Origin of the sequence: Haloglycomyces albus DSM 45210 (genome assembly GCF_000527155.1) — a bacterium.
GTDB classification, from domain to species: Bacteria; Actinomycetota; Actinomycetes; order Mycobacteriales; family Micromonosporaceae; genus Haloglycomyces; species Haloglycomyces albus.
The window spans coordinates 629,432-744,774 of record NZ_AZUQ01000001.1; the positions used below are offsets into that span (position 1 = coordinate 629,432).

Sequence of the window (115,343 nt, forward strand, 5' to 3'; positions counted from 1 at the left end):
TTGCATGGGGATCGTTGCTGTTGCGGATAAAGAACATACCGGTGACGGCGTCGAACGAATCGTCGGCGAACGGCAGGGCCGTGGCGTCGGCGGCCACCAACGGTACGTCACGGTTGCCGTGTTCGCGCATCATACCGATGGAGATGTCGACCCCGATGACGTCGGCCCCGGAGGCGGCCAGCTCGGCGGTCGAGACCCCGGTGCCCGCACCGAGGTCCAGGCAGCGCTCGCCCGGCCGCAGGCTCAGCGCCTCGCGAGTCAATCGCCTCCAGCGCTTGTCCTGGCCCGCGAAGGTAATCGTATTGGTGCGATCGTATTTGGGAGCCACTCGATCGAACATGGCCGCGACCCGTGGTGCCGCCTTGTTCGAAACGGTCGGCGAGGGTTCTGGATTTTGTCGTGGTTCGGTCACGTAACCAGGGTTGCATACGGACATACAAAACATCCGCCGGAGCCCACGTGTGTGGAATCCGGCGGATCAAGGGGCTGGGGGCCGCGTGCCCTCCGGGGGAGTGCGGTTCAGGGGGACTCGGGTGGTAGACACGCGACCCGCCAGTAGGTCTTTTATTATTTGTTATGTCTCCAGGATGCCGGAAGGGATCTCCCAATTCCATGCTTGATTCCGAACCGTTATGCTACGTAATCAAAGCGATAGGAATTTAGTGCAGACAGTCACATTTTCGAAGCAATTTTGTACCGGCACGAGCTGAATGTTCCGAATTACCGTTTCAAAGAAGCGACAGGCCGAGTACCGAATGGCTACCGCTGAGTGTGTAATTATTCTATCAAGCGCATGTTGACGCATAACCGGTGCACCCCGCCGAGGCGGATACAGCTATGGCCGGGGCACCCAGGCGCCCCGGCCGTCCACATTAAATGAAAATCCGGATCAATCGTGCTTGTGAAGACGCCCTTTTGTCACCGTCGCCGTGCATTGTCCGGCGGATTTCTCCACAAAACTGCGGTACGGGTTATCGCCCGGTTTGATCGCGAAATGCGCGAGGTCGGCGCGTTTGCCTTCCGCCAATTCACCGATATCGTCGCGGCCTAGAGCACGCGCGCCTCCTTGAGTAGCCGCACGAACCAGCCATTCGCTGAGGCCTTCACCGGAATCGCCTTGGGACAGGGCCGCCTGCCGCAAAGGCAACAGCTCCCCCGCCACGTCCAGATCGGGTGACGAGGCTCGGGAGTCTGTACCGATGGCGATGGAGTTGCCCTCCGCGCGGTAGGCCGCTACCGGCGGCACGCCCGCTTCCAAACGCTGGTTGGACCGGATGCAGAGCGCCACCGACGTATTCGCCTCGCGGAGTAGACGACGGTCCTCGGCGTCGAGATGGACGCCGTGGGCAACGTGGCAATCGTCGCCCAGCCAGTTGAGCTTGTCCGCTTCCACGGCCGGGGAATGATCGGCGCCGCGCGATTCTGACAGATCCATCGTGAGACCGGCGCGCCGCATCATGAAAGAGAACGGGCCCGCCCCGCGCCGCACGTAAAGGTCCTCGTGCCCTGACTCCGCCAGGTGCGGGTGGAGACGCAGTTCCAGGGTTCGCGCCAGTTCGGCGAGTGACGAAGCGACCGAGCTCGAGAGGGTGTAGAGGGCGTGTGGGCTCACGCCGATGGCGATATCGTCATTGTGTTTGGTCGCCCGGGTTTCGGTCAGGACGTCGCGCCACTCGCTACGGTTCGTCTCCCACGTCGTGTCGTCCTGAAACAGCGCTTCCCAGTACAGAATGCCGGTCAGGGGTGAATCGAGCAGGGCCGGGAACGCCGCAGCAGGGGTGACGATGTCGGCCACGGCCGTCGTCCCATGGCGCAGCGATTCCTGTACACCCGCCCGGGCCGACTCGGCCCAGTCGTTCTCGTCCATTTCTGGATTGCGCACCGCGAACTGCTGAATCCATTCAAAGAACTCTTTGTCGGACTCGTACATGTCGGTGTAGCTGCTGTAACAAAGGTGGGTGTGGGCATTCACCAACCCGGGGGTAAGCATTCCGTCGAATCGGGTCACTTCACCGTCGGGAGCATCGTCGGCGGGCCCGACATAGGCAATATATCCGTCGTCGTCCACCGCGACGGCACCATCGGCGATCGGGTCACGTCCGATGGGAAGAACCATGGGAGCGGCATAAATGTGCATGACTTCGAGGGTAGAGCGTGAGAGGGAAACCCACCAACTCCGGTCCAAGGGGTAAACAGAAACTTGATCGGATCCCGCATCCTACTGCGCATATTGAGGCGGAACTTGATCGTTCCTCATTCGTTGGTCCTTGATATGAATGATTCTCCCGGCATGGACATGCGGCGATTGTCGCCTGTCGCCCAAGAAGCCCTGCGCCTGCGCGTGATGCACGCTGTCGTTAACGGCATGGACCCTGATGAGGCCGCCCGAGTGTTCTGCGTATCGACCAATTCCATCGCCAACTGGCAAGACCGATACGAACAGGGAGGAGGGGACGCGCTCCGGTCGCGACGGCCGGGCCCCGGGCCGCCGGCCTGGCGAGGGCACCAGAATGTCCGCCTGGGAAGAAAAGGCCATCCTCGACAGTCTCCTGATACACACACGCCTGAGGATGTCGGCATGGACGGCAGGCTCTGGACCGCCCGTTCAGTCGCCGGCCTGGCCAGAGAACTGTTCGGAGCCATCTACACCGATCGAGGCATGCGCAAACTCCTGACACGGTGGGGGTTCAGCTTCCAGCGCCCGGACAAGCGCGCCGTGGAGGCCGATTGTGAATCCCAGCGCGTGTGGGTCGAACAGTCCTGGCCTCTGCTGCGGCAGAGACCGACAGACGAAGGAGCGCCGATTGTCTTCGCCGACCAGGTCGGGATCCACTCCGACCTTTATGGCCGCACCTGGGGACGCCGGGCCCATACCCCGGTTCTGCCCCAGACGGGAAACAGATTCGGCATCAACGCCATGAGCGCCATCTCCATGCAAGGAACGATGATGTTCACCGCCTGGCAAGGCTCTTTCACGACCGACGTGTTCCTGACGTTCCTCAACCGCCTGATCACCACAGTGGAGCCGACCATCCACCTCGTGCTCGACGACACTCCGTACACCGGTCTAATGCCGTCCGGAACTGGGTAGCCACCCGTTCGGAGGCGATTGAACTGCACTTTCTGCCTCCATATTCTCCTCAGTTGAACCCCGACGAGATGGTCAACGCCGACCTCAGACGGGATCTGGCCGACCAGTCCATAACCAATGTACGACGGATGAAAGCCGCTGTACGGTCGTTCTTCTGGAGCGTTCAAAAGCAAAGCGACCGAATCAAATCATACTTCCACGGCAAGCACGTCAGATACACACTAAGAACCACCTAGCTCCGACTCAATATCACTAACTATGATCTACCTCCATACAAATGCCAGGTTGCAGAGGCATTCACGCAACTAGTCTTCCATTGAGCCGTCTCCAAAACGATCTCGACAGTACTTTACCCAGTCGTCCTCCGAATCGGCATACGACCACGGACGCGAACCCGGTACATCCCAATCAATCCGATCATCCGGCCATTCGGAAAACGCCGGTTCGCCACACCACCCGAGCTCATCACGACGAAACAGCTCCCCATACTCTTCACCAGCGGACGTCAAGAAAATACTCAGTCTCGTCAGGATGTTCTTTCCCCAGGTAACGTAGTCCATAACCGATTCAAACCGTGGCAGACGTTCGACAACGTCCCCGTCGATCCGCATCACCAGCAACCCCTGATCTGACAGTATCTCCAAGGTTTCCAAACCGATCAGCGCTGACTCGCCACGATGGAAGCGCGCAACGTCCCTCACCTCGCGACGCTTTGCCAAAAACCCCCCGAAATCGGTCAGTTCAAAAGGATAGCCTTCCACCAACTCCGGCAAATACTCGACCGGAGAGTCCACCTCAGCCGCGAACCAAGGTAGTGTGAGGTATCTGTGTACAGAAACGGCGGCCAATGCTTCAACCTCCATCAGACTAATGGGGTTCTGCGCCATACGCCGCAACAGCAGTTTTGCAGCGATCTCACGATAGATAGCGGACTTTTCGCGATATGCCTTTTCAGTCGACGCAAACTGTATCCAGTAATCGTTGGTTGCCCAGTAGGAATTCGGTAGCTTACGCACCCACTCTTCCAGTGCTGCAATCTGTGCGGCCATATTGTCATACTTGTCTTCGCAGTAGTGGATAACCGCATAGCCCTCTTTAAGGAGAGCTATAATCGCATTGAACGCATCTCGAACCGCGTCGTAAACCCATTCGCCCTCCAAGTCCTTCGGGTCAGGATCGGATGGCACTTTTCCGTCATACAATATTCCAGGAAATTCCGGGCGCGACTCATCGTGGAATACAATCCCTTCACGACCAAACCGATAAACGGAATAGACCATTATTCCAAGAGAATAAAGTTCATGCTCTCCCGGTCCGACATCTTCAGCTTCCAACACGGAATCAACGAGGATAGCTCTCTTTAGGCTTTCAAAGTATTCCATGGCTTCCTACTTACCAGGCTTCGGAATATGCACTATGTTTTCTTTACTTCCATCTTTAGGATTAAAGTTCAATGTAGAACCTCCCGACTCAATATCAAAACGAAAAAACACAATATCTCCTTCTGGACCATCCGCTCTTTTCTTATTGGAGTTAATGTTGATCACCTGACATCCCACCGAATATCTATTCCAGAGGTCCTCAATTTCTCCTTCAGTTTCAGCCTGCCGAATTATCTGACGCTTCTGATTTTTTCCGGACTCCTCGGGATCTTCTTCAGATCTTCCTTGACCTCATCCTTGCTAAGCGACTCGGGAGAGTCCGGTGATTCAGGCGCACTATCCGAACAGGTATGAGTAAGGAAGTCCCTATCGGCGACCGCCACATGGTAGGTGTGGTGGTCTTCAACCGTGACGTTGTATACGACCTTCTGTTCGTGCCGAACATCCAGGCTGCCAACCTGAACCCACGTGCCAGAGGAGGTCCGCAGGAGATGGCCGACCTCAAGGTCAACCGCATCGACCCAATCACCGACCAGGTCACCATCACTTCCGGCGTTCAACGCCAAGTCAGAATCAAAACTCGAATCAGTCAGTCCCGCATCGACAGGTGGACCCCCACCTCCGGAACCGGCACCGCTGTCGGTCTGGTGGTCGAGCGAAGTATCACGGTCCTCAAACGAACGCTCACCGTTGGAAACGTCGTCTGCTACCTCATCAGCGTCGGCGACCCAAATCGGGTGTCCGTCGGTAGCGGTAATCGTGTCGTCGACTTCGCCGTCTTCGTCGGTATCAACACCAACATCGACTAGAACCTTGGCGCCAACGCCTACAATCGTCGTGGTTACCTCACGGCTGCCGGTCTCGCCCGACTCTTCATCCGTCGCGAGAACGTGATCACCGGGTTCGATGCTCTCGATCGATTTCGTAGAACCGTCGGCCATCACGACACCCGAACCTGGAACCACGATACTCGCATGAATACTATCTGATTTGAGCTAAGAAAGTAGTTCGCCTTAAGCCGACGCGACGTGGTTGTACAGAGACTTTGGGGCGGTTGAAACGCCCATTGGAGAAATCCATGATGGAGGACCCTGGTGTTGCAGTTCGGAATATTTGCGTACAACTCTACCAGTGCACAATCGTGAGGGGACTACTGTCCATCGACATGCGGCGAATCCATGAGCTGTGCTATATCGCAGTTTCTGCGGCGGATATACCGTCGACTGGAAATTAGAAGTCAAGACGCACGCATGATCACCGGATAACGATATGGCTTGGGGCGGTGCCGGACGAATCCGGTACCGCCCCAATATGGTTTATTCGAGTGCAGGTCCGTTCGCACCCGGATACCTTTACTCAAGCGGCCGTCAACGATGCCGTGGAACATGTGTCACGGCACGCCAAATTATCGAAGTTCGAGCACCGCCGGCTAATCAGCCTGGTTTTTCTTATCGGCGAAGAACGGCAGTATCGTCTTTTCCATCAGCTCAACGCGTTCCGGGTAATGCTGGAACGTCGACTTCACCGCGTTCAACACCTGACGTTCAATGGTCGCCCAGTCCCAGTTGAATGCCGACACCAGCAGATGGAATTCACGCGACAACGTCGTATTCGACATGAGCCGGTTGTCCGTGTTGACCGTGGTCCGGAAACCGAGTCGATCGAGCTGATCGATGCCGTGGGTTTTGATGCTCTTCGCGGCACCGGTCTGAATGTTGGACGACGGGCACAGCTCCAACGCGATCCGCTGATCGCGGACATAGTGCGCCAGATCCCCGGGAACCGGGTCGCCGTCAATGTACGGAATATCTTCGAGCAGGCGGATACCGTGCCCGATCCGGTTGCAGCCGCACAACTGCACCGCTTCCCAAATGGACCGCATCCCGTCTGCCTCGCCGGCGTGGATGGTGAAGGGAAAGGACTCTCGCTTAAGGTACTGAAAGGCCTCGAGGTGTTTGCTGGGTGGATTGCCGGCCTCTCCGCCGGCGATGTCGAACCCCACTACGCCACGATCACGGTATTCAACGCACAGTTCGGCGATATCCATGGAACGATCCTTATGCCGCATGGCGTCAAGAATCGTACCGATGACGATGGTATGCCCGTCTTTGGCGGCTTGGCGTTTACCCTCGGCAAAACCGTCTAGAACCGCTTCGACGACCTGCTCGAGCGACAGGCCGCGGTCCTGATGCTGTTCGGGCGCGAAACGAACTTCGGCGTAGACGACACCGTCGGAAGCGAGGTCCTGCGCCGCTTCACTGGCCACCCGACGCAGGGCGTCAGCCGTCTGCATGACGGCTGTGGTTTGAGCGAAGGTCTCCAGATAGTGGTTGAGGGAACCCGAGTTGGCGGAGTCGGCGAACCAGCGTGCCAAGTCCTTTGGTTCCTGCTTCGGAAGCTTATGACCGATTTTTCCGGCCAGGTCTACAATCGTCTGCGGACGCAATCCGCCGTCCAGGTGGTCGTGTAGCAGCACTTTCGGTGCGAGCTGAATGTCAGCCAAGGTAATATTCTCAGTCACCCGTCAAATTGTAGGTGACCGACAGCGGCCTCTCTTGACGCGGAGCGTCATGGGGCCGCGCGAGTTACTGCCGAACCTCGGTGCGGAATCGGCCAACCAGCGCCCTACGAAAAACGCCTCCACGCAACCCCGTCTCGAAGAGGGACAAACGTCAAAACTGCACCTGATCCCACGCTGCCGGCGTCTCGCCCGCAAAGGTCACCACCCACTCCAATACCCAACGTCGGTGCCAGATGAGGGAATCGTCCAGCCCACCCGGTGGCTGATACCCCGATTGATAGGCCTGATCGCACAGCCAGTCAAGACAGAAGTACAGATCCAACATTTCGGTGGCCTCCGCTGCGGTTCGCGGAGCGTTCAATTGCCGACCGCGCCAATCCGCAAAACTTTCCGGCAGACGCAAATCCGGTAGGAGCGCGGGAAAATTCTCTTCACACGGACGCCGTGGATCGAGATGATCGACGAGACCCAGTACCCATGCCAACGCGTAAAGACTCTCACACTGTTCTGAAAACCGCATTCGGTCACCACGCCCACCCGCTATGAATCCCCATTCACTCGGCACCAGATGGTCGAGAATGTGAGCATCGAGCAACCATCGCATCGCCAAATCTTCCGGCATATTGAAAACCCGCGCCTGAATCACATTAATAATTGCCAAGCGTGATTCGATTTCAAATGTGGATCGCAATTGAGGACTCTGACCTTGCGGAAACAACAACTGGAAGTGGCTCGGCACGGTAAGGCCAAAGGAACGAAGTTGGTGCATGGTTGCCTGCCGCATGGTCAGCGGACTCACGGCTAGTGACGTCATAGGTCCCCCTGGCGCTCATCTCATAGCTTTGGGTAGTGCTGTCGTGGCGATCGGTGCGGTGTGGGCCACAGAACTTTTCTTACTCGACTGTAGCGGGCAGCACAAATTGACGTCAATGGGGTCTACGTACCTAGATGAATGGGACTATCATTCTGCGTAGCTCTCATTCATATTGCATCCATATTGATTGGACATTCAAATAGGACAATCATGAAATACTGCACCAGAAGTCTGTTGCACAACGCATGTGAACAGGACTTACGTATCATTTCTCAGCGCTGTGTCATTCCTGGGATACACTTACCTCTTCCCGTTTCATGAGGCGATCAAGGCGACACAGCAAGGATTCATAGGAAAAACGGGTCTGCACTTCCTCACGTGCCCGTTCCACCTGACTACGGTACTTTTCCACTGAATCGGCGAATTCCCGCACCGTTTCCTCTACCTCAGCGGGCTCACAATATATCGCCGCCTCGCCGAAAAGTGGACGAAATCGGGAATCGCACACCACCGGAACGCCCGCTGCCATGGCTTCCATTGGGGCGTAACCGAATGCTTCACGCGCGTCAGGATCGATGAAGTACACCATGAAATCCAGAGAATGTAGAAACCGCCGAACATCCATGCCTCCGAACGGAATGTCCTCCCAATGCGCCGGTAGAGAACCCAGTCGCCGACGCGGAATATCGCTGCCGCCCAAGACTTTGACGGTGATGTCGTCCGCCGTGGGATAGGCCGACCTCAGCTGTTCGGCGTCTCGAGGCCATTTCAAGGCATGGTCCCGAGCATGGCGGCCGATCACGATGGGGCGGGAAACCTCTCGATGGGGACGCATCGGCCATGCGGCCACGTCAATGGATTCATACCAATAGTCATCGGACAGGTCCACCTCGCGCATATCGTCCGCATGGTAGGTCTCCAAAGCTTCGCGGACGGCTGGACCCACGGCGAACCAGGTATGCGGCCCAAGCCAATTGGAGACGTTTCGCTGCACCGAAGCCACGTCCCATGCCTGGTCGATACCGTGACCGTTTTCGTAGTACTTAAACGGCGTCTGATTGACGACAACCACCGTTTTATCGGACTTGAGACGCGGCATGTCCTCCCGCAGAGCCAAAGCGACGGTCGGCAAACGAATGATCGTCAGGCGCGCGTGGATGTCATCGTAGGATCCGAACAGTCGCACCGATTCACCATCGATCATCTCTGCGATCTTGGGGTTCAAGGGCCGGGATATATCCCAACCTCGCACCGGATGATGCAACAGCCCCACATTGAGACCCGCATTGCGCATCGCCCGCACTTCTTCCTTGATGGCGGAGGAATTACCCCCGGGCAGGGCCAGATGAGAGACGACCAGGACGTCGACTGTCGCCCGCACGGCTCGATCGCGCTCCCTCGCATCCCAGCGTCGCCATTCGCTGCGAAGGTTCAAAGCCGCCAATCGCGTACGCCGACCGGAACCTTTCATGATCTTTTTGATCCGCTTCTGCCCTCGCTTCGACCAGCCAAAATAGAGCTTTGCCTCCGCATCCTCCAATGCCCGGCGACTACCCCGGGACAGCCAGGTACCGGCCCAGGAGCGATCACTCCGCGAGGGAATCCGATCATAAAAGCTGCGTCCGGTCACGATGTCCTCCTCTGCAGAGCCGGGTTCACCCGAGCCACGCGGTCGAGATACGCCTGCGCGGAGAATCGCTTGCGTACGAAATCCACCGCACGCTGCGACATCGCTCGGTAATAATCCTCATCCAGGCGTAGACGATCAATGACGGCCTCCACTTCCGCGGCGTCACAAACGATGGCGCCGTCGCCGAATACCTCATCGAACTCCGGAGGAACCAGACACGGTAGGCCCACCGCCATTCCTTCGACGACCGTGCGCCCGAAGGCCTCTCTGCTCATTTCCGAGCGAAAGAAGACCAAGGCGTCCAGCGAGCGCAGAAACTCCGATACCTCTCTCGTGCCGAAGTCGAAAACCGTCCAGTTCGAGGGGAGCTTTCCGCCCAGCAGCTGCTTGGGGACGGTGGCACCACCGAGCACGTGGACTTCGATGTCGTCGCGTTCGGGGTATATCTGCTTCAGTCGCGTTGGGTCTTCCGGCCATTTTCCCGCGGCGTCACGCGAGTGACGGCCGATCCGGAATACGTCGCCGGTCCGCCGGGGCGGTTCGGCCACGTCGTCGACGTCGACGACGGCGTACCAGTAGTCGTTGCTGATGGGGAGGTTGATGATTTCGTCGGAATGGTCGGTTTCCAAGGAGTCGCGCACTTGGGGGCCCTGGAGGAACCATTGGTGTGCGCCCGCCCAGGCGCAGAGGTTGTTGTACACCGTGGAGATGTCCCAGGTGAGGACCCTACCGCGGTCGGCGTAGTACTCATAGGGGGGTTGGTTGACCACCAACACCGTGCGTTCGGGGGTGAGGTGTGGTCGGTCCTCCAGCGGTGTGGTCATGAGTTTGGGGTAGCGAATGATCTGGAGGTGGCAAGTGGCGGAGTCGCCGGTGTGCAGTTCGGTGGCCAGGCCGTCGTCGAGGAGCGTCTGGATCTTGGGGTTGAATGTGCGTTTCATTGTCCAGTCCCACACGGGATGGTGGATGATTCCGACTTTGTATCCGGCTTCGGCCAGGGTTCGCATTTCCATGGCGTTTGACGAGGAGGTGCCGCCGGGCATGTTGAAGTTCGATACGAATACCACGTCGTAGTGTGTGGTTTCGCCGCCGCGTAGGGGAAGCTGCGCTAGGCCGTGGTCGGCCAGTTCGGCCGCCTGTAGTCGGCGGGACATGGGTGACCAACGGCTGCGCGATATGCCCAGCAGTTTCTTGCTCGCTGTGGTGGAGAACCCGCCTTGGAGCCGTTCGGCCAACCAGGTGAGGTCGCTGCCGTCGCGCCCAAAGCGGCGCCGGACCGGTGCGGGTGAGCGGTCGACCGCTCCTTTCGCCGCCGATCGCGTGAGGGAGGTGAGTTTCCGTGGTACCGCTTTCGCTCGTCCGATGTTGCGACGCACCGGTCGTGGCAGTCGCTGAACGGTGGTGCGCAGGCGACCACGTTTCCGTGCGCCCGCATAGGTGGCCTGGTACGTCCCGGGTACCTCGGCGGTGAGTCCATGGTCTACTTCAACCGCTCGTGCGGTGTGGGAGTTTGGAGTCAAAACCGTGCCCTTACGTAGACGTTCGGGGTCGATCCAGGGGATTCGATGGTCGAGTGCGGCCCGCAGAACCATATGGGACAAGCGGCGGCTGCTGCGGTTGGCCTTCCAATCCGGGTAGTGGGCCAGTGCGATGTTTCTGCCCGCGTCGGCGGATTGAATCGCTTGGTGTAGAAAGCGTTCGTAATACGGCCCGTGCTCTCCCCAGTCGGCGAGGTAGACCTCGTCGAATTCGGTGGGATTGTAGTGTTTGTCGCGCAATTGTCGTGGGGCGTAGAAGGCGCGAGGGACCATGTTTCGGCTCACGTGGGCGTTTTTGGCGTGCAGGTGTTCCTGCCAGTGGCTGAAGGCGGATTCGTAGGCGAACCGATACGGCTGTATCCACTGAGCACGGATTTCACCCGATGAGAGACTTCCGGGGTTTTCCCGTAGAATGCCGTGTATTTCGTCGAGTCGATATGTGCGGTCGGTCCCGAAGTATTTCTGTATCCGCATGCGATATTCGCTGTCGGCTCCCTTGCGGGTGAGGTCGAAGTACCCGATTTTGTCGAGGACTTTCTTGCGCCGGAACATCGCTGAGGTGGACCGGTATTCGACCGGAGCGATGCCGGGATTGAGTGCCGGTTCCAGGGTCGTGTCCAAGCGGATTGCCTTGGACAGCGTCATGACGAGTCTGGGGTCGTCGCGCAGGGGTCGTACTTGTCGTTCCAGCCATTGGGGATGCATCCAGTCGTCCGAATCGAGTCCGGTGACGTAGGTGCCTCGGGCGACGTCGAGCGCACGGTTTCGCGCCGCGTAGGTACCCATGTTCATCGGCTGGCGGAACAAGTGGATGCGGTCGTCGAAGGCCTCTACTTCCTCAAGAGACCGTTGATACTCCGCACCGGAGGCGTCATCGACGATCAGTAGTTCCCACCGCTGCCAGGACTGCGCCAGGACCGACCGCACCGCTGTTGTCAGGGCTTGTCCAGGGCGGAAGGTGGTCATGATGATCGAGATGAGTGGTCCACCGCGAACCGGGGCCGTGTCCGGGCCGCGCAGACTGTCGATTTCGGCGGGTGATTCGGCGGTAAGGCCGGTCCAGTCGGTGCAGAGCTCCAGTCGCCGGAGGACGTCGCCGTGGGTGTGAACGGCTTGGCGTAGCTCGGAGAGTCTGCGGAGGGGATCGTCCGGAGTTCGGATCGAAGTAAGAGCGTCGGGGTCGGTGGTAGCCAAGAGGGTGGCGTAAACGTCGCGAAGTTCGTCGTCCCACGTGTGAGGATAGTGGTCCAGAAGCTCGCGGGCGAGTGCTCGGTCGTTGCCGTGCAGCGGCTGCATTGCCAAAGTACGGGCAAGTTCGGTACGGGCGGTGGGATGATCGTGTTGCGCGAGATCGGCCAAGAGGTGACGCCCGACGCGGCTGAGAGAGGCTCGAGCATTCCTACCGAGCTCGACGATCTGGGTCGGCTCAGTGATTGTCGCCAGAATGTCAGCAATACCGTCGGACAGTGGTTCGGGGGTGGTATCCCATTCGTTCAAATTCGAGATCCCCACCGTCGCTTTTGCTGATTCAATGACCATTGACGCACCATAAAGAGAAGGATATTACGATTCGGGGTGACAGTACCACCGATTCGGCGAATCACCGGCCTTCGATCATGGGGTCGCATCATGTATCACAGCTGGACAAGGCCCTTGCCGATTACTTGAATTCCGCCTAAATCCTAAAGGTACGTCAGCCGTCCAAACGGTATCCGGAAAGTGAATCGATGCGATGATAAGAATTCCCCGACGGACATCGGTCCACCGGGGAATCGTATGTATAAGAAGACGACGCCGATTTAGTATGGATCGGACGGTTCGATTGGCCGACGACGTGCCTCACGTGACACCGTGCGTTCATCCTGGTCGCGGTCGTGCGTGTCGACCGCGGAAACACCACGTCGATTCGTCACCCACATTGGATTCAAAGTGTGTGCCTGCGGGTGGCCGCGAGGTACCGCAGCGGTTCCACCGATAACCCCGACGTCTGCACTTGAGGCTCTCACCTGCGATTATCGGTTTCGCTCGGCCGACCTCAGGCCATTCCTTCGGCGTTACCTTTATCCCGTATATTCTTCGACTGTGCCTTATCGGTGTCCCGATAGTTCTTGGCCGCCTTCTCCACTTTTTTCGCCACGCCTTCCAGCGCTTGTTTGTCTTCCTCGACCTGATTGCGGATCAACTCGACCCCATTGAAGTAGATACCGGCGAATACCAGGCCTGGCATGCCCCACGCCCACCAGTCCGGATTCGACTCCTGCATATAATCCAGCAGATTATCGATCTCATCGCCGGATTTGCGAATCTTCTCCGCACCCGATTCCAAGTCGTCCGGTTCCGCCGCCACGTCGTTTGACATGTAATCCCTCCCGTCACAAGCTCGCCCGAGTTCCCAGACCCGGATCAACTTCACCTACTCGCTGTCATTGAAAGCAAACCTCTTGTGCGCCAAGAGACTTGCCTGCCCCGTCCCTCAGTGGTCGCACCGCTGTGCGACCAGGTTTGAGAGCGTAATTCATAATAATCATGGTACGCAATAGCGGAATATTCAGGGAGACAACATGTCCGAAGTCGACAAGCCAGATTGGCAAGACAACGCACCAACGAAACCGAAGTCGGTTCTCGGCGGTGACGTCGACGGAGTGTCCAGCTTCATCGACGGCCAAAAGGGAGCGCAGAAGTTCCAGGACAAAGTAGCGGGCACTCTGGGCAGCACCATGGGTGCGGACCTCGGCAGTTCCATCAACCGAACCACTGCCACTACCCCCAAGAGCCTCACCGATTGGGGCAACATCCAGACCATGTGCCAATCGCTCATGGCCATCGGCAAGAAGATTATGGGTGAGGCCGAGGATTTGGCCAGTGACGCTTCTAATGAGCCGGTTATCAGCCCAACGGAACTTGTCGGTCAATTCGTCGACGTCATCTTGGCGCTCCTGCCACCGCTGGAGGATCTCCTCCAGTTGGTCACCGGTAACGAGCAGGCGATGCAAGGATCGGCGGACATGTGGATGGCCGTGGTGGACGGTGCCGGACAAACCGGTGACTACATTAAAGAAGTCGGCGAGGCCGCTCTGGACGGTTGGGAGGGTGAAGCCTCCGATAAGGCACGTACCCGAATCGAAGAAGTCGGCAACGCCGTCAGTGTGACCGGAATGTGGGGGTACGCCGTCGGCATTGGACTGGCCGCCTATGCCCTCCTGGCAAAGTATCTGTTCGCCAAGCTGAAGGAATTCATCTCCGGGCAGATCTGGCATTTCATTTCAAAGGACGTACCCACATTGGTCGGTAGCGCCGGGATCGCCACACCTGCGGTCGCCGCCAGCCGAGCGGCGCAGATTGCCATCAAGGTCATCGATGCCATCACGTTGATTCAAGCGGCCATCACCATCTTTGAACTCGGATCGGAACTGTTCGACATGATCAAGGACATTGGCGGTCTCATCGGAGAGGCCACCGGGTTCCTCTCGTCGGAGGCGTAACGCCTCCCTTATTAGACAGGTATCACATGGATCCATCAAACATCAGTACCAAGATCGAAGAAATGCAGTCGGCCGCTGCCCGCATCGAAGGTGAATCGGTATCGGAGGACCACGCCGTCACCGTTCGAGTCGGAGTCAGCGGCACTATTAACGACCTCGAACTCAACCACCGCGCCTTCGAAATGAAAGGCGACGAGCTTGGCGAGCGCATTGTTGCCACGTACAAAGCCGCCCGAGTCGAAGCGAAACAACAGTTGTCGGAGGTCCAGGCCCAAGTGATGGGCGGCCCCGCACCCGATTACGGCGCCAGCGCCGAGGAGGTCGGCCTGGATGACATCCGTCGCCGTCTGAGAAAGGACACCGAATTATGCCGGAACGAAGTTCCTTCCCCGCTGATTTCGACAGCGCCATGCAGCACATGGAGGAGATCCGTCAAAACGCCGAGCAGACATTGACGACATACCTCGAGGTGCAGGAAGAGCTCGGCGCCGAGGTGACCGAGGTGCAGTCCGACGACGGCACCATCACCGTCACCCTCGACGCCAACGGCGATCTCGCCACGTTGTCGATCGCCGACGAGATCATGCGGCTGAAGGGGAATCTGACTCCCAAGATCATTGCGGTCGTGGAGGAGGCTTTCGCAACGCACGCTTTGCGACAGGCCGACATCGCCCAGCGTATGTTCGACAACCTCGACCTGTCCACGGCCACCGCGAGCGGACTGTCCTCTGAAGCCGTAACGCGAGCGCGGGACAACCTGAATTCGCAGTAATACGATTTCGTTGCGGGCCGGACCGCGAGATTGGGACCGTGCGCATGAGGTGAGGCCACCATGACAGGAGCGTATGGTGGCCTTTACTCGGCCACATCATACCGGCATACTGTCATGCGACCCCTGAGTTAATGGAGTACCTCATCGTGAACACCGCACAGGACGACTACACCGCACTTTTCATCATGGGCCCCATCATTGCGCTCGTCGCACTCGGTTTGGGCTTTATGGTGGTTCGCGGAGCCATGCACGGCCATCGCCTCAAACAAGGTAAGAAGGGACTTGAAACCGAGGGGCGGTATCTGCCCGGCGAGGCACAACGACGGGGGTGGCAGTACGCTCCCCGCGACGACAGGGCACTGACGCTGACCACCTTCGGGTCGGTGGAGCGGGCGACTCCAGCGGGTTCTCCGCAGCCGGGCTCCACCCCGCAACGGTCCAACGACAGTTCGCAGGATTTCGGACTCGGATTCGTTTTCGCCAATAACCCCACTACGGCCGCTGAGCATGTCATGAACTTCTCGGGGAATTTCGGTCAGTACACGATCTTCCAGCATCGGTATAACGACGCGACGCGAACCATGGACGAGCGTTACGTCTATGAGGAGAAACCGGCTGAGGCCAATTATCGTTCGGTATTCGCCGTACGGCTGCCCACGGTCACGCCGTTTTTGTACCTCACGCGACGTTCGCGAACCAGCGTCGACTTTCTGTCGTACGACATTAAAGTGGAAAACCACCGTTTCAACAAGAACTACTTCGTCTTCGGACACAGCCGACGATTTGCCAGCGATATCGTTCATCCCCGCTTTGTGGAGTGGATCGTGGGCAGCGAATTCGACCTGGGGACTCGGTTCGTTCTGCACAACGGGTGGTGTCTGGTTACCTTCGACCGCATTCTTCGCGCTCACGAACTCGACGCGGGAATCGGGGCTTTGGAGGGATTCCGTTCCCACATCCCCGACTTCGCTTGGGAGATGGAATACCAGGGTTGATCGATCCGCCGCCGAACGAAGCGCTTATGTACGCTTCTGGCGGCTGTGTCCGTTTCCTACCGCAGGGGACGGCTCTCAGCTGCTGGTAGCCTTGGCAGACGTGTCCACAGCTAACCTCATTAACCTCGAAGCAGTCAGCAAGGCCTATCCCGATTTGACGATCCTCGACTCCGTTTCACTCGGCGTCAATGCTGGTCAGCGCATCGGCGTGGTCGGTCGCAACGGTGACGGAAAATCCACCTTGCTCAACATTCTCAACGGCGGTACCGAGGTCGATTCGGGCCGTGTCGTCCGCACTCGTGGCACGAATGTCGTCACTTTGGGGCAGAGTGATGAATTGAACGATGGGCACACGGTCAAGCAGGCGTTGTTCGGCGACAGTGACGAGCACGAGTGGGCTTCCGACGCCGGTGTCCGCGAGGTTCTGACCGGACTCTTCAGCGGTATCGACGCCCCCATGCTCACCGAGGGGCTGCACAGCATGGTGAAGACTCTCTCGGGTGGGGAACGTCGTCGCGTGGACCTGGCTCGCGTCTTGACGTCGGGTGCGGACGTTCTACTGCTGGACGAGCCCACCAACCACCTGGATTTGGAGGCGATCGACTGGCTCGGTCAGTACTTGACCAAGCTCAAGGCCGCGATCGTCACCGTCACCCACGACCGTTGGTTTTTGGACCAGGCCGTCACCCGAGTCTGGGACATCCAACGCGGCCAGATCTATGACTACGAGGGCGGTTACTCCGAGTACGTCCTCTCTCGCGCCGAACGTCAACGGCAGGAAGCGGTCGCTGAGGAAAAGCGCCAGAATTTGATGCGCAAGGAACTGGCCTGGCTGCGTCGCGGCCCTAAGGCACGTACCTCGAAGTCGAAGTTCCGTGTCGACGCCGCCAATGAACTCATCGCCAATGAACCGCCGCCTCGCGACGACGCGGAATTGATGTCCTTCGCCACCGCTCGCCTGGGAAAGACGGCGTTTGAGATCCAGGACGCCACCATCACGGTCGGCGACTTGACGCTGTTTGAGCACCTTACCTGGATTCTGCCGCCCGGGAAACGGATCGGCCTCGTGGGCGTCAATGGGGCCGGAAAGACCACCCTGTTGCGCACACTCGCCGAGGCGACGGAGGAAAAGCAGCCTGAGCAGGGGCGCATTCGTGTGGGCCGAACGGTCAAGCTTGCCTGGTTGAGCCAACATCTGGAGGATTTGAACCCCGGTTGGCGGGTTCTGGAGGCCATCGAACAGGTGGCTAAACGCATTCAGCTGGGGAAGAAGGAAATGTCGGCCTCCCAGCTGGCGGAGCGACTCGGGTTCGTCGGCGGACGGCAATGGACCCATGTTCGCGACCTTTCGGGGGGCCAGAAACGTCGCCTGCAGTTGGCGCGATTGCTCATGGCCGAACCGAACGTCCTCTTTCTCGACGAACCGACCAACGATCTCGACATCGATACCTTGACTCAGCTGGAAGACCTACTGGACGACTGGCCGGGCACGTTGATCGTGGTCAGCCACGACCGGTATTTCACCGAGCGGGTCAGCGACGAAATCTGGGCCGTACCCGGGGATCGGGACTTGAGAATGCTCCCGCGCGGGATCGAGGAATACCTGGACATGCGTCGTAACCAAGAGAGTGCAACGCCGCAGAAGTCCGCTGGAAACGGCGCGAAGGCCCCGTCTCAAGCGACCATCGATCGGGCCACGCAGAAGGAGATGTCGAAGTTGGAGCGGAAGCTCGACAAGATCGAATCCAAGATCGCTTCCCTGCACGAGGACATGGCCACGTACGCCACCGACGGCGATAAGTTGGGCGAGCTACAGTCTCAGCTTGCGGACTTGGAATCGGAACGTAATTCCCTCGAAGAACGGTGGCTTGAACTCGCGGAGTGACGAGCAATGGTCTCCGGCCGGTATCACCTGAGGGTGGTATCGGCATTTTTTGACGGTTCCGTGATGTTCCTTGCACGCCAACAATTGTGGCGCGACAATTAACTGTCAAATAGTTGACAACCAATGTCCATAACACCTCAGGTGCCCAAAACCGCGCGGTAACTTCGATGACCTACTCTCGGTAATATCCAAACCACTACTAAACTCACTATTTACATCTATAAAATTCTGCATTAGGCTCTTTCCTTGAGTGGCTTCGGCCACGATCGCACTATTGCGTAGGTCAACCCTCCGCAATAACGCAACTGGACAAACGAATGAGAGGGCCATCCCTAATGTCACAGAGAAGACTCCTGCGAAGAGCGGGTGCCGGCCTCTTTGCCGCCACCATTGCGGCCGCAGGCGTAGCCGCCGGCGCAACCAGCGTACAGGCGGAGGACGCCGAGCCGGACCTACGCGGAACCGCACACTCGGCCGCAATCGACAACGAGTACTTCGTCGTCTACGAAGACCGCTTCTCGACCATGAACTTTGAGGCGGAAGCCAAGTCACAAGGCGTCGAGGACATCAAGACCTACAGCGTACTCAACGGCTTCTTCGGGGAAATGTCGGAGAAGCAGGCCGAAGCCTTCGCTTCTCAGCCTGGGGTTGACTATGTGGAGCAAAACCGCGAGATCTCCATCAACGCCTCCGGTAGCCAAAGCAATCCCACGTGGGGACTGGACCGCGTAGACCAGCGCGACCTTCCCATGGACGATACCTACAACTGGGATAACGATGGAAACGGCGTGCACGCCTACATCATCGACACCGGTATCAACACCAGTCACCAAGAGTTCTCCGGACGCACCGCGCCAGGTTACGACGCTGTCGGTGGCGGAACCGACGACTGCAACGGACACGGCACGCACGTGGCCGGTACCGTCGCGGGATCCGAATACGGTGTCGCCAAGGAAGCGACCGTCGTACCCGTCCGCGTCCTGGACTGCAACGGTAGTGGCTCCTTCGACGGTGTCGTGGACGGCATCGAGTGGGTTGCCAACAACGCCAACAAGCCGGCCGTGGCCAACATGAGCCTTGGCGCCGACAACTCCAGCGCGCTGAACGACTCGGTCGACAACGCCGTCGCCAGCGGCGTGACCTTCGCCGTGGCCGCCGGTAACGGCGACAACGACGCCTGCAACAACACGCCCGCCGGTGCCAACGACGTCCTGACCGTCGCCGCCAGCGACAGCAGTGACGGTAAGGCCAGCTTCTCCGCATGGGGTTCCTGCATTGAGGTCTTCGCTCCCGGAGTCAACATCACCTCCGCGTGGCACACCTCTGACAGTGCGACCAACACCATTAGCGGTACCTCCATGGCCAGCCCGCACGTGGCCGGCGCTGTGGCCATTTACCTGTCCGAGAACCCCAGCGCTTCGACCACCGAGGTCGAAAACTGGGTCGTCGACAACGCGAGCACCAATAAGATCAGCAACCCCGAGGGTTCCCCGAACCGTCTGCTGCACACGCTGCTCGACGGTGACGGTGGAGGCGACGAGCCCCCGCCGGACCCGGGCGAATGCTCCGGTGTCAACACCACCTCCACTCCCATCCCGGACAACTCGACCGTTACCAGCACCATTGAGCTGGACTGTGACGGTGGAACCGTCTCCACCGGTTCGGTCAGCGTTGACATCTCCCACACCTACCGTGGTGACCTGGAGATCAACCTGATCGCTCCGAACGGCGACACCACCAACCTCAAGATGAACGGTTGGGACAGCGGTGACGACGTAGTGGAAACCTACCCGGTCTCCTTCAACGACATTCCGGGCGACGGAACCTGGACCCTGGAGATCATCGACCACTACTCCTGGGACACTGGAACGCTGAACGAATGGAGCCTTAGCTTCGGCTAAAGCAGTTCGAATCGTTCGAGTCTAATGGAGATAGATTGAGGGGCGCGGCTTTGCAGCCGCGCCCCTCAATTCGTTCGCTAGGTTCATTCCGACACGGAATGAGGTCTACATGAAAACCGCTACTCCGACCGTCACGAGCGCGAGACCGCCGATGGCGTAGAAATGACCGGAATTGACCGGATCGCGTTTCTTCCACCACGGAATAATGACCATAACGGCCAGAAGCACGGCGAGAACGGCCTTGATTCCGATTTTCATATGATCGGCATCCGATCCCGCCAGTCCGGTAAGGAAAATTCCGGTCACCAGCTGCACGGCCACTCCGAGCAACATGGCGAAATTGATCGTGAATTTCTTGGCGAACACCGCCGCGAGCCAACCGCCCACCAGGGCGGCAAACCCAAGCAAGTGGATATAGCGAAGAATAAGCTGCAATACGTCCATATCCGTGAGTATTTCAGAGACCGCCACGTCCAAAGGGACTGCAAAGCTAACTTAAGCCTGCCGTCACAGCTCCTCAACAGGACAAACAAAAACGGCGGAAACGAAACCGGTTCGTCTCCGCCGCCTCTTATCAGATTCAAATCAACTCAACCTGAGCCGAACTACTTTAACCAAGCTCCTCACCAGGAAACCACAATCCGAGCGACCCGGATGTCCAATGCAAATCCCGCGCTCTGCCACCTTCCAATCGACAACCTTCCAGCGAAGCGCAGAAGCGGTAGAGCTGGCTCCACCGCCAAATGAGCGCTGCCGTCACGCCGTCCCCAGGGACGAGCCAACCGGCGAGCCGCCAACAACGCGCCGTAGGCGCGTGTGCAGCGGCGGTAGAGCCGGCTATGTCTCCTTAAGAGCTCAACCACGGCACTTTCCCCAGGGGCGAGCCAACTGGCGAGCTTCGAACGAAGTGGAGAAGCGGTAGAGCTGGAGAGGAGCTCAGCCACTGCACAGTGCGTTGAATAGTGGGGTTCTCAGGTTCCACGCGTGCTCACGCACGCGGGGTTCTGAGAACGCCGCTAGGCAACGTGCTGTGCAGTGGCTGAGCGGTCACGCACCACCCTGTCCGGACATGCCGCCTCGCGGCCCCGAGCCGGGGCTCTTCGGAGGTGGCATGGTTCCACCGGAACTGGGGTTCTTCGGTGCCGTAGAATGGCTGAGCGCCTCGACGACGTCGTCCACCACTTCATCGGTGTCGGGCTTTTCGTCGCCTCGGAACGTGATGTGGGTGTTCTCGACATCGTACGGGTCGCCGTCGACGTCCACGACCACGATTTGACCGGCACCAAGCTCTCCGAACAGGATCTTTTCGGACAGAACGTCCTCGATCTCGCGCTGGATCGTGCGACGCAACGGCCGAGCACCGAGCACCGGGTCGTAGCCCTTGTGACCGAGGTACTTCTTGGCGTTGTCGGTCAGTTCGAGCGCCATGTCCCGGTTGCGCAGCTGCTCTTCGATGCGCAGGGTCATGAGGTCCACGATCTCGACGATTTCGTCCTCCGCGAGCTTCGGGAACACGATGGTGTCGTCGATACGGTTGAGGAACTCGGGCCGGAAGTGGTTCTTCAGCTCGTCCGAAACCGTGTTCTTCATGCGTTCGTAGTCGTTCTCGTCTTCGTCGCCTGCCTGGAAACCGAGCGAGACGGCCTTGCCGACGTCGCGGGAACCCAGGTTGGTCGTCAGAATCAGAACGGTGTTCTTGAAGTCCACGATGCGACCCTGACCGTCGGTGAGTCGACCGTCCTCCAGAATCTGGAGCAAGGTGTTGAACACGTCCGGGTGGGCCTTTTCGATCTCGTCGAACAGAACCACTGAGAACGGCTTGCGCCGTACCTTCTCGGTCAGCTGGCCGCCTTCGTCGTAGCCGACGTACCCGGGAGGGGCACCGACCAGACGCGAGACGGTGTAGCGGTCGTGGAATTCGCTCATGTCCAATTGAATGAGCGATTCTTCGGAGCCGAAGAGGAACTCGGCCAGCGCCTTGGCCAGTTCGGTCTTACCGACACCGGACGGACCGGCGAAGATGAACGAACCGGACGGACGCTTCGGGTCCTTCAGGCCGGCACGCGTACGACGGATGGCCTGACTGACGGCCTTGACCGCATCGGTCTGTCCGACGATGCGCTTGTGCAGCTCGTCTTCCATGCGCAGCAGACGGGTGGTCTCTTCTTCGGTCAGCTTGTAGACCGGGATACCCGTCCAGTTGGCCAGGACTTCCGAAATCATTTCCTCGTCGACTTCGCTGACCTGGTCCAGGTCACCGGCCTTCCATTCGCGTTCACGCTCGGACCGCTTGTCCTGCAGCTGCTTCTCCGAGTCACGTAGACGCGCGGCAGCTTCGAAGTCCTGCCCGTCGATGGCCGCTTCCTTCTCCCGGCGGGTTTCGGCGATCTCCTCGTCGATCTCGCGGAGGTCCGGCGGAGCGGTCATGCGGCGGATACGCATCCGCGCCCCCGCCTCGTCGATCAGGTCGATGGCCTTGTCCGGCAGGTAACGGTCGGAGATGTAGCGATCGGCCAGCGTGGCCGCCTGTACCAGGGCGCCGTCGGTAATCGACACGCGGTGGTGGGCCTCGTAGCGGTCGCGTAGTCCTTTGAGAATGTCGATGGTGTGCGACAGGCTCGGTTCGGCTACCTGGATGGGCTGGAAGCGACGTTCCAGGGCGGCGTCCTTTTCGAGGTACTTGCGGTACTCGTCGAGCGTGGTCGCCCCGATGGTCTGTAGCTCTCCCCGAGCCAACATCGGCTTCAGGATGCTGGCGGCGTCTATGGCGCCTTCGGCCGCTCCCGCGCCGACGAGAGTGTGGATCTCGTCGATGAACAGGATGATGTCACCGCGCGTCTTGATTTCCTTGAGAACCTTCTTGAGGCGCTCCTCAAAGTCACCGCGGTAACGCGACCCGGCCACCAACGCACCGAGGTCCAGCGTGTACAGCTGCTTGTCGTTGAGTGTTTCGGGGACTTCGCCCTTGTTGATCGCCTGCGCCAGACCTTCGACGGCGGCGGTTTTACCGACACCGGGTTCACCGATCAGCACCGGGTTGTTCTTCGAACGGCGGGACAGGACCTGCATGACCCGTTCGATCTCTTTCTGCCGCCCGATGACGGGATCGAGCTTGCCTTCCTTGGCCGCCTGAGTCAGATTGCGACCGAACTGGTCCAATACGAGCGAGCCGCTCTGCTGCCCCTCGGTGGCGGTGGCTCCTCCCGCGGTTGCTCCGGCGGTTTCCTTGCCGCCCTGGTAGCCGCTCAGCAGCTGCAGCACCTGCTGGCGCACCCGGTTGAGGTCGGCACCCAACTTGATCAACACCTGGGCGGCGACGCCCTCACCTTCCCGAATCAAACCAAGAAGGATGTGCTCAGTGCCAATGTAGTTGTGCCCCAGCTGGAGCGCCTCGCGTAGCGAGTATTCCAAAACTTTACGAGCGCGTGGAGTAAAGGGAATGTGGCCGGAAGGGGCCTGCTGCCCTTGACCAATGATCTCTTCCACCTGCTGACGGACGCCTTCTAGCGAGATACCAAGGCTCTCGAGGGCCTTGGCGGCGACGCCCTCACCTTCATGGATCAACCCCAGAAGAATGTGCTCAGTGCCAATGTAGTTGTGGTTGAGCATCCTGGCTTCTTCTTGGGCCAGGACGACGACCCGTCGTGCCCGATCGGTAAAACGTTCAAACATATATTCGTTGCTCCTCGCGCTATTAACCCTATGGCTATACCTTATCTCTCTCCAGCGATTCTGGCTGGTGCCACGTACTGATAACACGGCCTGAGAGGCTGAAATTCCAGCGTCTCCTGCTGTGTCGTTCGCAGCAAGCGAACAGAGGCTGAAGCACTGAAATGCTGGTAAGAAGCTGGGACCATGGGTGGATGTCAACGGCGGGGGAAGCGGGGGCTGCTTCGGTTCAACCGCTGGTGGTCGTGAACGCCGACCTTCCGGCTCTGGAAGGTGCGTTGTCCTGGGGTGATGCACTACTGGTGGACGGTTCGACGTTCGCCCGGTCGGCGTGGAGGTGCGGTCCTCACACCGACCGGGTGAATCTGGCGCGAACCTGGATGATCTGCCGAACTACATTGTGGTGGTCGGTCGGGGTTTAGGTTGAGGCCTTATCGGCGTGGAAGGCGGCGACGACATCGCCTGGGATACGACCGCGAGGTGCGATTTGATATCCCTTTTGCTCCGCCCATTCCCGAATGGCCTTGTTCTGTTCCCGGTCGACGGTAGGGGCCTGGCGACGTGATCGCCGACGCGAGCCACGCCCCGGGTCCACCGAATAACGCCCTAGGCGGGTGCCTGCGGCCTGATACTTGGCCAGGGCATTACGCAGTTCACTGGCATTAGCAGCGGAAAGATCGATTTCGTAGGCGTCCCCATCGATGCCGAAACGAACGGTTTCATCGCCTTCGCTGTTATCCAGGTCGTCAATGAGGATGACTTTATGCTGTTTAACCATGCTCTTTCCCTTCCAAGAACTGGGCGAATTTCGAGTTCTGCCCGTTCCCCGTCAGCGGGATGAACCGCCGTCTTTGCCGAGCACGAACCTGAATTCGTGTCTAGTTACGGGTATCGTTCTGGACAGGTTTCCTCGGCGTCCGGTATCGCGACGATCGGTCGAAACCGAAAGCGCGATTCATTTATCGAATAGTTCGATAAAATCGCCGCAGCCCTTGTGTGTTTACACGAGGTCATTTTTATTGTTTGCTTTGGATGATATATGTCGCCTTTACGGCTCTAATACGTGGGGTCCATTGGCTATTCTGATACTCAAGGGAAAACCCTCATCATTACTATTTGGACGGTATCGATCACCGAAATACGAAAGGCCACCCTTCGCTATTGGAAGAGTGGCCCTGAGGGTCATTAACGTTCTCGCCCTATATGTTCACCGCATCGATTTCGCACGGTAATCGCTATTCAAGTACCATTTACGACCGTGAGGACGGCACGGCCTCCCTCTACAAACGGCACCGATCCAGGTCGATGACGACGCTCGACGCTTGTGTCGTATAGATCCCGTGTTGTGCGGATTGACGCTTCCATGCCGACGGTGCCCATCGCAGCGCGAGGCCCGGGGCCGTCGGCGGTTCGCTGTCATACCGTCGTAGCCGGGCGAAACGAGCACGTGACGGGGACGGGGTGCGGCCTCGCTCCCACGAACGAGGCGGCGTTTTACTCCGGCTTGACCAGCGGGAATAGGATCGTTTCCCGAATACCGTTCCCGGTCAGGGCCATGAGTAGGCGATCGATCCCCATACCCATACCCCCCGAAGGCGGCATTCCGTATTCCATCGCCCGCAGGAAGTCTTCATCGACGTTCATGGCTTCGTCATCGCCTTGGGCGGCCAGTCGCGCCTGTTCCTCGAAGCGTTCGCGCTGAATGACCGGATCCACCAATTCCGAGTATCCGGTCGCCAATTCAAATCCTCGTACATAGAGGTCCCATTTTTCGGTCAATCCCGGTTCCGTACGGTGTCCTGCGGTCAGCGGCGAGGTGTCTTCAGGGAAATCGAACACGAATGTCGGCTCGTGCAGCTTGTCGGCAACCAGGTGTTCAAATATCTCTTCGGACAGCTTGCCGTGATTCCAGACTGGATCAACCGACAGTTCAACCTTCTCGGCAATCTCACGAAGTCGCTCGTAGGAAGTGTTGACCGTAATTTCCTCACCTAGGGCCTCGGAAATGGCTCCGTAGAGAGTGATCTTCTTCCATTCTCCGCCGAAGTCGTATTCCGTACCATCGGACAAAGTGACCTGGGTGGAACCGAATACCGATTTCGCCGATCCCAGGATGAGGGAGCGGGTCAATTCCGCTACCGAGTGATAGTCTCCATATGCCTGATATGCCTCCAGCATGGCGAATTCGGGCGAATGCGAGGAGTCCGCGCCTTCATTGCGGAAATTGCGGTTGATTTCAAAGACCCGTTCAATGCCACCCACTACGCAACGCTTCAAATACAGCTCTGGAGCGATACGCATGTACAGATCCATATCGTAGGCATTCATATGGGTGACGAAGGGGCGCGCGGTGGCCCCACCTGGCTGTACCTGCAGCATCGGGGTCTCGACTTCAATGAAGTCGTTGTCGTGGAGCTGGTCGCGCAAGGACCGCATGACCTCGGCACGTTGCCGGGCGTTCTGGCGCGCGTCGGGACGCACGATCAAGTCGAGGTAGCGCTGGCGAACCCGAGTCTCCTCGGCCAGGGGCTTGTGTTCCACCGGCAGCGGCCGCAGGCTCTTGGCGGTGATCTCGTAGGAGTCGGCCATGATGGACAGCTCCCCACGCTTCGACGTCACCACTTCGCCGGTGACACCGATATGGTCGCCGATGTCGACGATGTGCTTCCATTCGGCCAGCGCGTCCGCACCCACCTTGCCTTGCGACAGCATGACTTGGAATTCGGTTCCATCGCCTTCACGGAGACGGGCGAAGCACAGTTTCCCTGCCGTGCGCAGGAAAATCACGCGACCTGTCGTAGCGGCGACATCCCCGGAATGTTCCCCGGCTTCCAGCCGACCGTACTGTTCCCGCAGCTGCGCCAGGGTGTGAGTACGGGGGTAGCCGAGCGTGTAGGGTTTCTTCCCCGCCTCGAGCAGTTCGCTGCGCTTACCGCGCCGAATCTGCATCTGCTCGGGAAGGTCTTGGTCGAAATCTGGAGTTTCATTTTGCTCGGTCACCTTATTAGGATAAGGTGCCGAGCTGGATTGTTGCTAATCCATACGCCGGTGTCGTATCACACCACAACAAATCGGTCGATACCACCGTCCATCGATACCGTTGACCGGGTAGTCATCGGTCGGAGTGGAAGGCGAAACTCGAGTACCCCACCACCCGATCGGGCGTGCCGAAGGTATCGGCCGACGACCCGAGACGCAGCCGTCGCGCCGTCAAGCCGCGTTGTGCGGCCCATTCGAGTAGACCGCGAAGGGCGAAGATGCCACAGGCACGTTCCATGGAGATACGTCTCGGTTGGAGCGCGACGATCGCCTCGGCCGTCTGCCCGTCGAGCTCGGCGGCGGTGTCGCGGTCGTGGTAGTGCGACAGGTCGGTGGAGCACAGAACGACCGTTCCCTCCTCGGCTCGCTCGGCTACCAGACGGTCGATCAGGGTCGCGGTATCGCCGGGGTCGCTCATTCCGACCGCCACGGGAGTGATCGTGAACCCCTCCGGCAGGATCGACTGGAGAAAGGGCAACTGCACCTCCAGCGAATGCTCCTTGAGGTGCGGTTGAGCCATCGTTGGCGCGGCATCGGTGGCGCGCAGCCTCACGTCCCCCAGTGGGGTCGACCAGGCCGGTGCGGGGCTGGCGGCATACCCGTGGAGAGGATAGCGATGGCTCGGGCCGAGGAGGATCACGTTGGAGAACTCCGAAACGTGACGGGCCATGCGGGCGTACACCTCCGCCGCCACTCCTCCAGAAAAACGCAGGCCGGCATGGGGAACGATATAGGCCTCCGCCAATGACGTCCTCTCCTCACTTACCGAGACCGACCGCAACAAGGCGTCGACCTCGTCTCGCAGCCCGTTCGGATCGGATTTGTAGAACATTCCGGATACGGCAGGGGGACGGACCGCACTTGTATTGGTCATATTTCTGACACTTTCGAGTTAGGCTCCACTGTTATCGCTGAGACGATCGTCCCAGGTATATCGGTTGACGCTTGGGCCCCCATCGACCTGGAAGACTATGTCCCTCAGGGGGATCAAACCGTCCCGGCAGAGCACGGCCACAGTCGCGGCAGCAACCCGCCTCATCCAAACGGTACTGCAAAATGCGGTATCGGTCGCGGACGACGACCGCGGTGCCGCAGCCGGGGCAATAGGTCGTCTGGCCCTCCACATCGCGCACGTTGCCGGTATAGACGAACCGCAGCCCCTCTTCACGGGCGATCTCCCGTGAACGACGCAGGGTCTCCGGTGGGGTGGGCGGCACGTCGCGCATCTTGAAGTCGGGGTGAAAAGCGCTGAAGTGAAGAGGCACGTCCGGCCCGAGCTCGCGGTAAATCCACCGGCTTTCGCGACGAATCTCCTCGGGGTCGTCATTGTGCCCGGGGATCAGCAGCGTCGTAATTTCCGTCCACACATCGGTTTCGTGAATCAAATACGTCAAAGTGTTCAGAACGGTGTTCAACGACGACAGGGTGATCTTGCGATAGAAGCGCTCATTGAACGCCTTGAGATCAATGTTGGCGGCATCGACGTGTGCGTACAACTCCCGTCGTGCCGCGGGCTCTATGTAGCCGGCCGACACCACGATGGTACGCAGTCCGGCGTTCCGGCACGCCTGAGCGGTGTCGGCGGCGTACTCAACGAAGATCGTGGGGTCGTTGTAAGTGAAGGCGATCGACGCGCAGTCCGCTTCCACGGCGGCGGAGGCGAGTTCGGTCGGGTGAGCCGAGGAGGTCAACGTATCGATTTCGCGGGATTTGGAAATATCCCAGTTTTGACAGAATCGACAGCCCAGATTGCAGCCCGCCGTCCCAAAGGACAGCACGGGGGTACCGGGAATGAAGTGGTTCAGGGGTTTCTTTTCGACCGGGTCGACGCAAAACCCACTGGAACGCCCGTACGTGGTCAGCACGATCTGGTCGTTCTGCCGGGCACGCACGAAACATAGCCCACGCTGCCCCTCCCGCAAGCGACACGCACGTGGACAGACCTGGCATTCAATGCGTCCATCGTCCAGGGTCCGCCAGTACTCGGTGCCAATGGTGAATTCATCGGCACCGGGTACCGGGGAACGCGATGCTATGACCGGTGCCATACCTCAAGAGTAGGGCATGCGGAAATTTGGGGCCAACGCGCGGCCGGGCTTAATTCAACCGGTGCCCGTCGGTGGCTGAGAACAGGTGTTCGCGACCGGCTTCGGGAACGATGTGGATCGTCTGCCCCAGACGAGGCACGCGATGCGGATCGCACCGCACGGTGAATCGTTCGCTTTCCAGCGCCGCTCCGGCCGACCCCTCCGAGGAGGTGGGTTTGCCGTAGACGAAGGCCTCACTACCGAGCTCCTCGACCAGCTCGACCTCCATCTCGAAACCGTCACCCGGCTGTTCGGACAGGTGGCAGTGTTCGGGACGAATCCCGACGGTCACGGACTTATCGCTGTCCTGTTCCACGCGCCGACGCATCTCCGGGGTCATGGGCAGAGAGGTACCGCCGAAACGCGCCCCGTCCTCGTCGAACGGAACGGTCACCAGGTTCATGGCGGGCGAGCCGATAAAGCCGGCCACGAACAGGTTCTCCGGCTTCTCATACAGCACTCGGGGTGTCTCGCACTGTTGTAGAAGGCCGTCCTTCAACACCGCGATCCGGTGGCCCATGGTCATCGCCTCAACCTGGTCGTGCGTGACGTAGACGGTGGTAATCCCCAGACGCTGCTGCAGGGAGGCGATTTGCGACCGAGTCTGGACCCGGAGTTTGGCGTCGAGGTTCGACAGCGGCTCGTCCATGAGGAAGACCTGCGGTTCACGCACGATCGCGCGTCCCATCGCCACACGCTGGCGCTGTCCGCCCGACAAGGCCTTAGGTTTACGGTCAAGATATTCGGTGAGATCAAGCAGCTTAGCCGCTTCGGTGACCCGCTCGCGGATGACGTTCTTGGGCGTTCGCTTCAGTTTGAGCGCGAAACCCATGTTGTCGAAGACGCTCATATGGGGATAGAGCGCGTAGTTTTGAAACACCATGGCGATATCTCGCTCTTTGGGCTCCATGTGCGTGACGTCCGTATCGTCGATCCAGATCGACCCGGAGGTGACTTCTTCCAGACCGGCAAGCATGCGTAGCGAGGTTGATTTTCCGCAACCGGAGGGTCCCACCAGGACCAGGAACTCTCCCGCTTCGATCTCCAAATCGAGCTGGTCGACGGCCGGCACATCGCTGCCGGGATACAGGCGACTGGCGCCCTTATAGCTGACTGTAGCCATGGGTGATTCTTCCTTTCACTGGCAGGTACGTGCCAGACGATCCGTTGTAAAAGGTCAACTGGGTCAACGACGACGCTCTTCGACGGAATGCCGCCCACTCGCACACGTCTATTATCCGACGAGGCAACGTGGCATTGACCCAAGATATTCGCTTATTCCGATCCGCCCGGTTGGGCAGGACCACCCCGTGAAGTCGTGAGACAACTTCACAAAGTTAGCTCGGATCCTACCTCACCCGGCTGTTCCGCCTTCACTGGGGAGCGACCATACGAATCAACGCCACCGACCCCACCTGCCGAGACTCCACTATTTCCAGGGGCCGATCCGGCCCGAAAGCGAACCGACCGTCTCGCACCAAACGCGGTGCCCGAGAATCACCCACAAAGAAGGGGGCCACCGCCACATGCATCTCATCGACCAGACCGGCCGTGAGGAATTCGGTGTGGATTCCGCTGCCACCTTCTACCAAGAGGCGCGATACACCATGATCGTCCAAGTACGCGCATATCGCTTCGGCGTCGACCCGCTTTCCGGAATTCACGACCGTCGCGACCTCCCCCAATCTCGAATCCACCCGCTGAAAGGAGTCGGCCTCGGTGAAGACGATTTTGTCGCTCTCGCCCAAGGCGAAAAAACGGGCATGGGGATCCAAGCCGTTTCTGGTCACGGTGACCTTAACGGGATTCGGACTTTTACCCGACAACTGCCGCAATTGTTGCCGTTCCGGAGATCGCACCATCAAGCGCGGATCATCCTGACGAATCGTCTCCGCCCCCACCAATATCGCGTCGACGGTTGCCCGGAGGCGGTCCACCCGATCAAAGTCGGCGGCGTCGGACAGGAGGAGACGACGGTCAGAAGCATCGTCCAGATAACCGTCCAAAGACATGGCCGCCGACAGAATCACAAACGGACGTGGCATGCGAACCTCCCCATCGCTCGATCGTCCCGACGATCATATCGGTCGAGCGACGACCCACACGCCGACGGCGCACGCACCATTGAAGGAATTTTCGCAGCGACGCCATGGCCGGTCATCGTCACACCCCGAGACTCCAGTGGAGGCCTAGGAGACCTTTGCCTCCTGAGGCTCCGACTTCCAACGACGCATCACTCGACGGTCGAAGTACAAGGTGAAGAAGGGCGGAATGGAACAGGCCAGGCCGATGGCCAACTCCTTCACCGAGGGGAAATGGTTACGGCAGACCACCAGGACCGAGGCCACGTACACCATGAACAGCACCCCGTGAACTGGCCCGAAGATCTGCACTCCGATCTCGTTGCCCGAGCCGAGATACTTGACGAACATACCGGCCAAAAGCCCCGCCCACGACACGGCTTCGGCTATCGCAGCTGCTTGAAATACTTTCAAATCTCGCGGAATCACAGTGGCAGAATAGCAAGCAATACCGAGTAACCTAGGACTCACACAAGCGGAAGGAACAGAATGGCCTCAAGCACCCCCGCGCCCGACCCAGGCGATGAACCCTCTCGCATGCCCTGGCTGGCGTTCTGGACCTTCGGCCTCGCCACACCGTTTATCTTCATCCAGGTTGCTCATCGCAAACCCACGCAGCAAAACAAAACCGCGCTCGCGGTCTACATGGGTTCCTTGGTGGCCACCGTCTGCACCTTGGGGATCGCCGGAATCCTCGTGCCGCTCGTGTTGTGGGGCGTCGGCACCGTCCATCTGTTCGCAATACGAGACGACGTCTGGCCGCGCGGGAACCACCGCCGCAGCAACCCTCTCGCCGACTTCGACCCCACCAAGCTCTTTTCGCGCTTGAGCGCGACGCCGACACCCATCGACCATGTGGCTCAAGCGAAGCAGGAAAGGAACGCGGCGAGGGAGACTGTGGCGGACGATCCCATGCTGGCCAAGAAACTCGGGATCGGTCGGCCGGACCTCAACGACCGCGCGGTTGAAGACGGCGGACTCGTCGACCTCAATCACGCCCCCGCTGAAGCTCTGATGACTTTGCCCGGCATCAATAAACAGGTCTCCCACGACATCGTCGACTACCGCGAGCGCCACGGATCGATCGCCGATTTCGGGGAACTAGTCTTCGCCGTCAATGTCAACCCGAAGTTCGAATCCCAGCTCAAAGAGTATGCGATCTTCATTCCTTAACCCTCGAGATCGAACAAGCCAAATGTGTTACATCGAGTACAGTTACCCGTTCCCCGCCGTGCTTCGCACTATCAATTCGGGTAAGATGGGCGGCACATGCCGACATGGCGCAATTGGCAGCGCAACTGTCTTGTAAACAGTAGGTTAGGGGTTCGAGTCCCCTTGTCGGCTCCAATTATTCAGCGGCTGAACTGCGGAGACGCATCTTCAACATCAACTAGAGCCAGCTGTATATTCCAGTCGATGCCGTACTGTAGCAGGAGCTGTAGCAGAATTACGTATCTTCGCTGAATACAGTACGGTTCAATCGCTCAGCTGTGTCCGTCAGTACGTCTGTCGAGACATTCTGGTATCGCCTGGTCCTTCCATTCAGGCGCGGGTGCATGATGAGGTAAAGAGCTTCGCCGCGATGTTCACAGGCTTGCGCGAATCGCAGGCAGCACGTGATCAGCTCGTCGCCGACCTCGGAACCGTCCTCGACGACAACCCATGGATGCACGGAATCGACATCGACCTGGAGCAAGGCGGGGGCGAGGAGAACGCGGCCGGGAACGAGGCGATTTTCCAAGCGGTCGCTGATCTCGCGCACGGGGCGGGCTGCAATGCTCCGCCGCACTCCCGCCGCTCACCATTACCGGGTCGGTGGGTGGAGAGGACTGGTGTCGGTACGACGAACTCGGGCAGATGCTCGACCATGTCGAGACCATGTCGAACGATTTCGCTTGGCGCGGTTCGACGCCTGGGCCGATTAGTCTCGGCTGGTGGTTGGAGGACGTTTACAACTACGCAGTGACTCAACTTGACCCGCAACAGGTTTGCATGGGTCTCCCGCTGTACGGCGGGTTTTGGGTTATCCATCATTATCCGGAAGACCCCGGCGGGATGGTGAGGCAACACGGGCTCGTACTACGCCGTCGAGGGATTTTTCAACGGCTATCTGGCGTACGACGGGACGTTTGACAACCCGGACGGGTCGGGTTCGACAAGATCGGTTGGTTGGCGTACCGCGATCATGACAGTTGGTTCGCCTGGGGATTCCTCGGGTGCTACGACTAGGGCGACGTTGTCGGCTTCGACACCGACGCGTTCCAAAAGCGCGCCTCCATTGTCAGGTACGGCTTGCCTTCGCCCGCAACGCTCTGGGATATGGTCGACAACTCCGTCACCGACGAGTACGCAATGTATGACATTGAACCGCGCCGGGTACCACGTACCGACGGGACACTTGTCGGCCCCCGTAACGGCTACACGCTCAGTGTTGAACTACTCCAGCGTGACCCGATCGCAGCGACGATCATCGACGACGTCGCGACCTCACAGTCGCAGGTGGACACGCTGTTCACGCAGTCCGGCGCGTGGAGACACTGGGACCTCGACGGATACACCCAATACCGGGGCAGCGGTGGGCTCGACTTCGATAATGACTTCGAGTCGCAGTCGCTGTATCTCCAAGCGCGAGTTCAATTTCCCGTCGCGGGTGCGGTCCGGTTGAACATCTGCGGCATTACGGCCGAACTGTTTTCGGACGGGACGCTGCGGCTCCTGCGCGGCTCAACCGTCCTCGACTCCACGACCGTCGGTGCCATCGAAGTCGGCGCGCCAGCCGGATCGGGGCGTGCCGTGGTCACGCTGCGCGTGAGGGACTCGACCGCTCGGGTCTATTACTCGGATGCTGAATCGTGGGTACCGCTCGTCCTCGAGGCCACCCTCGACCCCGTTGCAGGTACTGGAGCGTGCGGCAACGACACCGACGAGGAGATGTGGATCGATCACCTATACCTCGGCGACGGCTGGTGGTACCAATCCCGCGAAGCCGTCGATATCGACCTCGACGGGCAAACGCAACTCCTCGGCCGCATCGCCCGCACCGGCATCACATGGGACACCGCTAACCGGTTCCAACCTGACACCGACGTCGACGAGGAAGACACCCGCACCAACGACACCGTGATCTCGCTCGACTGGGATTTTGAACACTGGAGACCAGCACCGCTCACCGACGACACAGGCGTCCGCCTCTGCGTCGTCCCTACAAACCACGACGTATGGATCGGCCGCATCACCGCCGTCGACATGGACGCCGGCGAAATCGTTTATTGGTCGGTGCGCAAACCATCACTCATTGGGCGGCTCGCGCTAAGCATGACTGGGGATCACCAGCGTTGCGCTGTGGACACTTGGACAGGAGGACGTGCGCACCTGGGAGGTACTCCAGGGCGGCGAATTGCCACCCGAAACCAAACGAGGCCACGAATGATCGAACTCAAAACCAACGCAACGCTCTAATCCTCTGAGGTAGTCAGCAACCACGTCTGAAAAAGATTGGTTGCCAAGACATCTAGAACCTGGCCGAACGCATATAGAAAGAAGGACCCGACCAAACCTTGCAAACCAATGACTGGCTCAGCAGTGAGGGGACCTTCGTCAAAGAACTTGGTGATCGACCCGATTGCAACGACGACCGCTAGCAGTTTAAGAACGAATGCGACTCGTTTCGTTGAACGGTACTCAGCGGGCGGAGTCATTTTAGGGGCAGTTTCTGTATGCACATTAGCAACATAGCAAAAGGGAAAATGACTCATGCCTTGAAGACTAGGGCGTGTTTGAGAAGTTATCTATAAAATCGATGTTAAGAAATAAGCGGTGCTTGGTTTGGATACAAAGGAAGGTCTCCTGATAGTTTTGTTGTGTCGCAAGCAAAACGACCTCAATGAGACCTTCGTTGTCAACTGTATCAAAGTTGTGGGAACTGACGGACCATCAATGGGTGTTCCTGCAGTAGCACCTGCTAACGCCTACGGGTAGCGGTGATCCGGTCACGCGTGATCGCCGAGCACTGTTGAACGGTATCGCTTACCGAGTGAAAAGTGGCGGTCCCTGGCACTACATACCAGCGATCTATGGCCCATGGCAGACCATCTATTGACTGTTTCGTACCTGGGAGAGGACAGGATGGTGGGCCGTCATCGTCAAAGCCATGCAGATGTTTTTCTATCAGAATGGTCGCCTCAGCAGTGATTGGAATGTTGATGGCACCTCGATTCGGGCGCATCACCATGCGGCAGGCGCCCACCATGTAGCAGTGGAGGGCGAACCAGGCGACCACGGTATCGGTCGATCTCGTGGTGGCCTGACCACCAAGATCCACGCGGTGACCGACACGAACCAAAATGTCCTGTCGTTGACTATCTCTCCCGGTCAAGCACACGATTCGCTGTTTTTGTGCCCTTGCTGAAGAAGGTTGCCATTGCGACTGGCCACCGCGGTCGGCCGGTGTCCAGGCCAGGATCGGTCAGTGCCGATAAAGCCTCCACAGGCGGGAAACAGGAAGTATCTGCGGAAACGCGGAATCACAGGGGTGATTCCGGAGAAACGCAATCAGATTGCAGCGCGACAGAAGAAGGGAAGCGCTGGTGGTCGGCCACCAGCGCTGGATATCGGTGTGTATAAGGAACACAATAACGTAGAACGCCTATTCAACAGATTGAAACGGTTCCGGGCGGTCGCGACGCGGTACGACAAACTCATGGTCCGCTACATGGCCACCGTGCAGGTAGCGATAATCCTCGATTTTCAACCATAACTTCTCAACCACGCCCTAGTTAACTTGGTTAGGCTACTGCAACATACCGCCAGGTCAACAGCATTCAAACTAATTCAAATAAGCGCAGTTTAAGACTTTGATAGATCTTGTAAACAGTAGGTTAGGGGTCCGAGCCCCCTCGTCGGCTCCAATTACTCAGCGGCTGAACTGCGAAGACGTTTAGTTCGCCGCGGTAACCTCGGTTGGATATACGACCGGGGCGATATCCTGCATAAGCACTGAGCACAGCGCTTCAACTCCACATCGGCGAGATCTGAGGGGAACCGGGCGATGACGTCCACCCTGTTCCGCAATGCACTATTGATCCAGTATCGTGCATCAATTTGCTCACATCCGAGTCCGGCTCTCGACAACCACACCGCACCGCCTGATCCACTCGGTACCATTGACGATTCCGACCGGCATGGGAAGCGAGACACCAATGGAGCCATTCGCACCGGGACCCCTGGGAACCGATGAAGTTCTATACGCCCGGATGGGAGCGGTCGGGCGTATACGCCTCAACCGCCCACAAGCATTGAACGCACTGACCCACCCCATCATCAATTCCATCCGGCAACAGCTCGACGTCTGGGCCGACGACCCCACGATAAACACGGTCGCCATTGAAGGAGCCGGAGATCGTGGTCTCTGCGCCGGAGGTGACATCAGAGCCATGCGCGACACCATCCTCAACGACCCCGAACACGCCGCACGATTCTGGGCGGACGAATACCGCCTCAACCTCGCGATTTCCGAATTCCCCAAACCGTACGTCGCCTTCATGGACGGGATCACCATGGGAGGAGGCATCGGAGTGTCCACCCACGGTTCGTTCCGCATCGCCACCGACCGTTCCCGCATCGCCATGCCGGAGACCAAAATCGGCTTCTCCCCCGACGTCGGGGCGATGTACCGTCTGGCACGGACTCCCGGCGAACTCGGCACCTACCTGGCGCTCACCGGAAACACCATAGACGGGTCCGACGCCGTCTACTGCGGGCTCGCCGATGTCGTCGTCTCCCACACCGATATCGACGACATCCGCGACCAATTGGCGGCCGGTACGGATCCCGACAACCTCAACCTCACACCGCTGACTCTCGGTTCCTCGCTTGCCGACAAACGCGACTGGATCGACGCGTGTTTCACCGGCGACGATCCGGTCGCCATCATCGACGCCCTTCGCCACGACACACGTGAAGAAGCTCGTGACACCGCCGACCTCCTCGAGGCGCGCTCGCCGTTGTCGGTGGCCGTCGCTCTCGAAGCAATTCGGCGAGCCGCCAACCTCACATTGGCGGAAGTGCTCGACCAGGACACAATGTTGGCGCGTAACTCCGTAGGAAACCCCGACTTCGTCGAAGGCGTTCGTGCTCTGCTCATCGATCGCGACAATGACCCCAAGTGGCAGCACGACTCGATCAACGACGTCACCTATGACGACGTCAAACGCATGTTCGTATCCGGATAAAAAGGGCCCGGCCGATCGGACGGGCAATGATCGGCCGGGCCGGGGAGAATAAAGCTTCGGTTAATTCTATATTCCTCGATCCACTCACCGCTTTCAACGGCTTCACGCGTCCCGCAAAGCAACCGCAGGCTCAGTACGAGCCGCACGCCAAGCAGGCATGATTCCCGCCAACAGACCGGTCCCGATTCCCAGCACCACACCGCTCAACGGCAACCACCAAGGAGCAACCGGCGTCCACTCGTTCAACGCCGATACCGTAACGATCGTCAGAACACCACCCGCCATCCCGAACAAGCCGCCCAGCAGACCAACCATGCCCGATTCCATAAGAAACTGAACGGCAATATGCCGACGGGCCGCGCCAACCGCACGCCGCAGACCGATCTCTCCTCTCCGCTCCAAAACCGACACCAAAGTGGTATTCATAATCCCGACCGCTCCAGCCAGCAGAGACACTCCACCCAATACCAAGAACAACAACTGAGTATCGGAATCGACCGCCTGACGAACCCCCTGAGGCGGAGGAGTGTATTCCGCTTGGATCAAGGCAGGATCATTCGGGCTCAGCGCGAGAGGCGTCTGTTCGGCGACCACCTCCGAAGCACCCGAATCCGTAGCGATCTGGATTCGGCTCGGGTGCTTGGCACCGAAATTCGCGGCGGCGGTTTTCCCGGGAATGATCACCGATTCCAGCAAGTCCGGTTGCGCGGGCGCCGACGATACGATACCCACCACGGAATACGGTGTCCCCTCAATAAACACCACCGATTGAATCGAGATATCAGCGATATTCAACGCACCCGCGGTGGAAGATCCCAACACCGCCACGCGGTCGGCGCGCTCGCTGTGCCCTACATCGAACCACCTACCCTGCCCCATAACGGCATCGACCGCCGCGGCCAGTCCTGGGGAACCGGCCACCAAGGTCGGAGGAGCCTCAGTCGCCGCAACGGGATCGGTGATCTCAATAGCGGAAATGTCAAAGTTAGTGCCGATTTCAGTACGCGCCCCAGCAGCCTTCACTCCGTTGAGCACAGTGAGGTTTTCCTCCGCTTCCCAATCCATCGCCTCCTTCGAGCTGGAAATCCCGTCCGCTGCGGTGGCCGTCACCTGATTGACGGACAGACCATCGAGGCGGGAAAGGATCTGTGCCCCGGCGGTGGAGGAAATCCCAGACACCGCGATGAGGGTGCCAACGCCAAGTACGGCACCCAAAGCGGTCAAGATGGTCCGACTCGGACGCGCCGTCACCGACTTCACCGCTTCCTCGAGAAGAGAAACCCATGTCAACGTCATGCCTGTGACACCGCGACCCGATCATCAACAGTCAACGAACCATCACCGGCGCTCACCTCGACCATCCCTTCGCTGGACAGGCCGAGCTCAACCGTGACATCACGCGCGCCATCACCCGATCCGGCAATGACCCGCACTTTGGTGTCACCGTCCCCACTGGTGTACACGGCGGAAATCGGAACCGCCAGCACCTCCCCATCCGTGCTTCCCACTGGGATCCGCACTCGCACATTGGCACTCGTATCATCACCGAAGGCGGTGGAAGGTTCAACGGTTACCTCCATCGAGTCGGGAGCGTCGGCAAGTGGTTCAATCGCCGAGACCCGACCTTGTAGCTGTGCCCCATTGGTCGAATCCAGCAGTTCAGCTTCATCGCCTTCGCTGAGGAGGTCCGCTTCGCCAGCCGTCACGTGGCTCTCCACCAGTGCCGAAGTGCCCTCCAATACAACAGCTCCCGGTTCGGGTGTCCCTCCAATCCGCGCGGACACCTCCGCCACGACTCTTGGAAGATTGGCAATGCTGACGATTTCACCTCGCGGAACGACGATTCCGGTCTCCGACCGCAATTCGGAAAGTTCGGACTGAGAGTCCTGGAGAGTTTCACGGGCATCGTCGACCTGATCCTGGAGTTCCTGAGTGTCGGGTTCGCCGGTCAGCTCTTCCAAAGCGAGTTCGGCGATTTCCAGGTCGTTACGCGCCTGATCCACCGCATCCGCATCGCCGCTTTCCTGCGCGTCCTCCAAGGCCCGCTCCGCACGAGACACCTCGACCTCAGCCTGTTTGACTTCCAGATCCGACGGCGGCTCCTGTGCTTCCTCCAAGAGCCCCTTAGCGCTTGCCAATTCGTCCTCGGCGGAGGAAACCTTTTCTTCGGCGGCATCAAGCTCGCCGCGCCGATCGTCGGCGGAGGAAACCGGTGCGTACCCTAGATGTTCATATAGCTCGGCTACGGCCGATTCGGTACCCGTATCGTAATGGCCGTCTATTGTTCCAGGGGAATGTCCCAGTGCTTCCAAGGCGGCCTCCAGTTGCGCCACATCGTCACCGTCCATTCCCGGCTCGAGGCTTCGGTAGGTCGGCACCGCTCCTTCGATGAGAAGAATAGGACGACCGGACACCTCCGCGACAATGTCGCCCTCTTCAAGGGTGTCACCGACTTCGGGGGGAGGACCGGTAATGACCGGTGTCCCTTCCATCGTCGATTCGGAGGAAGGGCTCAGATTCAGCTCCACCGCCTGCGCTTGAACGACGTCTCCCCGAGTCGTCACCGCGGATTCGAGGACGACCGATTCGACGGGTGCCGTCACCGTGGAACGTTCGAAATCGTCGCGCTTCGCGTCGCCCGGATCGGCGATCAAGGTGGCACCCGCCCAACCCATTCCGGAAGCGATGACGGACGCTCCGGTGATAATCGCCAGCGATTTAGTTCGTGTCCCTGCCATGATCCGAATCCTTCAGTCCGTAGCTAGTCACCCTGGGCTGCTGCCTTCGCGTCCGCAATGAGCTCGTCGTAGGTGTCGGACACGCCTTCCCAGCATTTCGCGGTGGCCACCGCAGCCTCACGTTCGTACTCCGTAAACTCATCGATGACGGTGGTCGTCGCCTCGGCGTCACCCTCCACCGCGCTCAGCTCTTCCCGCAGCTGATCGCTAAGCCCATAGACAAATTCGTCTATATTTGTAGTTTCCCAGCCGTCATCGGCCATACATGCTGACCAATCAGAATTGATATCAGCAAAGCGAGGGTCGTTGAAAACGTAGTCGGTGAACGTTTCGATCGTGGAAAAGGCCTTTTCGGTTTTCGAGCCGGTCTCTTCCGACATTGTGCGACTGGCCTGTTCCTTGCATCCGTCATCGCCGTCCATGGCCTCCTCCCAAGCCAAGTATTCCGTATCGCTCAGCGAATCCACGTGCTCCTTGTTGGGGTCCGAGGCAGGTTCGTCTTCCCCAGCGGATTCCACCAGACTCTCGACGATTCCAAATCCATCACGACGTGCACGGTCGACCGTAAAATCAATCTCCAAGGGACCGTCGGAGGCGCTGGCCATGCCGCCTGGCATGGCCCCATCCGGTGCAGGGGCCGGAAGCGGTGTGTAGTCAAAGCCTTCTTCATTCATACATTGGGCGATGAGTTCCTCTTCCTGATTCCACTGCTCCACCCGTAGTTCCGTCAGATCGTCAATGGAATACCAATTGTCATCATCCGCCTCCGAAGACGTGCAGCTTGACAGAATCATTGGAACCAGTAGCGCCCCAAGCGGATACAGGATTCGTTTTTTCATTTGTGCAGACCCTCCGTCATCGCACTTCGGTCCTGGGGAGTCCATATACCAAGGTGTGGGAGGCAATGGCTTTCATCGCCTCTGGCACAGGAACTTCAAGCGAGGTCGTCTCATAGTCGCGGACAATTCCGTAGGAACAATAAAGCGCCTCAACGGGTTTGCGATAGAGATCGCTCACCCCGAGTGATTGCTCCACGGCACGTTCGAGGTTGCTTCTGTCGACCTCTATCTCTCGGGCCGACAATCGTGACACGATGGTCGTCAAACTACACGCCCGCTTGGCATCGCTTTCATCGTGTGTCATTTCATTAACTTGCGCCAATGCAGTTTGTGTCCGTTCCCGCAGTTCGTCGTGCGAACATTCAAAGGGGATTCCAAGCACGATGCCTCGGTCAATCTTCCACGCGGAATCCTGTTCGGACCAGGACTCCACATTGCAGGACAGTGAAGACGGAAAGTCGGCCTTGGCAATACGATCGTCAAAATCGTTGATCCGGTAATCCAATGTCACACCAATGGTCTTTAGTGCAGCATGGTCGACGAGGTCCATTTCGACGGAGTCATCGTCGATAAGGTGGTCGACGTACGACTTTATAACGTCGACCTGCGGTTCCGTCAGCACCGATTCATGGTGTCGGTGTGCCAGTACCAATGCTTCGGCACTCGTAATCCCAAACGGCCCCAACTCAATGAACGCCTCTAGACTGATTTTCGAATCAAATCGATCCCTATAACGCTCAAACTCGATTTCCGCCAGAACGCCCTCGGTATGCTTTCCAGCTACCACCGTGGCGATCGCACCGTAGATCACCTGGAATTCCTGATTACTGCGGTTCAACAGCAAGGTATTCCCCGCCGGAAGATCCACTTCTTCGAGGGCACTCGGGGACACAGACGGTTCCACGTTTTGCGATCCTTCAGTACACCCCGCGACCAACAGCAGAAAACCGACGAACATCGCCAACATTGAACGGCTCAATGACGAACCTCTTCCCAACCAAAGGGTGATCCCTGGTCAATAGGAATCACCCGGTACACAATCCGTTATCCAGAACGCTTAATAGGCAACTGCGGTATGAACCACGTCCATACCATTGAAACGGTGTGTAGCCGTTGTCGACGCGTACCTAAACCACGCACTGGTAGCCGAGGTAACCTTGCAGACCGTGCCGCCAAAGGAGGTCGCAGCATAATAGGACGACCGCACCATTCCTTGGTATTTACAACCTGTACTCACGACGCTAAAGCTAGCGTGGCCTCCAGTGCTAAAGCTTCCGGTTGTTTTTCCAAATGAAACTCGTGAGTCCAGGCGAGTGCGACTCGATCCGTAAGCCTTGGAGTACAGCCTAACGTCGGTGGCTTTACGTGTGATCGTCCAAAAACCACGATCAGTCACGTGCCGGCCAGAAAACGAAGTATATCCGCCATAGTAGCTATAGCTCCAGGAATCGGAGTCGAAGAGATATTCGGTTTCGGCTTGAGCCGAAGCAGGTACGAAACTGAAAACGAGCGCTGTAGCGAGCGCCATCATGAGTAGAATCCGCGATGGGCGACGCAGACTCGAAGCGAAAGTAGAGTTCACAACTTTCCTTCCTTTGTCATCGGGCTATCCGCACCAACAGGCTACCTATCGGTACGTTTGCATTGTGCGTTCGAATGCTAATGACACCATTGGATTAGGGTCAATAGATCATGGCAGGGTTACGCCAATTTCTTTTGGAATACATGGCGCCAAGGGGGCAAATCCCATAAATAGAAATTTATGTAGTATCTTTTGACGCAAAATCGTCGATCCGTTGAACGAGGCTGCCCGATGAAGATCTGCATTTGCCCTGACCACAGAAAATGCCTTCGCATCAGACGCTATTGCGTATCACATGACGAGGAAGTCCTACTGTGGAAGCTTGCCAATGGGAAAACCACGGAGGACATATCCGATTCCCTGGGCCTGAGCATGCGAACGGTTCATCGCCGCATACGCTCGCTCTGCCAGAGAGCAAGATGTTGCAATAAGTTTCAATTGGTTTTCAAGTATGGAATGGCGGTGGCAGAAGCAAGACATAATGCCGCGCTACGGTCCATGCATAAAGCACAGTGCTTATCAATCCATACGAAAGCCGGTACGGGCCGAAATGAACGGACTTGCCCGTCCTCGTGTCCCCTACCGGCATAATTTAATGGCCGGATAACAAACTGCCAACGCTCGTTTCCTGCAATTATTAACAAACTCGGTATTTATTTACGTGTGTACTAGGTACGCAATTCGGACATTCATCCGTAGACGATAAAAATGATTCACATAGGTTTCTTAACTGGACATTCTGTCAAACCGCTCATCAACTATCGTGCCTTTCAAGAAATCCCTCAATCCGTCCGTCCCCATAACCGCACGAAAAGGGCCGTTCGCCACGGACCGGGCTAGCACGGTGACCGTAGAAGTGCACAGTTCTCCCGGTCTCACTCCGGCACGGCAACAGCAACCACCCTGTCAACTACATTCGCCTGAATTCGGTTGGCTCACACCTGAGCCGAACCGTAATTCCGGCGCGTTGCAAACATTTTCACCGTGGGTTTAGCGACTCGGTATCACTGACCCCCTTCACGAAGCCGATAAAGTCCACCGCCTCGCGTACCGAATGGAGGTCGGAGTAATGCCGTTCGTCTTCATCCGGATCGTAGATCCCGGCGATGATTCGTACTTTGGTTTCCTGGTCCGGCCAGGTGCCGCCTGCGCCGTCTCGGACGTCGAGTAGTACCTCATCGACACCGCTGTCCAGCAGATCTCGTTCCAGACTACCCAAGCGCGCCGGCGGTACCTCCATACCGTCACGGATCGCTCCCCCGCCAAAGGCGAAAAGTACCGACAGGTACCGCTCTCCCAAGCGATCACGTAGTACCTGACCGGCGGTGGGAAATTTCGTACCCGGTTGGACCGCCGCCTCTAGGTCGGGTACCGATCCGGTCATCGCGAATCCGTCGAAATAGACCACCTTCTCCCCGAATTCCTCCAGAGCGCCCACGACTCGATCGGCGATCCGCCGACCCATGTCGACCAGGTCGATTCCACCGGCAACGGATTGACCGTGATAGTCCAGGATGTCGGTGGCTTTGGCGACGGCCTCCCGCAGCCCCGGAGCGTTGTCCAACTGCTGGATGGTATCCAGGGCTTCCTGAGCGATTTCGGAGAACGGTCGGCCCGGGTGTATTCCCTCGTGAATCTGAATGTGTTCGTTGATCTCATGCGCGGTCCGAATCGTGGCGTACAGCCGATCCACTTCCGATGCCGTCTCTGTGTCGATGTCGGCCACCAGGTGGAGAAGGTCGTCGTAGTCGCGAGGTTCCACCTGCCGCGGTGCGTTGCCGACAATACGCACGGGAACGTCGGGGTTCGACTCATTGAACGTGCGAATCCAACGGATCAGATTCTCCGTCTCTCGCGTTCGGTTGGGCAACCAGCCCGATAGGACGATGTCCCGCAGATCCAGGCGTTTTCCGCTCACGTACTCGTCCATCTTGTCGGCCACATTCGCACTGTCGGGTATGACGACGACCCGGTAACCCGCGTGCTCTACAAGTTCCCGCACCAGGCGCGTCCGGTACGCATCGATCTCGGCGGATTCGCGGGTCGTTTCCCCTACTCCGACTATCTCGGACTCCCGTGCCGCGGCCATGATCGGGCTGAGGTCTCCCAAGGGGTGAGTGTGAGCGTTGATCCACGTGTGCGTTGCACTCATTCCGGTCTCCTAATTCCATCGGCGAATGAAGTGCTTACGAGGCTATGTCCATCATGACTTGATCGGCATCCGTCAAATGACTGTTCCGTACGACGTGCATTACTCCGGACATTCGGCGGTCGGCGACCGGTTGACGTCGGGGATCAAAATATCGCTGTGATCACAGTACCGTTATTTAGGTTGTGCACAATTAAATTGTGTGCAACCATATTAAGCATGGATGACAACCTACTCCTTCGCGACCAGGTCTGTTTCGCGCTGTACTCGGCGTCTCGGGCCGTGACCTCGACCTACCGCCCATTGCTGGACAAGCACGGCTTGACCTACCCCCAGTACTTGGTCCTGCTGGCGTTGTGGGAAACCGACGGGCGCACCGTCACCGACCTCGGCTCCGCCTTGCGGCTCGATTCGGGCACGTTGTCACCGCTCCTCAAACGGCTGGAAGCGATCGACTTGATCGAAAAGCGCCGGGCCGCAGCGGACGAGCGGAGGGTGGCCGTACATCTCACCTCGAAAGGAAGCGACCTGCGCGAGGAAATGCGTTGCATCCCCAGTCAAGTCGCGGGGGCCTCCGGTCTCTCGACCCGAGAGCTCACCGACTTGAAGAACGTCCTCAATCAGATCACTGAGGAAATCAACCGCACAGAAAAGGAAACCTCATGAACGTTGTATACGAAACCACCTCCACCGCAACCGGAGGAGGACGGGACGGCCGTGTCACCACCGATCAGGGATTGGAATTGGACCTAGCCGTCCCGAAGGAGATGGGTGGCAGCGGCGGCGCAACGAACCCCGAACAGCTCTTTGCTTCCGGCTTTGCGGCCTGCTTTCACAGCGCCCTGCAACTCGTAGCGCGCACGACCAAGACCGACCTCGGGGAGTCGGCGGTCAACGCGACTGTAGGTATCGGGAAGCAGGGACAGGGATTCGGCCTAACCGTAGCCCTGGAGGTGTCGGCTTCCCAGGTTGACAAAGCAGCTCTGGAGGATCTCGCCGCCAAAGCGCACGAGGTATGCCCCTACAGCAATGCGACCCGAGGAAACATCGACGTCACTGTTTCGGTGGCGTAATCGCTAGAGGCGATTGCGGTTGAGGTTGACCATGTCGGTCGATCCTCAACCGTTCGACACGATTCCGTACCGGCGACCAACGCATAGAAGTCATGATGTGCCTCACTACGACTTGAGTTCAAGTAAGCTTGAACTCTGATACTTGAGGACATGCCCTCGTATCACTTTGTAGTTCCCCGGCTTTCCTCCCCCGCAACTGGATCGGATGCGCTTCACCTCCTAAAGAGCGAGGTGTCGCATGTCGACCGATGAACAAACCGAAACGCATTCGCCGTGGACCGACCGGCGATTTCAAATCTTCGGGATCGGCAACCTCCTCAAGAACATCGGCAACGCCACGTATTCGGTCACCATGCCGCTCTTGGCGTACGACCTCACCGAGTCTTTGGCGGTCATGTCCGTATTCGCGTTGTTGCTCCCATTGTTTTCCTTGCTAGGACCGTTCGTCGGGGTCATTGTTGATAATCGGAACGCGTCCACAGTCAGTCTGTTTGGGGCACTGGGCGCTATGGCCGGCGCCATCGGCCTGCTGGTAATCGTCATTATTGAGCCCGCTCCCCTCGTCCTTTGGATATTGGCGTGTGCCCTCATCGGGCAGGCGGCGAACGAGTTCTATAGGACCGGATGGATCGCCGGCGTACCCCGTTTGTTCCCTGAATTTCCAGGACGGGCTCGAGCTGCGTTGAGCAGTCTGTTTATCGCCTCTACCATGATCGGCCCTCTGGTCGTGGCCCTGCTGGTCGTTCCCATCGGGTACGACGGCCTTCTGACGATCCACGCAGTCTCGTGTCTGGCACCGATCGTTGTGTGGTTGAGCGGCACGAGGGTTCGTGACAATGATCAACCGTCCTCGCGCCGCCGTATTCGTTTCTGGGCAGATCTCCATGATGGATGGCAAGTCGTCCGAAACGAAAAACGAGTTCTCCTCCTCAATATCTGCCTGCTTCCACTGCTTTTGGGCACTGGAGCCGGGATGGGAACGTTTATGGTCTGGTTCCTACGGGACGTCTGGCTTCTCTCGGACAGTCATACGAGTTACATTCAAACCGGAGTTCAGGTCGCCGCGTTGTTGGGAAGCTTTATCGTTGCGGCCCTTTCGTGACTACGACCCATATTCGTCATCGTTCTCTGCGGGACGATAATAGGTATGACACTGCTCGGTCGCCTCACTCCGTCCCTGGAGTGGTTTGTCATCTTCTACCTGCTTGCGGCATTTGCCGGTTCCATCATAGCCGTACTGCTGAGCACCATGACTACCAAATACCTTCCGGCGGACGTCCTGGGCAGAGCCGAGGGCATTCTGGACGTGATGACCGGGATTCCCCGCATTGTCGGACCGCTCGCCATCCCGCTGCTGGCAGACGCTTACGGCCCGGAAGCCGTATTGATCGCAATGGCCGCTTCGGTCGTCGTCTCAATTCTTTTCCTGTGTTCGCAGCGTCGAACATTGGCCTCTCCCGGGTAGTTCACCCCCGACCCCTCGCGACGAGGAATCATCGTCCCAGGACATGACCGTCTTCGAGACCGGGCGCGTGCATGAATTACGTGGATGACGAACGGAGGTGAGAGCTTGGGGCGCATGTCGAGTGTGGGCGTATGTTGAAGGTATCCGAAATCGTCATACTGCCGCCGGGAAAGTTGGTCCTACCTTGGTTACCGCATCATCGACATTGAAACGGATTCGTTTCTGGATCGGAATCTTCATCGTGTGCCTGCTCTTGAGCGGTATCACGGCCTTTCCGTTGACCAGTGAGCTTGTGTGGGTGAGCGCGGCATTGGATTCGTGGCTCGCACCGGTGGCGGATATGATTCCCGCCTTGGAAAGTTGGATTGACCGCGTCGCCGCTGCTCTGCGGGACGTGAGTGAGCGGTACCCGTTCCTCCACTATGGCACCGACTGGTTGGCGTTTGCGCACATAGTGATTGCGGTGGCGTTCTATGGTCCGTTCCAGGATCCGGTTCGCAACAAATGGGTCATCGATTGGGGTTTGATCGCTTGTGTCGGCATCATTCCTTTGGCTCTCATCGCCGGACCGCTTCGTGAGATTCCGTGGGGTTGGATGCTGTTCGACATCTCGTTCGGAGTCATAGGCGCGATTCCATTGCTATACATACGCCATCTGATCGGGAGATTGGAAAGGACGACGCAGGAGTCATAACCTGGCTCCTTCCGTCAATCGGGTGTGCGTGCCGCATTCCAGACCCTGACGGCACGGACAACGATAAAAACTGCGCCCCAATACCAAAACCATTGCGATTCCAACGACGTAGGGGATTAGCTCGTCACGAACTTTCGGAACGAAGTGATACCTCTGGCGCCTTGGCGGCCTTCAAATAAGCCTCCCCGGCTCTTCTACCCGAGGTGTACCACCAGATGACACCGCACAGGGCGGCCATCACTCCGGCTATGATTCCCACCCATACCAAACTGACGATCGCCAGCGCGGCACCCAAGGCCGCCAAGGAGACCCGGGCCATGGCGTTGTATGTGGTGATATGAAGCGAAGTCACACGCCCCCGATATTCCGGTGGCACCGTCTCCAGAAGGATAGTGGTGTCCAAAGCGATGATGAAGCCTCCGACAAACCGCATGAGCACTAGGAACGCAACGGCAAGATACAGGTTGGGAGCCAGGAAGAAGGCAGCCCACAGGAGCCCTTGCAGTACATAGCAGAGCGCCCATACGGGAAGATGACGTTGGCGGGGAAGCCTTCCGGCCAACAGGGTAGCGATAATGACCGCCAATCCGTCGCCAGTGAACACGGCAGCAACGGTGAGCGAGTCCCCGTTGAAGTTCTCAATGATGTGGCCGTTCACCAATACGGTATAGCCTCCGCCAATAAGGCCCCAGGCCATGCCGATCCAAATCACGGAACGCGCCAGGGGAAAGCGTTGAGTTGCTCCCAGACCGTCTCGAAGCCCCGCAATGAAGTCACTGACATGCCGTCGTACCGCTATAGGTCCGTCTTGTGAGCTCGTGTCGGCAGCAGGTGGAATGACGTCTACTCGCAGCAATTGCATAAGAGCCATGCCGAGCAGTCCCGTCACCGCGAATATCGACACCGTCGACGACCACAGGGAGACGACACCCGCTCCGATTGCTCCTACGATGACCATGGCGCCGTTCAGTGTTCCAATGGCGGCATTGGCCTTCTGCCGCATTTCGGGCTCAATGAGAGTGTAGAGCCACTGCTGGCGGGAAGGCGCCCAGAACGACAGGGCCATGCCCTGCACAGCGAACGTCACGGCCAAGGCGACCAGACTGTCGAGATTCACCGCCAGCGCCATACCCACTACCGCGCAGAGCTGAACCGCAACTCCCGTCCGAGCCAGGCGGTGAACCTTGAACCTGTCGGCGGCCAAACCCGCGAACGGCATCAGAAAGAGAGTCGGCAAAGTGCCGACCAGTAGCAAGGTTGCGAGCGCCGAGGTCCCGGCCGTCGCCACGACGTGTAGCGCGACGGTGATCTGCAGCATCCACATTGCTGCCGAGATGCATGCTCCGGCGTACCACAGGCATCGGGCGTTTTTGTTCGTGAACCAGGTCGTACCGGTGTTCTTGTCAGGCACCGATGTTCCTTTCCACTAGGGGGATCGCTTAGGAGCGCTGATGGGAGCGGTCGAGGCGCGAGACGCGCTTGTCCGAGGAGGACCACATGTCGTCATGGCCATGGCGCGATGGGTGCCGTGTTATTGCGAGGCTCTTCCCCGCGCTGATGCACATTCGGTTGTGAGCGGTAGACGTGCCGCTGGAGGGACGGTCGCCGCCCTAGCGGATTGAGGTGAGGTGCGCCTACCAACGAAAAAACCTCCGCAGCGGCTTGCTGCGGAGGTCCTTATCGCGCCCCCGGCAGGATTCGAACCTGCGCACCCGGTTCCGGAGACCGGTGCTCTATCCCCTGAGCTACGGGGGCGTGCTCGTAATGTCGAACGTCCGCAATCTTAGCAGCCACCACTCAGCACCGAGGACAGGACCCCTGTATCCAATCCCACACTCCCCGATCGATTCGACGGACCCCCGATTCGGAGTGAAATTGCGTCGCACCATGGCTCTAGTCTTGGCCGTCCGTCTCGGTAACAGAAGCCGCTGGAGGCATCGTCTACAGCGGTTTTACCGTTCCTTCGAGCGCGCAAATATGGGACAAACACAATATCTTGGGTCCCAATCATGATTGATACACAACATGTATGATCGCTTCCGGTCGGGATTTTGCCGACCCTCAGCTGTCTTACTCCATTCAGGAGAAGTCACACCGGGACTTTCATACCTTGAGGAGACCTCGATGTTCAGCGCATCCACCAGTTCGCCCACAGCGCCCACTCAACCCGCTGCCGCGCCCGAGCACCATCAGTCCAGGAATCCCGACCACGATCGCCTACTCGAATCGGTCATCGCTCACGTCCGCTTGCATGCCGAGGGGCTCCCCGACGCTCTTGACGTCGACCTGGTCACCGATGCCCTCGCCACCGGCATGTGGCCCGCCGCCACCGAGGGTGACCTGCGTCGGAGAGCGGTCGCCATCGCTGCCGACCTCGTCGCCAGGGAACCGAGTTTCTCCAAGTTGGCCGCCCGCCTGTTGGGGACCGAGATCGCGCTGGAGACGGCGTCCGAAGGCGTGAGTTCGTTTACGTCCGCCGTTAAGACCGCCTATGACCTGGGTTTGGTGAATGCGGACTTGGCCGGGTTCGTCGCCCGGCACGGCTCACGGCTGGACGGCCTCATCGACGACGACGCTGACGACCGCTTTGAATTTTTCGGTTTGCGGACGGTTTACGACCGGTATCTACTCCGCCATCCGGATAGTCGCGCGGTCTTGGAGCGTCCGCAGTTTTTCTTCATGCGAGTCGCGTGCGGCCTGTCCCGAACTCCGGAGGAGGCCGGGGAATTGTACTCCCTCATGAGCTCTCTGGCCTATCTGCCGTCGTCTCCTACCCTGTTCAATTCCGGAACCCAACGGACGCAGTTGTCGTCGTGTTTCCTATTGGACTCGCCAGTGGACTCACTCGAATCGATCTACGAAAGATACGCTCAGGTGGCGCGACTGTCCAAGTACGCGGGAGGCATAGGGATCTCGTGGTCACGGGTACGCTCGCGCGGTTCGCTGATTCGAGGCACGAACGGGCACTCCAATGGGATCGTTCCATGGTTGCGAACGCTGGATTCCTCTGTGGCGGCGGTAAATCAAGGCGGACGCCGCAAGGGAGCCGCGTGCGTTTACCTGGCGACCTGGCATGCGGACGTGGAGGAGTTTCTGGAACTGCGTGACAATACCGGCTCCGATGATCGCCGCACCCACAACCTGAACTTGGCCAATTGGGTACCCGACGAGTTCATGCGGCGAGTGGAGGCCGACGAGGCATGGTCACTGTTCGACCCCAAAGACGTCGGCGAGCTCAACGACCTGTGGGGCGAGGAATTCGACGCCGCTTACCGCGATGCGGAGAATGCCGGTCAAGCCGTCAAAACCGTCCCGGCTCGGGAGCTGTACGGGCGCATGATGCGAACCCTGGCGCAGACGGGAAACGGGTGGATGACCTTCTCCGACACCGCCAATCGGACCTCGAACCAGACGGCACGACCGGGCAACGTCATTCACCTGTCGAACCTGTGCACCGAGATCCTCGAGGTGACCTCCGACGCCGAAACCGCCGTCTGCAACCTCGGGTCGATCAACCTGGCCGAGCACTGCACCGCCGACGGCTTTGACTTCACCCGCCTGGAACGCACCGTGCGGACCGCCATGACCTTTCTGGACCGGACCATCGACCTGTCGTACTACCCCACCGACGAGGCCAAGGGAGCCAATCAACGTTGGCGCCCGGTGGGCCTGGGATGCATGGGGCTGGCCGACGTCTTCTTCCGCCTCAAACTTGATTTCGACTCCGAAGAGGCACAACGGCTCTCCACTCGGATCGCCGAACGTATCGCGTTGGTGGCCTGGGAACGCTCCGCCGAGTTGGCCGCGGAATTCGGCGCACATCCGTCGTTTTCCGACACCCGAGCGGCCGACGGGGTTCTGCATCCGGACCACTACGATGCCGAGGTGACGCTCCCCGAACGTTGGGAGGCCCTGCGGCGCGCCATCGCCGCCCATGGCCTGCGCAATTCGCTGTCGATCGCCGTGGCGCCGACCGCCACGATCGCTTCGATCGCCGGTTGCGCGGAATGCATTGAACCGGTGGTTTCCAATGTCTTCAAACGCGAAACGCTGTCGGGAGAGTTCCTTCAGGTCAATCGACACCTGGTAGAGGAATTGAAGGCCCTGGACCTATGGACCGAGCCGATACGCCGGTCCATCATCGTCGCCGAAGGTTCCGTGCAGGACATCGACGAGATTCCAGCGGATATACGACGGCGTTACCGCACTGCCTGGGAGCTGCCACAGCGAGCGCTCATCGATCTGGCCGCAGCACGAACGCCTTTCATCGACCAGGCGCAGTCGCTGAATCTTTTCCTGTCGACTCCCACGATCGGCAAACTGTCGTCGATGTACCGCTATGCCTGGAAAAAGGGGCTCAAAACCACCTACTACCTTCGGTCGCGACCGGCGACCCGTATACAGCAAACGACCGTGTCGGCTCGGTCGGAAACCAGTGATGAGGCCTGTTCCCTGGAAAATCCCGAGAGCTGCGAAGCCTGTCAGTAATAAGACGGAGGACTCCCGGCTCCGTACCTGAAGCGCGCTGGCCGCCGCTTCAGACCGGGGTGGGTTCGACAACTCGAATCCACCCCGTTTCACATTCGTCTCTCGATTCTCGATGTCACCTGCGTTAAAGGAGTACTCATGCTGTTGGACCCTGGAATGAACCTTACTTTGCGCCCGATGAAGTACCCGGATTTCTACGAACAATACCGGGCGGCGATTCGTAATACCTGGACTGTTGAAGAGGTCGATTTGGCTTCGGACCTCACCGATCTGGCGAGCTTCAGTGATCAGGAACGACACTTGATCCACCGCTTGGTCGCCTTCTTCGCCACCGGCGACACCATCGTGGCCAATAACCTGGTCCTCAACCTTTATCAGCACGTCAATTCGCCCGAAGGTCGCCTTTACTTGTCTCGGCAGCTCTTTGAAGAGGCCGTCCACGTGCAGTTTTATCTGACTCTATTGGACACTTACCTGCCGGACCCCGACGATCGTGCCGAAGCGTTCGCGGCTGTGGACAATATTCCCTCCATCAAGTACAAGGCCGACTTCTGTTTTAAGTGGAGCGATTCGGTTTTCGAACTCCGCGAGTTGAATTCGGTGGACGACCGGCGCGCCTTCCTGCTCAATCTCATCTGCTTTGCCGCCTGTATCGAGGGCCTGTTCTTCTACGGGGCTTTCGCCTACGTCTACTGGCTGCGGTCACACGGCCTGCTGGACGGTTTGGCCACGGGTACGAACTGGGTGTTTCGCGACGAATCCTGTCACATGAGGTTCGCCTTCAGCGTCGTCGACGTCGTGCGCGAGGAGGAACCGGAACTGTTCGACGAGGCGATGCGGCGGCAGGTCACCGAAATGATGGAAGAGGCCGTGGAAGCGGAACTGCGGTTCGCCGAGGATCTGATCGGTGAGGGAATGCCCGGAATGACCGTGCCGGACATGAAGGCCTACCTGGAGTATGTGGCCGATCAGCGTCTCGAACGGCTGGGCATGGACAAGAGGTTCGGTTCAGACAACCCCTTCGGTTTTATGGCCCTGCAGGATGTCCAGGAGCTGACGAACTTCTTCGAACGCCGCGCGACCGCGTACCAAACGGCCGTCGAAGGGCATGTTGACCTCGACGAGGACTTTTAAGGCGGTGGGGAGACGGTCAAGACCGCCTCCCCACCGGTAGGCCTATTCGGCGGCGACCGTTTCCTTGGTTTCGGGTGTCAGGTCGACCTCGGGCTTCTGTCCGAGGAAGCTGCCACCCAAGATCGCGAGGACGGCGACGACCAGACCCGGAACGATCGAATACAGGTCGTATGGACTTCCGAGACTCTCCCAGACGATCACGGTGGCCGCACCGCCGATCATTCCGGCGAACGCGCCCACCCAGGTCATGTTGCGCCAGTACAGGCTGGCGACGATGACCGGACCGAAGGCCGCACCGAATCCGGCCCAGGCGTAGGAGACGATTTCGAGAACCGAATCGTTGTTCCACAACGTCAGGATGTACGCCACCAGAGCGACTCCGATGACGGCCGCACGACCGACCCACAGCAAGTGCGAATCGCCGGCGTCGCGTTTGAAGTAGCGGCGGTAGAAGTCCTCGGTTACCGCAGTGGACGACACCAGCAGTTGGCTGTCGGCCGTCGACATCACCGCGGCCAGTACGGCGGCGAGAATGATGCCGGAGATCCAGGGTGCCCAGGAGTTGAAGATGTCGGTCGTCAGCGCGACGAACACCATTTCCGAATCGGCGAGCTGTTCATCGAAGTAGACGATACCGGCGAGCCCGACCATCACGGCGAAGGCGAGGCTGAGAACGATCCACGTGGTACCGATCCGGCGGGCGGTGGGAACGTGTGCGGCGGACTTGATGCCCATGAAACGCGCCAGAATGTGGGGCTGCCCGAAGTAACCGAAGCCCCAGGCGGCCAGGCTGACGATTCCGATGAAACCGAGGGTGCCGGAGGAGGAGATCCAATCGCCGCTGGACATCTCCACTTCCTTGCGAGCGTTGAGGATGTCGGGGTTGATCAGCTGCAGGTCCGAGAAGAAGTCACCGAAACCGCCGGTTTGCCACACGACGATGAGTGGGACTACCAGGAGAGCGAAGAACATCAACGTACCCTGCAGGGCGTCGGTGAGTGATACGGCCAGGAAACCGCCCAGGAAGGTGTAGACGATGATGACCACGACCGACACGGCGATGGCGACCTTGGGTTCGACTCCGAAAATGCTGTTGAACAGCTTTCCTCCGGCAACGAGCCCACTGGCCACGTAAACGGTGAAGAACACCAGGATCACGGCGGCCGACACCAGGCGCAGCAAGGTCGTGCGGTCTTGGAAACGGCTTTCAAAATAGGCCGAGAGGCTCACGGCGTTACCGGCCCGCTCGGTAAAGGTCCGCAGTCGTCCGGCCACGATCAGCCAGTTGAGATAGGAGCCGAGCGCCAAACCGCCCGCCATCCAGATGGAGCCGATGCCCGAGGCGTACACGGCACCGGGCAGACCCATCAACAGCCATGCCGACATGTCGGACGCCTGGGCCGACAGGGCGGCGGTCGGCGCGTTGAGGCGACGCCCACCGATGGCGAAGTCGCTCAGGCTTGAGGTGCGGCGATACAGCCAGGCACCAATGGCAATCATTCCGACCAAGTAGACGACGAACGTCGCCAAGATCGGTACTGACAGTTCAAACATCTTTGTCCCCACAGTTTTCGGGCAATAATTCGCATGGGTGTTGGGCACGCGACGTCGTCGTGCAAATCGCGCAGACGGGGGCCGTACCAAGGAACCGACCTACCGAGGGCTGTACCGATAAGAGGTCCACCGTGGCATTACCTGACCGCAACGCTTGGTTTCCCTGTTGTAAAGCTTAGAAAACCGGGTGGGTCGTGTCTAGAGCGCACCGAACACACTTAGGTAACGATTGGTGATCGCGCGAGACGCCTACTCGGCGGGGAAGAATACTGTGGAAAACCCTACCGGCATAGACATCCGATGACAGGTCCTCTCATTGCGCAGGAAACGACCATGACTTCTCCAGAGATCGGTTATCCGGGCGTACGTCGTGAACCTCGCACGCGTCACTCGACGCGAACAGGAATTCAATATTGTAATCCAAAACACAATTTAAACGTAAAATCGAACTGAACGCCGAAAAACGGAGGTCGACATGTCAAGGTACAGCGATTACCTCGTCAGCGCCGCCTCCGACCTCACCCTGACAGAAATTCTTCGCCGCCCCGTCGACGACCTGCTGGGAGTCGGACCCGACGCGGCAGCCTCACTTCAATCCGTCGCCATCTCCACGATCTTCGACCTCGGAACCTCAACACTCTTCGCTCAGGCGGAGGCCGCCGCCGAAGCCCCATCCGAAGCGGTGAACCTCGTTTCGTCCGAAATCCTCGACCCGGACATCACCGTCCCGATCGAAGAAATCCCTAATCTCCCCCTCAATCACCTCCGTGGAATAGACCCTGCCATAGGCACCACCATCCAAGCGACACTCCACGTGGAAACGATCAGGGACCTCGCCTACTGGCCGCCCCGACACACGGCCCGTGAGATGGTCGCCGAAGCACTGGGCACCGACCTCGGCGACGTGGAGGAAGAGACGGCCGAAGAACTCCGTCCCCGTTTCGGCGAATACCCCACCGAACGGGTCTACTACGATTCCCTTCTCATGCTCGGACACAGTCACAACGAAGAAAACCTGACTCCGTTGTCCGGTCCGGTCGACCTCGGTGAGCTCGCCGCCGGGTCCGTTGGGTTCGGGACTCCGGCGGTGGGTGCGCTCGCGACGTATACCCAGTCCTGGTTCGCTCAGGGCATCACTCTCGGACATATGATCCATTCTTTGGCGCTGGCTCCCGGCGAAGCCACTCGAGTGGCGGTCGTGGACTGGTCGAGACGTACCCGGGCGGAAGTCTCGGAGTCCGTCAGCGAATCCGAACGCTTGGACAGTTCACTCACCCACGCACGTGCCGTCAGCGAAGTACAGAACGCGGTGGCCGAGGAAATGCAGTCGGGAGGATCGATCACCTCAGGTTGGGCCGCATCCAGCAGTAGTGCTAAGGGATATTCCGCCAGCGTCGGCGGTGGAGGCGCTGGTATCTACCAAGGTGTGGCGGGAGTGCTGGGTTTCGGCGGAGGTGGCTCAAAGTCCTCCCAGCAATCGGAAAGTTCCTCTCGCGCGACCTCAACATCCTGGTCGGTGGGTTCCCGCTCGGTTATGGCGGAGATGAGCCAGCGCGTCAACGACCGCACCGAACAGCATTCCACGGCGGTACGCAATCGGCGCGCCTCAGCAGTGCGGGAAGTATCCCAGGCGGAACATGAGCAGGTAAGCACGCGGGTCGTCGCCAACTACAACCACATGCACGCCCTCACTGTGCAGTACTACGAGGTAGTCCAGATCTACCGCGTCGCCGTTCGGCTGAACCGGTTCACCAGAGTCCTGTTCATCCCCTTCACTACTCTGGACTTCCGCATGCCCGGCGGCTTGGACGTCGTCGCCCGATTCAGGTCGCAGCTGCTCGATGCGGCCCTCAATAACAGAGTGGCCTCGCTTCTCATCGACAACACCGGAGTCGTCGACATCCATGAGGCGGTCCGGGTGCGGCGACCTGTTCTGGTCGCCGACGAGATCATGGCGGAGGCCGGCACCGATCTCGACGACGACACCGAGGTCATTGTGGATACCGATGCCGCCGAACGCCTCACCTCAGAAGCAGAGGCCATCGAGACGGCGTCACAGATGCCGTTTCCGGTTACCACCCGACCCGGGCCTCTTGGTGCCGCCGTCCCAGGTGACGCCCGGCTACGCTCGATCGCCTTCGAAAACACGGGTATCACCAGAGTGCGCATCGACCGGGCCGGAATCCCCGCCGACGACTCCACCTTTGTGGTGACCTCCGGTACCGACCGAATCGACTTCACATCGGAGATTCTCCTGCGCGAAGTCGACGCCGTCCACGTGACACGCGAGGGCGGGAGTCCCCGGACGGGCACGATGTTGCTCCACTACGAAACCGGTGGCCGTGAGCGGACGGCCTCCATCCCATTGAACTTGCGCCATGGTACGCACATGCAACGGGCGGCCTATCTGTTCGGCGATGACTCGGACCGTGAGACGGAGTTGATGGACCATCTCCAGGACAATCGCTCCTATTACACCCAAGCGGTGTTCGCGGGACTCGATTCGGCCTCACTCGTCCAGCTCCTCTCGGGGCTTTCCTGGCAGGACGAGCCGCTGACCGACCAAATCGAACCCAATCCGGTCGCCGTGACCGGTAACTATCTCGTACTCCGAGCTCCAGCCGAGCCGTCGTCCCCTTCGGGCCTGGACGATTGTTACACCTGGTCACAACTCCTTGATGCCCGTGGAGTGGACTTCGGAGCCGAGGACGCCAGGCTGGTACCGATTCCCACCGGGGGCGTTTTCGCCGAAGCCGTGCTGGGTCGTTCCAATTCCGCCGAGAAGCTTGACATCACCCGATTCTGGAATTGGCAGGATTCCCCGATCCCACTCGAACCGCCCGATATTTCGGGAGTCACCACCGGGTCTCGGGCTCGAGACGAGGACCTGACACCAGGGCAGTTGGGGCAGCCGGTGGTCAATCTGCAGAACGCCACCCCACTGCCGGATCCATCCGGTGTCTCAGCGGCACTCAACGCCATCGCGAACGGCAACATGTTCCGTGACATGAGCGGCCTCGCCGGATCCCAGGATCTCGCGGCCGGAATGAGCAAGGGAACTCTGGCGGCCGCCACCGAAGCAGGACGGATCGCCTCGGAGAACTTCCAGGCTTCGACCCGACAGGCCACTCAGATGGGCCAGGCCGCCGCAGACCTCTTCAAAATGAGCAAGGGAGCCGGGAGCGGTTCCGGAAGCGGAGGTTCAGGGGACATCTCGACCGATAGCCCCTCGGTGCAGGGCGCGAAGATCAACCACGGGCGCGACCTCGATGAGCGCGGCGTTTCGGGTTCAGACTCGTCGGGAATCGAGGAGACGATTTTCGCCGCCCGCCAACCCGACCGCTCGGGGGGAGATCCCACGGCGAACGGCGGAGGATTCTCGCGCGACCTGGCTTACAGCGATGGAGCCGCCGGAGCCTCACCGCACCTCATCGGCCACACGGCTGCGGCGCTCGGCCAAGGTGGTGGAGGCGGCGGATCGACGTCGTCGGCGCAGAAGCGGTCGGTCGCCTACTTGGTCGGCGACGCTATGGAGTTTCCTCTGCGCCTCATGTTCCTCCAGGACGCGAAGGCATTGGACATGGACATCCTGCCCGAAAACGTCCTGATAACACCAATGCGGAAACACAAAAACAGCGAGGAGTTCGAACCGATTTACTCCGGCTGGACTGACGGCCCCAACGACGTCTACTTCAATTATGGGAAAGCGGTAGAGGCTTACTTCAGCAGGAAACCCGATATCGGGCCCGACTACGCGATGAGTTACATGCGGTTCTTCGCAGTGCTCGTACTCCGCCATGAAGGCCACCATATTCGCCAATTCCGGGACCCGCAGAAGGGGCGCCCCGTCGGCGACGACGGCGTGAAAAGGATGATCGAATACGAAGTCGAAGCCTACGGCGATGACGTCCAATGGCTGTCGAACGCAGAGGTGCAGAACCGTTTGAAGCAGGACATCGGGATTTTCTCCACCGACATCGACTATTTGTACGGTATCGTCGACGCCGCATTCAACTACTTCGACAGCCTGGCCAAATCCAGCAGGTCCAGTGAAGGCTTGATGGATGAACTGCAGAGAACCGACAAACTTCCCTGGATACTCAACGGGAACTCGATATACAGTATGGCCGACCTCTATCAGACAGAGGACTGACCCACCGCCCGACCGGGCTGCCACACGGCGAGCGCCGGCGGAACTTGCGCATGCGGTCTGCTACACCGTTCACCGCGAGAGGTGCTCTATGCCGCCTTGTCTGAGGACTTTGAGGACGAGCTGCTCTTCGTCTCACTCTTGGCCGCATCGGACGACTTGGATTCGCCGCCGGAATCCTCCTTCTTCTTGCCGTCCTTCTGAGAGGAATCGGAACCGATCTTGCTCGAATTCGTCGAGCGGGAATCGTTGCGGTAAAAACCGCTTCCCTTGAAGGAAACCCCTACACTGCCGAAGAGTTTCTTCAAACTCTTCTCCTGCCCACACGAAGGGCAGTCGGTGAGGCGGGCCTCACTGAACGACTGCCGCTGGTCGAATTCGTAGCCGCAGTCACCGCAACGATATTCGTAAACTGGCACTTCAATCCTCCATCGCATCATTGGCCCGGCGGGGACACACGCACCGGGAACACTGTTCCGAACCGGATTCGGACACGGTTGTCACACCTGGACGACATTAGCATTCAACGCCCTCGGGCGATCATCCATTCCAGGTCAGAGTGGCCTTCACCGAAGCAATGCCGACTGGACCACCATCGGCGGGTTCACAATCAACCCGCCGCGTCGAGGCGCACCACTCCCCGGGAGGGGGTCACGACGTGGCTGACGAGCCGATCGTGAGCGTCGCGCGGCAGGCGGGGAACGAATTCATGGTCGTAAACCAACGCCATTACCGGCACGTCGAGCGTGACGCGGGCCAAGGCGCGATCATACGAACCTCCACCACGCCCCAAGCGGACCCCGTCGGCGTCCACGGCCACGGCCGGAACGACCACGACAGCCGCTCGACGGATCGCCTCACGGCCCAACAGCGGTCCCGGAGGCTCATTCGAAGGGCGGTAATCCTGCCAATCGAGGTCCCCGTCGTCACACAGTCGGGGCACAATGATCGCATGACGTTCATTCAGGCGTTCGGGCAGAAGAGGGGTCAAGGTTTGCCCGGGTTCGGTTCCAAAAGGTTCGTACGCCGCCACATATACACCTTTAGTGATTTCTCCCATATACTCTGTAAGATGTCTATGGATTTGGGTATCGCATCGCTCACGCGTCGGCTTCGACACGGCCTTCCGCTGCGCGAGAAACCATCGGCGCACACTTGTTTTATCCTCCATTTGAACGATTATCCCCTCCGTCTTTCGGCCAGTCGTGAGGTACGAAAGCACTCAACTGTGTTCCGCATCCGGTATTTACATGCTTGCAGTGTGTAACCTGCTAATAGTGGCGTGTTTTCAGCACAGGAAACCAATAAGCAAGGTGGTCGGCTCAGTCCCCCGGAAACGGCAAGCAAATTAGGAGGCGTGGTGTCACTACGCGGTCGCCTTACCTCGGCATTCCTCGTCGTGGTCCTCGGGCCGGTGCTCGTGGGCGCCGTATTCGTGGCCCTCATCGTCTCCTACATGTCCGACGTTCGCACCGATGAGCAGCTCGATGCCGCCGCCGATACCGTGGAAGGGCGCATCAGCATGTACTGCGAGCGCATCCATACGGCCAATACCGCGCTGGCCATGACCTATCGCGACGGCCATACCGACACGGTGACGTCCATGGCCGAGCTCATCGTAGAGCGTGGGGTCTCTGACGGAGTGACCGTTTCGGTCGACGGTGAGCCGTCCTCGGTGATCGGAGCCGCGCTTCCGCAGGGGCAGGGGGTCGACTGCGTCGCTCCGGATGCTTCGAGTGAGCAGCGGGTTTCGGCGATTTTGGTGTCGCAAACCATTTCCACTCCCGACGGGAACGTGACATTGGCGTCCTATCGCATCGTCAACGCGGATTTTCTGAACGGTTTGGCGGATCATTCCCATGCGGCGGTGGAACTGGACGACGCACGTGAGCCGCGCTTGGAGGCGGGGTTGTCGAATCCGGACAAGTGGCGAACGGCGGACTCCTTCATCCCGCTTCGTGTCGGCATTCCGCATGTGAATGTGGGTCCGATGTATTGGGTTCTGGGCGGAATGTTGGTGGCGTCGATCGGTTTGGCGATCGGCTTGGCCGCTTGGCTGGCTCGCTCGACGACGCGTCCCTTGGGGGAGCTGTCGACGGCCGCGGAGCGTTTGGCCGAGGGGAATCTGAGTATTCGCGTGCCGGTGCACGGCCGTGACGAGATGGGGCAGTTGGCGGGTTCGTTCAACCAGATGGCGGCGCAGACGCAGCGTTATGTGCAGGCGTTGACCTCGTCGCGGGATCAAATGCGCGGGCAGTTGCGTCGCTTGGGGCAGACCTTGTCGGCCACCTTGGATTTGGACCGGATTATGGAGGTCATTCTGGATACCGCCATTGTGGCCACCGGTGCGGGCGGCGGCGTGGTGATGTTGGTCGACGTGGATGATTCGAATCGTTTGAAACAACGGGCCGGGGAGGGCGATTTGGGTCTGGACGAACCGGCGACGGTGCGTTTCGGCGAGGGTGTCATCGGTCGGATCGCCGCCGAGGGCGTCCCCATGTCGGGCCGGATGGTCAACGGTCGATTCCATGGTTTGCAGCGCAGTCAGACTGAACCGAACGCGGAGTCGTTGATTGCGGTACCGTTCCGAGGCCGAAGTCAGGGGGTGCCTCTGGCGGACGATTCGGGATGGGACGGTCTCGAGGGCGAGCAGGGTGCGGTCATGGGAGTGTTGGTGCTGTACAACCGAGTCGGCGCACCGACGTTTGACGATCGTGACTTTGAGACCTTGGAGACCTTTGCCGGGCAGGTTGCCGTGGCGGTGGAGAATGTGCTGTTGCATCGGCAGGCGCAGCGATTGAGTTTGACCGACCCGCTGACGGGACTGTGGAATCTGCGCTTCATGCAGTCGGCGGTGCAGCGTGAAATGGAACGGGCACGGCGTTATGGGCATTGCTCGGCATTGTTGGCGATTGACATCGACCTGTTCAAGGCGGTGAACGACACCTATGGTCACCCGGCCGGGGATCAGGTGTTGATCGAGTTGGCGCGGCGTATCAATGGGCAGATTCGCGAGGTTGACCTGGCTTTCCGGCAGGGAGGTGAGGAGTTCATGGTTCTGCTCCCGGAAACCGATGAGTTCGGGGCGGTGTCAGTGGCCGAGCGTCTGACCGCGGCGGTGAATTCGCGTCCCTTCCGGCTTAACATCCATGATGGACCGATGGAATTGGACATTTCGATTTCCATCGGCGTGGCGGTGACGGAATTGAACGGGGAAACCGCGCCGGAGCTGATTTCGGCCGCTGATCAGGCGCTGTATTCCGCCAAGGAGTCGGGCCGCAATACCTGGCGCATCGCGCGCTGGTAACCGTCGCTTGAGAACCGTCATTTCGGTGGTCACCCGCCCGCACACCCACACTACGGGTCTCCCCGCCGTGGGCGCTAATCTCGCAGTATGTCGGAAAACAAACGCGCCACCAAAGCCATTGTTCCCGCCGCCGGGAATGCGACCCGTTTTCTCCCCTCGACCAAGTCCGTTCCCAAAGAGCTCTTTCCGGTGATCGACAAGCCGGTCCTGCACCATATCGTCGAAGAGGCCGCGGCCGCCGGTCTTTCTGACGTCCTTCTCGTGACCGCCCGTGGCAAGGACGCACTCACCGACTACTTCGACGCACGGCCCGACTTGGAGGACGCTCTACGGCGTAAGGGAGACGACAAGCGCCTGCAAGCGGTCAAGCAGCCTGAGCAGCTGGCCGATATCACGGCGATTCGTCAGGGCGGAGCGCTCGGTTTGGGGCACGCCGTTGGCCGTGGGGCACACTTCGTCGGTGACGAACCCTTCGCCGTCCTATTGGGAGACGAATTCTGCGACATCGACGACGAACTTCTCCCGCAAATGATTGATCTGCAATCGCAAACCGGCGGAATTGTATTGGCGCTCTTGGAAGTCCCTTGGGACGAAGTAAGCCGGTACGGAGTCGCGTCGGTCAATTCCACCGATAACGACGATGTTGTGGAAGTGACCGGTTTGGTGGAAAAGCCGGCCCGCGAAAATGCACCTTCCAATCTCATTGTGGTCGGTCGGTATATATTGCCGGGAACAATTTTCCCCGAAATCGATCGAACAGAGCCCGGGCGAGGCGGTGAAATCGGACTGACCGAAGCAATGGATGCCATGCGAGAGAATGGAACACCGGTTCACGGAGTGGTATTCAAGGGCCGTCGTTACGATACCGGGGAGCCGGTCGGTTATTTGAAGACCCTGGTGGAACTCGCCGCTCAACGCGACGACCTGCGGTCGTTCCGCACCTGGTTGCGCGACTTCAGCGCGGAACTGGACGACTGAATCCGACGTCCGCATCATCGTGCCGCCACCGCTGTGACCGCACGATGATCGACACCGCCCGTAAGAACGGCTGGAAGGCGCGGTTCTTAAACATTTCCGAGTCACGGAGTTAGGATTAGACGCATATTCCAAAATCGGAGGAATTCAACTTAATCCAAACGCTTCGGGCATTTCAAGGACGAGACGGCTCGCGGTTTGGGACAGTAAAAGACAAAACACGTATTTCGGTCCGACGATCAATTCGGCGGACCGCATACGGTGATGAACCGCCGTATTCGTGCTCCTTGAACTCCGGCTGACACGAATGTGCGAACGGTTCTCTGATAAGAGAAACCTCAAGGGTTCTCCGTTTGGCTTGGTTATGTGGACGTCGGGTAGATTAGTTGAAAAAAGGGGATGAGGAATGACTGAGACAGAAGGAAGCACTACATTCGCGGAATTCCTCGCCCACAGCCTCTCCAAGGTCCGTCCGCTTCCCGCTACCGATATCGACCTCATCCAGGCCACCGGGTCCGTACTCGCCACCGACGTATCGGCCCCCGCACCACTACCGGCGTTCGATTACGCCGCAATCGACGGGTACGCCGCCAACGCCGATGATATTCTGGGCGCCACCGAGGACCACTCGGTGGGTCTCAAAGTGCTCGGTGACCTCTCCGCCGCCTCGTGGCGACCGGTCCGTCTGGTCCCCAACACCTGCTTTGCCGTCGCTGCCGGTGCTCCCCTTCCCATCGGCGCGAACGTGGTGGTACCACTGTCGTGGACGGACGAAGGCATGGCCACCGTCGAAGTCCGCCGGACTCCCAAACGTGGTCACGGAGTCCAATACACCGGCACCGAACGCGGCGACGGGTCGATTCTGGCGCAGTCCGGCCGTCGCATGACTCCACAACTCATCGCCCTCTTGGCCGCGTCCGGTCTGGCCGACGTCACCGTTCGCCCCACACCACGCGTGGTCGTCATCGCCACGGGAGACGAATTGGTCGACACCGGTCGTCCCAGCCAGCCCGGCCAAGTCATCGACGTCAACTCGCACCTGGTGACGGCGGGCGCCTCCGAAGCGGGTGCGCACGCCTACCGAGTCGGAATCTGCGACGACGAACCCGAAGCGCTCCGCAACGTCCTCGACGACCAGGTCCTGCGGGCCGACTTCGTGATCACCACCGGGGGTACGTCAACGGGACCGGGCGACATGGTCCGTCGGACACTGTCGCGCGACCGCACCGTGGATTTTCCCGGACTGTCGATCTACCAATGCGAAAGCCTGGGATTCGGAACCATCGGACCGGAAGAGATCCCCATCCTCTGCCTTCCCGGCAACCCGGTATCGGCAAGTCTGGGGTTTGAAATCCTCGCCCGTCCCATCATCCTGCGCCTGGCCGGTGCCGAACCGGTATTTCGTCCCAGCGTCCGGGCCAACCTGACCGAGGCCATCACCTCCCCGCTCGGCCGACGAGAGTTCCGCCCTGTCAAGGTCACCGAACGCCGAGGTGGAGGATACACCGTCACTCCGCTTGGGATGCAATCGTATACACTAAGTGGATTCGCCGAAGCGACCGGACTGATGGCCGTCGGCGAAAACGCCTCGACCGTCCCGGCCGGATCGACCGTGGACGTCATGCTTCTTGACAGACATCGGTGACATAGACGCCCTTGACCGTGTCAGGGCCCGATGCCGGTCTGCGGGAGCTTGCCCTGATTGACCACACCCGCCAAGTCGAACACCGGTAATGACATGAACATGAAGAATCCTGGTTGGCCCGCCGTACTGACCGACGGCGACGTCACCCTTCGTCCGTTTCGTCGCGGCGACGGGCCACGTTGGTCCCGACTTCGCCGAGACAATGAACAATGGCTTGCCCCATGGGAGCCCAGCCCCAGGCTCAACTGGTACGACGCGCACTCCCCCGCCTCGTACCGTTTCGTCTACAAGTCGTACAAGAAAAGCGCCCGGCAAGGCACCAGTTGGCCGTGGGCGGTCTGCTATCGTAATGAACTCGTCGGCGGACTCACCATCGGCAACATCATCCGGCGGGCCTCCGGAAACGCCTTCGCCGGCTACTGGATCGACAGTGGCCACGCCGGACTGGGCATCACCACCACGGCATTGGCACTCTCGATCGACCATGCCCTCACCGTGGGGCTCCTGCACCGCATCGAAGTCAACATTCGCCCCGAGAACATCCCCTCCAATCGGGTGGTGGAAAAGCTCGGACTGCGTCGTGAAGGACTCCACGAACGCTTCCTCTACATTGCGGGGGCCTGGCGTGACCACTATGGATACGCCATTACGGCCGAAGAAATCAGCTCCCAAAGTCTGCTCGACCGACTCAAAAGCCACCGACGACGCACGTCACCTTGAGTGGCGAAGTTCAATGGTAGGACGTCTGACCAGGGATAGAATGAGTGCGTGGATCAGAACACTCAGCTTCCAACCGTCGGAATGATCGGCGCGGGACAGCTCGCCCGCATGACGCACCAGGCCGCCATCGCACTGGGCCAGAGCCTCCATGTGCTCGCCACCGATCCAAAGGAGTCGGCCGCCGTGGTCACCCCGTACACCGAAATCGGGGATTGGACGAACGCGGACGACCTGAAAAGGTTCGCGCGCGACAAGACAGTGGTCACCTTCGACCACGAACATGTACCGCAGGACGTACTCAACGCGCTCCAAGAGTCCAACGTAGCAATGGAGCCCAGACCGGAAGCCCTGTTGTACGCACAGGACAAACAGGCGATGCGCCAACGCCTGGGAAAGCTCGGCCTACCCATGCCACGCTGGTCGCCGGTGGACTCCATCAGCGACGTCAACGCCTTCGGCTACCCCTGCGTTCTCAAGGCCGCCGCGGGGGGCTACGACGGCAAGGGCGTCTGGATGGTCAAGGACTCCACCGAGGCCGAGGAGGTCTTGGCCGGCGGAGTTCGCCTCATCGCGGAGGAAAGAGTCGCCCTCTTGGGAGAGGTCGCCATTCAAATCGCCCGTACGCCCAGCGGAGACATTCGGTTCTACCCCTTGGTGGAAACCGTACAACGCGACGGGATCTGCGTGGCGACCATAGCGCCGGCCCGAATCAACGAGACCGAAGAGCGTCAAGCCCGCGAGATCGCCGCCACCGTCGCCGAAGACCTCGGGGTGACTGGAACGATGGCGGTGGAGCTCTTCCACACGAAGGACGGCCTCCTGGTCAACGAACTGGCCATGCGCCCCCACAATTCCGGTCACTGGACGATCGAGGGAGCGACCACCTCGCAGTTCGAACAACACCTTCGGGCGGTACTCGACTACCCTCTGGGCGAAACGAACATGACCGCACCCGTCGTCGTCATGGCCAATATCCTGGGCGGACCGGAAGGCGGCCCCCGCCTCGACGAACGGGTTCAGCAGCTCATGCACGACGATCCCGGGGCACGCCTGCACCTGTACGGGAAGTCCATTCGCCCCGGCCGGAAGATCGGCCACGTCACCGTATCCGGCAGCGATCTCGATACCACCCGCAAACGTGCCCTGCGCGCGGCGCAATGGATTCGCGAAGGCCACTAGACTGAACAAACGACGGTACAGGTGGCGCATAAACCGGTCTTCGTCGAAACAACATCAGCGCCACACCGAACGGCCAAACTGACACAACAATGCAACGAGCGCCGAAGTCGCGAGGTTGCCGAAGAGCTGGAAAAGAGCTCAGGCGCTGCACAGTGCGTTGAACAGTGGCGTTCGCAGGATCCAGGCGTGCTTCAGCACGTCGGGGGCTGCGAAGGACGCTGGGCAACGTGCTGTGGAGGGGCTGAGCGGTCACCTACCTACCAACCAATGCTGAGCGGTCAGGAGAAACGAAAATGGAGAAGGCGCGCGTCGGCATCATCATGGGTTCCGATTCCGATTGGCCCACGATGGAAGCCGCCACCACAGAGCTGCAACGCTTCAACATTCCTTATGAGGTGCGGGTCGTATCGGCGCACCGCACTCCCCATTCTATGCTCACCTACGCCGAAAGCGCCGCCTCGCGAGGCGTCCAAGCCATCATCGCCGGTGCCGGAGGCGCGGCGCACCTGCCCGGAATGGTCGCGGCGGCAACCCCCTTGCCGGTCATCGGAGTTCCCGTACCACTCAAACACCTCGACGGAATGGATTCACTTCTGTCGATCGTGCAGATGCCTTCCGGCGTGCCGGTTGCGACCGTATCGATCGGGAACGCGCAGAACGCCGGTCTTCTGGCGGTTCGTATCCTGGGTGCCACCGACGAAACTCTACGCAACCGTATGGCCTCGTATCAGGTCGACCTGGAACGCATGGTGACGGAGAAAAACTCCCGCCTGCAGTACCGCTTGGCACACGGCGGGGACGATAACGGCTAGTGGTCCTCCTCGACTTTCAAGCCGTCCTGTTCGACCTGGACGGCACCTTGGTGAACTCACAACCGGCCATCGAACGTTCCGTACGGCGGTGGGCGGCCGAACACGGTCTTGACGAGGAGTACGTGCTGGCACGCGCGGAAGGGCGACAGGATGCCGACCTGGTGGCCGAGGTCGCCCCGGACCAGGACATCGAACGCGAAGCCGCACGCATCGCGGAGTTGGAGGCGGCGGATACGACGGCCGTCCACGCCGTAGTGGGCGCGCGTCGACTGCTCGACTCACTTCCGCACGACCGCTGGGCCATCGTGACGTCGGGGACCTACGAGGTCGCGAGCGCCCGCTTGCGGGCCGCCGGATTGCCACGGCCCGAGGTGTTTTTGACCGCCGACGTCGTCCAGCACGGTAAGCCCCACCCGAGTGGCTACCTGACCGCCGCGGATCGTTTGGGGTTCACGCCCGAGGAATGTCTGATTTTTGAAGACACTGCCACCGGGGTCAAGGCGTCCGTCGCCGCGGGGATCCGATGTGTCGGGGTCGGTGACGACGTGCGGCCGGCACAGGGCAGCGAGACGGTGGCCTCCATTTCGGATTTCACCTCCGTTGAACTGCGGCACGGTGACAACGCGTGGCAGTTGGTTCTCGGCTAGGGACGGTACCTGGTCTCGTGTTGACGGCACGCACCGCCGGGTTCTCGGCAGGCGCGATCGTATTAACGTGGTTAAAAGCCGAATGTTTCGCACGACCAGGGAGAGAACAATGCAGACGTCGCAATTTCACACGATAGCCGATGTGGAGGCGGCCTCGCGGCACGCGATGCCTCGACCGGCATGGGACTACATCAGTGGTGGAGCCGGCGATGAGGTCACCATGCGCGCTAATCGGGACGTTTTCGAGGAACGCCGTTTCCTTCCGCGCATGCTGCGCGAAGTGTCCACCATCGATTCCGCCACCACGGTACTGGGTGCCCCTTCGTCGATGCCGTTTGCGGTCGCACCGATGGCCTATCAGAAACTCGCCCATCCCGACGGCGAACTGGCGACGGCGCGTGCCGCCCGCGAACAGGGCGTCCCCTTCCATTTGGCCACCATGAGCAGTATCGCCATGGAGACGGTGGTAGAGACGCCGGGCGAGTACGTGTTTCAGTTGTACTGGCTGCGTGATCGTGATCTTATGGCCCAGATGCTCAACAGTGCCGAAACGTTCGGGTGTCGTGCCGTGGTTCTGACCGTGGACGCTCCCGTTCTGGGACAAAGAGTTCGGGACACGAGGCACGACTTCAGCCTGCCCGACGACGTCCATGCGGCGAATCTGATGGACGAGGAGGAATCGGGCAACCTCAAGGAGTCGATCGACTTGAGTTTCGATTCCTCCCTGAAGTGGGACGACCTCGCCTGGATTCGGGAAAACTGTTCCCTTCCCTTGATCGTCAAGGGGATTTTGCATCCCGACGACGCGCGTGCGGCGGTCGATCACGGGGCCTCGGCGATCGTGGTGTCCAATCACGGCGGTCGCCAACTCGATCAGGCCGTATCCAGTCTGGAGGTCCTTCCGGTGATTCGGGAGGCGGTCGGTCCTGATTTCGAGATCGTCTTGGACAGTGGAATTCGCTCGGGGCGTGACGTCCTATTGGCTCTGGCGCGCGGTGCCGATTCGGTGCTCATCGGACGTCCGATCCTATGGGGCTTGGCAGCGGCCGGTGAAGCGGGGGTCAACCGCGTCCTCGAACTGTTGGGGACGCAGCTGACCGATGCGATGGCGCAAGCGGGCGCTCGTACCGTGGCCGAAGCCAAGAACGTTCACGTCTGGTAAAGCCCGATGCGCCACGTCCACGCGGCTTAATCGGAGTTCGCTCGGGAGAACTGGCTGCCGGTCACGTTCTCCCCTTCCGCATTGCCGGCGATGCACTGGAAGGTGCCGTTGTCCGGCAGATGGACGGCGGTCGTCCAGTCGATGCGTTCGGCACCGACCAATTCCTGCAGCGGCCCGTCTTCCCTCTGCCCGTCAATACAGAGTCCCTGGATGAGGTCGTTGGACTGTGCCTCCGCCATATCGGTCACGCCTTCGGGCAACGGTCCCTGGGCGTAGGCCTCCCATTGATGTGAGGCGTCGCAGGAGACCGGGGAGAATCCGTCCCCGGGGTCGCCGTCGAAACAGACGGGTTCTTCCACACAAGAGGCTCCGTCGGCCGTCAAGGTGCATTCGGCGACGTAGTCCTCGGCCTGGCTTTCCTTTTCCAGGTCACGAGTCGGTTCGCTGCGGAACAGGAAATAACCTCCGACTCCCAACCCCGCGAGAACCAGGACTCCGACGGTGACCAAACCGATCAGTCGTCCCATGTCGGAGGTGGAACCGCCCCGCTCACGCAGTCGCCGTTCCCGTCGGGTGATGCCTCCGGTATCGGTCGGGCTCACGGATTTTTCCGCCAACGGAGCGGGCAGACGGTCGTCGTGTTCGTTGACGGCGCGGCGATCCAGCTCATTGAGCTGTACGTCGACGACGTCGGGGCCGGGTGTCTCCTGCTGTAGCCCCGAGTTCGGTGTTTCGGGCGGGACGGCCATGTTGCCGGGAACGTCGCCCCACGGAGCCGCCGCCTGAGGCGACGGTTCACCGTATTGCTTACGAGGCAAGGGAAGCCGTTCGGTATCGGCTTCTTCTTCAACGTCCGCTGCCGATTGATGCCCATTATGGAGTGTGGGGATCAGGTGCGTCTGGTCGACATTCGCTCCATGGCCGTCCTGCGGTGCGAGTTCGGCGTCCGGTTGGTTGTCGATCGGGGCGGGAGCGGAGGCGAACGCGGAGAAGGTTCCCTGCAGAGGGGGCGATAGGAATTGCTGACTCGTCTCCACCACCGGCAGCACGCCGGTGGACTCCTCTGGAATGGAGGAGAGCGAGTCTCTGAAGTATTCGGCGGTGGGTCGCCCCGCCGGATTGTCGATCAGACCCGTTTTCAACATCTCGGTGAGGAGTGGGGAGACGCCCGGGATATTGGGGATCGGTTGAGAAAAGAGCGCTTGTACTTCGTTGATGTCCGATACGCCTTGTTCCGGAAAGCGCGGTGGCGTTCCGTTCAGCAGGGTGTAGAGCGACGCGGCCAAGGAGTACACATCGGCCGCGGAAGTGATTTGGCCGTGTTCAAAAACTTCACGCGCGGCGAAGGCGGGGGTGGCGGTGACCGAGACGGGTCCGGTCGATCCGTCTGGATTGTCGGTCGCGAATCCGAGGTCGGTCAGCAGCGCTTCCCGATTCTCATTGACCAAGATATTGGCCGGCTTCACATCACCGTGGACCAGGCCCTGGGAGTGAATCTCCACCAACGCGTCCGCGACTCTGATTCCCAGCTTCAATACCGCCGAGGGATCCAACGGCCCGACGGTCCGCAAGGCCTGTGCGGCGTTGGTGGGACAGAGTTCCATGATGACGTACGGGTGACCGCCGTTGGCGACACCGGCCGAATAGATCGGAATGATGCAGGGGTGCTGGGATACGACTCGTGCCTGAGCCATGGTGTGGTGAAAACGGTCCCGTTGCCGAGCGTCGGTCAACTGCCGCCGCTCGATCTTGACCGCCACTCGGCGCCGCAGATGCGCTGACTCGGCCGCCCAGACCCGTGAATAGGCTCCGGTGGCCAAGGGCTGGAAGTTCCCCAGCTCTTCATGCCCTTGCAGGAGGTATTCGGGTGTCTCCTCGGCACTCGCGGCACGACGGTGAGGAGGATGAGATTCAAACTGGGCGCCCATGGCCGACATGGTATCCACTAGCTTTGGCCTCCAGTCGTCACATTGTCCGACAGTGTGCCCCCGCGGACTGCGAAATAATCCCGGTCGTCACCCCGCCGACGCCGCGCGGATTCTGCACGGGCCGCGCCGAACGGGCAGGGTACGGATATCACGATCATTCACCACAACTCCTTATAGGGGACTCGAAGCTGATTGGGTCACGGGCCTCGAGCACGTTCCGACGCGGAGACTCCCGGGAGCGAACACGCTGTCTCTTACCTAGGCGGGAGCTCAGATGCCGTTCCCCATTCTATAAAACTACGTCACCAAACCCGAGGCATCATCACCCCCGTTGTCCGACTAACCGAACAGACTACTCATTTTGACCAAATGTATGAGGTGGCTAATGCGTGTCGCGAAGGATAAGTAGCGCATAGTAATCCCATCCCCCGTGGAGCGCGTGGGCGGGCGAGTCAAAGCGACGGTTCAAGGGACTCGCCTGCCCCGCGTACCACATAAACGTCCATCCTCACACGGTATGACGTGGCGGACTCCGAATCCGGTATTTCCGCGTCGGGTCGAGCGGCAATCCAGGCGAAGGTCACCGACGGTCGGCGTTCAGACGTTCGGTGGCCCAGCGGTTGGCCTGGTCGTCCTCCCCGGCCGCCTCCAACGTCTTTTCCGCCCAGTAACGCCCTTCCTCAAAATCTCCCAGATCATCCAGTAGTTGGGCGTATCGTGCGACGATGCGATTGCGGGGCCAACCCAACGACGGTTCCTCCCACTGCTGCACCAACGGCTCCAACTCCGCCAGTGCCGCTGGAACGTCTCCTTGGGCGGCAAAGGTATCGGCCAATAGGGCACTGGCCGCCGCCCGAGCGTTGTCGCGGACTTCGGTCGGTGAGATGCGTTGCAGCGTGTCGCGTGCGATGGACTGTGCGCCGCTGATGTCACCCGCCTCCAGCAGCGTGCGTCCGCGAATGATGTGGGACAGTCCCACCAGCAAGGCCTGTCCGGTCAAGGCCCCGAACGTCTCAGCCTGCTGCGACAGTTCCAATGCTTCGTCGCGAGCGCCGAATCGATCGGCGATCAAGGCACGCACCAAAGTGGCGAAGCCTTTGCCCCAGTCGTCGTTGATGCGGTGGAAATCGGCGAAGGCCTCCCGCGCCTCTTGGTCGGCTCCTTCTCCTTCACCCAATTCGACGAGTGCGGCGGCGTGTATCGCCCGCAGCAATCCGACTGCGAAGAGGTCCCCGGCTCTTTCCCCGATCGGAAGGAAGGTCTCGGCCAAGCGTTTGGCGTCGCCGTAACGGCCGGCCAGCAGCAGAGTGAACGCATTGGCACCGCGTACCCAGGCTCGTCCCACCTGATCGTGGTTGCGGGCGAAGATCTTGGCGGCGCGGCGCAGGGCGTCCTCGGCCCGGGAGAAGTCCCCTCGGGCCGTGTCCGCCCACGCACGATGTTGCAGAGCCCACGCCTCGCGGCGCTCGTCATCGGCCTCGTCGGCCACCTCGTAGGCCGAATGGAAGTGCTCCTCGGCCTCCGACAGGCGACCACCGAGGAAGTCCAACATGCCGAGCCGACATTCAGCGTCGCAACGCGGTCCGGGCAACTGCTCGCGTTTGGCGATGTCCAAGGCCGCCTGCCAGGTCGATCGGGCCGCTTCCAGTTCCCCCAAGTACCGTTGAATACGACCGCGCAACAGCAAAAGCTGCGCGGTGAGATTCGCGTCGGTCTCCTGCGGCTGCGACTGCGGATGGCTCAACGACAGCCCGACGTTCTCGGCCAAAGCGTCGATTTCCGCTTCGGCCTGCTCCACCCGACCCAGACGTGCCAAGGCGCGAGCGCGCAGGAGACGGTCGTTGGGCCCCAAGGGGTGCAGTTTTTCGATCCCGTCCAGCAACCCGATCGCCCGGTCGGGCTCGGAGCTGTTCATGGCCCGTAGAGCCTGCTGGTGGACGGCTTCGAGGGCCAAGGGAACCACGTCCCATACTTCGTCGGCCCGCTCGATTTCCAAGTCACCGGCCAGTTCCGCCGCTTGTTTGGCGTGGTGGACCACGAGGTCGTCGGCGCTTTGGCCGTCAAGTTCCATGGTCGCCGCCCACCGTGCGATCTCGGCGTGCGCGTGAGCGGCGTCGGCTTTCCCGATCGGAGTGTAGGCGGCCTCGCGCAGCAATGGCGTGACGAAACGGTACCCGCCGTAGGAGCGGCGGCGCAGCATGCGTCGATCCAGGAGCTCCTGCAGAGCGCCGTCGAAATCGGAACCCAACTCTTTGCGCAGCAGTTCGGTCGCTTCCGGGCCGATGGCGTCGCCGAAGACCGAGGACGCGCGCAGGAGGGATCGCGCCGCAGAGCCGAGTGCGTCGATCCGAGCGCCCAGCACCTGGGCAAGGTCACGGGACAGTACCTTGCCGGTGAGGGACCCGACCGCGAGGTGCCACTCGTCGTCGCCCGCCACCAACAGGTCCTGCTCGGTGAGAAGCGTGATGAGTTCGGCCAGGTAGTACGGGTTTCCCTGGGCGAATCCGAGGAGTTTCTCCTCGTCGCGTTTGGGAAGTTTCCCGCCGTCGAGGAAGGCCGTCAGCAGCCGGGCGGCCTCTGAACCGTTCAGGGGCGGAAGCGGATACACCTCGGCTTCGGATATGTGAGCCAGCAGGGGCGATACCCGCGTTGCCGGACCGGCGTCGCGCCCGTGCCCGGGTGTGCGGGGTGGACGCATCCGGGTGAGTTCGGGACGCCCGAAGATCATGGTCAGTACCGGACCCTCGATGCGGCTGAGGGCGGTGCCGAGCGCGTCGAGTCCTTCGTCGGTGGCGGTGTGCAGGTCGTCGAGTATCAGCGCCATGGGGCCGGTCTCGGCGATGGCGGTCAACAGGTTCGCCACGGTGATCGGGACGAGCTGTGCCTCGGATTTGTCGCCGATGAACCCGCCCGGCCCCGAGTCGTCGGGGCTGTGGCGGTGTCCCAGGAGGCCGAGCAACACTTCCAGGTTGACCGGGGTGGAACTGTCGGCGGTAATCCGACGCAGTTTATTGCGCGCGCTGGTGCGGTCCATGTCGAACGACAGACCCGCGGCCTTGCGCACCAGGTCGGCCAGCGGGCCGAATCGGCGTGCCTCGCCGTACGGTGCCGAGCGAATGGAGAGGGTACGGACTCCGCGTTCGGTGGCCAAGGTGCGAATTTCGCGGGCGAATCGGGTCTTGCCCATTCCGGCTTCGGCCGTGTGGATGACCACCAGTGGTTCACGGCGGTCCCGGACGGTGTCCAAGCGGCCCGCGACGCGACCGAGCTCCGCTTCACGGCCGATGAACGGTGCGGTGTCACCGAGCGACGCGCGGGTTCCCGGCTCGTCTTCCAGTCCCAGCAGCTGATACACCTCGGTTTCGGCGCGTTTACCTTTGAGGCGGACCGGTTGGAGTTTACGCCATACGGCCATGTGCCGGGTGGCCTGAATCGTGGTCGCGCCCGCCCAGATGGTTCCGGTAGTGGCCTTGTCGCAAATGCGGGCAGCCGTGTTGACCGTGTCCCCGATGACGGTGTATTCGAGGCTGGCCTGCATTCCCGATACCACCAGCCCGGTGCGCAGGCCGATACGCAGTCCGATCGGCAGACCGCCGCCGGACTCGACCTTCAGCAGTTTCCGGACACGCTTCTGCATGGCGGCCGCCGCTCGGACGGCACGTTCGGCGTCGTCTTCGTGGCTTAGAGGTGCTCCGAACACCGCCATGAGTCCGTCGCCGGTGAGCTTGTCGACGTGCCCGCCGAAAGTGTTGACGGAATTGACGCATTCGGCCAACAATCGGTCGGTCACGCTGGAAACCCGTTCGGGATCCTGTCCTTCGGACCAGGTGGTGAAATCCGACAGATCGGCGAAGAGCACCGTGACATAGCGTCGTTCGGTGGAGGGAGCGGAGGCTTCGGGGGACAGTGGAGCTCCGCATTGGTGGCAATACCGGGCCGCGGGAATGGTCGGCGTCGAACAGAATGGACAAATCACGATGTGCTCAACACCATAGCCCGTGACTTTTGTTCCCTCGCGCGATCAGATTCACTCCGCCGAGGGCTGACTGCTGTGACCGTCTGACTCACGATCGCTAGCCTACGTACTTTAACTGACAATTCGCTGAAGATTGAGACCCACATCGCTTTGAATATTATGAAGAAAAATCTGATATTTCGGTGCCATGCCGCATGATGAACGGCCGGTCACCGCCGGTTCCGAGGATAATCGGAACTCTAATATGGCATACGACACAGGAGATCGAGACACAGGGGGTTCCCTCATCCTTGGAAGAGCGGTGAAAACGCACGTCGTCGACGGTTCGGAACTCTATTCCGACCGTCGACCGCGCATCGCGACCTCGCCCGCCTACAAGTAGGAGACCAGGTCAGCTCTTTGGAATTCCTTGACCGAGGTATAGCCCGTCTTGGCCATCGCACGGCGAAGGGCACCGAAAAGATTCTGATTTCCCACGGAGGAGGTAGCCGGCCCGTACAGCAGGGCTTCCATATCGGGTACTTCCATCTCTGCGGCCGCAATGCTGCGGAACCGACCACGCGGCAGTTTCGGGTGCGACGCCGCCGAATGCCACCACGCCCCCATCGCCGGGGCCTCGGCGGCCTCCGCCATCACCGACCCGAGCATCACCGAGTCCGCACCACAGGCGAGCGCCTTGGCGATCGAACCGGAATTGGTGATCTCGCCGTCGGCGATGAGATGGACGTAGCGACCTCCGGTCTCATCCAGGTAGTCGCGACGAGCGGCCGCGGCCTCCACGACGGCGGTCGCCATCGGCACGTCGATACCCAGTACGGAATCGGTGGTGGACCATTCGTCGGAGCCGACTCCGATGATCACGCCGGCCGCCCCGGTACGCATCAGGTGCATGGCGGTCTTGTAGTTGGTGGCGCCTCCGACGACCACGGGAACGTCCAGGTCGGAGATATAAGTCTTCAAATTGAGAACGTCACCGCCGGAGGACACGTGCTCGGCCGAAACGATGGTTCCCTGAATGACCAGGAGGTCGATTCCCGCTTCGACCGCCAAGGGGGCGTATTCCTGGGTATGCTGCGGACTGACGCGGACCGCCGTGGTCACTCCGGCCGCACGTACCTCGGCGATCCTCTCGGCGATCAGTTCCGGCTTCACCGGTTCCCGGTAGGCGTCCTGCAAACGCTCCACCGCGACGTCCTCGGGGGATTCCGCCAATTCTTTGAGGATCGACGTGGGATCGACGTAACGGCACCACAGTCCTTCGGCGTTCACCACGCCCAGACCGCCGAGCCGCCCCATTTCGATCGCCGTGGCCGGCGACATGGTGGCGTCCGAAGGATGAGCCATCGCAGGGATCTCAAAATGGTAGGCGTCCAGCTGCCATTCGGTCGACACGTCATCGATGTCGCGAGTCCGCCGAGTAGGCACCAGTGCAACGTCGTCGAGCCGCCATCCTCGGGCGGCGATCTTGCCTGGGCCGACTTCTACCATGTCCCGCATTCCACTCTCCTCCTGAAAGACCGGCTACCACTCTAGATGAGAGCCATAGCGCAGCGCAAGAACGCACACGTACTGAGAGGTGTGAGCTGGATTCCCGCCGACACAACGGGACGTCGGGCGGCTGAGCGCAGTATTCCGTCGCCCCGCCGTGTCGGCGCTTCGCGCGAACTCGACTACCGCGTGTGGTAATTGGGGGCTTCGGCGGTCATTTGAATGTCGTGCGGGTGGGATTCCTTCAAACCCGCGGCGGTGATGCGCACCAGGCGTCCGCGTTCGTGCATTTCGGGAATCGTGGTCGCCCCGGTATAACCCATGGCGATCTTCACCCCGCCGACCAGCTGATACATCACCTGGGCCAGCGATCCACGGAAGGGCACCTGGCCTTCGACACCTTCGGGAACCAGTTTCTCGTTGGTCTCGATCTTTTCCTGGAAGTAACGGTCCTTTGAATAGGACTTGGCCTGACCACGTGTCTGCATGGCGCCCAAGGACCCCATTCCCCGGTAGGACTTGAACTGTTTTCCGTTCATGAACACCAGTTCACCGGGGGACTCGGTGGTACCGGCGAACATCTGGCCCATCATGACCGTTCCGGCACCCGCCACGATCGCCTTGGCGACGTCACCGGAATACTGCACCCCGCCGTCGGCGATGACCGGAACGCCACGTTCCTTGGCCGCCTGGACGGTATCCAGGATCGCCGAGATCTGGGGGACCCCCACACCGGCCACGACCCGGGTGGTGCAGATGGCGCCGGGGCCAACACCGACCTTGACCCCGTCGGCACCGGCATCGATCATGGCGTCGGCCGCCTCGGCGGTCACGATGTTGCCTCCGACGACGTCCACTCGATCGCCGAAGTCCTTCGAGACGCGAGCGATCATGTCCAGCACGCCCTGCGAATGCCCGTGTGAGGAGTCGACGACCAGAACGTCGACTCCCGCACCCACCAGTGCGGCGGCACGTTCGTACTGGTCGTCGCCGACTCCGATGGCGGCGCCGACCCGAAGTCGACCGGTGGCGTCCTTGGTGGCGTCGGGGAATTCCTCACGTTTGGCGAAATCCTTGACCGTGATCAGACCGCGTAGGTAACCGTCGTCGTCCACGATCGGAAGCTTTTCGATCCGGTGTTTGTGCAACAGTTCCAGGGCCTCGTCGGCGGTGACGCCTTCGGGAGCGGTGACGAGGTTGTCGCGTGTCATCACCTCGGAAACCGGACGGGAATGGTCTTCTTCGAAGCGCATGTCGCGGTTGGTGATGATACCGACCAAACGGCCTTTCTCATCCACAACCGGGAGGCCGGAAATACGGAAGCGACCGCATTTTGCGTCGACGTGTTCCAGGGAGTCTTCCGGAGCACAGGTCACGGGGTCGGCCACCATGCCCGATTCGGATCGTTTGACCAGATCAACATGCTGGACCTGTTCGTCTTTGGACATATTACGGTGCAAAATGCCGATCCCGCCGATGCGGGCGGCGGCAATGGCCATGCGGTACTCGGTCACCGTATCCATTGGGGCGGTAACCAGGGGGGTTGCCAATTTAATATTGCGAGTGAAGTGGGACGTGGTATCGACTTCGCCGGGAACGACGGACGACTCTCCGGGGATGAGGAGAACATCGTCATAGGTAAGGCCGAGTGGAATCGACTCCACCGCGCCCATGGGAATTCGAGCACCGGACCCGTCATGTGAAGAAGCGACTGAGTTTGCCATAGAACAATGTTAGTCGGCATGCCGCCCGCATCCGAATAACGCGACCGCAGCGCCGGTGTGATTTTGCACGTCGGGAACGGAATGACATCCCGTCATCCCTCGAATATCGGATTCCTTGGACGTTAGGTGCGCGGATCGGGACCGTTTCGCGCGGCTTTGCGCAGAACGCGGGGCCGCCCCTCGGAAAAATACCACGTCTGCGCTGGACAACCGCCGTCAAAAGCACCGCTCAGCCACTCGAAGGCGTAGGCGGCGTCCTCCGCTCGAGTGGATTGTCGTAAATCGGCCTGTCAACTCCCTAGACGATAATGCTTCGTCATCCACTACTCTAGAAGAGTGCACGACGAACCTCTAGACCCTTTCGAGGGTGAAGCCAACTTCGACGAACCACAACCGACCATTGAACTCGATCCGTGTGAACGTGCCGAAGTCCAAGAAGACCTGCACGAACTAGAGACCTTCGCGCGCATCCTCCAGCCGTTGGGGTACCTGGGCATCGTTATGGACTGCCCGGAATGCGACGATACGCACTACTTTTCCTGGGAACTGATGACGGCCAACCTGCGCCATTTGCTGTCGGGGGCGGCCCCACTGGTCCACGAACCAGCGTTTGGCCCCGACCCCGACCGCTACCTGTCCTGGGAGTACGCGCGTGGGTATGCCGACGCCTGGCTGCGTTACGGCTCAGGCGGTGCCGCCGCCGATACCCACTAAAGTTCACGAAAGTCGGTCACGTCAACAGACCAGGCCGGAGCGGAACGCTTCGGCCACCGCATGCGCCCGATCGCGCGCCTTGAGTTTGCGAAACATCCGACGTGCGTGGGTTTTCACCGTGTCCTCCGATACGTAAAGGTCACGGCCGATCTCCGCGTTCGACTTCCCCTCACTCATGCCTCGCAGGACCTGCAGTTCGCGCTCGGTCAGGCGCATGCCTTCCAGCTCTGCCCGCTGACGTGGTGCCGGCTCGATCTTCGGTACGCGCGGACGCGTGAACATCATCGCCTGAGTCAGGGAAACGAGCAGGTCGTCGGAGTCGTTCGAAGGAGTACGAATCAGTCCCCGCGCTCCGGCCGCGACCACCATCGCGGCCATACGGGGATCGGCGGCGCCGGCCATGATCACGCTGGTCCGGGGGGAGCGTCCACGTACGACACGAGTGAATTGCACTGGATCCGGGGCTGCCAGTGACACGTCCACGAGCACCATGTCAACGGTGCGACGGGCTAGTTCGTTGAAAAGGTCGGCCGGATTGTCCACGCTGCGGACCGACTGCGCGAGCCCCATGCGAGCGGCGCAGGCCGCGATTTTCTGTCCGGCTTGAGGAGTCTTAACACAGACCACTACAGTTCTCACTTTTAATACCCTTCACTGCGGTTGGTGTCATAGCGCTCTGCGGCGCTTGTCGTTGGCGGTCAATCGCACTCAGCCCTCGAAACGTGCCCGTACGGCCGACGTCTGGACGGATGCGGTCGTCGGGCCAATGCCCGCAGCAAATCGTCATGGTCGCCACCTTCGGTCATCTATCTTGAGCTGTCCGTATCAGGACTCCGATCTCGAAATACCGGTGACGGATCGATCCGCTCACCGTTCGGCCCGCGGAAAGCACTCCGTTCCAGCGTTCGTAGCCGCCTGAACAGGTCTTCGATTGACGGTTATTGGTCCTGACATGAACTAGATGCGCCAGTACTCGAACTATGACGCGATTTCCCAGAAATTTTTTGAGTGAATTTTGACCAACCAGCTGACTGTTGTCATGGGGCGTTCGCGCCGCTTCGGTCCTCGGCACCAAGCTCCGATTCCGGGTTCGGGCGCTCCCCGCGGAGACGTGCTGCTTCCGACTCCCCAGCCTCACCACCGTCGTACCAAAACATAGAAGTGGGAGACTAGGAATATGAAGCAGCGAAATCATCACCGCTACAAGAGTCGAGAACAAAACGAAAATCCGCGTCACAATCTATTTAACGAACTAACGTCCCTTGAGGGTGCGGGTTACGGCAGATATAAATCGCTGCAAGGTGAATGGCGCACCAAGGATGCAATCATTGAAATTCTTCGGGTTCAGTCTGATCCCTTTGCTCCGCCGTCGCGTGTTGCCATTCGATTCGATCCCGATCAGGCCGACCTCATCGAGGAATGGCACGCCACCCCGCAACGGCGTGCCACCCTGGCGGTTCTACTGGCAAAACGGTTTCGCAAAGCGCTTCGTTCCCGTGATATTCGCATCGACTCCGGAGGACAGGAGATCGTCAATCGCGCCTCCTGCGAGATCGCGGAAGACGGCTCCGTCGTTTTCCGAGTAGGAGTGCAGTTCCCCGGCAAAGGACGACGCATCGCCGGGCGTGCGGCGGCCCGGGTTTTGGCCGACGACCTACCGAACGCTGCCGACGTCTCGCTCAACGTGACCGAAGAGGAGGCCGAACAGTGGATTCGCCACGCCGATGACGTCACCGCCCTCCGCGAGGAGGTCGCGCGGCTCGGCCTTGTCGCCTTCGTGGCGGACGGGTCCATGCTGGCCCGACGCAGCGGAGTAGACGATCGGCCCATGGACGACGGAGTCCCCTTCCACTCGCCCGAGGAGCTGGCGTTCACCGTCAAGCTTCCGCACGCCGGAGAAGTCCGCGGCATGGGGGTCAAGCCCGGCATCACCTTGATCGTCGGAGGCGGCTTTCACGGAAAGTCCACCCTGCTGCGCGCCTTGGAGGCGGGAGTCTACGACCACATTCCCGGCGACGGCCGCGAATTCGTCGTCTGTGATCCCACCGCGGTCAAGGTTCGCTCCGAAGACGGCCGTTCGGTCACCGACGTCGACGTGCACGCTTTCGTGGACCATCTGCCCAGCGGCGACGACACCAAATCGTTCAGCACCGAAAACGCCTCCGGTTCGACCTCGCAGGCGGCCACGACCGTGGAAAGCCTGGAAGTGGGTTCGCAACTGCTGCTCATCGACGAGGACACCTCCGCGACCAACCTCATGATCCGCGACGCGCGCATGCAGGACCTCGTGTCGAAGGATCACGAACCGTTGACGCCGCTGGTCGACCTGATTCGTTCTCTCTCGGACGACCACGGAATCTCCACCATCCTGGTCATGGGCGGTTCGGGAGACTACATGGACGTCGCCGACCGCGTGGTCATGATGGATTCGTACCGTGCCAGCGACGTGACCGAACGAGCCAAGGAACTGGCCGCGCATCCGACCGGACGCCGGCCGGAGGCGGACTCCTTCGCACGTCCCCGGCCCCGGGTCGTGGACTCCTCCTCGATCTCCTCGCAGGTCCGCGGAAAGCAAAAGATCCGTTCCCAGGGCACCGACGGGATCCGCTTCGGTGACAACGACATCGACATGCGTTCCGTCGAGCAGATTACCGACCCCTCCATGACAACCGGAATTGCGCTGGCTCTGGAATTGGCGTTGAAGGAAGGACACCTTGACGGCAAGACCACTCTGAGCGAGGCCATGGACAGCCTCGACAAGGTCCTGTCGGAACGCGGCGTAGCGGAACTGAACCGCATACGACAGATCGATTTCGCCGTCCCGCGACGATTCGAGATCGCCGCCGCGATCAATCGCCTCCGCAACCTCAAAACGGTGGACTAGAGGCAAGCCCACCGACGACGAACGGTCCCGCCCCCGAAGACGAATTCGGGAACGGGACCGTTACTCGTCGCGACTGCGGAAACTCACCGCCTAATTCGCGCCGGGAGCACCGTGGCATTTCTTGAACTTCTTACCGGACCCACAGTGGCAGGGCGCGTTTCGGTTCGGAGCACCATCATTGCGGCGCTGCTGTGGATTGGCCTGCTGTGCGGGCGGAGCTTCGGAGTTCCGCGGGCCCCGACTCTTCTGTGAACTCTTTGCGGCGACCTTGGCACTGCCCTTCCGGCCCGCGCCCGGTGTCCGTTTGACATCCCGTTTCGAGCCTTTGACCGGCTGCGGAGGACGCTGGAAGACCGACTGCCCGTCCTTATCGGCCGAAGAGACCTCGGTGGCCCCGCTGCCGGCGGCCCCATCGATGGTCGGAGCCGACAGCCGTAGCTGCGACGGATCCTTGGCCGCTTCCATGCCACGAACCTCGGCCTGCGCCCGCGACGATTCCTCCGAGTCGGTCCGCACCTTGATTTCGGCGTTCATGAGGAAACGAACCGTGTCCTCCTTGATGCCGTCCATCATGGTTTGGAACATGTCGTAGGCTTCACGCTTGTACTCGATCAGCGGATCACGCTGCGCGTACGCACGGAGACTGATCCCCTGTTTGAGATAATCGACCTCGTAGAGGTGCTCCCGCCACTTCTTGTCGATCGTCTGTAGCAGAATGCGCCGTTCCAAGTCGTCGAAGACTTCTTCACCGAATTCGGCACGACGCCGCGAATACCCCCCGTGAGCGTCTTCGCTCAACGCCTCGAGAATCCTGTCCGGATCCAGGTCGTCGATGTCCCCGGCTTCCCGCACCAGATCCTTATGTTTGATCGAGACGGGGTACAGCTGTTTCAATCCGCGCCACAACTCGTCGAGGTCCCACTCCTCCGGATATCCCTCCGAAGTGGCCCCTTCGACGTAGGCGGCCAAAACCTCATCGATCATATTCGTGATGTGGTCGGTGACCTGTTCGCCCTTCAGCACCTTGAGGCGCTCACCGTAGACGACTTCACGCTGCTTGTTCAGAACCTCGTCGTATTCGAGGACCTTCTTGCGGATTTCGCCGTTGTGCGATTCGATCTGAGTCTGAGCCGACTGGATCTGACGGGTGACCATCTTGGATTCGATGGGCACGTCGTCGGGCACGCGGAGGCGGTTCATCATCGCCTTCACGACGTCGGCGTTGAAACGCTTCATCAGGTCGTCGGACAGCGACAGGTAGAAACGGCTCTCCCCCGGGTCTCCCTGACGTCCGGAACGACCGCGGAGCTGGTTGTCGATGCGGCGCGACTCGTGCCGCTCGGTACCGAGCACATAGAGTCCGCCCAGATCACATACCTCGTCGCCCTCGGCTTCGCACGCGGCTTCGAACTTCTTGAGCGTCTCTTCCCACTCCGCCGCGTAGGTGTCCTCGTCGGCATCGGCGAGCCCGCGTTGCCGCAGTTCGGCGGCGGCCAAATGTTCGGGGTTGCCCCCCAGGTGGATGTCGGTACCACGCCCGGCCATGTTCGTCGCGACCGTTACCGCACCCTTACGACCGGCCTGGGCGATGATGTCGGCCTCGTGCGCATGGTTCTTGGCGTTGAGAACATTGTGCCGGATGCCTCGCTTGCTCAAGGCCGCCGACAGTTCTTCGGACTTGTCCACCGACACCGTACCGACCAGAACCGGCTGCCCGGTTTCATAGCGCTCGGCGATGTCGTCCACGACCGCGGAGTACTTCGCTTCCTCGGTCTTGTAGATGACGTCCTTTTGATCCAAGCGGATCATGGGTTTGTTGGTGGCGATCGGGACGACGCCCATGTCGTATACGCGATGGAACTCGGCCGCTTCCGTCTGCGCCGTACCGGTCAGCCCGGCCAACTTGTCGTACATCCGGAAGTAGTTCTGCAGCGTGGTGGTGGCAAAAGTCTGGTTCTCCTGCTTGATGTCCACGCCTTCTTTGGCTTCGATCGCCTGGTGAATACCGTCGTTGAAACGGCGGCCCTCCATGACACGACCGGTGAACTCGTCCACGATATTGACGTCCCCGTTGGGAGCGACGATGTATTCGCGATTATCGGCGAACAGTTCCTTGGCCTTCAAAGCATTGTTGAGGTAGCCGACGAGGGGGGTGTTGACCGAGTCGTACAGATTGTCCACTCCGAGGCGGTCCTCGACGCGCGATACGCCTTCCTCGGTAATGGCGATGGTGCGTTTGCCCTCGTCCACCTCGTAATCCTGCTCGGGTTTGAGAACCTTCGCGATCTTGGCGAACTCCGAATACCACCGTTTTTGGTGGTCGGCAGGTCCGGAGATGATGATGGGCGTACGCGCTTCGTCGATGAGAATGGAGTCGACCTCGTCAACGATCGCGAAGTTGTGTCCCCGCTGCACCATCTTGTCGATCGAGGTGGTCATATTGTCGCGGAGGTAGTCGAAAGCCAATTCGTTGTTGGTGGAATAGGTGATGTCACACGCATACGCTTCGCGACGCTGTTCCGAACTCTCTCCAGAGGCGGCGACCCCTACCGTCAGCCCCAGGAAACGGTGGATCTCACCCATCCACTCGGCGTCACGTCGGACCAGGTAATCATTGACGGTAACGATATGAACGCCCTTACCCGTCAAAGCGTTGAGGTAGGCCGGAAGAGTCGAGGCGAGGGTTTTACCCTCACCGGTTTTCATTTCCGCAATATTGCCTTGATGCAGCGCCGCGCCGCCCATAATCTGCACATCGTAGGGGCGCTTCCCCTGGACACGCCACGCTGTCTCGCGCACGGTCGCAAAGGCCTCCGGCATCAATTCGTCCAAGGTCGCTCCGTCGGCCAGGCGCTCCTTGTATTCGTCGGTCGTGGCCCGCAATTCAGCATCACTCAGTTTTTTGAACTCGTCTTCCAATGAGTTCACTGCATTGGTGATTGCTTTCAGTCGCTTCAACTGGCGGCCTTCACCAGCGCGGAGTATCCTCTCGAAGAAAGACACAGACAGTCAGCTCCATCAATATTTTGGCAATCTATTGCATTCAATTCTACGCGGTGGAATTGACTTGTATTCCCCGCGCCCAGCCCGGACAATTGGCGCCTATGGAACCAATCACCCTTGAGGCAGAAGGACTCCTACTGAATAGGTGGCAGCCCTCACACTTGGCTGATCTCGCGAAAACGTATGCCGACAAGGACATCGAACGTTTCCTTGTGATGCCGCTCCCTTGGGCTCAAAAATCCCGCGAGCGCCATCTCGACGTCATGCGTCGCATGTGGTCCACCGGCAACCCGCAGTGGGCAGTGACTGATCACACGGGCCGCTTCATGGGGTCGGTCGGTCTCCGCACTTCCGGACCGAAGATCTACACCATCACCTACCTTACCGCGCCTTGGGCCCGCAACACAGGGGTCGCCCAGCGTGCGGTTCGAGCGGCGAGCGCCTTCGCCTTTGATTCCCTGGACGCGAAACGAATCTCCTGGGACGCGATTTGCGGAAACCATTTCTCACGGTTGGTCGCGCAGCGGGTCGGCTATTCCATCGAGGGTTGGAGCCGGAACGCGGTCTTTCAGCGCGGGGTAATGCGTGATGTTTGGTTCGGCGGTCTTGTGCCGGGCGACATCCGATCGGCCGATCAGCCTCCTCCGGGCTTTGCCCGCCTCAAGGCTCAAGCGCAGTATTTCTCCCGGGCACAGGAGGAATTGGATACCGAGACCCCCGGACTGCGGCTCGTACCATTGTCGGAGGAGCATCTGGACGACGTGACCGTCACCTGTCAAGACGAGCAGTCCCAGAAGTGGACGACCGTGCCGGCGAACTATACGCGCACCCATTCCAGGACGTTTCTCACTGCGGTGTCCAAAGTGTGGGAGCGCGGCGAAACGGCCGTCTACGCCTTGGCCGACGCTCATGGTCGCTATCAGGGCACCATCGATCTCCGTCTGGGCGGTTTCCACCGTTCGGAGGGAAGCGTGGGCTATATGTCCGCCCCTTGGGCTCGGGAGCGCGGATGGATGACGGCGGCACTGCGCCGAATCTGCCGATTGGGTTTTGACGACTTGCGGCTGGAAAAGATCAATTGGTCCGCGTTGGCGAACAATGAGGCGTCCCTCCGGGTCGCCCGGAAGGCGGGATTCACCGTAGAGGGGACGCTCCGGGGGCACCAGGATACGCCCGAGGGACCCCGCGAGGACATGGTGATCGCGTCTCTGCTGCCGGATCAGCTGAATTAGGCGCTCTGACCTGTGATTTCCCCTGGTCGGAACGGTCACGCCGCAAGACTGTTCGCTGTCAGCGGCAGTGTGCACGACGGCTCTCGGCATCGCCGACGACGTCGATGAATCGAACCGCGTGAAAATCGGGGAGTGGAATCCACTCCCCGATCCGCCCAAGGCTCATCCCTCACTTCACCTTGGGCATGGTCGGACCGCCACCCCTCAAAGCAGCCCGACCAAACTATCGATAGTTGTGCCAGTCCGAAAACTGACATCTATAGCTTATTGGCTCACCGCCTACATGTCCAGTCTCAAGAGGCCGTAATCGTAGGCGTGACGACGGTAGACGACCGACGGTTTGCCACTGTCTTTATCGTGGAAGAGGTAGAAGTCGTGGCCCACCAGTTCCATGTTCTGCAGGGCGTCGTCGACGGTCATGGGTTCCCCGGAATGGGACTTCTCCCGCACGATCTGGCCGGGTAGATGATCTTCCACTATGTCGGCGAAATGGTCGATATCCTCCGAGACGAAGTGCACGTCTTCGGGTTTGGGTTTGTGATTGTTGGGGGCCTCCAGCACCGCCGCTGAACCCGCCAGTGGACCACCACCACCGTTGACCAGGCTTGCTGAGGCTTCGGCCAGGGATTTCGGTCGCGATTTTCCGCCCGCGTGGATGCGTTTGCGGTCGGCCGCTTTCCGCAGTCGGGTCGCCAGTTTTCCACTGGCCTTTTCGAACGCTGACCGGAAGTCGGCGGCGGAGGCCTCGGCGCGAATAACCGGGCCTTTTCTCCGGCAGGTGATCTCCACACGTTGAGCATGGTCGCTTTGTCGAGGATTGCGTTCGTGATAGAGCTCAACATCGATGTGCATGGCCTTGGCATCGAACTTGGAGATGGTGCTGTCTATTTTTTCTTCAACCAGCTCACGATAGTGGTCAGGAACTTCTACGTTACGACCTTTGACGACGATTTCCACCTCGATACCTCCCAGGTGAATCCCGTGAGTTGGGGCGATCCAACTCAGGTTTGCATTGTGCTGTCGGGACAAGACTGATGCTGAGTCGTATTCAGAAAACGGCGCCCTTCGGTCTCATATGGACCGATTTGACTGCCGTACACCAAATCTCAGCCGGGGGTGGGATACCCTCCTTTCACCTGACATTCACGTGACTCAGTCACGCACCGTCATCGTGCGGTGTGGTTATTGAATTGTTGCTTCAGCCTATCGCGCACGTGCGCCATTGTGAAGCCCCTCGTTGATACGAATTTTCCTAGGAATTCACTCGAAAGTGGGGATTTTTGCGGACTCCTTCGGGTTGACAAACTCATAACCGAATTTCGTGTGTTCGGGGATTTTCGCGCGTCCATATCTGTACTATCGCACGTCCCCGGCTTTCATAAGACGTTTTCCACGAGGCCCGCTCGCCCGCCGATGAGAAATATTCTTAACGCCCGGCTACGGCAAGAGCCACGATCCCGTGTACCTCGATCCCCGCCGCCTCCAGCAATTCCCGGGCCACCCGCATGGTCGCTCCCGTCGTGACCACGTCGTCCAGCAAAACGACCGCTCCCCGTGGTGCCGTCGACGGCACCGATCCCAGGTAAAGGCTTCGCCGTGCCGCACGCAGTCGGGACCGATCGTCCAAGCCCACCGAGTCGGGGCGATTTCGCGCTTTCAGCCAGGGTGCTACGGCCGCCGGAAGGCGGCGTGCCACATGGCGAACATGGTCGAATCCACGGCGTCGATACGCTCGCGGCGTGGTCGGAATCGGAACCACCGTGACCTGGGATTCACTCTGATCCAGCGAACCCGCTACCGCCGTGACGACCGGCATCAGAATCCGAGACAGTGGCAGGGCCAGTTCCCGACGGCTCCGCTCCTTGTATTCGCAGAGCGCTTCCACCAGCACACCTTGATACGGCCCGGCCGTCGCGATCGGAGGCAGACATGGCCGCCGAACCGCGTGCGGAATGACGGCGGCCAGCTCTGCGGCGCAATCGTGGCACAATCCGGCATCGGTATCGCCCACACGACGGCAGCCCGCACAAGGAGCCGGAAAAAACAGGTCGGTCGCGACGTTCCAGACGGTTCGCCGTCGAGGAGAGCGCCCATCGACTTTCCGAGATGCTGGGTCGACCATGGCCGAACAACGATCCAAACGGCGCCCCGGTTACGCCGACCGCAGGTTCGCCCATATTCCGCACGTGGGGATCGCGGCAACAGGGCGCGCGGGTACCGGCGCTTGACCTCCTCCTCACGGCTAAAGCCGGGCGTCTGCGCAGTACGAAACTCCGATCAGTTGTTCAGGCCGACCGCCTTCATGCGCTCTTGATGTTGCCGGTTAAGGTTGCGCACCAAGACGGTCAACTCGCCGTCCTCGTCGAGGGGTGCGAGCGTCCGCAGCCTCTCGTCCGCCGCTACGATCTGCTGCACCAGGTTCAATGCCTCTCCGGCGATACGTCGACCCCACAGAGACAACCGTCCGGCACTGGTGGCGTCGGCGGCAATGGCCGCACGGATTTCCGCGGCGGCGAACTCGCCCACCCCACCGTCCTGGCCTCCTGCGGCAATGATCTTCTCTACTCGCTCCCCAAGTGCCCCGGCCAGCTCATTGAAGAAATCCTGGGCGATTCCCCGGCCCACGTAAAGCTTGACCATGACTTCCAACCAATCTCTGGGATTGGTGGCGTGGTGGTAGGCGGTGATGACGGGTTCGTACTGCTGGGAGCGTCGGGGAGGGGAACCACGATGTTTCAGATCGATCTTGATCGGTTCCAAGTCGTTGATCGTGGCGCCGGCGGCTTCGGCCAGACGCAGATGACGGGCGAAATCCGGGGCAAAAATGACATTCGAGCTATATCGATCAAACGCCCACAATTGATGCATCAGGAACAGCTGCAGCAACTCTACGGTCGCTTCATCATCGACGGAGCGCGATTGTTCATTCTGGTTGTCCACCTCTTCACACTAGCAATCGACGAAAACGGACTCGCTGGTACGCACGTCAACCGATGCTGAGGTCGCATTCGCGTCGAGTACGATCGGCCATCGCACCGGTGATGGAGAACCCACGTGTGTCATTTCGGGAATAGTTCATTTTGTTTGGCACGTTATTTTGGTTAGTATTGGGTTTGTTGTGAATGCCGTACTCGCCTTTCCATACGGGGAAGGTTCGGATTCAAACACCCTTATTCGATACCGATCGAGTTTGGATTGCCGATCCTGCCGGCGGCGGCCCAGCCGCGTACGGCGACGGAAGGCCATCGCACAAGCCCGGTCGCGCTCAGCGCAGTGATATTGAACCTCCCAGTGGGAGGCCGGCCCTTGGCTCTCGATCAGAGTCGAAGGCGGATGGACGCTGAGACGGTAGAATACGACTCATGTGAGGTTTTCGCTCGAATCCGGCGAGCGAGCGCCCATGACAATCGATGGAAAACTGTGGCGTTGAGTTCCACCGGATCTCTGGTATTTAGCTAGCGAGCTCCGCCACAAGGTGGAAAGCTACGTGAACAACTCAAATACAGTGAACAATACAAATGGTCAAATCGGTTCGAAATTTACCGACTTGGGGGTACGCCCCGAAACGGCCGAGGCCTTGGCGTCGCATGGAATCGACAACGCCTTTGCCATTCAAGAATACGCGATTCCGATCGCCCTGCGCGGCAGCGATATCATCGGACGCGCCCCCACCGGAACGGGGAAGACCTACGGTTTCGGCCTTCCCCTGATCGACCGGGTTCGGGCCGCGGACGAAGGTACGGACGGCCGTCCACAGGCGCTCGTTCTCGTTCCCACTCGTGAGCTGGGCATGCAAGTGGCCCGCGACTTGGAAGACGCGGGTAAGTCCCGGGCCGTCCGGGTCTTGGCTCTGTACGGTGGCACGTCCTATCAGCCGCAGATCGACGCGCTGAAGAGCGGCGTCGAAATCGTCGTCAGCACGCCCGGGCGGCTACTCGACCTCTACAAGTCCAAGCGGCTCCAGTTGAGCGGCATGAAACATGTGGTCTTGGACGAGGCCGATCGCATGCTGGACATGGGATTCGCCGAGGACGTCGAGAAGATCCTCGGTCTGCTGCCCGAAGAGCGTCAGACCATGCTTTTCAGCGCCACCATGCCCGATACGATCATGTCTCTGTCTCGGCGCTACATGAATCGCCCCATTACCGTCAGCGCGGAACCGCCGGAGTCGCAGCAGGAGTTCGACAGGACTCCCCAGACGCGGCAGCTGTTCTATATGACCCACGCGCTCAATAAGGTCGAGGTCCTCGCACGTGCATTGCAGGCCCGGGAACGCGGCCTGACGATCATCTTCTGCCGTACCAAGCGTTCGGCGCACAAGCTCACGCAGGAACTGGATTTCCGCGGCTTTTCAGTGGGAGCCGTCCACGGCGACCTGGGACAGAAGGCGCGGGAAAAGGCTCTGCGGGCCTTCCGTTCCGGCTCGATCGATACGCTCGTGGCCACCGATGTGGCGTCGCGCGGCATCGACGTGCAGGACGTGACGCACGTATTCAATTACGACGCACCGGAGGAAGCCGATTCCTATACGCACCGTATTGGGCGTACGGGTCGCGCCGGTGCCAACGGCATTGCCGTCACCTTCATCGCTTGGGAAGAGATGGCGCGTTGGAAATTCCTGGCCAAGGCGCTGGGAGTCGACGACAAAGAGATTCTCGAGACCTATCACACGTCCGATCACCTGTTCGCCGACCTTGACATCCCCCACGATGTCACCGGCTCGCTCGCCTCGGCCGACCGCAACGGCGACCGCATGGGCGTAGAGGATGCAGACCGCCGCGATTCCGGCTCGGGCGGGCGTAACCGCCGCCGGGGAGGCGGCCGCCGCAGGTCACGTCAGGGCCAGCAGGGGCGTGAACGCAATCGCGATACGGGGTCGCAGTCCAACAGCGACGGCGGCGCGGATCGGCCGCGTCGTCGGCGTCGCCGCCGGGGATCGAACTCCACCACCGGTCAGAGCGTCCCTGAAGCCGCACAGCGTGGCGGTGAACGTCGGTCGTCCGAGGCGCCGCAGGATCGTTCCGAGGCCGGACCGCGTCGTCGGCGTCGCCGTCGCCGCTCCGAGTAGCGGATACGGAACGGTCGGATCAGTCGCTGTTTACAGCAGGGTAGGCTATCGGCATGGCAGCGCGCGACGAGAATTCCTTTGATGCGGGAGGAGAAGGCTACACCGGTCCTCCCGAGGCACAACGTCCGGAGCCCGGTTGGCGGGTTCCCGGAACGTTCGCGGTGCACCCTCCGCGTACCTTGCCCGACCAGGATATGGCTGCCATTGCCGCCGACGAGTGGAAAGCGACGCTCGTGACCCGGTGGTTGGCCGGTGCGGCCGGAGCGGTCGTGGTCGTCGCGCTCATCGTTACGCTGGTCCGCCTCGGCTAACGAGGCGACTCGCTTTAAACCTTGAGGAGGCTCATGGCCTCGGCTCGGCTACGCGCGTCCGACTGCAGAATGCCGCGCACCGCTGACGTCACCGTCTTGGCACCGGGCTTTCGAATTCCACGCATCGACATGCACGTGTGCTCGCACTCCACGACCACTATGACTCCTCGCGCTTCCAGCGCTTCGGACAGTTGATCGGCGATCTGCGCGGTCAAACGTTCTTGAACCTGGGGGCGGCGTGAGTAGACCTCGACCAGCCGCGCCAGTTTCGACAGGCCGATGATCTTACCTTCGTCGCCGGGTATGTATCCGATGTGTGCCGCTCCAATGAACGGCAACAGGTGATGTTCGCAGAACGACTGCACTTCGATATCGCGGACCAGAACCAACTCGTTGTAGTCCTCGCTGAAGTTCGTCTTCATGATCTGCTCCGGGCTGACTCGCAATCCGGCGAACAGTTCGGCGTAGGCCCGTGCGACTCGACGCGGCGTCTCAGTCAAACCTTCACGGTCGGGGTCTTCACCGATTCCGATGAGGATTTCCCGAACGGCTGCCTCAATACGTTTGAGGTCGACGGTGTCTTCTACGGGGCTGCCATTTATGCGACCGTCCACCAGGCGGGCAGCGAGATTGTCGAGTTCCTCTGACATAGTCTCCACCCTAGACAATAAAAACCCGAGTTGAGCTCAGTTGTGACCTCCCTCAAAACAATTCTGTTCGATTACCTCGACGCTGCCCGCGAATGTGGTATTCGAACGCGATTCACATACAGTTCAGGGCCCCTCGCAGTGACATCACCGCAAGGGGCCCTGAACTCAGTCGTCGCTTCGGCCGTTATTCCCCGGAGCTGCGGGATTCGGACTCGTCCGAATCAACGTCGTCGTTCGATTCGGCGGCCGGTTCGGAACCGTTCGACCGATTGCCGTTGTTTCCGTTGTACTCGATGGGCGGTTTGTCCGACAACTGACGCTTGTCGGTCCCATTAAACGGCGACATCGGCGGGCGCTTTTCCACGCTGGCGGCGATACGCTGCAGATCCTCTTCATTGAGCGTTTCCCTCTCGAGGAGCTCGGCGACCATTTGATCCAGAACGTCGCGATAGCGGACCAGGATCTCGTAGGCCTCGTCGTGCGCCGTTTCGATGAGCTTGCGGACCTCCGCGTCGATGACGGCGGCGACTTCGTCGGAGTAATCCCGCTGATGGCCGTAATCCTTACCCAGGAAAGGCTCGGACGAGGCGGCCCCGTACTTCACGGCTCCGAGCCGCTGGCTCATGCCGTACTCGCTCACCATCTTGCGGGCCAGGCTCGTGGCCTTTTCGATGTCGTTGCCGGCTCCAGTCGTCGGATCGTGATAGACCAACTCTTCGGCGGCCCGGCCTCCCAGGGCGTAGGCCAGCGTATCGATCATCTCCGACCTGGACTGACTGTATTTGTCCTCGGTCGGAAGGACCAGGGTGTGCCCCAGGGAACGTCCTCGCGGAAGAATGGTGAGCTTGTGAACCGGTGAGGCATGCGGCAGAGCCAGAGCGACCAGAGCGTGTCCGCCTTCGTGGTAGGCGGTCATCTTCTTCTCTTCGTCGCCCATGACCCGACCCTTGCGTTCGGGACCGGCCGTGACGCGGTCGATGGACTCTTCGAGGGCGTCGTTGGAAATGGCCTTCTCATTGTGCCGCGCAGTCAGCAGCGCGGCCTCGTTGATGACGTTTTCCAGGTCGGCACCGCTGAAGCCAGGGGTACGACGCGCGATGGTGTCGAAATTGACGTTCGGCACGAAGGGCTTGCCCTTGGCGTGCACCGACAGAATCGACGAGCGGCCTTCCTTGTCGGGTGCGTCGACCGGAATCTGACGGTCGAAGCGGCCCGGGCGCAGCAATGCCGGGTCCAGAATGTCGGGACGGTTGGTCGCGGCGATGAGGATGACGCCGCCTCGGGAGTCGAATCCGTCCATCTCCACCAGAAGCTGGTTCAACGTCTGCTCACGTTCGTCGTGGCCGCCGCCCATACCGGCACCGCGGTGCCGCCCGACGGCGTCGATCTCATCGATGAAGACGATCGCGGGAGCGTTTTCCTTCGCCTGCGAGAACAGGTCGCGGACACGACTGGCACCGACACCCACGAACATTTCCACGAAGTCCGAACCGCTGATGGTGTAGAAGGGGACGCCCGCTTCACCCGCTACCGCGCGAGCCAGGAGCGTCTTACCCGTACCGGGAGGACCGAACAGGAGCACGCCTTTGGGGATCTTGGCTCCCAGCTCCTGGTACTTCTTGGGGTCTTGCAAGAAGTCCTTGATCTCGTGCAGTTCTTCCACCGCTTCATTGGCACCGGCAACGTCGCCGAAGGTGGTTTTCGGGGTGTCCTTGGTCAACATCTTGGCCTTGGACTTACCGAAGCTCAATACCTTCGAACCGCCGCCCTGCATCTGCGTCATGAAGAACAGCAGGAGACCGACGATCAGAATAATGGGAAGCAAGCTCACCAAAACCGAGACGATCATCGGGGTCTCGTTGACCTCGGTGTCCCATTCATCCACATTCTCGCGGATCTCTTCGGCGGTGCTTTCCATGCTTCCCGCCGGGATAAAGGCCTCGATCTTGTCGCCGTTCTGCAGTTCCAGCTGAACGATCTGCTCATTGTCAAGGACGTTGGCGTCCTTAATATTGCTGGAACCCTTGTAAACTTCGTCCAAGACTCTGGACGTGGAGACTTCCTCATACTCAGAACTACTGTTGAACATGGTGGCCACCACGATCGCGATCAGGCCAACCAGCAAAAACCAAACCCACGGTCTCCGGAAAAACCGCTTCTTCTCAGGTGTGGGCTTCCCGGCGTCGGTCACTCATTCCTCCTCTTAGGGGCCGCCTCGGCAAGCGATGCCGACGGCAAATCAACTGCACGACTCTCAATAGTCAACCACTCGAAAGTACACTGTCAGCAGGTATACACGCCCTCCAGGTCGGCACCTATGGCCTCATAAAGGGAAATTGTAACGATAATCACCTATCTGACAGAGCGGACAGAGTGATGTGTCCACTCTATCGGCTGCCCTGCCGAGACATGAGGTCGTCTTCAGTGGCATTCTGGAAGATATGACGTCGGAGCTACAGGCCCCTGCAGCGACCAACATCAGCGCTGTGGACGCAGATCTTCAAAACGAATTCAACGGCGACGAATGGTACGGAAACCACATTGAACGAGTTATCATTTCTGCCGATGCCATCCAAGAAAAGGTAACCGAGCTGGCAAAACGAGTCTCAACGGACCTTGCCGACTCCGACGACGAGATCATTCTCGTGGGGGTCTTCAAGGGAGCGGTCATGTTCATGGCCGATTTCGCCCGGGCCCTGTCGGTTCCGGTGAAAATGGAGTTCATGGCCCTGTCCTCGTACGGGGATTCCACCACCTCGTCCGGAACCGTCCGAATTCTTAAGGACATCGATTCCGACATCAAGGACAAGAATGTCGTTATCGTCGAAGACATCATCGATTCCGGGCTCACTCTCTCCTGGTTGCTGAAGTATTTGGAGGGCCAGGAACCGGCGTCGGTCACCGTGGTTTCCATGCTTCGTAAGCCCGGAATGCAACACACCGACATTCCCGTGGACCATCTCGGCTTCGACATTCCCAATGAATTCGTCGTTGGATACGGGCTCGACTTTGCCGAACGTTATCGTGAACTACCGTTCGTCGGGGTCCTCAAGTCGGAGATACACCAGAACTCCTGAATCGAACAGCGTCAATCGCGGCGGCCACCGATGAGGTGCCGCCCTTGGCGCCGCACGGTGACCCCGGCGGGCAGGGATACTTCTCCCTGCCCATGCCAATCGGTGACCAGGGATTCCACCGCGCCCAAATGCCGGTGCGTCACCTCCGACTCGGCGATGCCCATATCGATCAACCACAGACGAATCAGCCGTACCCGCACGGCGCCGTCCTCAGCCGACAACTCCGATACCACCGGGCCCGGATCGAGGTCCAATTCCGCATAGCGGCGCTGTACCAGCCGATCGATGAAGTCGACGTCCGCCGCCGCCTGAGCGGCCGTACGAGCCAGGTTCCCCACGAATCCTCTCCCAAGGGTGGCCTCCAGCGTGTCCATCGCTCCACGGAGAGCCGAACGTTTAAAACGATCATCGGAATTGTGGGGGTCGATCCACGGCCTCAGATCCTGGCTCCGACAGTATTCGTGTGTCAAGTGCCGGGGCAGTCCCAGCAAGGGACGTCGATAACGGCCGCGCTCCGCGCGCATTCCGGCGATGGCACGTGGTCCGGATCCGCGCGCCAAATTCAACAAGACGGTCTCGGCCTGATCATCCCGGGTATGCCCCAAGAGAACGGCCCGACTCCCCCAGCGGTCCGTCTGCGTGTTGAGGGCGGCATAGCGTGCCTGCCGGGCCGCCGCCTCCGGGCCGCCCGAATACTCCGCCGGACGAACCGACAGTACGTCCGCGAAGTCGAACCCACGTTGTTTGGCCCAGTCCCGCAATTCCTCCGCCCGTTGTGACGAACCGACCTGCAGTCCGTGATCGACCGTCGCCAGAGCGAGGCGCCATCCTCGACGCGGCGCCACGAATGCCGTGGCATCGGCGAGCGCCAGGGAATCGGGGCCGCCCGAACACGCCACGGTCACCGTCTCTCCCTGAGGCAGGTCGGCCAGAGATTGTCGGATGGCGTGGCGTATCAGCGACACCGACCGCGGGATCTTAGGCACCGGTTCGTTCTCTCCATTCGGAGGGATTCCGGATCTCGTGGAGCGTCGGTAGGCTGTCCGGACCGTCCCAGATGCGGTTGAAGCCCTCGATGCCTTCGGCGGCGATGATGTCGTCGACGAACTTCTTTCCGGCGAGGTATTGGCTGTATTTGACGTCGAGGCCAAGCAGCTGACGGATGACGCGTGTTACCGATCCGGGATTGGAGCGGTAACGGTTGAAGCGTCGGCGGAGCGTTTCCACCGAGACGATCTCAGTGGCTCCAATGGTGTCCATCATGGCTTCGGCATGCCCCTCCAGCAAGGACATGAGCGCCTGGATGCTCTCCAGGTGCCGACGCTGCTCCTCACCGGCGACGGCTCCCAGCAGTCCCAGTTCGTCGTTGGGCTCGTTCTTGCTGAGGCGTTGGCACGCCTCTTTGAGGAAGTTCCCGGTGTCGGTGATGGAAACGACGTTGCGCACCAGCTCTAGGAAGTATTCCCGCAGCCACGGCACGCCCTGAAACTGCAGCAGGTGAGTGGCTTCGTGGAGCGCAATCCACATTCGGAAGTCACCGGGATTGAAGTTGAGGCGCTGTTCTATACCGACGATGTTGGGGACGACGAACAGCAGTTGTCCACCTTCCCGGGAGAACGGTTCATACTGACCGAGCACCCGTGAGGAGAGGAATGCCAAGAGAGTGCCCACTTGTGCTCCGGCCATGTTGGCGGTGAAGGACTCGTCATCGTCGGCGGCAAGATCGACCTCCTTGGCGAGTTCGCGGAGTCCGGCGATGTTGGCGGCGCTCCATTTCGGGCGATCGACCGCCCGGATCGTCGTCTGCCGACTGAGGACCAGGCCGGAGTGGTCACTGACCATGGCGACCGCCCGGTGGGCCCGTTCTTCGACGTCGGTAACCGCCTGCCGGGCCCTGGCCAAGGTGACGTTGGGGCCGCCCCCGCCGAACAGTCGCGCGTATCTTGACGCTCCACCCCAGTTGACGGGTGGAAGCAGTGTTTCATCCAAGCTTGCCACTATTCCAGCCTAACCGTTCTGCACCGGTTTTTTCGACCCGATCACGGTTGCGTGCAGTGACACGGCGGCCGGCGGCCTCAGCAGCCACAGGCAGCGGCGGCGGCAGTGGCTTCGTCCATGACCGAGGTGGCCACGGAGCGGTTGAAACCGTATCCGTTCACGATCATGGAATACGCGATAAGACGTCCGTCCTCGGTGACCAGGGTTCCGGTGAGGGAACTGACCATTCTGAGCGTCCCCGTCTTTCCGCGCACCTGACCGTGGGCGTCTTCTTCGTCATCGAAGCGATCGGCGAGACTCCCGTTCACTCCCGCGACGGCCATGGTCGGAAAGAGCAGGCGGTTGCGTTCCCCCTCGGTTTGACTGTGCAGAAAGTCGGTGAAGATGCCGGCGCTGATCCGATTGTCCTGGGACAGTCCCGAACCGTCCTTGAAGTCGGTTCCGTCGGTGGAAACTCCCAGTTCATCGAGGTATTCCGTGAACACTTCGCCCACGTTTTCCCAATTCATCTCCCCTTTTTCCTGAAGAGCGACCTGCATGGCCAATGCGTCGGCCAGAGTGTTGTCCGACATCCGCACCAGATACTCGCTCATGTCGTATACGGTCGGAGAATGCACCTGCCCGAGTTGGTCGGAATCCTGCGGTGCCTGTCCGGCCTTCACCTTTGAGGCACCGACCATGGTGGCGAACTCTTCGGCGGCCGACTCCACCGGATCGTCCTGGCGTGCCCCGTAAAGGGCCATTTCAGTTCGCCCGCCGTCGATCATGAGTGACCCCATATTGGCGGTGTAGTGGCTAAAGTCGCCCGATTCGGTTCCCGGGGCTTGAGTGGAACCGCCGAACGCCGAGTCGTCGACGATGACGGTCTCGGGGGAATCGCCACCGCGAGCGTCCAGGACCTGGTCGGCGAGGTCTTTGAGACTTCCCGAATCGGAATAGTATCCGTCTCCGTCCTTACTGAGAGTCACATCGCCCCCGCCCACGAGAACGATGCTGTCATCGGTTCCACCGGCCACAACGGTCGTAGGGATGCGATACCCGGCACCTAGTTTATCGATGGCCACCCCGGCGCTGATGAGCTTGAGCGATGAGGCCGGAGCCTGTTGTTTCTCGGCGTCTTTCTCGTAGAGGGGCTCTCCGGTCGTCATGTCGACGAACGACGCGGTCATGCCGGGTTGCTTACTGATGATGGGCTCCAGCACATCCGCGAGTTCAGGAGAGAGAGCGCTGTCGTCCACTCCGGATAGTACTGTGGCGGGTTCGGGCGGCAGGTTCGCCTCCGACCAGGTGATAATACCCACTTCAGTGTCGTCCGGGGAGGCCGCGGCCGACACAATGAGAGAAAAACTCGTTACAGTTGCGGCTATGGCGACGATCGAGAGGATCCACGTCAGGACCTGAACGTACCTCGGCGAGGAATCGCGGGCGTCGAACAGGGACTCCTCTCGCAGCGAGTCTTCGTTCTCAGACGACTCGGTTCGGTTTACATCCTGTGGCGAATTACTCGCCTTGCTGGGGTCAGCTCCGTGGTTGTCGGCCATAGAAAGAGACTAGAGCATCTAGTAATGAACACCTACGACGAGGGGAGTCGGCCAATGGAGTTCGACATTACGGTTGAAATTCCAAAAGGCAGCGCCAATAAATACGAGATCGACCACGAAACCGGTCGCATCCGCCTGGACCGTACTTTGTTCACCGCTACCGTGTACCCGGCCGACTATGGCTTTATCGAGGACACCCTGGGACAGGACGGCGACCCGCTGGACGCCTTGGTCCTCGTGCAACAGCCGACGGTCCCCGGCTGCCTGATTCGTTCCCGTGCCATCGGAATGTTCCGAATGAAGGACGAAAAAGGCGTCGATGACAAGGTGCTGTGTGTCCCCGCTGACGACCCGCGCAAGGACAAGTACCGGGACATCGCCGATGTGTCGGAATTCGATCGCCTTGAAATCGAACACTTCTTTACCGTTTATAAGGACCTGGAACCCGGTAAGAGCGTGGAAGGTGCCACTTGGACGGGCCGTGCGGAAGCGGAAGAGGAAATTCGTCGGTCGTTCCAACGTCTCAAAGACAATGGAGAACACTAAGCGACGTTTTCATGAATTCCTGTGACACCACCCCGGTGTCACGACGTGGCTTCGTTTGCCGTTCAGAGGGACCCATCCACCTTCCGGGTTCAGGTGGCCTTCTGAACGGGCGGACGTCCACACCCCACCGCGAACGATCGGTCGACTATTTCTCGTCGGCGATGACGACGTCCAACAACCACGGCTTCGTTCGTCCCGCCGGCTCGTGGAGTTCGGCTTTGAAGCCGTCGGCGATCAAGAAATCCAATAGGTCCGCGGCCGTCTGCGGCTGCGCGCCACTGGCGATGATGCGTCGCGTCACCAAACCGCGCGTCGCCTTGGCCATGTGAGTAACCGTCGTTCGACGTCCTTCATCGTCTTCTTTGAAGATCCGAACGCTCACGCCGCTGTTCTTGGGATTCCACATCGATGTGTACGCCGAGGAACGCATGTCGATGATCAAGTCGTCCTCGTATTCGCGCATGGCCGACAGCAGGGGGTCCTTCCAATACCGCGCTACGGTGACTCCCAGTTCGGTGAATTTCGTGGTGGGCGGCATACGATACACGGGTACCCGATCAGACGGGCTCAAGAAACCCCACAGCGGCGACGCGATACGCACTTGATCGCGATCCGGGAGATCTCCCAGCTGGAGGTTCTCGTACAAAACCCCGGTATACAATTCCCAAGCCGTGACCGTGGGCGCGTCCCACAGTTTCCGGTTGTGCTCCACGTAATGCTCATTGCGCCCCGACAGCTTGAGCCGTGCGATGGCCTCTTGAGTATCAGCCGACAAGTCGACCAGGAAATTAACCAAGGTCTCGCGAACCGGGTTCAACTCAGGCATGGACAGACGTTCCAGCTGTATGGGATTCCCATCCCCGGATTCAGTTTTTCCTTCAGATGGTGGTAGCAGTATAAGCACAGCTACGAGTCTACCTTTAAGAGTCGGCAATTCAAGATGAGCGTAGTTTGACGCCACATTCGAATCAAGCATGCCGTGGAACCGCCCCGGATCGGCGGAAAACACACAATGCATTACAATCATCGATGCGCCGTTAGCTCAACTGGCAGAGCTGCGGACTTTTAATCCGTAGGTTGTGGGTTCGAGTCCCACACGGCGCACTCGTTGATTCATCACCGTCGACCGACGGTATTCCACGGTCGCTTCCGGTCATCCGGAAGCAGTGCTCGTGGCACCGGACTGCGCCGACTTCGTATCCGCGTTCCGCCCGGAACCCAGGTTACGTTCCAAGACGGCGAGATAGGTGGGTTCGGCTTCTTTCCACAAGCGGCACCCGATCGGGGTCGTTGCCAGAAACACCGCACGACGATCGCTCGAACACGCACCACGCGTGACTGCGCCCAACTTCTCCAGCCGAGTCACGGTTCGGGAAAAGGCACTCTGGCTCAAATAAAGTTGACCTTGCAGCTCTTTCATCAGAATCTTGGCCGGACCCTCGCCACACACCTGGGCGAGCGCATCAAGAACGCTGAACTCACTGAGCCCCAAACCGTGTCGCTCGCCGAGCTCTTGCTCCAGCTGACAGGCGATCCCATGATACGAGTTAAGAATGTCACACCAGTCTTGTCGCACTTTCGGGAGTTCACTTTTGCCCATGACCTGCAGTTTAACACGTTACAAATTTTTATGCCAGTACATTATATGCTTTGACATTAAATGTCGACGCATGTAATCTCGGCGCCGTGACTACGACAGAAGAAAACCAAACCACCCCAAACCAACACCACCACAGACCGTCCTGGTCACCGGCACTCTGGACGGTACTCATCACCGCCTCCTTCGCGCTCTGCCTTGATGCGCTCGACGTCTCGATGATCGGAGTGGCACTCCCCAGCATCGGTAACGAACTGGGGATGTCCAATAGTTCCCTGCAATGGATCGTGTCCGGATACGTCCTCGGATACGGTGGCCTGCTTCTCCTCGGCGGCCGCGCCGCCGACCTACTAGGACGCAAGAAGGTCTTCGTCGTATCGCTCATAGTGTTCGGAACCGCTTCACTCGTCGGTGGTCTGGTCAATGACGGCACGCTCCTTATTGCCAGTCGTATCGTCAAAGGTGTCGCCGCGGCCTTTACCGCTCCTGCCGCCATGTCGATTGTGACGACCACATTCGCCGCCGGCCCCGACCGCAACCGAGCATTGTCCATCTTCGCGGTATTCGGAGCCAGCGGCTATGCTTCAGGGCTCGTCCTATCCGGCCTACTGACCGAAATCGGCTGGCGGTGGACCTTCCTAGCGCCCGCACCTGTCGTCTTGGCGGTACTCATCGCCGCCGTCATCTTCTTCCCACGCGATCCCGAACGGGAACGTGGACACTTCGACCTGGTTGGGGCCCTGACCCTGACGGGTGGAATGCTCAGCACGGTTTACGCCATCGTCACCGCTCCCGAAACGGGCTTTACCGTCGATGTCTGGATCGCGGCCATCTCGGCAGTGGTATTGATATCGGCGTTCTTTATCGTGGAGCAGCGAGTCGCCGATCCGCTCATCCGTCTATCGGTCCTGCGCAACGGGACGATGGTGCGGGCCAATATCGCTCTGATGGCGCTCTTCGGCTCCTACCTGAGCTTCCAGACCATGATGTCGCTGTACCTCCAGAATGGACTCGGCTGGGGTGCCTTGGTCATGGCCATGGCGCTGGCTCCGGCCGGATTGATCGTCGCGTTCCTCTCTCCCTCGGTTGGACGTCTGATTGACAGGTGGGGAACCACTCCCCTCATCATGGGCTCCCTGGCCTCGATGTTCGTCGGCTACGTGCTATTCCTCTGGCGCGGCGGCTCTCCCGAACCGAACTACGTCGCCGACTACCTTCCCAGCGTCATCCTCTTCGGCCTTGGCTTCGCACTCGGCTTCTCCAGCATCATTTCCCAGGCCACCGGCACGGTCGGCGATGCCGACCAGGGCCTGGCGTCCGGGCTTGTCAATACCTCAGGACAGGTCGGCGGCGCGCTTGTGCTCGCGGTGGTGACCGGACTGATCGGCAATGCCGCCGGTAGCGGATTCGCCCAATTCCAACCCGGACTTATATTCGTCGCCGGCGTGGCCTTGGTCGGTTTTGCCGTGGCGGCACTACCGATGACGCGACGAAACAGCAGCCTTACGCTGACCACCTCCTAGCACCAACAGACCAAAAAGGGAACCGGGCAATCGGGGCGAGACGCGTGCGCGTCTCGCCCCGATTTCTCTCCCGCCACCATCCACGAAACCATCAGACCTCCTGGATTGGGACGTGCGGTGTATCATGTTTCGCGCCCGTCTCAATGTAATCGACGCGATGATCGGGTAAGGTCTTGTCTGCGCCGTTAGCTCAACTGGCAGAGCTGCGGACTTTTAATCCGTAGGTTGTGGGTTCGAGTCCCACACGGCGCACCGAAAACACGGCACTGGGCCGGAGGATGGTTCCTCCGGCCCAGTGCCGTATCGGTTCAATCAGCCTGGCAACTCAGCTTCGAGCTCAACCGATTCATCTTAATCAATAGACGTCCGATCCCATCCAGTCGTCGTATCCGTATCCGACCGGATCATCGTAGTCACGACCCAGCCACGACACATCGGTACCGGCTGCCGCGCAGCTCTCCAATGTCAACTGGGACCCTTTGTCACCCTGTGGGAACGCGACACACAAATCTTCATCCACCGTCGAACGCAGTTTATCGCCGTCAACGGTGAACAATTGATTGTCCGTACCGGTGCACTTCCACAGAATCAGGTTCGTGCCGGCTGCGACCTCTCCACCTTCAGCGTCAACGCAACGAGCCTGACTGAGCTCGATCTGAATCGTCTGCGTGCCTTCGTCATATCGGAAACCTTGATTCCGGCCACCATGACAATCCCAGCTCACCAGCGGCGTTGAGTACCGCGAATTATAGCCTTCGGCATCCATACAGTAACCGGAAGCATCGTCCACGACATCCTGGAATTCGAAGAATCCCTCATAGACTTCGGGATCACCGGTGTAGTTCACATCGACACAGGTTCCATTCTGCCAATCCGGATTGGCATAGAAGGAGCTAATGCAATCCGCGAATGCTCCGTGACCTCGATAGTTCGGGTGAAAGGACTGCCGAACCATGTGTTCGAACTCCCCCGCATCCCAATCAATATAGAGCCCACGCGCCCAGGGGTTCTCCGAACACACCGCGTGGCCGTCGAACAATCGGCTGAGGTCCAGGTACCGCACGTCCTTATTGAGGGCGGCCTGTCGCACTCCATCCTGGAAGATCGCCACCGCCTTGTTGCGAGCAAACGCCTGGTCCTCTAGATATCCGAGACAACCTCCGTCGTACCAACCGGGAAAGTCAGGATTGTCTTCCACGTCGGGGCTCATAGGAGACGGATATGACATGTACACCAGTTCATAATCCGATTCCAGGTATCCCGCACCGGTCATGGTACCTCGAATGGCGGTAATCGATTCTTCGATTCCTTCTTGGGTCACGCTTACCCTTGCGGCCCAATCGTCGGTGTAATCCGGCCAGCAAGGCCCTTGGAACAGGACCCGGTTAGTGACACAGTCGGACATGGTCGGCCCGAATTCCACTCCACCTTGATCATTGGCTCCGACCGCCACGAAGATCATTTTGACGTTCGTATTGCGAGCCTTGATCGCGAGATTGTCCCCCTGATTCAATTCATCCCATTGCGACGCACCCGAACCTTCGATCAGGTGCGGTGTCTGCGCTCCGGAACAAGCCAGGTTGTAAACCTCGTCGGAGGAGATATCCGTGCGAAACATGGCCTGGTCGTATGACCTGTGGCACCAGTTTCCCTCTCGGTCGGTGTCCGGGTCGTAGTTTCCGACGCCTTCTCCGGATATTTCGCTGTCACCCATGGATACCAGCGACGTGTCCCGATCCTCAAGGTCACGAATCTCGGGACTGCCATACAGCTCCGTCGCCTCAGAGGCACGAATCTGCTCAAGATGGTCGGGCAATGGAACCACATCCGGTCGATTCACCTGAATCTCCCCTTGAGCGTTAGCGCCTCCCGGCGCGGCCACCAAGGCGAAAACCAGAGCGAAGGCCGACATTGCGATGAGCGACTGTCGTAGGCGCTTCATGGCTCCCCTTTCTCTCGACAGAGATATTTATCTATACCTACCAGACGGTAGCATTACCCGAAAGTAGTTACATGTCGAGATCTAGAACAGTCTAATAACCGACATCTCCCGATATCTTTTCCCGTTGGAATAAGCCGGCCTCCAGGAGCTGCCTTCCCCGTCTGAGTAGCGGCGAACGCATCGAAGCTTTCTACTCCCATCAGCGCTCGCCCCATCCCCCGGAGCCGCAATACCGTTAGGTATCTGACACTATATAAAGTCATGGATTACACGGGCATGGTCGAACCAGGCGGTTCCGCACAGACCTTGGAACTTAAGCAGCTAAGCATCACCAAATTCTCAGTCTCGGCAATGGACAATAATTGCTATCTCTTGCGAGACAAAGAGTCCGGGCAGAAGCTACTCATCGACGCGGCGGCCGACGCGCCCCGAATACTCGAAGTAACGGGAACCGATCTCAGCGCCGTGATCACAACTCATAAACACTGGGATCACGTACGCGCACTACAACAGGTCATCGAAGCTACCGGCGCACGCTCCTACGCGCATCCCGACGATAGTCCCGAAATTCCCATCGTCACCAACGCGGTACATGACGGTGACGTCATTCGACTCGGTGCCACTGAACTCTCCATCATTCACTTGGTAGGCCATACCCCCGGATCCATCGCCGTTCGTTATCTCGATCCACACGGGCACGGCCATATCTTCACAGGTGACTCTCTATTCCCTGGGGGCGTAGGGAAGACACATAGCACCGAGGATTTCAAAAGTCTCATTTCCGACGTCGAGGAAAAACTCTTCAAACTGTCAACCGACAATACTCACGTTTACCCGGGTCACGGGAACGACACCACCATCGGTACCGAACGCCCGCACCTCGACGAATGGCAGAAACGAGGCTGGTAACCACAGTCGTCCACTCTCAGATTGAGATGCCTTCAACAAGGTGCCGAGGGCATCTCAACTCGCCGCGTATACCGTACCGGTTTCCGAACGCGGATCGGCAGCGCCAACCGGACGGTCTTCCTCCATTGCAATAACATGGGCATGCCCGAACGCGGAACCCGCGTCCGCCTCCAAACACCTATGCCCACATCGACGCAACTCACTTGCCCAGTCCAATGCCGCGCCTGACTCTAGATCAACGTCGAATTCTTTCCGACCATTGCTTTCAGCATCCTGACCGGAACCCGGAGAATATCTGGCCTGATTCCAAGTATCGAAACCGGTTTCACCAGGATGGAGCCTCCAGCGCGGTTCCCACATCGCTTGCGCCGGAGACTGCCCATGCAGCAACACCCTCGTTACGAGTTGCATCAGAATTTGCGGTTGGGAGTCACCACCCATCGTGGTGGCAATCAACCGCAGATCATTATTGGAGTCGGTCGCCAAAAACGGCACCAAGGTATGCGCGGGGCGCTTTCCTGGTCGGTATTCTCCGGGGTGTCCTGGCACCAGATTGAATCCGACGCCGCGATTCTGCAGCCCGATACCCGTTGTGGGTTCAAACAGATGCGAACCAAACCCAGCCGCGTTCGATTGGATATATGAAACCGACATACCGTCTCTATCGCAAACGGCCAATGCAGTGGTTCCCCCAGCAGCCTGTGCATCGGGGACGTCAACTCGGCCGTGTGGAGAGATCAGTTCGGCCCGCGCCACCGCATCGTCCAATACCGACTGCACATCCGAATCGTCAAACAGGACATCCGAGCGATCGGAGCCCACAACCCGTGCCGCTTCGGAAGTCAAATGAGCCCATTGCCCTGAACCAGGGTTCTCCGGCAACCAGCCCTTATCGTTCAATCGCTCGATGGCCTTCAAACCCGCCAAGGCCATATATCCCTGTGAATTAGCAGGTGCAGTCCACAACCGCAGTCCAAACACATTCAAGTACAGCGGCTCAACCCACTCTGCCTGAGACGTATTCAAATCAGCTTCAGTGTATTCACCACCACCCATTCGGATCAGCCCACGGCCAAACTCACCACGATAAAACCCGTCGCGACCTTCCTCAGCAATAGCCGCAAACGTTCGCGCAACTCCCGGTCGCCGCAGAATCGAACCGGCTACCGGGCCACCTTCGTCCACATCCACATTCCAGAGGTCTTCCGCCCCCGGCACTCCCTTAAGGCGCTCACGTACCGCCCGGGCGAGCATTCCTGTTGCCGCAAAGCCCTCATCCGCCACCTTACGTGCGGGCTCCAACAACTCTCCCAATGAGAAAGTACCGTACCTGTCAACAAGCTCGACCCAACCGTCAACGCACCCTGGCACCGGAGTTAGCCGGATATCGTTGCGGAACGGCATAGTAGTGTGCCCCTCCTGCCGCATACGTGCTGCATCCGCACCCGAACCCGCTCGGCCCGAAGCGTTTAGGCAACCCGGTTCAGCGTCCCCACGCTGTTGTACGAGCGCAAAGAGATCCCCACCCATACCGCACATATGTGGCGCGACCACAGACAACACAGCACCCGCAGCCACGGCGGCATCGACCGCGTTTCCGCCCGCGTTCAGGATGTCACGCCCGGCCGCGCTCGCCAGTGGGTCAATCGTAGAGATCAAACTCTTTGAAGGCATGTTTCATACTGTAAACCGTATTGCTAGCCGTTCGGTAAGTGGACTCTCATGGTAGAGGTCATTACATTAAACATATTCAGAATTCTGAAGGAATAGAAATCGACGACTGCTAGTGTTTGTGTGGGTGGTGTGGATGCCGCTCTATACCCCTACCACCAGACACAAAAAGGAGAAGGGGGAAAAGCCAGTGGCTTCTCCCCCTTCTCCTATTCACAAATAAAATTAAATTGTTTGGCAGCGACCTACTCTCCCACACCCCCACGAGTGCAGTACCATCAGCGCAGAAAGCCTTAACCACCAGGTTCGGAATGGAACTGAGTGTACCCCTCCCGCACACACCACCAAACAAAAACACACAGGCCAACACACCCAGGAACACAAACCCCAGCATGTTGCCTCAGAATCATATAATGCACGTGAGCATCAAATCTCTACCCCAACCAACCCCCAAAAAAGGGAAATATTGGTTAAGCTCTCGGCCATTAGTACCGGTCCACTCCACAAGTCACCCTGCTTCCATACCCGGCCTATCAACCCCATCATCTCTAGGGAACCTCACCAACAAACCAATGTTGACGGAGATCTCATCTCGAAGCACGCTTCCCACTTAGATGCTTTCAGCGGTTATCGCTCCCGAACGTAGCCAACCAGCCATGCCCCTGGCGGAACAACTGGCACACCAGCGGTTCGTCCATCCCGGTCCTCTCGTACTAGGGACAGCCCCTCATCAAATCTCCAACGCGCGCGGCGGATAGGGACCGAACTGTCTCACGACGTTCTAAACCCAGCTCGCGTGCCGCTTTAATGGGCGAACAGCCCAACCCTTGGGACCAACTCCAGCCCCAGGATGCGACGAGCCGACATCGAGGTGCCAAACCATCCCGTCGATACGGACTCTTGGGGAAGATCAGCCTGTTATCCCCGGGGTACCTTTTATCCGTTGAGCGACACCACACCCGTACGTTGATGCCGGATCACTAGCCCCAACTTTCGTTCCTGCTCGACCCGTCAGTCTCACAGTCAAGCACCCTTATACGCTTACACTCACCAACTGGTTTCCAACCAGCCCGAGGGCACCATTGAACGCCTCCGTTACCATTTAGGAGGCAACCGCCCCAGTTAAACTACCCACCAGGCACTGTCCCCCAACCCGATCAGGGCCGAAGGTTAGACACACCATCAAACCAGAGCAGTATTTCACCAACGACTCCACCAACACTAGCGTGCCAGCTTCCCAGTCTCCTGCCTATCCTACACAAACCAAACAGTGCACCAATACCAAGCTATAGTAAAGGTCCCGGGGTCTTTCCGTCCTGCCGCGCGAAACGAGCATCTTTACTCGTACTGCAATTTCGCCGAGCATATGGTTGAGACAGCAAGGGAATCGTTACGCCATTCGTGCAGGTCGGAACTTACCCGACAAGGAATTTCGCTACCTTAGGATGGTTATAGTTACCACCGCCGTTTACTGGCGCTTCAATTCACCACGACACCCCACAGGGCTAATGGATCCTCTTAACGTTCCAGCACCGGGCAGGCGTCAGTCCATATACCTCACCTCACGGCTTCGCATGGACCTATGTTTTTAGTAAACAGTCGTTCCCCACCAGACTCTGCAACCCCCACCAGCTCACAGTCGCTTGACTACACCAGTAAGGGCCCTCCTTCTCCCGAAGTTACGGAGGCAATTTGCCGAATTCCTTAACCATACATCACTCGAACGCCTCAGTATACTCTACCTGACCACCAGTGTCGGTTTAGGGTACGGGCCGAACAACACTCGCTAGAGGCTTTTCTCGACACCACGGAATCACAGAATTCAACCCAACGGTCTACGCATCAGCGCTCACCCACACCCACTCAAGGGCCATTGCTCGGATTTACCTAAACAACGGGCTACCNCCTTNCCCCGCCTCATCCACCAGACGGTACTGCTATCCCCATGCGTCACCCCATCACTACACTACCAACAGAAAGGACCCCAACCAGATCAAAACAGCCAAGAAGCAAAACCCCTCAACCATCCGTCACCAGCCGGTTAGCATAACTGCCTTCGCACAACACGCATCACTCGGGTACCGGAATATCAACCGGTCAACCATCGACTACGCCTCACGGCCTCGCCTTAGGACCCGACTAACCCAGAGCGGAACAACCGTCCTCTGGAACCCTTAGTCAAACGGCGGACTAGATTCTCACTAGCCTTACGCTACTCATGCCTGCATTCTCACTCGCACACACTCCACGGACACACCCCAACGGGCTAGCTCACGCTTCCGCTTCCCCGCATGCACGACGCTCCCCTACCCACACACAACCACCAACGTGGCCACATGCGCTACGGCTTCGGCGGTGCACTTCAGCCCCGCTACATTATCGGCGCTCAACCACTCGACCAGTGAGCTATTACGCACTCTTTCAAGGATGGCTGCTTCTAAGCCAACCTCCTGGCTGTCAACGCGATCAAACATCCTTTTCCACTCAGCACACCCTTAGGGGCCTTAGCCGGTAATCAGGGCTGTTTCCCTCTCGACCCTTGATCTTTTCACCAACAGTCTCACTGCCAACACCACACAACAGCATTCGAAGTTTAACTCGAGTCAGTAACCAACACGGCCCATTCCCGAATCAGAGCCCTACCACCATCACATGAACATGTTGACGCTGTACCTAAATACATTTCGGGGAGAACCAGCTATCACGGAGTTTGATTGGCCTTTCACCCCTACCCACACCTCATCCCCCCAATTTGCAACTTAGGTGGGTTCGGGCCTCCACACGCTCTTACACGCGCTTCACCCTGGACATGGGTAGATCACCCCGCTTCGGGTCTAAAACACACAACTCTACGCCCTCTTCAGACTCGCTTTCGCTCCGGCTACCCCACAACAGGTTAACCTCGCTGCACACCTTAACTCGCAGGCTCATTCTTCAAAAGGCACGCCATCACCCACACCCACCAAAAGACAGGCAACAGGCTCTGACGGCTTACAGGCACACGGTTTCAAGCACTCTTTCACTCCCCTCCCGGGGTACTTTTCACCATTCCCTCACGGTACTCATCCACTATCGGTCACCAAACACGTTTAGGCTTACCAGACGGTCCTGGCAGATTCACACAAGGCTCCACGAACCCCGCACTACTCGAGCATCACACCAACACATGCACACCAGCCTTCACCTACAGGACTCTCACCCACTCCGGTTGACCATCCCAAGCCATTCAGCTAACCAGCACACACACGCACGCCCCCGGTAGAAGACGACCAGCGCAACCTCACAACCCCGCAACCGCAACAGCTACCGCCTCTTCACACGATCACAGTTTAGCCTCCATCCGCTTTCGCTCGCCACTACTCACGAAATCACTATTGTTTTCTCCAACAGGTACTAAGATGTTTCACTTCCCCGCACACCACCAACTGGCCTATACATTCAACCAGCAGCAACCGACCACCAAGCCGGCTAGGTTACCCCATTCGGAAACCCTGGGATCAATGCCCTGTTGACAACTCCCCCAGGAATATCGCAGCCTCACACGTCCTTCATCGGCATCATTCGGCACCAAGGCATCCACCATGCGCCCTACACAACTTAACCAACACACACCCACACACACCACACACGACAAAGCAGCCCGCTCATGCACCACCACGAAGACACAACCCCGCAACAGCCACACCAACACACCACCCACGCGCCACAGCACATGTAGGCACAAGTCAGTCAGGATAGAAACATAAAGACACTCACGCACACTATACAAATCTCAAACAACACACCAGCCAATGCACACGCACACAACACGCACCACACCAACCAACACATCACCACCACACCATCCACAACAGACAACACAGCAGCAATCCGCCAGCCAATGCACACACGCCACACACGCTCAACATCAACCCGCTCCAAGGCCTATCGCCTCAGAACCCAAACAGGGTGCCACACCAACACCAGAACCACCAACACAGCACCCCCAGCACCACCATCAAACAACAGTGACAACAAGAAACACCACACCAGCAAACACCAGCATCAATGCGTAAATAGACAGTCAACGAGTAAACGACACACCATAAAAAACAATCAGTCCACATCCAAAACAGCACAACAACAAACGACACTCGCCGCTCGCGCCAACCAACACCACAATCAACAACCACTAACCAAACCAATGATCACCAATCATCAACTGCACACAGCATCAGCCAGACCATTCCAGACAATAAAGAAACCACCAACTACTCACCACCACACACAACATGCACGGCAATGTAACAGCACCCAAACAGGCACCACAACTTCACTGACAGCCCCTTCAACAGACTCCTTAGAAAGGAGGTGATCCAGCCGCACCTTCCGGTACGGCTACCTTGTTACGACTTCGTCCTAATCGCCAGCCCCACCTTCGACCACTCCCCCCAGCAAAAACCGGTTAGGCCGCAGGCTTCGGGTGTTGCCAACTTTCATGACGTGACGGGCGGTGTGTACAAGGCCCGGGAACGCATTCACCGCAGCGTTGCTGATCTGCGATTACTAGCGACTCCACCTTCATCGAGCCGAGTTGCAGACTCGAATCCGAACCACGACCGGCTTTACAGAGATTCGCTCCACCTCACAGCTTCGCTACCCGCTGTACCGGCCAATGTAGCATGCGTGAAGCCCTGGACATAAGGGGCATGATGACTTGACCTCATCCCCACCCTCCTCCGGTTTAACACCGGCAGTCTCCCGCAAGTCCCCAGCCGAACTGCTGGCAATACAGGATAAGGGTTGCGCTCGTTGCGGGACTTAACCCAACATCTCACGACACGAGCTGACGACAGCCATGCACCACCTGTCACCCAGTCCGAAGAAACCCACATCTCTGCAGGCGTCCGGGTGATGTCAAACCCAGGTAAGGTTCTTCGCGTTGCATCGAATTAATCCGCATGCTCCGCCGCTTGTGCGGGCCCCCGTCAATTCCTTTGAGTTTTAGCCTTGCGACCGTACTCCCCAGGCGGGGCGCTTAATGCGTTAGCTACGGCACAGAACCCACAAAAGAGCCCCACACCTAGCGCCCACCGTTTACAGCATGGACTACCAGGGTATCTAATCCTGTTCGCTCCCCACGCTTTCGCTCCTCAGCGTCAGAACAAGCCCAGAGATCCGCCTTCGCCACCGGTGTTCCTCCACATATCTGCGCATTCCACCGCTACACGTAGAATTCCAATCTCCCCTACTTGCCTCAAGCCTGCCCGTATCCACCGCAAAACAATGATTAAGTCACTGCCTTTCACGACAGACGCAACAAGCCGCCTACGAGCCCTTTACGCCCAATAAATCCGGACAACGCTCGCGCCCTACGTCTTACCGCGGCTGCTGGCACGTAGTTAGCCGGCACTTATTCAAACACTACCGTCAACAGACAACAAGCCTGCCTTCGCCATGAATAAAAGGAGTTTACAATCCGAAAACCGTCATCCTCCACGCGACGTCGCTGCATCAGGGTTCCCCCCATTGTGCAATATTCCCCACTGCTGCCTCCCGTAGGAGTCTGGGCCGTATCTCAGTCCCAATGTGACCGACCGCCCTCTCAGGCCGGCTACCCGTCACCGCCTTGGTAGGCCATCACCCCACCAACAAACTGATAGGCCGCAAGCCCCTCTCCAGCCGAAAAAACTTTCCACACACCACCATGCGATGACATGTCATATCCAGTATTAGCTGCCGTTTCCAGCAGTTATCCCAAAGCCAGAGGCAGGTTACTTACGTGTTACTCACCCGTTCGCCACTCGAGTACCCAGCAAGCTGGGCCTTTCCGTTCGACTTGCATGTGTGAAGCACGCCGCCAGCGTTCGTCCTGAGCCAGGATCAAACTCTCCAACAAAAACCAAAAACAAACAGTTAATGCCGAAAACTCAACCTGACCACAATAATCCAAAAAATATCGGAATAAAGAAATCAACAGTCATACAAACCAACCAAACAACACCACCACCATGCCCAAACAGACACAACAACAGCATCATCCAGCCAGCCCGCACGCTGACTATCCAAACACCCTGTTCAGTTCTCAAACAACACGCCACAACCAACAACACCACAAAACAGCATCACCAGCCGAAGCAACCCATTCACAATACCAGAACCAAAATCAACGATCCCTACCGGGGTCTAAATAATTCCGATACCGAATGGTTCGATCATCAACCGCAACAACCAATTTCGACCCCGAACGCAGATCCGAAATATTTAAGACCCGTTCGATCCGGTTTAACCGGTTGTCTCGGCGACAAGAACTAATCTACGGTATCTGTTTCCCGCCAATAAAAACGGGGTCCGTTGCAGTGACCCAGCACTCCATTTATGCGCTTTCGCTGCACAATTCCACCCCAATTAGCCACGCCCGCACTGTGAATCAACCGTTACCAATCCATTTCAACGCTCGTTACCAAGCATCCGTTGAACAAAGAATCAATATGTACCCCGTCGGGAACCGATTCAACGTCGGTACGCGGAGTACCTCACTAAAATCCGCAACCCGCTTCGATGCATCTTGCCCATAGGGCCACATACGCTTACCACATAGTCAAATCCATCTTCCTTGCCAATACTTGACAGAAGGTGAGATGATGTCACATTAAGACCAACGTTTAGTAAAGGCTGCCTCTTGGCGCCAGGCAATGTAATGAAACGAGGGTAAGTCCAGTAAGTTGTGCACACCGTCTGGACCTCAGTTAGTGGAGCGGCACATCGCCACAAGGCATAGACACAGCCGCGACCCTTCGAATCTTCTCTTGTAACGTGGTAGATGCCGACTGGCAAGGAACGAAAGCCGGGTAAGGAGATAATGGATAACATTCCAGAAGCGGAGGGACCAATATCGTCGACGGTTCGCCGCTGGCGTCGCCTCGCTACTCGCCACAACGTGGAATGGAGCGAGCTAGTCCTCATTGCGCTCAATCTCTACGGCCTGCGTGGAACAAACCCCGAAAGTCTTCGTCTACGCCTACTAGCTGAAGACGATGAGTACTTGACTGTAGTCCAGGCTAATAAGACAACGTCGCCATTCAGCCTACGGGCCCATGTCAGCCCCACCTCACCCCAACACGGTTTGCGCGAACTTTGTGTAGATGGCACCACTGTCGCCGAGATTATTGATGTAGAACCTTCGGAGACGGTACGTGGGTATCTTCGTGCTAACGGAACCGCCGCAAACCTTAACCCGCCCCAGTCGAACGACTATGATCAAATAGTTCAGCATTATCGACAAACGCTTCGTCTTCTCGCACATGAAGCTCCTGAAAGTGACGGTCCCGAATACATTAAGGAAGTTGCTTTCAATGCTCATGACGACGCGCACGGCGATATGGATTCAGCCGAGGTTGTACTCCATCTGACCGCGCTGCGTGAAGCAATGACGTCAGAGGACGTTCCGAACTCCGCGACTATCAGTGTTCTTACTACGGCGTTTGATTCAGATTCCGACTTCCAAGGGATTCGTCAGAAACTTGGCCCACTACTACTTCTTGTCGATGTAGACAATCGCATGACCTCGTATCATAGCGAAATAGATGTGGAAACCGCTCTTCCAGAAGCAGAAACACTTGCGAAGACGCTAAAAGCCGCGTCAGACGCTAATATAGAAACTTCGTTCACGCTCACAGTCGGACATCAGTCACTTAATGTCATCAAAGACTGGATTCTCCCTCTCGCCGAACAAACTACAGTGTGGCCGTCACTAACAATTCATCCCGCAGAGACTGCATCCGATGAATCACAACATGTTGCAGCTCCAGATGAACGACTTGATTTCTTTCTCGAAGCGAGAAAACTCTTCGAACAAATATTTGCACCAACAGGACTTAAACCAGAACCATGGCGCTGTTACAGAGGCCTCTGGTATCGCCAATTCGCCGGCGAACCTCTGGAAGGTCCTTACGTTTAGTTCGGGGAAGTACACTCAGTCCTTACCCCGCAACTGATGTTCGAATCCTAATAGCAGAAGTGAGCTTTCAGATTTGATCGATTCCTAATCCAAAGGCTTCGCACATTAGATTTAAAGTCTGAATACTATTCCATTGATTGGTTGTGTGGTGTGGGTGGGTGTTGATGCCGCTCCATGCCGCTCTATACCCCT

General features: G+C 59.4%; 87 protein-coding genes, 4 tRNA genes, 3 rRNA genes and 1 pseudogene (1 of these 95 cut by a window edge). 44 read left to right on the top strand and 51 right to left on the bottom strand.

Annotation, left to right across the window (positions count from 1 at the left end; genetic code table 11):
* Window positions 1–412 carry the 5' portion of a ubiquinone/menaquinone biosynthesis methyltransferase gene (locus HALAL_RS0103085; RefSeq protein WP_245598024.1) on the bottom strand. 299 nt of this gene lie to the left of the window's left edge, so 412 of the gene's 711 nt are visible here — the first part of the coding sequence; the start codon lies at window positions 410–412; its stop codon lies off the left edge, out of view.
* 477 nt (window positions 413–889) lie between these two features.
* Window positions 890–2,137: an amidohydrolase family protein gene (locus tag HALAL_RS0103090; protein WP_025272600.1), complete on the bottom strand. Its 1,248-nt coding sequence runs from the start codon at window positions 2,135–2,137 to the stop codon at window positions 890–892.
* A gap of 159 nt (window positions 2,138–2,296) precedes the next feature.
* Between HALAL_RS0103090 and HALAL_RS16440 the strand changes: the two are divergent.
* A pseudogene (locus HALAL_RS16440) lies at window positions 2,297–3,327 on the top strand (IS630 family transposase).
* Window positions 3,328–3,396: 69 nt separating this feature from the next.
* On the opposite strand, the gene HALAL_RS0103100 reads toward HALAL_RS16440, so the two are convergent.
* From HALAL_RS0103100 to HALAL_RS0103135, 8 genes are all read right to left on the bottom strand, one after another.
* On the bottom strand, window positions 3,397–4,473 hold the full coding sequence (locus HALAL_RS0103100; protein ID WP_025272601.1) for a hypothetical protein: 1,077 nt from the start codon (window positions 4,471–4,473) through the stop codon (window positions 3,397–3,399).
* 6 nt (window positions 4,474–4,479) lie between these two features.
* A complete protein-coding gene (locus HALAL_RS18410; RefSeq protein WP_156937574.1) occupies window positions 4,480–4,638 on the bottom strand; it encodes a hypothetical protein in 159 nt (52 codons plus the stop codon).
* A 65-nt stretch (window positions 4,639–4,703) separates the two neighbouring features.
* The gene (locus HALAL_RS17955; protein WP_156937575.1) at window positions 4,704–5,414 is read right to left on the bottom strand and encodes a polymorphic toxin-type HINT domain-containing protein; all 711 of its coding nucleotides are present in this window, start codon (window positions 5,412–5,414) and stop codon (window positions 4,704–4,706) included.
* 488 nt (window positions 5,415–5,902) lie between these two features.
* Window positions 5,903–6,994 carry an adenosine deaminase gene (locus HALAL_RS0103110; protein WP_025272603.1) on the bottom strand — a complete coding sequence of 364 codons (1,092 nt, stop codon included), beginning with the start codon at window positions 6,992–6,994 and terminating at the stop codon, window positions 5,903–5,905.
* Between the two features lie 151 nt (window positions 6,995–7,145).
* On the bottom strand, window positions 7,146–7,808 hold the full coding sequence (locus tag HALAL_RS0103115; protein ID WP_029767289.1) for a DUF4272 domain-containing protein: 663 nt from the start codon (window positions 7,806–7,808) through the stop codon (window positions 7,146–7,148).
* Window positions 7,809–8,091: 283 nt separating this feature from the next.
* Window positions 8,092–9,438, bottom strand: a complete 1,347-nt coding sequence (locus tag HALAL_RS0103120; RefSeq protein WP_025272605.1) for a glycosyltransferase family protein — start codon at window positions 9,436–9,438, stop codon at window positions 8,092–8,094.
* Window positions 9,435–12,515, bottom strand: a complete 3,081-nt coding sequence (locus tag HALAL_RS17285) for a glycosyltransferase (protein WP_025272606.1) — start codon at window positions 12,513–12,515, stop codon at window positions 9,435–9,437. Before HALAL_RS17285 ends, HALAL_RS0103120 begins: the two co-directional genes overlap by 4 nt.
* A gap of 496 nt (window positions 12,516–13,011) precedes the next feature.
* A complete protein-coding gene (locus tag HALAL_RS0103135; protein ID WP_025272607.1) occupies window positions 13,012–13,335 on the bottom strand; it encodes a type VII secretion target in 324 nt (107 codons plus the stop codon).
* Between the two features lie 202 nt (window positions 13,336–13,537).
* Between HALAL_RS0103135 and HALAL_RS0103140 the strand changes: the two genes are divergently transcribed.
* The 6 genes from HALAL_RS0103140 (at window position 13,538) to HALAL_RS0103165 (ending at window position 20,011) form a co-directional block, all read left to right on the top strand.
* Window positions 13,538–14,458: a hypothetical protein gene (locus HALAL_RS0103140; protein WP_025272608.1), complete on the top strand. Its 921-nt coding sequence runs from the start codon at window positions 13,538–13,540 to the stop codon at window positions 14,456–14,458.
* 62 nt (window positions 14,459–14,520) lie between these two features.
* Window positions 14,521–14,913 (top strand): YbaB/EbfC family nucleoid-associated protein, encoded by a 393-nt coding sequence (locus HALAL_RS19425; RefSeq protein WP_425402654.1) that lies wholly within the window; start codon window positions 14,521–14,523, stop codon window positions 14,911–14,913.
* Window positions 14,826–15,230, top strand: coding sequence for a YbaB/EbfC family nucleoid-associated protein (locus HALAL_RS0103150; protein ID WP_025272610.1), 405 nt, complete (start codon window positions 14,826–14,828; stop codon window positions 15,228–15,230). The genes HALAL_RS19425 and HALAL_RS0103150 overlap by 88 nt, the downstream gene beginning before the upstream one ends.
* A gap of 146 nt (window positions 15,231–15,376) precedes the next feature.
* Window positions 15,377–16,225 carry a hypothetical protein gene (locus HALAL_RS19025; protein ID WP_245598025.1) on the top strand — a complete coding sequence of 283 codons (849 nt, stop codon included), beginning with the start codon at window positions 15,377–15,379 and terminating at the stop codon, window positions 16,223–16,225.
* Window positions 16,226–16,325: 100 nt separating this feature from the next.
* Window positions 16,326–18,110, top strand: coding sequence for an ABC-F family ATP-binding cassette domain-containing protein (locus HALAL_RS0103160; RefSeq protein ID WP_025272612.1), 1,785 nt, complete (start codon window positions 16,326–16,328; stop codon window positions 18,108–18,110).
* Window positions 18,111–18,445: 335 nt separating this feature from the next.
* Entirely contained in the window at window positions 18,446–20,011 is a 1,566-nt protein-coding gene (locus tag HALAL_RS0103165; RefSeq protein WP_169732398.1) for a S8 family serine peptidase, read from the top strand.
* Between the two features lie 105 nt (window positions 20,012–20,116).
* On the opposite strand, the gene HALAL_RS0103170 is transcribed toward HALAL_RS0103165, so the two are convergent.
* Together HALAL_RS0103170 and HALAL_RS0103175 are read right to left on the bottom strand one after the other, a co-directional pair.
* Window positions 20,117–20,455 (bottom strand): hypothetical protein, encoded by a 339-nt coding sequence (locus HALAL_RS0103170; protein ID WP_025272614.1) that lies wholly within the window; start codon window positions 20,453–20,455, stop codon window positions 20,117–20,119.
* A 603-nt stretch (window positions 20,456–21,058) separates the two neighbouring features.
* Window positions 21,059–23,683: an ATP-dependent Clp protease ATP-binding subunit gene (locus HALAL_RS0103175; protein ID WP_025272615.1), complete on the bottom strand. Its 2,625-nt coding sequence runs from the start codon at window positions 23,681–23,683 to the stop codon at window positions 21,059–21,061.
* A gap of 191 nt (window positions 23,684–23,874) precedes the next feature.
* On the opposite strand from HALAL_RS0103175, the gene HALAL_RS0103180 reads away from it, so the two are divergent.
* Complete coding sequence (locus tag HALAL_RS0103180; protein ID WP_025272616.1) at window positions 23,875–24,102, top strand: hypothetical protein; 228 nt, start codon at window positions 23,875–23,877, stop codon at window positions 24,100–24,102.
* Here the strand turns inward: HALAL_RS0103180 and HALAL_RS0103185 are convergent.
* From HALAL_RS0103185 to HALAL_RS0103215, 7 genes are all read right to left on the bottom strand, one after another.
* The gene (locus HALAL_RS0103185; RefSeq protein WP_025272617.1) at window positions 24,099–24,458 is read right to left on the bottom strand and encodes a histone-like nucleoid-structuring protein Lsr2; all 360 of its coding nucleotides are present in this window, start codon (window positions 24,456–24,458) and stop codon (window positions 24,099–24,101) included. The genes HALAL_RS0103180 and HALAL_RS0103185 overlap by 4 nt on opposite strands.
* Before the next feature lie 716 nt (window positions 24,459–25,174).
* Window positions 25,175–26,680, bottom strand: a complete 1,506-nt coding sequence (gene lysS, locus HALAL_RS0103190) for a lysine--tRNA ligase (RefSeq protein WP_025272618.1) — start codon at window positions 26,678–26,680, stop codon at window positions 25,175–25,177.
* Between the two features lie 112 nt (window positions 26,681–26,792).
* Window positions 26,793–27,593 carry an AmmeMemoRadiSam system protein B gene (gene amrB / locus HALAL_RS0103195; protein ID WP_025272619.1) on the bottom strand — a complete coding sequence of 267 codons (801 nt, stop codon included), beginning with the start codon at window positions 27,591–27,593 and terminating at the stop codon, window positions 26,793–26,795.
* A 31-nt stretch (window positions 27,594–27,624) separates the two neighbouring features.
* The gene (gene amrS, locus HALAL_RS0103200) at window positions 27,625–28,767 is read right to left on the bottom strand and encodes an AmmeMemoRadiSam system radical SAM enzyme (protein ID WP_156937576.1); all 1,143 of its coding nucleotides are present in this window, start codon (window positions 28,765–28,767) and stop codon (window positions 27,625–27,627) included.
* Window positions 28,768–28,816: 49 nt separating this feature from the next.
* Complete coding sequence (locus HALAL_RS0103205) at window positions 28,817–29,929, bottom strand: ABC transporter ATP-binding protein (RefSeq protein WP_025272621.1); 1,113 nt, start codon at window positions 29,927–29,929, stop codon at window positions 28,817–28,819.
* 250 nt (window positions 29,930–30,179) lie between these two features.
* Window positions 30,180–30,851, bottom strand: coding sequence for a RibD family protein (locus tag HALAL_RS0103210; protein WP_025272622.1), 672 nt, complete (start codon window positions 30,849–30,851; stop codon window positions 30,180–30,182).
* A gap of 144 nt (window positions 30,852–30,995) precedes the next feature.
* The gene (locus HALAL_RS0103215; RefSeq protein ID WP_025272623.1) at window positions 30,996–31,316 is read right to left on the bottom strand and encodes a DUF3817 domain-containing protein; all 321 of its coding nucleotides are present in this window, start codon (window positions 31,314–31,316) and stop codon (window positions 30,996–30,998) included.
* Between the two features lie 60 nt (window positions 31,317–31,376).
* Here HALAL_RS0103215 and HALAL_RS17290 point away from each other — a divergent pair, with 60 nt between their 5' ends.
* Both HALAL_RS17290 and HALAL_RS0103225 read left to right on the top strand, forming a co-directional pair.
* The gene (locus tag HALAL_RS17290) at window positions 31,377–32,060 is read left to right on the top strand and encodes a ComEA family DNA-binding protein (protein ID WP_084471836.1); all 684 of its coding nucleotides are present in this window, start codon (window positions 31,377–31,379) and stop codon (window positions 32,058–32,060) included.
* A gap of 98 nt (window positions 32,061–32,158) precedes the next feature.
* Window positions 32,159–32,234: transfer RNA gene (locus HALAL_RS0103225), tRNA-Thr, on the top strand.
* Window positions 32,235–32,334: 100 nt separating this feature from the next.
* Here HALAL_RS0103225 and HALAL_RS0103230 read toward each other — a convergent pair.
* A complete protein-coding gene (locus HALAL_RS0103230) occupies window positions 32,335–32,649 on the bottom strand; it encodes a hypothetical protein (RefSeq protein WP_025272625.1) in 315 nt (104 codons plus the stop codon).
* 557 nt (window positions 32,650–33,206) lie between these two features.
* On the opposite strand from HALAL_RS0103230, the gene HALAL_RS0103240 reads away from it, so the two are divergent.
* From HALAL_RS0103240 to HALAL_RS0103255, 5 genes are all read left to right on the top strand, one after another.
* A complete protein-coding gene (locus HALAL_RS0103240; RefSeq protein ID WP_025272627.1) occupies window positions 33,207–34,346 on the top strand; it encodes a hypothetical protein in 1,140 nt (379 codons plus the stop codon).
* 499 nt (window positions 34,347–34,845) lie between these two features.
* Entirely contained in the window at window positions 34,846–34,986 is a 141-nt protein-coding gene (locus HALAL_RS19430; RefSeq protein ID WP_084471837.1) for a transposase, read from the top strand.
* 51 nt (window positions 34,987–35,037) lie between these two features.
* A complete protein-coding gene (locus tag HALAL_RS18415) occupies window positions 35,038–35,295 on the top strand; it encodes a transposase (protein ID WP_156937577.1) in 258 nt (85 codons plus the stop codon).
* A gap of 60 nt (window positions 35,296–35,355) precedes the next feature.
* Window positions 35,356–35,643, top strand: a complete 288-nt coding sequence (locus HALAL_RS16445) for a transposase (RefSeq protein ID WP_169732399.1) — start codon at window positions 35,356–35,358, stop codon at window positions 35,641–35,643.
* A 442-nt stretch (window positions 35,644–36,085) separates the two neighbouring features.
* Entirely contained in the window at window positions 36,086–37,117 is a 1,032-nt protein-coding gene (locus tag HALAL_RS0103255) for an enoyl-CoA hydratase/isomerase family protein (protein ID WP_025272629.1), read from the top strand.
* A 102-nt stretch (window positions 37,118–37,219) separates the two neighbouring features.
* Here HALAL_RS0103255 and HALAL_RS0103260 read toward each other — a convergent pair whose 3' ends face one another.
* Genes HALAL_RS0103260 through HALAL_RS0103275 form a run of 4 tightly spaced genes read right to left on the bottom strand, consistent with a single transcriptional unit; the run spans window position 37,220 to window position 41,598 of the window.
* Window positions 37,220–38,413, bottom strand: coding sequence for an ABC transporter permease (locus HALAL_RS0103260; protein ID WP_025272630.1), 1,194 nt, complete (start codon window positions 38,411–38,413; stop codon window positions 37,220–37,222).
* Window positions 38,410–39,855, bottom strand: a complete 1,446-nt coding sequence (locus HALAL_RS0103265; RefSeq protein WP_025272631.1) for a peptidoglycan-binding protein — start codon at window positions 39,853–39,855, stop codon at window positions 38,410–38,412. Before HALAL_RS0103265 ends, HALAL_RS0103260 begins: the two co-directional genes overlap by 4 nt.
* 23 nt (window positions 39,856–39,878) lie before the next feature.
* Entirely contained in the window at window positions 39,879–40,694 is an 816-nt protein-coding gene (locus HALAL_RS0103270) for a DUF1330 domain-containing protein (RefSeq protein ID WP_025272632.1), read from the bottom strand.
* A 16-nt stretch (window positions 40,695–40,710) separates the two neighbouring features.
* A complete protein-coding gene (locus tag HALAL_RS0103275; RefSeq protein WP_156937578.1) occupies window positions 40,711–41,598 on the bottom strand; it encodes a hypothetical protein in 888 nt (295 codons plus the stop codon).
* Between the two features lie 909 nt (window positions 41,599–42,507).
* Here HALAL_RS0103275 and HALAL_RS19435 point away from each other — a divergent pair.
* Window positions 42,508–42,867, top strand: a complete 360-nt coding sequence (locus HALAL_RS19435; protein ID WP_084471839.1) for a helix-turn-helix transcriptional regulator — start codon at window positions 42,508–42,510, stop codon at window positions 42,865–42,867.
* Window positions 42,868–43,255: 388 nt separating this feature from the next.
* Here HALAL_RS19435 and HALAL_RS0103280 read toward each other — a convergent pair whose 3' ends face one another.
* Window positions 43,256–44,428, bottom strand: a complete 1,173-nt coding sequence (locus HALAL_RS0103280) for an erythromycin esterase family protein (protein ID WP_025272634.1) — start codon at window positions 44,426–44,428, stop codon at window positions 43,256–43,258.
* Window positions 44,429–44,644: 216 nt separating this feature from the next.
* Between HALAL_RS0103280 and HALAL_RS0103285 the strand changes: the two genes are divergently transcribed.
* From HALAL_RS0103285 to HALAL_RS0103305, 5 genes are all read left to right on the top strand, one after another.
* Window positions 44,645–45,091, top strand: coding sequence for a MarR family winged helix-turn-helix transcriptional regulator (locus HALAL_RS0103285; RefSeq protein ID WP_025272635.1), 447 nt, complete (start codon window positions 44,645–44,647; stop codon window positions 45,089–45,091).
* Complete coding sequence (locus tag HALAL_RS0103290; protein WP_025272636.1) at window positions 45,088–45,498, top strand: organic hydroperoxide resistance protein; 411 nt, start codon at window positions 45,088–45,090, stop codon at window positions 45,496–45,498. Before HALAL_RS0103285 ends, HALAL_RS0103290 begins: the two co-directional genes overlap by 4 nt.
* Window positions 45,499–45,736: 238 nt before the next feature.
* The gene (locus tag HALAL_RS0103295; RefSeq protein WP_025272637.1) at window positions 45,737–46,600 is read left to right on the top strand and encodes an MFS transporter; all 864 of its coding nucleotides are present in this window, start codon (window positions 45,737–45,739) and stop codon (window positions 46,598–46,600) included.
* A 9-nt stretch (window positions 46,601–46,609) separates the two neighbouring features.
* A complete protein-coding gene (locus tag HALAL_RS0103300; RefSeq protein WP_281171625.1) occupies window positions 46,610–46,963 on the top strand; it encodes an MFS transporter in 354 nt (117 codons plus the stop codon).
* Window positions 46,964–47,147: 184 nt separating this feature from the next.
* Window positions 47,148–47,657, top strand: coding sequence for a hypothetical protein (locus tag HALAL_RS0103305; RefSeq protein ID WP_169732400.1), 510 nt, complete (start codon window positions 47,148–47,150; stop codon window positions 47,655–47,657).
* 124 nt (window positions 47,658–47,781) lie between these two features.
* Here HALAL_RS0103305 and HALAL_RS0103310 read toward each other — a convergent pair whose 3' ends face one another.
* Window positions 47,782–49,068 carry an MFS transporter gene (locus HALAL_RS0103310; RefSeq protein ID WP_025272640.1) on the bottom strand — a complete coding sequence of 429 codons (1,287 nt, stop codon included), beginning with the start codon at window positions 49,066–49,068 and terminating at the stop codon, window positions 47,782–47,784.
* Between the two features lie 272 nt (window positions 49,069–49,340).
* Window positions 49,341–49,412 (bottom strand) — tRNA-Arg (locus HALAL_RS0103315).
* 369 nt (window positions 49,413–49,781) lie between these two features.
* On the opposite strand from HALAL_RS0103315, the gene HALAL_RS0103320 reads away from it, so the two are divergent.
* Together HALAL_RS0103320 and HALAL_RS0103325 are read left to right on the top strand one after the other, a co-directional pair.
* Window positions 49,782–52,145 (top strand): ribonucleoside-diphosphate reductase subunit alpha, encoded by a 2,364-nt coding sequence (locus HALAL_RS0103320; protein WP_025272641.1) that lies wholly within the window; start codon window positions 49,782–49,784, stop codon window positions 52,143–52,145.
* A 138-nt stretch (window positions 52,146–52,283) separates the two neighbouring features.
* Complete coding sequence (locus HALAL_RS0103325; protein ID WP_025272642.1) at window positions 52,284–53,279, top strand: ribonucleotide-diphosphate reductase subunit beta; 996 nt, start codon at window positions 52,284–52,286, stop codon at window positions 53,277–53,279.
* A gap of 42 nt (window positions 53,280–53,321) precedes the next feature.
* Here HALAL_RS0103325 and putP read toward each other — a convergent pair whose 3' ends face one another.
* Window positions 53,322–54,833, bottom strand: coding sequence for a sodium/proline symporter PutP (gene putP / locus HALAL_RS0103330; protein WP_025272643.1), 1,512 nt, complete (start codon window positions 54,831–54,833; stop codon window positions 53,322–53,324).
* Between the two features lie 475 nt (window positions 54,834–55,308).
* Here putP and HALAL_RS0103335 point away from each other — a divergent pair, with 475 nt between their 5' ends.
* Window positions 55,309–58,986: a hypothetical protein gene (locus HALAL_RS0103335; RefSeq protein ID WP_025272644.1), complete on the top strand. Its 3,678-nt coding sequence runs from the start codon at window positions 55,309–55,311 to the stop codon at window positions 58,984–58,986.
* Between the two features lie 86 nt (window positions 58,987–59,072).
* Here the strand turns inward: HALAL_RS0103335 and HALAL_RS0103340 are convergent, their stop codons facing one another.
* Entirely contained in the window at window positions 59,073–59,402 is a 330-nt protein-coding gene (locus tag HALAL_RS0103340) for an FmdB family zinc ribbon protein (RefSeq protein WP_025272645.1), read from the bottom strand.
* 191 nt (window positions 59,403–59,593) lie between these two features.
* Window positions 59,594–60,154 (bottom strand): 5-formyltetrahydrofolate cyclo-ligase, encoded by a 561-nt coding sequence (locus HALAL_RS16450; protein WP_035534332.1) that lies wholly within the window; start codon window positions 60,152–60,154, stop codon window positions 59,594–59,596.
* A gap of 189 nt (window positions 60,155–60,343) precedes the next feature.
* On the opposite strand from HALAL_RS16450, the gene HALAL_RS0103350 reads away from it, so the two are divergent.
* The 8 genes from HALAL_RS0103350 (at window position 60,344) to HALAL_RS0103385 (ending at window position 69,430) form a co-directional block, all read left to right on the top strand.
* Window positions 60,344–62,290, top strand: coding sequence for a sensor domain-containing diguanylate cyclase (locus HALAL_RS0103350; protein WP_051462710.1), 1,947 nt, complete (start codon window positions 60,344–60,346; stop codon window positions 62,288–62,290).
* An 87-nt stretch (window positions 62,291–62,377) separates the two neighbouring features.
* A complete protein-coding gene (locus HALAL_RS0103355; protein WP_025272647.1) occupies window positions 62,378–63,268 on the top strand; it encodes a UTP--glucose-1-phosphate uridylyltransferase in 891 nt (296 codons plus the stop codon).
* A 403-nt stretch (window positions 63,269–63,671) separates the two neighbouring features.
* Window positions 63,672–64,910 (top strand): molybdopterin molybdotransferase MoeA, encoded by a 1,239-nt coding sequence (locus HALAL_RS0103360; protein WP_025272648.1) that lies wholly within the window; start codon window positions 63,672–63,674, stop codon window positions 64,908–64,910.
* 99 nt (window positions 64,911–65,009) lie between these two features.
* The gene (locus HALAL_RS0103365) at window positions 65,010–65,630 is read left to right on the top strand and encodes a GNAT family N-acetyltransferase (RefSeq protein WP_211240418.1); all 621 of its coding nucleotides are present in this window, start codon (window positions 65,010–65,012) and stop codon (window positions 65,628–65,630) included.
* Between the two features lie 48 nt (window positions 65,631–65,678).
* Window positions 65,679–66,809: a 5-(carboxyamino)imidazole ribonucleotide synthase gene (locus HALAL_RS0103370; RefSeq protein WP_025272650.1), complete on the top strand. Its 1,131-nt coding sequence runs from the start codon at window positions 65,679–65,681 to the stop codon at window positions 66,807–66,809.
* A 293-nt stretch (window positions 66,810–67,102) separates the two neighbouring features.
* Window positions 67,103–67,621: a 5-(carboxyamino)imidazole ribonucleotide mutase gene (purE, locus tag HALAL_RS0103375; RefSeq protein WP_025272651.1), complete on the top strand. Its 519-nt coding sequence runs from the start codon at window positions 67,103–67,105 to the stop codon at window positions 67,619–67,621.
* Window positions 67,621–68,268: an HAD-IA family hydrolase gene (locus HALAL_RS0103380; RefSeq protein ID WP_025272652.1), complete on the top strand. Its 648-nt coding sequence runs from the start codon at window positions 67,621–67,623 to the stop codon at window positions 68,266–68,268. The genes purE and HALAL_RS0103380 overlap by 1 nt, the downstream gene beginning before the upstream one ends.
* Before the next feature lie 109 nt (window positions 68,269–68,377).
* Window positions 68,378–69,430 (top strand): alpha-hydroxy acid oxidase, encoded by a 1,053-nt coding sequence (locus tag HALAL_RS0103385; protein ID WP_025272653.1) that lies wholly within the window; start codon window positions 68,378–68,380, stop codon window positions 69,428–69,430.
* A gap of 26 nt (window positions 69,431–69,456) precedes the next feature.
* Here the strand turns inward: HALAL_RS0103385 and HALAL_RS17295 are convergent, their stop codons facing one another.
* From HALAL_RS17295 to guaB, 4 genes are all read right to left on the bottom strand, one after another.
* Window positions 69,457–71,358 (bottom strand): serine/threonine-protein kinase, encoded by a 1,902-nt coding sequence (locus HALAL_RS17295; protein ID WP_169732401.1) that lies wholly within the window; start codon window positions 71,356–71,358, stop codon window positions 69,457–69,459.
* A 580-nt stretch (window positions 71,359–71,938) separates the two neighbouring features.
* The gene (locus HALAL_RS0103395; RefSeq protein ID WP_051462712.1) at window positions 71,939–75,334 is read right to left on the bottom strand and encodes an adenylate/guanylate cyclase domain-containing protein; all 3,396 of its coding nucleotides are present in this window, start codon (window positions 75,332–75,334) and stop codon (window positions 71,939–71,941) included.
* Window positions 75,335–75,706: 372 nt separating this feature from the next.
* Complete coding sequence (locus HALAL_RS0103405) at window positions 75,707–76,831, bottom strand: GuaB3 family IMP dehydrogenase-related protein (RefSeq protein WP_025272656.1); 1,125 nt, start codon at window positions 76,829–76,831, stop codon at window positions 75,707–75,709.
* A gap of 173 nt (window positions 76,832–77,004) precedes the next feature.
* On the bottom strand, window positions 77,005–78,546 hold the full coding sequence (guaB, locus tag HALAL_RS0103410; protein ID WP_281171594.1) for an IMP dehydrogenase: 1,542 nt from the start codon (window positions 78,544–78,546) through the stop codon (window positions 77,005–77,007).
* A gap of 336 nt (window positions 78,547–78,882) precedes the next feature.
* On the opposite strand from guaB, the gene HALAL_RS0103415 reads away from it, so the two are divergent.
* Window positions 78,883–79,260, top strand: a complete 378-nt coding sequence (locus HALAL_RS0103415) for a DUF5319 family protein (protein ID WP_025272658.1) — start codon at window positions 78,883–78,885, stop codon at window positions 79,258–79,260.
* A 21-nt stretch (window positions 79,261–79,281) separates the two neighbouring features.
* On the opposite strand, the gene HALAL_RS19030 is transcribed toward HALAL_RS0103415, so the two are convergent.
* A complete protein-coding gene (locus HALAL_RS19030; RefSeq protein ID WP_084471841.1) occupies window positions 79,282–79,899 on the bottom strand; it encodes a helix-turn-helix transcriptional regulator in 618 nt (205 codons plus the stop codon).
* 538 nt (window positions 79,900–80,437) lie between these two features.
* Here HALAL_RS19030 and HALAL_RS0103425 point away from each other — a divergent pair.
* The gene (locus HALAL_RS0103425) at window positions 80,438–82,144 is read left to right on the top strand and encodes an ABC-ATPase domain-containing protein (RefSeq protein ID WP_025272660.1); all 1,707 of its coding nucleotides are present in this window, start codon (window positions 80,438–80,440) and stop codon (window positions 82,142–82,144) included.
* Window positions 82,145–82,234: 90 nt separating this feature from the next.
* Here the strand turns inward: HALAL_RS0103425 and secA are convergent, their stop codons facing one another.
* Window positions 82,235–85,147, bottom strand: coding sequence for a preprotein translocase subunit SecA (gene secA / locus HALAL_RS0103430; RefSeq protein ID WP_025272661.1), 2,913 nt, complete (start codon window positions 85,145–85,147; stop codon window positions 82,235–82,237).
* 101 nt (window positions 85,148–85,248) lie between these two features.
* Between secA and HALAL_RS17300 the strand changes: the two genes are divergently transcribed.
* Window positions 85,249–86,379: a GNAT family N-acetyltransferase gene (locus HALAL_RS17300; protein WP_084471842.1), complete on the top strand. Its 1,131-nt coding sequence runs from the start codon at window positions 85,249–85,251 to the stop codon at window positions 86,377–86,379.
* Between the two features lie 279 nt (window positions 86,380–86,658).
* Here HALAL_RS17300 and hpf read toward each other — a convergent pair whose 3' ends face one another.
* The 3 genes from hpf to HALAL_RS17305 form a co-directional block, all read right to left on the bottom strand.
* Window positions 86,659–87,336: a ribosome hibernation-promoting factor, HPF/YfiA family gene (hpf, locus tag HALAL_RS0103440; RefSeq protein WP_025272663.1), complete on the bottom strand. Its 678-nt coding sequence runs from the start codon at window positions 87,334–87,336 to the stop codon at window positions 86,659–86,661.
* A gap of 469 nt (window positions 87,337–87,805) precedes the next feature.
* Window positions 87,806–88,501 (bottom strand): ComF family protein, encoded by a 696-nt coding sequence (locus HALAL_RS0103445; RefSeq protein WP_025272664.1) that lies wholly within the window; start codon window positions 88,499–88,501, stop codon window positions 87,806–87,808.
* Between the two features lie 155 nt (window positions 88,502–88,656).
* Window positions 88,657–89,319 carry a ferritin-like fold-containing protein gene (locus HALAL_RS17305; RefSeq protein ID WP_051462714.1) on the bottom strand — a complete coding sequence of 221 codons (663 nt, stop codon included), beginning with the start codon at window positions 89,317–89,319 and terminating at the stop codon, window positions 88,657–88,659.
* A gap of 565 nt (window positions 89,320–89,884) precedes the next feature.
* Between HALAL_RS17305 and HALAL_RS0103460 the strand changes: the two genes are divergently transcribed.
* The gene (locus HALAL_RS0103460; RefSeq protein ID WP_025272666.1) at window positions 89,885–91,447 is read left to right on the top strand and encodes a DEAD/DEAH box helicase; all 1,563 of its coding nucleotides are present in this window, start codon (window positions 89,885–89,887) and stop codon (window positions 91,445–91,447) included.
* Window positions 91,448–91,500: 53 nt separating this feature from the next.
* Window positions 91,501–91,758 (top strand): hypothetical protein, encoded by a 258-nt coding sequence (locus tag HALAL_RS0103465; protein WP_025272667.1) that lies wholly within the window; start codon window positions 91,501–91,503, stop codon window positions 91,756–91,758.
* A gap of 14 nt (window positions 91,759–91,772) precedes the next feature.
* On the opposite strand, the gene folE is transcribed toward HALAL_RS0103465, so the two are convergent.
* Both folE and ftsH read right to left on the bottom strand, forming a co-directional pair.
* Window positions 91,773–92,408, bottom strand: coding sequence for a GTP cyclohydrolase I FolE (gene folE / locus HALAL_RS0103470; protein ID WP_025272668.1), 636 nt, complete (start codon window positions 92,406–92,408; stop codon window positions 91,773–91,775).
* 184 nt (window positions 92,409–92,592) lie between these two features.
* Window positions 92,593–94,599 (bottom strand): ATP-dependent zinc metalloprotease FtsH, encoded by a 2,007-nt coding sequence (gene ftsH, locus HALAL_RS0103475; RefSeq protein WP_025272669.1) that lies wholly within the window; start codon window positions 94,597–94,599, stop codon window positions 92,593–92,595.
* A gap of 295 nt (window positions 94,600–94,894) precedes the next feature.
* On the opposite strand from ftsH, the gene hpt reads away from it, so the two are divergent.
* Entirely contained in the window at window positions 94,895–95,485 is a 591-nt protein-coding gene (gene hpt / locus HALAL_RS0103480) for a hypoxanthine phosphoribosyltransferase (RefSeq protein WP_051463041.1), read from the top strand.
* Window positions 95,486–95,496: 11 nt separating this feature from the next.
* Here hpt and tilS read toward each other — a convergent pair whose 3' ends face one another.
* The 3 genes from tilS to dacB all read right to left on the bottom strand — a co-directional run bounded on the left by tilS (window position 95,497) and on the right by dacB (window position 99,024).
* The gene (tilS, locus tag HALAL_RS0103485; protein ID WP_025272671.1) at window positions 95,497–96,471 is read right to left on the bottom strand and encodes a tRNA lysidine(34) synthetase TilS; all 975 of its coding nucleotides are present in this window, start codon (window positions 96,469–96,471) and stop codon (window positions 95,497–95,499) included.
* Window positions 96,464–97,483 (bottom strand): zinc-dependent metalloprotease, encoded by a 1,020-nt coding sequence (locus HALAL_RS0103490; protein ID WP_169732402.1) that lies wholly within the window; start codon window positions 97,481–97,483, stop codon window positions 96,464–96,466. Before HALAL_RS0103490 ends, tilS begins: the two co-directional genes overlap by 8 nt.
* Before the next feature lie 77 nt (window positions 97,484–97,560).
* Window positions 97,561–99,024, bottom strand: coding sequence for a D-alanyl-D-alanine carboxypeptidase/D-alanyl-D-alanine endopeptidase (dacB, locus tag HALAL_RS0103495; protein WP_025272673.1), 1,464 nt, complete (start codon window positions 99,022–99,024; stop codon window positions 97,561–97,563).
* A gap of 54 nt (window positions 99,025–99,078) precedes the next feature.
* On the opposite strand from dacB, the gene HALAL_RS0103500 reads away from it, so the two are divergent.
* Window positions 99,079–99,570 (top strand): inorganic diphosphatase, encoded by a 492-nt coding sequence (locus HALAL_RS0103500; RefSeq protein WP_025272674.1) that lies wholly within the window; start codon window positions 99,079–99,081, stop codon window positions 99,568–99,570.
* A 145-nt stretch (window positions 99,571–99,715) separates the two neighbouring features.
* Here the strand turns inward: HALAL_RS0103500 and HALAL_RS0103505 are convergent, their stop codons facing one another.
* Window positions 99,716–100,597 carry a peroxide stress protein YaaA gene (locus HALAL_RS0103505; protein ID WP_084471845.1) on the bottom strand — a complete coding sequence of 294 codons (882 nt, stop codon included), beginning with the start codon at window positions 100,595–100,597 and terminating at the stop codon, window positions 99,716–99,718.
* Window positions 100,598–100,601: 4 nt separating this feature from the next.
* Here HALAL_RS0103505 and HALAL_RS0103510 point away from each other — a divergent pair.
* Window positions 100,602–100,674, top strand: a tRNA-Lys gene (locus HALAL_RS0103510).
* 49 nt (window positions 100,675–100,723) lie between these two features.
* Here the strand turns inward: HALAL_RS0103510 and HALAL_RS0103515 are convergent.
* A complete protein-coding gene (locus tag HALAL_RS0103515; protein ID WP_025272676.1) occupies window positions 100,724–101,170 on the bottom strand; it encodes a MarR family winged helix-turn-helix transcriptional regulator in 447 nt (148 codons plus the stop codon).
* An 86-nt stretch (window positions 101,171–101,256) separates the two neighbouring features.
* Here HALAL_RS0103515 and HALAL_RS0103520 point away from each other — a divergent pair, with 86 nt between their 5' ends.
* Window positions 101,257–102,690, top strand: a complete 1,434-nt coding sequence (locus HALAL_RS0103520; protein ID WP_025272677.1) for an MFS transporter — start codon at window positions 101,257–101,259, stop codon at window positions 102,688–102,690.
* Between the two features lie 179 nt (window positions 102,691–102,869).
* Window positions 102,870–102,942, top strand: a tRNA-Lys gene (locus HALAL_RS0103525).
* Between the two features lie 103 nt (window positions 102,943–103,045).
* Here HALAL_RS0103525 and HALAL_RS0103530 read toward each other — a convergent pair.
* Complete coding sequence (locus tag HALAL_RS0103530; protein WP_025272678.1) at window positions 103,046–104,632, bottom strand: ricin-type beta-trefoil lectin domain protein; 1,587 nt, start codon at window positions 104,630–104,632, stop codon at window positions 103,046–103,048.
* A 261-nt stretch (window positions 104,633–104,893) separates the two neighbouring features.
* Between HALAL_RS0103530 and HALAL_RS0103535 the strand changes: the two genes are divergently transcribed.
* Complete coding sequence (locus HALAL_RS0103535) at window positions 104,894–105,541, top strand: MBL fold metallo-hydrolase (protein ID WP_025272679.1); 648 nt, start codon at window positions 104,894–104,896, stop codon at window positions 105,539–105,541.
* A 54-nt stretch (window positions 105,542–105,595) separates the two neighbouring features.
* Here HALAL_RS0103535 and HALAL_RS0103540 read toward each other — a convergent pair whose 3' ends face one another.
* From HALAL_RS0103540 to HALAL_RS0103555, 4 genes are all read right to left on the bottom strand, one after another.
* Window positions 105,596–107,215 carry a gamma-glutamyltransferase family protein gene (locus HALAL_RS0103540; protein WP_025272680.1) on the bottom strand — a complete coding sequence of 540 codons (1,620 nt, stop codon included), beginning with the start codon at window positions 107,213–107,215 and terminating at the stop codon, window positions 105,596–105,598.
* Window positions 107,216–107,444: 229 nt separating this feature from the next.
* Window positions 107,445–107,561: ribosomal RNA gene (rrf, locus tag HALAL_RS0103545) — 5S ribosomal RNA — on the bottom strand.
* 117 nt (window positions 107,562–107,678) lie between these two features.
* Window positions 107,679–110,815 (bottom strand): 23S ribosomal RNA (locus HALAL_RS0103550).
* Between the two features lie 740 nt (window positions 110,816–111,555).
* Window positions 111,556–113,090, bottom strand: a 16S ribosomal RNA gene (locus HALAL_RS0103555).
* Together the 16S, 23S and 5S rRNA genes form the textbook arrangement of a ribosomal RNA operon.
* Window positions 113,091–114,053: 963 nt before the next feature.
* Here HALAL_RS0103555 and HALAL_RS18420 point away from each other — a divergent pair.
* A complete protein-coding gene (locus HALAL_RS18420) occupies window positions 114,054–115,151 on the top strand; it encodes a hypothetical protein (protein WP_156937580.1) in 1,098 nt (365 codons plus the stop codon).
* Window positions 115,152–115,343: the final 192 nt, after the last annotated feature.

Excerpts from the sequence above, each read along its gene's own strand:
- HALAL_RS0103505 (WP_084471845.1), bottom strand. The coding sequence starts at position 100,597 with ATGATTGTAATGCATTGTGTGTTTTCCGCCGATCCGGGGCGGTTCCAC.
- HALAL_RS0103280 (WP_025272634.1), bottom strand. The coding sequence starts at position 44,428 with ATGAGTGCAACGCACACGTGGATCAACGCTCACACTCACCCCTTGGGA.
- HALAL_RS0103175 (WP_025272615.1), bottom strand. The coding sequence starts at position 23,683 with ATGTTTGAACGTTTTACCGATCGGGCACGACGGGTCGTCGTCCTGGCC.
- HALAL_RS0103425 (WP_025272660.1), top strand. The coding sequence starts at position 80,438 with ATGAAGCAGCGAAATCATCACCGCTACAAGAGTCGAGAACAAAACGAA.
- HALAL_RS19435 (WP_084471839.1), top strand. The coding sequence starts at position 42,508 with ATGAAGATCTGCATTTGCCCTGACCACAGAAAATGCCTTCGCATCAGA.
- HALAL_RS0103295 (WP_025272637.1), top strand. The coding sequence starts at position 45,737 with ATGTCGACCGATGAACAAACCGAAACGCATTCGCCGTGGACCGACCGG.
- dacB (WP_025272673.1), bottom strand. The coding sequence starts at position 99,024 with ATGGCCGACAACCACGGAGCTGACCCCAGCAAGGCGAGTAATTCGCCA.
- HALAL_RS0103285 (WP_025272635.1), top strand. The coding sequence starts at position 44,645 with ATGGATGACAACCTACTCCTTCGCGACCAGGTCTGTTTCGCGCTGTAC.
- HALAL_RS0103355 (WP_025272647.1), top strand. The coding sequence starts at position 62,378 with ATGTCGGAAAACAAACGCGCCACCAAAGCCATTGTTCCCGCCGCCGGG.
- HALAL_RS17285 (WP_025272606.1), bottom strand. The coding sequence starts at position 12,515 with ATGGTCATTGAATCAGCAAAAGCGACGGTGGGGATCTCGAATTTGAAC.
- HALAL_RS0103290 (WP_025272636.1), top strand. The coding sequence starts at position 45,088 with ATGAACGTTGTATACGAAACCACCTCCACCGCAACCGGAGGAGGACGG.
- putP (WP_025272643.1), bottom strand. The coding sequence starts at position 54,833 with ATGTTTGAACTGTCAGTACCGATCTTGGCGACGTTCGTCGTCTACTTG.
- HALAL_RS17290 (WP_084471836.1), top strand. The coding sequence starts at position 31,377 with ATGGCCTCAAGCACCCCCGCGCCCGACCCAGGCGATGAACCCTCTCGC.
- HALAL_RS0103210 (WP_025272622.1), bottom strand. The coding sequence starts at position 30,851 with ATGCCACGTCCGTTTGTGATTCTGTCGGCGGCCATGTCTTTGGACGGT.
- HALAL_RS17300 (WP_084471842.1), top strand. The coding sequence starts at position 85,249 with ATGGAACCAATCACCCTTGAGGCAGAAGGACTCCTACTGAATAGGTGG.
- HALAL_RS0103320 (WP_025272641.1), top strand. The coding sequence starts at position 49,782 with ATGTTCAGCGCATCCACCAGTTCGCCCACAGCGCCCACTCAACCCGCT.
- HALAL_RS0103335 (WP_025272644.1), top strand. The coding sequence starts at position 55,309 with ATGTCAAGGTACAGCGATTACCTCGTCAGCGCCGCCTCCGACCTCACC.
- HALAL_RS17955 (WP_156937575.1), bottom strand. The coding sequence starts at position 5,414 with ATGGCCGACGGTTCTACGAAATCGATCGAGAGCATCGAACCCGGTGAT.
- HALAL_RS0103500 (WP_025272674.1), top strand. The coding sequence starts at position 99,079 with ATGGAGTTCGACATTACGGTTGAAATTCCAAAAGGCAGCGCCAATAAA.
- HALAL_RS0103150 (WP_025272610.1), top strand. The coding sequence starts at position 14,826 with ATGCCGGAACGAAGTTCCTTCCCCGCTGATTTCGACAGCGCCATGCAG.
- HALAL_RS0103165 (WP_169732398.1), top strand. The coding sequence starts at position 18,446 with ATGTCACAGAGAAGACTCCTGCGAAGAGCGGGTGCCGGCCTCTTTGCC.
- HALAL_RS0103140 (WP_025272608.1), top strand. The coding sequence starts at position 13,538 with ATGTCCGAAGTCGACAAGCCAGATTGGCAAGACAACGCACCAACGAAA.
- HALAL_RS0103240 (WP_025272627.1), top strand. The coding sequence starts at position 33,207 with ATGGTCGACAACTCCGTCACCGACGAGTACGCAATGTATGACATTGAA.
- HALAL_RS0103265 (WP_025272631.1), bottom strand. The coding sequence starts at position 39,855 with ATGGCAGGGACACGAACTAAATCGCTGGCGATTATCACCGGAGCGTCC.
- HALAL_RS0103185 (WP_025272617.1), bottom strand. The coding sequence starts at position 24,458 with ATGGTTAAACAGCATAAAGTCATCCTCATTGACGACCTGGATAACAGC.
- HALAL_RS0103180 (WP_025272616.1), top strand. The coding sequence starts at position 23,875 with ATGTCAACGGCGGGGGAAGCGGGGGCTGCTTCGGTTCAACCGCTGGTG.
- HALAL_RS0103515 (WP_025272676.1), bottom strand. The coding sequence starts at position 101,170 with ATGGGCAAAAGTGAACTCCCGAAAGTGCGACAAGACTGGTGTGACATT.
- HALAL_RS0103465 (WP_025272667.1), top strand. The coding sequence starts at position 91,501 with ATGGCAGCGCGCGACGAGAATTCCTTTGATGCGGGAGGAGAAGGCTAC.
- HALAL_RS0103530 (WP_025272678.1), bottom strand. The coding sequence starts at position 104,632 with ATGAAGCGCCTACGACAGTCGCTCATCGCAATGTCGGCCTTCGCTCTG.
- HALAL_RS19425 (WP_425402654.1), top strand. The coding sequence starts at position 14,521 with ATGCAGTCGGCCGCTGCCCGCATCGAAGGTGAATCGGTATCGGAGGAC.
- HALAL_RS18415 (WP_156937577.1), top strand. The coding sequence starts at position 35,038 with ATGCAGATGTTTTTCTATCAGAATGGTCGCCTCAGCAGTGATTGGAAT.
- purE (WP_025272651.1), top strand. The coding sequence starts at position 67,103 with ATGGAGAAGGCGCGCGTCGGCATCATCATGGGTTCCGATTCCGATTGG.
- HALAL_RS18420 (WP_156937580.1), top strand. The coding sequence starts at position 114,054 with ATGGATAACATTCCAGAAGCGGAGGGACCAATATCGTCGACGGTTCGC.
- HALAL_RS0103405 (WP_025272656.1), bottom strand. The coding sequence starts at position 76,831 with ATGCGGGACATGGTAGAAGTCGGCCCAGGCAAGATCGCCGCCCGAGGA.
- HALAL_RS0103260 (WP_025272630.1), bottom strand. The coding sequence starts at position 38,413 with ATGACGTTGACATGGGTTTCTCTTCTCGAGGAAGCGGTGAAGTCGGTG.
- HALAL_RS0103270 (WP_025272632.1), bottom strand. The coding sequence starts at position 40,694 with ATGAAAAAACGAATCCTGTATCCGCTTGGGGCGCTACTGGTTCCAATG.
- HALAL_RS0103115 (WP_029767289.1), bottom strand. The coding sequence starts at position 7,808 with ATGACGTCACTAGCCGTGAGTCCGCTGACCATGCGGCAGGCAACCATG.
- HALAL_RS0103325 (WP_025272642.1), top strand. The coding sequence starts at position 52,284 with ATGCTGTTGGACCCTGGAATGAACCTTACTTTGCGCCCGATGAAGTAC.
- HALAL_RS17295 (WP_169732401.1), bottom strand. The coding sequence starts at position 71,358 with ATGGGCGCCCAGTTTGAATCTCATCCTCCTCACCGTCGTGCCGCGAGT.
- guaB (WP_281171594.1), bottom strand. The coding sequence starts at position 78,546 with ATGGCAAACTCAGTCGCTTCTTCACATGACGGGTCCGGTGCTCGAATT.
- amrB (WP_025272619.1), bottom strand. The coding sequence starts at position 27,593 with ATGACCAATACAAGTGCGGTCCGTCCCCCTGCCGTATCCGGAATGTTC.
- HALAL_RS0103360 (WP_025272648.1), top strand. The coding sequence starts at position 63,672 with ATGACTGAGACAGAAGGAAGCACTACATTCGCGGAATTCCTCGCCCAC.
- HALAL_RS0103255 (WP_025272629.1), top strand. The coding sequence starts at position 36,086 with ATGGAGCCATTCGCACCGGGACCCCTGGGAACCGATGAAGTTCTATAC.
- HALAL_RS0103170 (WP_025272614.1), bottom strand. The coding sequence starts at position 20,455 with ATGGACGTATTGCAGCTTATTCTTCGCTATATCCACTTGCTTGGGTTT.
- HALAL_RS0103100 (WP_025272601.1), bottom strand. The coding sequence starts at position 4,473 with ATGGAATACTTTGAAAGCCTAAAGAGAGCTATCCTCGTTGATTCCGTG.
- HALAL_RS0103445 (WP_025272664.1), bottom strand. The coding sequence starts at position 88,501 with ATGGTCGACCCAGCATCTCGGAAAGTCGATGGGCGCTCTCCTCGACGG.
- HALAL_RS0103135 (WP_025272607.1), bottom strand. The coding sequence starts at position 13,335 with ATGTCAAACGACGTGGCGGCGGAACCGGACGACTTGGAATCGGGTGCG.
- HALAL_RS16450 (WP_035534332.1), bottom strand. The coding sequence starts at position 60,154 with ATGGAGGATAAAACAAGTGTGCGCCGATGGTTTCTCGCGCAGCGGAAG.
- HALAL_RS0103385 (WP_025272653.1), top strand. The coding sequence starts at position 68,378 with ATGCAGACGTCGCAATTTCACACGATAGCCGATGTGGAGGCGGCCTCG.
- HALAL_RS0103535 (WP_025272679.1), top strand. The coding sequence starts at position 104,894 with ATGGATTACACGGGCATGGTCGAACCAGGCGGTTCCGCACAGACCTTG.
- HALAL_RS0103365 (WP_211240418.1), top strand. The coding sequence starts at position 65,010 with ATGAAGAATCCTGGTTGGCCCGCCGTACTGACCGACGGCGACGTCACC.
- folE (WP_025272668.1), bottom strand. The coding sequence starts at position 92,408 with ATGTCAGAGGAACTCGACAATCTCGCTGCCCGCCTGGTGGACGGTCGC.
- HALAL_RS0103540 (WP_025272680.1), bottom strand. The coding sequence starts at position 107,215 with ATGCCTTCAAAGAGTTTGATCTCTACGATTGACCCACTGGCGAGCGCG.
- HALAL_RS0103090 (WP_025272600.1), bottom strand. The coding sequence starts at position 2,137 with ATGCACATTTATGCCGCTCCCATGGTTCTTCCCATCGGACGTGACCCG.
- HALAL_RS0103205 (WP_025272621.1), bottom strand. The coding sequence starts at position 29,929 with ATGGCTACAGTCAGCTATAAGGGCGCCAGTCGCCTGTATCCCGGCAGC.
- amrS (WP_156937576.1), bottom strand. The coding sequence starts at position 28,767 with ATGGCACCGGTCATAGCATCGCGTTCCCCGGTACCCGGTGCCGATGAA.